Source organism: Pseudomonas sp. GW822-FHT02G04 (assembly GCF_058802085.1).
This window is the reverse complement of record NZ_JBXANU010000008.1, coordinates 114656-219626: the sequence shown is the minus strand read 5'-3', so window position 1 is coordinate 219626 and position 104971 is coordinate 114656. Positions and strand designations below refer to the sequence as shown.

General features: G+C 59.8%; 89 protein-coding genes and 1 riboswitch (1 of these 90 only partly in view). Of the genes, 44 read left to right on the top strand and 45 right to left on the bottom strand.

Annotated features, from left to right (window positions below):
- Window positions 1-92: 92 nt before the first annotated feature.
- Window positions 93-1013, bottom strand: coding sequence for a LysR family transcriptional regulator (locus AC1RO5_RS13740; RefSeq protein WP_493175489.1), 921 nt, complete (start codon window positions 1011-1013; stop codon window positions 93-95).
- A gap of 157 nt (window positions 1014-1170) precedes the next feature.
- Between AC1RO5_RS13740 and trhA the strand changes: the two genes are divergently transcribed.
- Window positions 1171-1788 carry a PAQR family membrane homeostasis protein TrhA gene (trhA, locus tag AC1RO5_RS13735; RefSeq protein ID WP_493175487.1) on the top strand — a complete coding sequence of 206 codons (618 nt, stop codon included), beginning with the start codon at window positions 1171-1173 and terminating at the stop codon, window positions 1786-1788.
- 143 nt (window positions 1789-1931) lie between these two features.
- On the opposite strand, the gene AC1RO5_RS13730 is transcribed toward trhA, so the two are convergent.
- Both AC1RO5_RS13730 and AC1RO5_RS13725 read right to left on the bottom strand, forming a co-directional pair.
- Entirely contained in the window at window positions 1932-2651 is a 720-nt protein-coding gene (locus AC1RO5_RS13730) for a 16S rRNA (uracil(1498)-N(3))-methyltransferase (protein ID WP_493175485.1), read from the bottom strand.
- 139 nt (window positions 2652-2790) lie between these two features.
- On the bottom strand, window positions 2791-4197 hold the full coding sequence (locus AC1RO5_RS13725; protein WP_493175483.1) for an adenosylmethionine--8-amino-7-oxononanoate transaminase: 1407 nt from the start codon (window positions 4195-4197) through the stop codon (window positions 2791-2793).
- 222 nt (window positions 4198-4419) lie between these two features.
- On the opposite strand from AC1RO5_RS13725, the gene AC1RO5_RS13720 reads away from it, so the two are divergent.
- Window positions 4420-6276 carry a flavin monoamine oxidase family protein gene (locus tag AC1RO5_RS13720; RefSeq protein WP_493175481.1) on the top strand — a complete coding sequence of 619 codons (1857 nt, stop codon included), beginning with the start codon at window positions 4420-4422 and terminating at the stop codon, window positions 6274-6276.
- Window positions 6277-6363: 87 nt separating this feature from the next.
- On the opposite strand, the gene AC1RO5_RS13715 is transcribed toward AC1RO5_RS13720, so the two are convergent.
- Window positions 6364-7212 (bottom strand): YncE family protein, encoded by an 849-nt coding sequence (locus tag AC1RO5_RS13715; protein WP_493175479.1) that lies wholly within the window; start codon window positions 7210-7212, stop codon window positions 6364-6366.
- A 363-nt stretch (window positions 7213-7575) separates the two neighbouring features.
- On the opposite strand from AC1RO5_RS13715, the gene AC1RO5_RS13710 reads away from it, so the two are divergent.
- Together AC1RO5_RS13710 and AC1RO5_RS13705 are read left to right on the top strand one after the other, a co-directional pair.
- The gene (locus AC1RO5_RS13710; protein WP_018928735.1) at window positions 7576-8127 is read left to right on the top strand and encodes a cytochrome b; all 552 of its coding nucleotides are present in this window, start codon (window positions 7576-7578) and stop codon (window positions 8125-8127) included.
- A 32-nt stretch (window positions 8128-8159) separates the two neighbouring features.
- Window positions 8160-8753, top strand: a complete 594-nt coding sequence (locus AC1RO5_RS13705; RefSeq protein WP_018928736.1) for a YceI family protein — start codon at window positions 8160-8162, stop codon at window positions 8751-8753.
- A gap of 250 nt (window positions 8754-9003) precedes the next feature.
- On the opposite strand, the gene rhlE2 is transcribed toward AC1RO5_RS13705, so the two are convergent.
- The 4 genes from rhlE2 to ahcY form a co-directional block, all read right to left on the bottom strand.
- The gene (rhlE2, locus tag AC1RO5_RS13700; protein WP_493175477.1) at window positions 9004-10866 is read right to left on the bottom strand and encodes an RNA helicase RhlE2; all 1863 of its coding nucleotides are present in this window, start codon (window positions 10864-10866) and stop codon (window positions 9004-9006) included.
- A gap of 222 nt (window positions 10867-11088) precedes the next feature.
- Entirely contained in the window at window positions 11089-11904 is an 816-nt protein-coding gene (locus tag AC1RO5_RS13695; RefSeq protein WP_493175476.1) for a substrate-binding periplasmic protein, read from the bottom strand.
- A 192-nt stretch (window positions 11905-12096) separates the two neighbouring features.
- The gene (metF, locus tag AC1RO5_RS13690; protein WP_493175475.1) at window positions 12097-12942 is read right to left on the bottom strand and encodes a methylenetetrahydrofolate reductase [NAD(P)H]; all 846 of its coding nucleotides are present in this window, start codon (window positions 12940-12942) and stop codon (window positions 12097-12099) included.
- A 127-nt stretch (window positions 12943-13069) separates the two neighbouring features.
- The gene (ahcY, locus tag AC1RO5_RS13685; RefSeq protein WP_493175473.1) at window positions 13070-14479 is read right to left on the bottom strand and encodes an adenosylhomocysteinase; all 1410 of its coding nucleotides are present in this window, start codon (window positions 14477-14479) and stop codon (window positions 13070-13072) included.
- Window positions 14480-14502: 23 nt separating this feature from the next.
- Window positions 14503-14601, bottom strand: a riboswitch (S-adenosyl-L-homocysteine riboswitch).
- Between the two features lie 198 nt (window positions 14602-14799).
- On the opposite strand from ahcY, the gene AC1RO5_RS13680 reads away from it, so the two are divergent.
- The gene (locus tag AC1RO5_RS13680) at window positions 14800-15204 is read left to right on the top strand and encodes an acyl-CoA thioesterase (RefSeq protein WP_309475222.1); all 405 of its coding nucleotides are present in this window, start codon (window positions 14800-14802) and stop codon (window positions 15202-15204) included.
- Between the two features lie 65 nt (window positions 15205-15269).
- Here AC1RO5_RS13680 and AC1RO5_RS13675 read toward each other — a convergent pair whose 3' ends face one another.
- Entirely contained in the window at window positions 15270-16439 is a 1170-nt protein-coding gene (locus AC1RO5_RS13675; RefSeq protein ID WP_493175471.1) for an MFS transporter, read from the bottom strand.
- Between the two features lie 210 nt (window positions 16440-16649).
- On the opposite strand from AC1RO5_RS13675, the gene AC1RO5_RS13670 reads away from it, so the two are divergent.
- On the top strand, window positions 16650-17483 hold the full coding sequence (locus AC1RO5_RS13670) for an EamA family transporter (protein ID WP_493175469.1): 834 nt from the start codon (window positions 16650-16652) through the stop codon (window positions 17481-17483).
- A 50-nt stretch (window positions 17484-17533) separates the two neighbouring features.
- A complete protein-coding gene (locus AC1RO5_RS13665) occupies window positions 17534-17920 on the top strand; it encodes an MAPEG family protein (RefSeq protein WP_413695837.1) in 387 nt (128 codons plus the stop codon).
- A gap of 118 nt (window positions 17921-18038) precedes the next feature.
- Here the strand turns inward: AC1RO5_RS13665 and mltA are convergent, their stop codons facing one another.
- Window positions 18039-19211, bottom strand: coding sequence for a murein transglycosylase A (gene mltA / locus AC1RO5_RS13660; RefSeq protein ID WP_493175467.1), 1173 nt, complete (start codon window positions 19209-19211; stop codon window positions 18039-18041).
- A 128-nt stretch (window positions 19212-19339) separates the two neighbouring features.
- On the opposite strand from mltA, the gene AC1RO5_RS13655 reads away from it, so the two are divergent.
- Window positions 19340-19789 (top strand): c-type cytochrome, encoded by a 450-nt coding sequence (locus AC1RO5_RS13655; RefSeq protein ID WP_493175465.1) that lies wholly within the window; start codon window positions 19340-19342, stop codon window positions 19787-19789.
- Between the two features lie 20 nt (window positions 19790-19809).
- Here the strand turns inward: AC1RO5_RS13655 and AC1RO5_RS13650 are convergent, their stop codons facing one another.
- The 5 genes from AC1RO5_RS13650 to AC1RO5_RS13630 form a co-directional block, all read right to left on the bottom strand.
- Entirely contained in the window at window positions 19810-20205 is a 396-nt protein-coding gene (locus tag AC1RO5_RS13650; RefSeq protein WP_019580648.1) for a DUF1090 domain-containing protein, read from the bottom strand.
- Window positions 20206-20296: 91 nt separating this feature from the next.
- Window positions 20297-21976 carry an NAD-dependent DNA ligase LigB gene (gene ligB / locus AC1RO5_RS13645; RefSeq protein WP_493175464.1) on the bottom strand — a complete coding sequence of 560 codons (1680 nt, stop codon included), beginning with the start codon at window positions 21974-21976 and terminating at the stop codon, window positions 20297-20299.
- Between the two features lie 157 nt (window positions 21977-22133).
- Window positions 22134-23324: a methionine adenosyltransferase gene (gene metK / locus AC1RO5_RS13640; RefSeq protein ID WP_007937912.1), complete on the bottom strand. Its 1191-nt coding sequence runs from the start codon at window positions 23322-23324 to the stop codon at window positions 22134-22136.
- A gap of 18 nt (window positions 23325-23342) precedes the next feature.
- Window positions 23343-24338 carry an ArsR/SmtB family transcription factor gene (locus AC1RO5_RS13635; RefSeq protein WP_007937914.1) on the bottom strand — a complete coding sequence of 332 codons (996 nt, stop codon included), beginning with the start codon at window positions 24336-24338 and terminating at the stop codon, window positions 23343-23345.
- A 12-nt stretch (window positions 24339-24350) separates the two neighbouring features.
- Window positions 24351-24581 (bottom strand): hypothetical protein, encoded by a 231-nt coding sequence (locus tag AC1RO5_RS13630; RefSeq protein WP_157214310.1) that lies wholly within the window; start codon window positions 24579-24581, stop codon window positions 24351-24353.
- Between the two features lie 30 nt (window positions 24582-24611).
- Here AC1RO5_RS13630 and tkt point away from each other — a divergent pair, with 30 nt between their 5' ends.
- The 7 genes from tkt (at window position 24612) to AC1RO5_RS13595 (ending at window position 31650) form a co-directional block, all read left to right on the top strand.
- A complete protein-coding gene (tkt, locus tag AC1RO5_RS13625) occupies window positions 24612-26609 on the top strand; it encodes a transketolase (protein WP_493175460.1) in 1998 nt (665 codons plus the stop codon).
- Between the two features lie 171 nt (window positions 26610-26780).
- Window positions 26781-27851 carry an erythrose-4-phosphate dehydrogenase gene (epd, locus tag AC1RO5_RS13620; RefSeq protein ID WP_007937918.1) on the top strand — a complete coding sequence of 357 codons (1071 nt, stop codon included), beginning with the start codon at window positions 26781-26783 and terminating at the stop codon, window positions 27849-27851.
- 25 nt (window positions 27852-27876) lie between these two features.
- Window positions 27877-29040 carry a phosphoglycerate kinase gene (locus AC1RO5_RS13615; protein WP_258671427.1) on the top strand — a complete coding sequence of 388 codons (1164 nt, stop codon included), beginning with the start codon at window positions 27877-27879 and terminating at the stop codon, window positions 29038-29040.
- A 34-nt stretch (window positions 29041-29074) separates the two neighbouring features.
- Window positions 29075-29296 carry a hypothetical protein gene (locus AC1RO5_RS13610; RefSeq protein ID WP_258671425.1) on the top strand — a complete coding sequence of 74 codons (222 nt, stop codon included), beginning with the start codon at window positions 29075-29077 and terminating at the stop codon, window positions 29294-29296.
- A 56-nt stretch (window positions 29297-29352) separates the two neighbouring features.
- Entirely contained in the window at window positions 29353-29685 is a 333-nt protein-coding gene (locus AC1RO5_RS13605; RefSeq protein WP_493175457.1) for an MliC family protein, read from the top strand.
- Between the two features lie 295 nt (window positions 29686-29980).
- Window positions 29981-31045, top strand: coding sequence for a class II fructose-bisphosphate aldolase (gene fba / locus AC1RO5_RS13600; RefSeq protein ID WP_007937928.1), 1065 nt, complete (start codon window positions 29981-29983; stop codon window positions 31043-31045).
- Window positions 31046-31338: 293 nt separating this feature from the next.
- Window positions 31339-31650: a hypothetical protein gene (locus AC1RO5_RS13595; protein WP_493175455.1), complete on the top strand. Its 312-nt coding sequence runs from the start codon at window positions 31339-31341 to the stop codon at window positions 31648-31650.
- Between the two features lie 105 nt (window positions 31651-31755).
- Here AC1RO5_RS13595 and AC1RO5_RS13590 read toward each other — a convergent pair whose 3' ends face one another.
- Window positions 31756-32454, bottom strand: coding sequence for a transposase (locus tag AC1RO5_RS13590; RefSeq protein WP_493175453.1), 699 nt, complete (start codon window positions 32452-32454; stop codon window positions 31756-31758).
- Between the two features lie 308 nt (window positions 32455-32762).
- Between AC1RO5_RS13590 and AC1RO5_RS13585 the strand changes: the two genes are divergently transcribed.
- Window positions 32763-33137 carry a profilin gene (locus AC1RO5_RS13585; RefSeq protein ID WP_493175452.1) on the top strand — a complete coding sequence of 125 codons (375 nt, stop codon included), beginning with the start codon at window positions 32763-32765 and terminating at the stop codon, window positions 33135-33137.
- Window positions 33138-33381: 244 nt separating this feature from the next.
- Here the strand turns inward: AC1RO5_RS13585 and AC1RO5_RS13580 are convergent, their stop codons facing one another.
- Window positions 33382-33744, bottom strand: a complete 363-nt coding sequence (locus tag AC1RO5_RS13580; protein WP_493175450.1) for a DUF6124 family protein — start codon at window positions 33742-33744, stop codon at window positions 33382-33384.
- A 741-nt stretch (window positions 33745-34485) separates the two neighbouring features.
- Window positions 34486-35154, bottom strand: coding sequence for a polysaccharide lyase family 7 protein (locus tag AC1RO5_RS13575; protein WP_493175449.1), 669 nt, complete (start codon window positions 35152-35154; stop codon window positions 34486-34488).
- Between the two features lie 322 nt (window positions 35155-35476).
- Between AC1RO5_RS13575 and AC1RO5_RS13570 the strand changes: the two genes are divergently transcribed.
- Genes AC1RO5_RS13570 through AC1RO5_RS13560 form a run of 3 tightly spaced genes read left to right on the top strand, consistent with a single transcriptional unit; the run spans window position 35477 to window position 38465 of the window.
- Window positions 35477-37600 (top strand): putative bifunctional diguanylate cyclase/phosphodiesterase, encoded by a 2124-nt coding sequence (locus AC1RO5_RS13570; protein WP_493175447.1) that lies wholly within the window; start codon window positions 35477-35479, stop codon window positions 37598-37600.
- Window positions 37601-37645: 45 nt separating this feature from the next.
- Window positions 37646-38137: a M48 metallopeptidase family protein gene (locus AC1RO5_RS13565; RefSeq protein ID WP_007937938.1), complete on the top strand. Its 492-nt coding sequence runs from the start codon at window positions 37646-37648 to the stop codon at window positions 38135-38137.
- 31 nt (window positions 38138-38168) lie between these two features.
- Entirely contained in the window at window positions 38169-38465 is a 297-nt protein-coding gene (locus AC1RO5_RS13560; protein ID WP_007937940.1) for a winged helix-turn-helix domain-containing protein, read from the top strand.
- A gap of 41 nt (window positions 38466-38506) precedes the next feature.
- Here the strand turns inward: AC1RO5_RS13560 and AC1RO5_RS13555 are convergent, their stop codons facing one another.
- On the bottom strand, window positions 38507-38962 hold the full coding sequence (locus AC1RO5_RS13555) for a GNAT family N-acetyltransferase (RefSeq protein ID WP_493175445.1): 456 nt from the start codon (window positions 38960-38962) through the stop codon (window positions 38507-38509).
- A gap of 256 nt (window positions 38963-39218) precedes the next feature.
- Between AC1RO5_RS13555 and AC1RO5_RS13550 the strand changes: the two genes are divergently transcribed.
- On the top strand, window positions 39219-39956 hold the full coding sequence (locus AC1RO5_RS13550; RefSeq protein ID WP_493175443.1) for a substrate-binding periplasmic protein: 738 nt from the start codon (window positions 39219-39221) through the stop codon (window positions 39954-39956).
- A 61-nt stretch (window positions 39957-40017) separates the two neighbouring features.
- Here the strand turns inward: AC1RO5_RS13550 and yccS are convergent, their stop codons facing one another.
- From yccS to betI, 9 genes are all read right to left on the bottom strand, one after another.
- A complete protein-coding gene (gene yccS, locus AC1RO5_RS13545; RefSeq protein WP_493175442.1) occupies window positions 40018-42201 on the bottom strand; it encodes a YccS family putative transporter in 2184 nt (727 codons plus the stop codon).
- Between the two features lie 346 nt (window positions 42202-42547).
- Window positions 42548-43726, bottom strand: coding sequence for a BaiN/RdsA family NAD(P)/FAD-dependent oxidoreductase (locus tag AC1RO5_RS13540; protein ID WP_493175499.1), 1179 nt, complete (start codon window positions 43724-43726; stop codon window positions 42548-42550).
- Between the two features lie 151 nt (window positions 43727-43877).
- Window positions 43878-45215 carry an ATP-dependent RNA helicase DbpA gene (gene dbpA / locus AC1RO5_RS13535; protein ID WP_493175497.1) on the bottom strand — a complete coding sequence of 446 codons (1338 nt, stop codon included), beginning with the start codon at window positions 45213-45215 and terminating at the stop codon, window positions 43878-43880.
- 105 nt (window positions 45216-45320) lie between these two features.
- Entirely contained in the window at window positions 45321-46748 is a 1428-nt protein-coding gene (gene mdtD / locus AC1RO5_RS13530) for a multidrug transporter subunit MdtD (RefSeq protein WP_493175440.1), read from the bottom strand.
- Window positions 46749-46937: 189 nt separating this feature from the next.
- The gene (locus AC1RO5_RS13525) at window positions 46938-48275 is read right to left on the bottom strand and encodes a TldD/PmbA family protein (RefSeq protein WP_493175438.1); all 1338 of its coding nucleotides are present in this window, start codon (window positions 48273-48275) and stop codon (window positions 46938-46940) included.
- A complete protein-coding gene (locus AC1RO5_RS13520) occupies window positions 48275-49717 on the bottom strand; it encodes a TldD/PmbA family protein (RefSeq protein WP_493175436.1) in 1443 nt (480 codons plus the stop codon). The genes AC1RO5_RS13525 and AC1RO5_RS13520 overlap by 1 nt, the downstream gene beginning before the upstream one ends.
- A gap of 253 nt (window positions 49718-49970) precedes the next feature.
- Window positions 49971-51674 carry a choline dehydrogenase gene (gene betA / locus AC1RO5_RS13515; RefSeq protein ID WP_493175434.1) on the bottom strand — a complete coding sequence of 568 codons (1704 nt, stop codon included), beginning with the start codon at window positions 51672-51674 and terminating at the stop codon, window positions 49971-49973.
- A gap of 175 nt (window positions 51675-51849) precedes the next feature.
- Window positions 51850-53322 carry a betaine-aldehyde dehydrogenase gene (gene betB / locus AC1RO5_RS13510; RefSeq protein ID WP_477814200.1) on the bottom strand — a complete coding sequence of 491 codons (1473 nt, stop codon included), beginning with the start codon at window positions 53320-53322 and terminating at the stop codon, window positions 51850-51852.
- Window positions 53323-53433: 111 nt separating this feature from the next.
- Window positions 53434-54027, bottom strand: coding sequence for a transcriptional regulator BetI (gene betI / locus AC1RO5_RS13505; RefSeq protein ID WP_493175431.1), 594 nt, complete (start codon window positions 54025-54027; stop codon window positions 53434-53436).
- 380 nt (window positions 54028-54407) lie between these two features.
- Here betI and AC1RO5_RS13500 point away from each other — a divergent pair, with 380 nt between their 5' ends.
- Complete coding sequence (locus AC1RO5_RS13500) at window positions 54408-56357, top strand: BCCT family transporter (RefSeq protein WP_493175495.1); 1950 nt, start codon at window positions 54408-54410, stop codon at window positions 56355-56357.
- 236 nt (window positions 56358-56593) lie between these two features.
- On the opposite strand, the gene choV is transcribed toward AC1RO5_RS13500, so the two are convergent.
- From choV to AC1RO5_RS13485, 3 genes are all read right to left on the bottom strand, one after another.
- Window positions 56594-57772, bottom strand: coding sequence for a choline ABC transporter ATP-binding protein (choV, locus tag AC1RO5_RS13495; RefSeq protein WP_018928771.1), 1179 nt, complete (start codon window positions 57770-57772; stop codon window positions 56594-56596).
- A complete protein-coding gene (gene choW / locus AC1RO5_RS13490) occupies window positions 57769-58614 on the bottom strand; it encodes a choline ABC transporter permease subunit (RefSeq protein ID WP_007937964.1) in 846 nt (281 codons plus the stop codon). The genes choV and choW overlap by 4 nt, the downstream gene beginning before the upstream one ends.
- A 68-nt stretch (window positions 58615-58682) precedes the next feature.
- Complete coding sequence (locus AC1RO5_RS13485) at window positions 58683-59630, bottom strand: choline ABC transporter substrate-binding protein (protein ID WP_493175429.1); 948 nt, start codon at window positions 59628-59630, stop codon at window positions 58683-58685.
- 437 nt (window positions 59631-60067) lie between these two features.
- Between AC1RO5_RS13485 and AC1RO5_RS13480 the strand changes: the two genes are divergently transcribed.
- Together AC1RO5_RS13480 and gbdR are read left to right on the top strand one after the other, a co-directional pair.
- Window positions 60068-61444 (top strand): L-serine ammonia-lyase, encoded by a 1377-nt coding sequence (locus AC1RO5_RS13480; protein WP_493175427.1) that lies wholly within the window; start codon window positions 60068-60070, stop codon window positions 61442-61444.
- Between the two features lie 539 nt (window positions 61445-61983).
- On the top strand, window positions 61984-63087 hold the full coding sequence (gbdR, locus tag AC1RO5_RS13475) for a choline metabolism transcriptional regulator GbdR (protein WP_007937970.1): 1104 nt from the start codon (window positions 61984-61986) through the stop codon (window positions 63085-63087).
- Window positions 63088-63248: 161 nt separating this feature from the next.
- On the opposite strand, the gene AC1RO5_RS13470 is transcribed toward gbdR, so the two are convergent.
- The 6 genes from AC1RO5_RS13470 to AC1RO5_RS13445 all read right to left on the bottom strand — a co-directional run bounded on the left by AC1RO5_RS13470 (window position 63249) and on the right by AC1RO5_RS13445 (window position 68714).
- Complete coding sequence (locus tag AC1RO5_RS13470; RefSeq protein WP_007937979.1) at window positions 63249-63512, bottom strand: hypothetical protein; 264 nt, start codon at window positions 63510-63512, stop codon at window positions 63249-63251.
- Window positions 63513-63883: 371 nt separating this feature from the next.
- Complete coding sequence (locus AC1RO5_RS13465) at window positions 63884-65047, bottom strand: gamma-butyrobetaine dioxygenase (RefSeq protein ID WP_493175425.1); 1164 nt, start codon at window positions 65045-65047, stop codon at window positions 63884-63886.
- A 14-nt stretch (window positions 65048-65061) separates the two neighbouring features.
- The gene (locus tag AC1RO5_RS13460) at window positions 65062-65538 is read right to left on the bottom strand and encodes a thioesterase family protein (protein ID WP_493175423.1); all 477 of its coding nucleotides are present in this window, start codon (window positions 65536-65538) and stop codon (window positions 65062-65064) included.
- 135 nt (window positions 65539-65673) lie between these two features.
- Window positions 65674-66639, bottom strand: coding sequence for an L-carnitine dehydrogenase (locus tag AC1RO5_RS13455; RefSeq protein ID WP_493175422.1), 966 nt, complete (start codon window positions 66637-66639; stop codon window positions 65674-65676).
- Between the two features lie 141 nt (window positions 66640-66780).
- Window positions 66781-67668 carry a 3-dehydrocarnitine:acetyl-CoA trimethylamine transferase CdhC gene (gene cdhC / locus AC1RO5_RS13450; protein ID WP_493175420.1) on the bottom strand — a complete coding sequence of 296 codons (888 nt, stop codon included), beginning with the start codon at window positions 67666-67668 and terminating at the stop codon, window positions 66781-66783.
- A 101-nt stretch (window positions 67669-67769) separates the two neighbouring features.
- A complete protein-coding gene (locus tag AC1RO5_RS13445; protein WP_493175418.1) occupies window positions 67770-68714 on the bottom strand; it encodes a choline ABC transporter substrate-binding protein in 945 nt (314 codons plus the stop codon).
- A gap of 210 nt (window positions 68715-68924) precedes the next feature.
- Between AC1RO5_RS13445 and AC1RO5_RS13440 the strand changes: the two genes are divergently transcribed.
- A complete protein-coding gene (locus tag AC1RO5_RS13440; protein ID WP_477814193.1) occupies window positions 68925-69872 on the top strand; it encodes a GlxA family transcriptional regulator in 948 nt (315 codons plus the stop codon).
- A 112-nt stretch (window positions 69873-69984) separates the two neighbouring features.
- Here AC1RO5_RS13440 and AC1RO5_RS13435 read toward each other — a convergent pair whose 3' ends face one another.
- From AC1RO5_RS13435 to AC1RO5_RS13420, 4 genes are all read right to left on the bottom strand, one after another.
- A complete protein-coding gene (locus AC1RO5_RS13435) occupies window positions 69985-70401 on the bottom strand; it encodes a DUF3010 family protein (protein ID WP_493175416.1) in 417 nt (138 codons plus the stop codon).
- 32 nt (window positions 70402-70433) lie between these two features.
- Entirely contained in the window at window positions 70434-70757 is a 324-nt protein-coding gene (locus AC1RO5_RS13430; protein WP_493175415.1) for a helix-turn-helix domain-containing protein, read from the bottom strand.
- The gene (locus AC1RO5_RS13425; RefSeq protein WP_123497261.1) at window positions 70741-70995 is read right to left on the bottom strand and encodes a type II toxin-antitoxin system RelE family toxin; all 255 of its coding nucleotides are present in this window, start codon (window positions 70993-70995) and stop codon (window positions 70741-70743) included. Before AC1RO5_RS13425 ends, AC1RO5_RS13430 begins: the two co-directional genes overlap by 17 nt.
- A gap of 211 nt (window positions 70996-71206) precedes the next feature.
- Entirely contained in the window at window positions 71207-71608 is a 402-nt protein-coding gene (locus AC1RO5_RS13420) for a lysozyme inhibitor LprI family protein (protein ID WP_493175414.1), read from the bottom strand.
- Window positions 71609-71844: 236 nt separating this feature from the next.
- On the opposite strand from AC1RO5_RS13420, the gene AC1RO5_RS13415 reads away from it, so the two are divergent.
- From AC1RO5_RS13415 to AC1RO5_RS13370, 10 genes are all read left to right on the top strand, one after another.
- Entirely contained in the window at window positions 71845-72822 is a 978-nt protein-coding gene (locus AC1RO5_RS13415; protein ID WP_007907542.1) for a dipeptidase, read from the top strand.
- Between the two features lie 79 nt (window positions 72823-72901).
- Window positions 72902-73432, top strand: a complete 531-nt coding sequence (locus AC1RO5_RS13410) for a DUF5943 domain-containing protein (protein ID WP_052967365.1) — start codon at window positions 72902-72904, stop codon at window positions 73430-73432.
- A gap of 15 nt (window positions 73433-73447) precedes the next feature.
- Window positions 73448-75508 carry a dimethylglycine demethylation protein DgcA gene (gene dgcA, locus AC1RO5_RS13405; RefSeq protein ID WP_019580673.1) on the top strand — a complete coding sequence of 687 codons (2061 nt, stop codon included), beginning with the start codon at window positions 73448-73450 and terminating at the stop codon, window positions 75506-75508.
- 150 nt (window positions 75509-75658) lie between these two features.
- Window positions 75659-77608 (top strand): dimethylglycine demethylation protein DgcB, encoded by a 1950-nt coding sequence (dgcB, locus tag AC1RO5_RS13400; protein WP_493175413.1) that lies wholly within the window; start codon window positions 75659-75661, stop codon window positions 77606-77608.
- Window positions 77608-78828 carry an electron transfer flavoprotein subunit alpha gene (etfA, locus tag AC1RO5_RS13395; RefSeq protein ID WP_493175412.1) on the top strand — a complete coding sequence of 407 codons (1221 nt, stop codon included), beginning with the start codon at window positions 77608-77610 and terminating at the stop codon, window positions 78826-78828. The genes dgcB and etfA overlap by 1 nt, the downstream gene beginning before the upstream one ends.
- Before the next feature lie 15 nt (window positions 78829-78843).
- Window positions 78844-79614 carry an electron transfer flavoprotein subunit beta gene (gene etfB / locus AC1RO5_RS13390; RefSeq protein WP_007938007.1) on the top strand — a complete coding sequence of 257 codons (771 nt, stop codon included), beginning with the start codon at window positions 78844-78846 and terminating at the stop codon, window positions 79612-79614.
- A 208-nt stretch (window positions 79615-79822) separates the two neighbouring features.
- The gene (locus AC1RO5_RS13385; protein WP_493175410.1) at window positions 79823-80389 is read left to right on the top strand and encodes a GNAT family N-acetyltransferase; all 567 of its coding nucleotides are present in this window, start codon (window positions 79823-79825) and stop codon (window positions 80387-80389) included.
- Window positions 80390-81470: 1081 nt separating this feature from the next.
- Complete coding sequence (locus AC1RO5_RS13380) at window positions 81471-84923, top strand: GMC family oxidoreductase N-terminal domain-containing protein (protein ID WP_493175409.1); 3453 nt, start codon at window positions 81471-81473, stop codon at window positions 84921-84923.
- A gap of 191 nt (window positions 84924-85114) precedes the next feature.
- Complete coding sequence (locus AC1RO5_RS13375) at window positions 85115-86983, top strand: c-type cytochrome (protein WP_493175408.1); 1869 nt, start codon at window positions 85115-85117, stop codon at window positions 86981-86983.
- 26 nt (window positions 86984-87009) lie between these two features.
- Window positions 87010-88260, top strand: a complete 1251-nt coding sequence (locus AC1RO5_RS13370) for a metallophosphoesterase family protein (protein ID WP_493175406.1) — start codon at window positions 87010-87012, stop codon at window positions 88258-88260.
- Between the two features lie 46 nt (window positions 88261-88306).
- Here AC1RO5_RS13370 and gbca read toward each other — a convergent pair whose 3' ends face one another.
- The gene (gene gbca, locus AC1RO5_RS13365) at window positions 88307-89602 is read right to left on the bottom strand and encodes a glycine betaine monooxygenase oxygenase subunit (RefSeq protein WP_019650289.1); all 1296 of its coding nucleotides are present in this window, start codon (window positions 89600-89602) and stop codon (window positions 88307-88309) included.
- A gap of 282 nt (window positions 89603-89884) precedes the next feature.
- Between gbca and gbcB the strand changes: the two genes are divergently transcribed.
- A complete protein-coding gene (gene gbcB, locus AC1RO5_RS13360; protein ID WP_019650290.1) occupies window positions 89885-90985 on the top strand; it encodes a glycine betaine monooxygenase reductase subunit in 1101 nt (366 codons plus the stop codon).
- 144 nt (window positions 90986-91129) lie between these two features.
- Here the strand turns inward: gbcB and AC1RO5_RS13355 are convergent, their stop codons facing one another.
- From AC1RO5_RS13355 to AC1RO5_RS13345, 3 genes are all read right to left on the bottom strand, one after another.
- On the bottom strand, window positions 91130-91954 hold the full coding sequence (locus AC1RO5_RS13355; RefSeq protein ID WP_493175405.1) for an SDR family oxidoreductase: 825 nt from the start codon (window positions 91952-91954) through the stop codon (window positions 91130-91132).
- 257 nt (window positions 91955-92211) lie between these two features.
- Complete coding sequence (locus AC1RO5_RS13350; RefSeq protein WP_493175404.1) at window positions 92212-92745, bottom strand: REP-associated tyrosine transposase; 534 nt, start codon at window positions 92743-92745, stop codon at window positions 92212-92214.
- Between the two features lie 250 nt (window positions 92746-92995).
- A complete protein-coding gene (locus tag AC1RO5_RS13345) occupies window positions 92996-94036 on the bottom strand; it encodes a threonine aldolase family protein (RefSeq protein ID WP_258671384.1) in 1041 nt (346 codons plus the stop codon).
- 131 nt (window positions 94037-94167) lie between these two features.
- On the opposite strand from AC1RO5_RS13345, the gene AC1RO5_RS13340 reads away from it, so the two are divergent.
- From AC1RO5_RS13340 to AC1RO5_RS13300, 9 genes are all read left to right on the top strand, one after another.
- Window positions 94168-94884 (top strand): TraX family protein, encoded by a 717-nt coding sequence (locus AC1RO5_RS13340; protein ID WP_493175403.1) that lies wholly within the window; start codon window positions 94168-94170, stop codon window positions 94882-94884.
- A gap of 316 nt (window positions 94885-95200) precedes the next feature.
- The gene (locus AC1RO5_RS13335) at window positions 95201-96454 is read left to right on the top strand and encodes a serine hydroxymethyltransferase (RefSeq protein WP_493175401.1); all 1254 of its coding nucleotides are present in this window, start codon (window positions 95201-95203) and stop codon (window positions 96452-96454) included.
- 23 nt (window positions 96455-96477) lie between these two features.
- Window positions 96478-97728 carry a sarcosine oxidase subunit beta gene (locus AC1RO5_RS13330; RefSeq protein ID WP_007936415.1) on the top strand — a complete coding sequence of 417 codons (1251 nt, stop codon included), beginning with the start codon at window positions 96478-96480 and terminating at the stop codon, window positions 97726-97728.
- A 14-nt stretch (window positions 97729-97742) separates the two neighbouring features.
- Window positions 97743-98072, top strand: a complete 330-nt coding sequence (locus AC1RO5_RS13325; protein WP_007907563.1) for a sarcosine oxidase subunit delta — start codon at window positions 97743-97745, stop codon at window positions 98070-98072.
- Complete coding sequence (locus tag AC1RO5_RS13320) at window positions 98069-101086, top strand: sarcosine oxidase subunit alpha (protein ID WP_493175400.1); 3018 nt, start codon at window positions 98069-98071, stop codon at window positions 101084-101086. The genes AC1RO5_RS13325 and AC1RO5_RS13320 overlap by 4 nt, the downstream gene beginning before the upstream one ends.
- A gap of 57 nt (window positions 101087-101143) precedes the next feature.
- Window positions 101144-101776, top strand: coding sequence for a sarcosine oxidase subunit gamma (locus AC1RO5_RS13315; protein ID WP_019580687.1), 633 nt, complete (start codon window positions 101144-101146; stop codon window positions 101774-101776).
- 134 nt (window positions 101777-101910) lie between these two features.
- Window positions 101911-102768, top strand: a complete 858-nt coding sequence (purU, locus tag AC1RO5_RS13310) for a formyltetrahydrofolate deformylase (RefSeq protein WP_007936422.1) — start codon at window positions 101911-101913, stop codon at window positions 102766-102768.
- A gap of 138 nt (window positions 102769-102906) precedes the next feature.
- Complete coding sequence (gene fdhA / locus AC1RO5_RS13305; protein ID WP_008008145.1) at window positions 102907-104106, top strand: formaldehyde dehydrogenase, glutathione-independent; 1200 nt, start codon at window positions 102907-102909, stop codon at window positions 104104-104106.
- A gap of 252 nt (window positions 104107-104358) precedes the next feature.
- A protein-coding gene (locus AC1RO5_RS13300) for a DUF2780 domain-containing protein (RefSeq protein ID WP_493175399.1) crosses the window boundary here: on the top strand, window positions 104359-104971 show its 5' portion. The gene runs 2 nt beyond the window's last position; 613 of the gene's 615 nt are visible here — the first part of the coding sequence; the start codon lies at window positions 104359-104361; only part of the stop codon is in view: it crosses the right edge, with 1 base visible at window position 104971.

The following is a 104971-nucleotide window of genomic DNA, read 5'->3' as shown; positions in this document are numbered from 1 at the left end:
CTGATTATTGCTTACGAAGCAGGCACAGCAAGGGGGAGCAAGCTCCCCCTTTAGTTTTTACCGGACACTAGTGACGCAGAGCGTGGGAACGATCATTGGGTGGCCTGGCGATTGGCGTACATCCGGCACTCTGCCAACAGCGCCAGCAAATTCGGATCACGCTCCTTGGCCTTGAGAAACACCACGCCAATGTGCTGCTGCAACCGGTACTTTTCCTGCAATGGAATCAGCTTCACCCGGTTCTCATACACCGCCGCAATCCGTCCTGGCAGCAATGCATAACCCACCCCCGAGCTGACCATGCTCAGCAGGGTGAAGATGTCGTTGACCTGCATCGCCACCTTCGGCTCGAATCCCGCCTGCTTGAACACCCGAATACCGTCCTGGTGCGTGGCGAAGCCTTGGGTCAAGGTGATGAACGTTTCGTCGCGAACCTCGGCCAGATCGACTTCGGTCCGCTGGGCAAAGGGCGAATCAGCCGGGGTGGCGAGGAAGATGTCATCGGAAAACAGCGGGATCTGCTCGCAGTCCGGGTCGTTGACGCTGTCGTCCAGCGACACCAGGATTGCATCGACTTCCATGTTCTTGAGCTTGTACAGCAGGTCGATGTTCGAGCCCAGGATCAGGTCGATATTGAGTTCGCTGCGGCGGATTTTCAGGCCCATGATCAGCTGCGGCACGGTCTTCACCGTCAGCGAATACAGCGAGCCGAGTTTGAAGCGTTCGGCGGAGAACCCAGCGGCTTCGCGGGTCAGGCGCACGGTTTCGAGCACGTCCTGAATCAGCTTCTGCGCCCGCTCTTCCAGCACATAAGCGCTTTCCAACGGGGTCAGGTTGCGCCCTTCGTGCTTGAATAGCGGGCAACGCAAGGCGCTTTCCAGGGAGTGGATGGCGCGATGCACGCTAACGTTGCTGGTCTGCAACTCGACGGCGGCGCGGGCCAGGTTGCCGGTGCGCATGAAGGCCAGGAACACCTCGAGTTTTTTCAGGGTCAACTCTTCATCGATCAGCATGGGCCAAACTCTTTTTGGAATGACCTGATTGTGCCCAATTGGCTAACGTTTGGCTCGATGGCTTTCGTAGGGGGCATTGTGTTTTGAAACATTGCGCTTTTAACCTTGAGGCCTGAGCCTTGCGCGCGGCGGTAATGAACGTAGAGGTGAGCAACACATGTATCACGGGGAAAGATTTAACGCCTGGACGCATTTGGTTGGGGCAGTGGCGGCATTTGTCGGGGGCGTGTGGCTGCTGGTGATCGCCAGTATGGATGGCAGTCCGTGGAAGATCGTCAGTGTGGCGATTTACGCGTTTACCTTGCTGGTGCTCTACAGCGCCTCGACCGTGTACCACAGCGTGCGTGGGCGCAAGAAAGCGATCATGCAGAAGGTCGATCACTTTTCGATCTACTTGCTGATCGCCGGCAGTTACACACCGTTCTGCCTGGTGACCCTGCGCGGGCCGTGGGGCTGGACGCTGTTCGGGATTGTCTGGGGGCTGGCGCTGATCGGCATCCTGCAAGAAATCAAACCACGCTCGGAAGCGCGGATTCTGTCGATTGTGATTTATGCGGTGATGGGCTGGATCGTGCTGGTGGCGGTCAAGCCGTTACTGGCGGCATTGGGCCCTGTCGGCTTTTCCTTGCTGGCGTCGGGCGGGGTGCTCTATACCGTAGGAATTATCTTTTTCGCCCTCGACCATCGTCTGCGCCATGCCCATGGGATCTGGCACTTGTTCGTGATCGCCGGGAGTTTGCTGCACTTTGTAGCGATTTGGTTTTACGTCTTGTGACTGCTTTTGTGGCGAGGGGGCTTGCCCCCGTTGGGCTGCGAAGCGGCCCCAGTCTTGCAACGCGTCTTCTCAGATACAACGCATAAACCGGATTTACGACTGCTTCGCAGCCGAACGGGGGCAAGCCCCCTCGCCACAAGGTCCTAGAAATCACCCCAAAGTTGCTGGGCCACCGCCAACGCCACCACCGGTGCGGTTTCGGTGCGCAGCACGCGCGGGCCGAGGCGGGCGGCGTGGAAACCGCCAGTCTTGGCCTGTTCGACTTCCGCGTCAGACAAGCCGCCTTCCGGGCCGATCAGGAACGCCAGGCTTGCAGGTTTGGCGTGGCTCACCAGTGGCTCGGCCACCGGGTGCAGCACCAGTTTCAATTCGGCCGCGGTCTGCTTCAACCAGTCAGCCAGCAGCAATGGCGGATGAATCACCGGCACCCGTGAACGCCCACACTGCTCGCAGGCGCTGATCGCCACCTGACGCCAATGCATCAGGCGTTTGTCGGCGCGTTCGTCCTTGAGGCGGACTTCGCAGCGGTCGGTGAAAATCGGGGTGATTTCGGTGACGCCCAGTTCGGTGGCTTTCTGAATCGCCCAGTCCATCCGTTCACCACGGGACAAGCCCTGGCCGAGATGGACCGCCAGCGACGACTCGACTTGCCCGGTGAAGCTTTCGTCGATTTGCACCACCACGCGCTTCTTGCCGACTTCCACCAGCGTGCCGCGAAACTCATGGCCCGAGCCGTCGAACAATTGCACCGCATCACCCTCGGCCATGCGCAGCACACGGCTGATGTAATGCGCCTGGGCTTCGGGCAGCTCGTGTTCGCCGGTGCTCAAAGGGGCGTCGATAAAGAAGCGGGACAGTCTCATCTTGGGTCTCTGTAATTCGTCTGAACTGATCGTTCCCACGCTCTGCGTGGGAATGCCTCACCGGACGCTCCGCGTCCGCTTTTGGGACGCAGAGCGTCCCCGGCTGCGTTCCCACGCAGAGCGTGGGAACGAGAAAAACCTAGCCCGGATCGCGATAGCCCGGATGAAAGTCCTTCGGCACCGCCACGCTGACGCTGTCACGGGTGGCGATGTCGATGCCTTCGCTGGCCACTTCGGCCAGAAAATCGATCTGCTCCGGGGTAATCACGTAAGGCGGCAGGAAATACACCACGCTGCCCAACGGCCTGAGTAAAGCACCTCGTTGCAGCGCATGCTGGAACACGGTCAAACCGCGACGTTCCTGCCACGGGTAAGCGGTCTTGCTGGCCTTGTCCTTGACCATCTCGATCGCCAGCACCATACCGGTCTGGCGCACTTCGGAGACGTTCGGGTGATCGGCCAGGTGCGCGGTGGAGGAGGCCATGCGCTGGGCCAGGGCCTTGTTGTTCTCGATGACGTTGTCTTCTTCGAAGATATCCAGCGTCGCCAATGCCGCCGCGCAGGCCAGCGGATTGCCGGTGTAGCTGTGGGAGTGCAGGAAGGCGCGCAGGGTCGGGTAGTCGTCGTAGAACGCGCTGTAGACCTCATCGGTAGTCAGGCAGGCCGCCAATGGCAGGTAACCGCCGGTCAGGGCCTTGGACAGGCAGAGGAAGTCCGGGCGGATGCCGGCCTGTTCGCAGGCGAACATCGTGCCGGTGCGACCGAAGCCGACGGCGATTTCATCGTGGATCAGGTGCACGCCATAGCGATCGCAGGCTTCGCGCAGCAGCTTGAGGTACACCGGGTGGTACATGCGCATGCCGCCGGCGCCCTGAATCAGCGGCTCCAGAATCACGGCGGCCACGGTGTCGTGGTTGTCGGCCAGCGTCTGCTCCATGGCGGCGAACATGTTGCGCGAGTGTTCTTCCCAGCTCATGCCCTCGGGGCGCAGGTAGCAATCGGGGCTGGGCACCTTGATGGTGTCCATCAGCAGGGCTTTGTAGGTTTCGGTGAACAGCGGCACGTCGCCCACCGCCATCGCCGCCATGGTTTCGCCGTGGTAGCCGTTGGTAAGGGTGACGAAGCGCTTCTTGTTCGGCTGGCCGCGGTTGAGCCAGTAGTGAAAGCTCATTTTCAGCGCGACTTCGATGCACGACGAACCGTTATCGGCATAGAAGCACCGGGTCAGGCCTTCGGGCGTCATCTTCACCAGACGCTCGGACAGCTCAATCACCGGCTGATGGCTGAAACCGGCGAGGATCACGTGTTCCAGCTGATCGACCTGATCCTTGATGCGCTGGTTGATCCGCGGGTTGGCGTGGCCGAACACGTTGACCCACCAGGAGCTGACGGCGTCGAGGTAGCGTTTGCCTTCGAAGTCTTCCAGCCACACGCCTTCACCGCGCTTGATCGGGATCAGCGGCAGCTGTTCGTGGTCTTTCATCTGGGTGCAGGGATGCCATAACACGGCGAGATCGCGTTCCATCCACTGTTTATTCAGGCCCATTTTCTGTCTCCTCGAGGCTACCCGTGACGTAGGCGGGTAAACAATCGCGCAAGCCTATGCAATGAGCGTCACGGGGACAACCCATTGTGTCGATTGAGCTACTTTGTATAGGACGATAGACGTCGCTGGCGGCGTTTTGATGGCTGACGTATTCTTCGCGGCTCTTTGAGTCGTCTGACTCGTAAAACCGCTATTTCCTCGTGTATTTCCGGAGTTCGCTGAATGTCTGCTGGTTGGCTGCGCGCCTGTGCGCTGGTGATGTTGGGGCTGTTCAGCGTTTCGGCGCTGGCCAAGGATAAAACGGCGATCGTGGTCGGCGGCGGGCTTTCGGGCCTCACCGCGGCGTACGAACTGCAGAACAAAGGCTGGCAGGTGACCCTGCTGGAAGCCAAACCGGCCCTGGGCGGTCGCTCCGGCATGGCCACCAGTGAGTGGATCGGCAACGACAAAACCCAACCGGTTTTGAACAAGTACATCTCGACGTTCAAGCTGAGCACCACGCCGGCCCCTGAATTCGTGCGGACCCCGGGTTACCTGATCGACGGTGAATACTTCAGCGCTGCCGATCTGGCGACTAAGCAGCCGGCCACCGCCGACGCGCTGAAACGCTACGAAAAGACTCTGGATGACCTGGCGCGCTCGATCGAAGACCCGCAAAACCCGGCCGCCAACAGCACGCTGTTCGCCCTGGACCAGATCAACGTGGCCAACTGGCTCGATCGCCTGAATCTGCCGGCCACTGCGCGTCAGTTGGTGAATCAGCAGATTCGTACCCGTTACGACGAACCTTCGCGCCTGTCGCTGCTGTATTTCGCACAACAAAGCCGCGTCTACCGTGGCATTGCTGACCGCGACCTGCGCGCCTCGCGTCTGCCTGGCGGCAGTCCGGTGTTGGCCCAGGCCTTCGTCAAGCAACTGAAAACCATCAAGACCAGTTCCCCGGTTTCGTCCATTACCCAGGACAAGGACGGCGTGAGCGTCAAGGTCGGCAGCGTTGGCTATCAGGCGGACTACGTCGTACTGGCCGTGCCATTGCGCGCACTGAACAAAATCCAGATGACTCCGGCGCTGGACGCCCAGCACATGGGCGCCATCAAGGGCACCAACTACGGCTGGCGTGACCAGATCATGCTGAAGTTCAAGACGCCAGTGTGGGAAAGCAAGGCGCGCATGTCTGGCGAGATCTACAGCAACGCCGGTCTGGGCATGTTGTGGATCGAGCCGGCCTTGAAGGGCGGCGCCAATGTGGTGATCAACATTTCCGGCGACAACGCACGGGTGATGCAGGCCTTTGGCGACAAGCAGATGGCCGATCAGGTGCTGATTCGTCTGCACGCCTTTTATCCACAGGCACGCGGTTCGTTCACCGGTTATGAAATCCGCCGCTACAGCACCGACCCATCGATGGGCGGCGCTTACCTGGCCTTCGGTCCGGGGCAGATCAGCAAATACTGGCGGCTGTGGGAACGTCCGTTGCAACGCGTAGCGTTTGCCGGCGAACACACTGACACCTTGTACCCAGGCACCCTGGAAGGCGCCTTGCGCACCGGTCAGCGTGCAGCCAGTCAGCTGGAAGACCTGGCGGCGGGCAAATCGTTTGAGCCGGCGAAAGTTGTGCCGGCGGCGACCGCTGCGGCGGCAGGCGCGGTAGTGGCGAAGAAAGGCAATTTCTTCAGCAACATGTTCGGTGGTTCGTCCGATAAAGCAGAACCTGCGAAGGTTGAAGCGAAAGCTGAAGAGACCAAGCCTGGCTTCTTCTCTCGGATGTTCGGTGGCGGTTCCGACAAGGCTCCGGCCAAGGCGGCAGAACCCGTTGCCCCCGTTGCTCCGGCACCCGCTCCAGTAGCTGCGCCGGCCCCGGCACCTGCACCGGTTGAGGCACCGAAGCCAGTGGTGCCAGTGCAGGCCGAGCCTGCCAAGAAAGCACCGGCCAAAGCGCCAGTGAAAAAGCCTGCTGCCAAAACCGAGGCCAAAAAGGCACCGGCCAAGGCAACGGCGAAAAAGACTGAGCCAGTGAAGAAACCAGTGGCGAGTACCGCTGCGAAGGCCCCGGTGGCGACTGAAGCCAAGACACAGTAAGTCTTGGGATAAAAAAAAGCGCGGCAGTGATGCCGCGCTTTTTTTATGTCTTTGTCCCCCCGGTGAAGGAGGTTGATTTTGTTGGGGCTAAATTAGATCGACGATATGGACTTCATCGCTTTGGTAGTCGCTGATATAGGCGCAATTGTGCTGATCAAGAACCATGTCATACGGTTCGAAAGCACCAGGGATGGGAACCCTGCGCACAATCTCATGGGTATGAGTATTAACTTCCACGACCTCTTTTTCGGTTTGATCAACGGCATAAGCGTTCTTTTCGCCGAACACTATTTTCCCTTCGCAAGCCACAAAATCGAAATGCCGGGTGGTCAGTGACCGGGTATCCAACACGGTCAGTTTTCGAGCGTCCAGACCCACGATATACACTTCTCTACCGTCGGGACTGACAGTAACGGCTGACGGATATTTTTCGGTTTTGATGATGTTGATGACTTCGAACGTCGTGCTGCTGATGACCGTGAGCGCGTCCTCATAAGGGCCGGCTGGGGCGTTGGTACTGGAAATGTAAAGGCGCGAATCGTCCGGGCTGATATCCACACTTATGGACGGTGAGGGTAAGCCTTGTACTCTGCTCACCGCATACAGGCGGGTATCAATAATTGCCAACCACTCTTTATTCTGTCGAACGGTGACGTAAACATGTTTCCCGTCTCGACTCACGACGACTCCGTTAGGGTGTCTACCTACCGTGATGTTACCCACCGCGTATGTTTCGGTATCAATAACCGAAACCGAACTTGAACCGTAGTTGGTCACGTAAGCTCTTTTTCCCTCATGGCCAAGGGCGATGTTCCGGGGATACTGCTCCACGGCGATGGTGTGGATTACCTTTTTGATCCGGGTGTCGATGACGGACACATTGTCCGACATGTAATTGCAAACAAATACGCGCGATCCATCGTTGCTGATGGCCATCCCTCGCGGTCCTTCCCCTACGGGTATCGAATTGGATTGATTGCGTGTTATCACGGGGGATGAACTCGAATTGTGACTCATGGTAGAACTCCTGTTCAGACGCTTGGACTCACGTCCAAGTTCAAGTTCATCAATGACCTGTAAGGAAAGCTACTGTTAAATATGACAGTTCTGACGAGTGGTATCGGCTCTCAAATGAATATAAGGAGGGTGTGTGAAGGTTTTTTCTTCCGGTTAACACTCTCTTAACCTCTCGGCCCCAAGGTCTTGATCGTATTTCTCGATATTTCATAGCGAAATTTTCCGCTTTAAATCGATAGATAACTCGATAGTCTTGGGCGCAGTTCTTACAGGATTTGGGCAATGCAGCTACGTAACTCTTCTTCCCGCTACGGTTGGGTCAGCATCTTTATGCACTGGGGTGTGGCGTTGGCCGTCTTCGGCCTGTTTGCGTTGGGGCTGTGGATGGTCGGTCTCGACTACTACAGCACCTGGCGTAAAGACGCGCCGGATCTGCACAAGAGCATTGGACTGGTGTTATTTGCCGTCATGTTGCTGCGAGTAGTGTGGCGCTTCATCAGCCCACCGCCGCCGCTCCTGCCGAGCTATAGCCGCATGACTCGTCTGGGCGCCAAGTTCGGCCATTCCTTCCTTTATCTCAGTCTGTTCGCTGTGATGATTGCCGGTTACCTGATTTCCACCGCAGACGGTGTCGGGATTCCGGTGTTTGGCCTGTTTGAAATTCCTGCACTGGTTTCCGGACTACCGGACCAGGCAGACACCGCGGGTGTGATTCATTTGTACCTGGCCTGGCTGCTGGTAATTTTTTCCGGTTTCCATGCGTTGGCAGCATTGAAACACCACTTTATCGATCGTGATGCGACCCTGACGCGAATGCTGGGGCGCAAAGCCTGATGTTTAACCTCGACTCCCAAGGAATAGAAAGCATGTTGAAAAAGACGCTCGCCGCACTGGCAATCGGTTCTGCTCTGCTGTCCGCAAACGTGATGGCGGCCGACTATGTGGTCGACAAAGAAGGCCAGCACGCCTTCGTTGACTTCAAGATCAGCCACCTGGGCTACAGCTACATCATCGGTACCTTCAAGGATATCGACGGCAAGTTCAGCTTTGACGCTGCCAAGCCTGAAGACAGCAAGATCGAGTTCAATGTGCGCACCGCCAGCGTGTTCACCAACCACGCCGAACGCGACAAGCACATCGCCAGCGGTGACTTCCTGAACGTGGGCAAATTCGCCGACGCCAAGTTCGTCTCCACCAGCGTCAAACCTACCGGCAAAAACGCCGCAGGCAAAGACACTGCCGACGTGACCGGCAACCTGACTCTGCTGGGCGTGACCAAGCCAATCGTGGTCAAAGCCACCTTCCTGGGTGAAGGCAAGGATCCATGGGGCGGCTACCGTGCCGGCTTCGAAGGCACCACCAGCATCAAGCGTTCCGATTTCGGCAAGCAGAAAGACCTGGGCCCAGCGTCCGATGCGGTCGATCTGTACGTGACGTTTGAAGGTGTCAAAGCGAAATAATCTTCGCGCCTGACATAAAAACGCCCCTGATCTCATGGTCCGGGGCGTTTTTTTATACCTTATATTCGGTCTAACCGTCCGCCACATAATCCTGTAGGAGCCAGGCTTGCCGGCGAAGGGGGCGACTCGGTCTCTGCGGCGTAGCTGATGACGCCTTCGCCGGCAAGCCTGGCTCCTACAGGTTTTTGATGAAGCATAAAAAATGCCCCGGATTTTGCGATCCGGGGCATTTTTCATGACTTTGAAAAACTCAGCGGTTGCGGGTCAGCAATGCTGGTTTTTCGCCGCGCGGACGGCCTGGCAGTTGATCCAGTTGCTCAGGGGTCGGGAAGCGATCGCTTTTCGACTCCTTGTGAATGATCTTCGGTGCCGGGCCCCGCGGGTTCTGCACGGCCGGTTCCGAGCGAGACTGGTCGTCACGGGCCGGACGGCGGTTGCGGGACTCTTCGCGACGGGCCTGGCCGTCACGTGGAGCGCCGTTGCGTGGGCCACTGCGCTTGGCCGGTGGGGTGCCGGTGGTTGCGCCGCTGCTGTTGCGCGGGCCGTTCTGGCGACCTTGTGGCTGACCGGTGCGCGGAGCACCAGCACCAGCGCCTTGTGCCGGTGCGCCCGGACGACGGCCACGGCCCTGAGCCGGTTTGGCTTGAGGCACGTAGTCGACGCGGTTACCGAAGTTATCGATATCGTCGTCCAGGAACTCGTCCGGAGCACGGTCGGCGGCAGCGCGAGGAGCCGGGCGCTGTTGTTCGCGGGCCGGGGTGCCTTCGCGTGGTTTGTGTTCACGGGCCGGGCGCTCGCCACGGCCGGCAGCAGGTTTTTCCTTGCCGCCCTTGTCCTTGCCTTTGTCTTTACGACCGCCGCCGCCACCGCTGCCGTTCGGGCCGTCGCCGCGTGGGCCACGTGGGGCGCGTGGGTTACGTACATCCGGACGCTCGCGAACTTCCGGTTTCTCGGCTTCCACAGCGCTGGAGTCGAAGCCCATCAGGTCGCCGTCGGCGATTTTCTGCTTGGTCATGCGCTCGATGCTTTTCAGCAGCTTTTCTTCGTCCGGAGCGACCAGCGAGATCGCCTCGCCCGAACGACCGGCACGGCCGGTACGACCGATACGGTGCACGTAGTCTTCGTCGACGTTCGGCAGTTCGAAGTTGACCACATGGGGCAACTGGTCGATATCCAGGCCGCGTGCGGCGATGTCGGTGGCGACCAGGATGCGCACTTCACCGGCCTTGAAGTCGGCCAGGGCTTTGGTGCGGGCGTTCTGGCTCTTGTTGCCGTGGATCGCGACGGCGGTGAGGCCGTGTTTGTCCAGGTACTCGGCCAGGCGGTTGGCGCCGTGCTTGGTGCGCGTGAACACCAGCACCTGTTCCCAGGCGCCGGCAGTGATCAGGTGCGCCAGCAACGAACGCTTGTGGCTGGCGGCCAGACGGAATACGCGTTGTTCGATCCGCTCGACCGTGGTGTTCGGTGGCGTGACTTCGATGCGTTCCGGGTTGTGCAGCAGCTTGCCGGCGAGGTCGGTGATGTCTTTGGAGAACGTCGCCGAGAACAACAGGTTCTGCCGTTTGGCCGGGAGGCGGGCGAGGACCTTTTTCACGTCATGGACAAAGCCCATGTCGAGCATGCGGTCAGCTTCGTCCAGCACGAGGATTTCCACGTGGGACAAATCGACACTGCCTTGGCCGGCGAGGTCAAGCAGGCGACCGGGGCAGGCCACCAGCACGTCGACACCACGGGACATGGCTTGAACCTGCGGGTTCATGCCGACGCCACCGAAGATGCAGGCGCTGACGAACTTCAGGTCACGGGCATAGACCTTGAAGCTCTCGTGCACCTGAGCCGCGAGTTCGCGGGTTGGGGTCAGGACCAGTACGCGTGGTTGGCGCGGGCCGTGACGCTGGGATTTGTCCGGGTGACCGTTGGGAAATAACCGCTCCAGAATCGGAAGGGCGAAACCGCCGGTTTTACCAGTACCTGTCTGAGCCGCAACCATCAGGTCGCGACCTTGCAACACGGCGGGAATGGCCCGCTGTTGCACCGGAGTAGGCTCGGTATAGCCCGCTGCCTCGATGGCGCGGACTAAAGCCTCGGAGAGACCGAGGGAAGCAAAGGACATGAGTAATCCTGTTTTAGTTAGGGCTTGGCCCAATGGGAGTCTTGCCTGGCGCGAATGGCGTTTAAGAGGACGCAATCCCGTCCGGTCCTGCTGGGCCTCGAAGGCTCGTCTAGAGCGCTCGCGCGGGCTGAAAAGCTGCGCTGTAGCGGGATCGAGATGCCTTGAACAAGTCCGAGCGTCCGGGCGTGAGCCTGGCGGGAAGGCCGGAGTATAACAGAGCAATCACTGTGCGCCGCTTTCCTGCTGCTCAACGGTTTTTCCGCCGGTTGCGGTGGTGCTGGCGGCCCGGGCTTCAGTGGCCGGGCCGGCACCATAGCGGGCGCTCAGTTCGGCATAGGCCGGTTCGCGCTTGAAGCGCTTGAGCTCGGCGCCGAAACGCTGCACCAACAAATCCATCCCGGCATTGCGGCGTACCGCCAGATACTGGCTCTGCTGGCTGATGACGGTCGGGTTCTCGGTGATCTTGTCGCGGATGTCCAGTTGATCGAGCAAGTGCTGGCCGACCCGGCGATCGGTGATCAGCAGGTCGATCCGCCCGCGTACCAGTTTGCCGAAGTTGGCTTCATGGGTGGGCGCCGGTTCCCGGGTAAACAGTGTCGATTCGCTGAAGTCCTTGCTGTACAGGTAGCCCGGCGAGGTGCCGATGGTCAGGCCTTTCAGGTCGTCCAGGGTGCGAAATGGAAACGGCCGTTCATTGGCGTAGAACATCACGAATTCGACTTGCGAGAGCGGTTCGCTGGGGTAGAGCAGGCTCACTTCGCGTTCATCGCTGTGGAAAATGTCCAGCACACCGTCTGCCTGGCCTTGCTCAAGCATCGACAGGCAGCGCTTCCACGGCAGGAACTGCCATTCCACGTCGATCCCGAGACGTTTGAAGACGATGGCCGTGGTTTCGTAGTCGAGACCCAGCGACGTGCCGTTTTCTTCATACACGTAAGGCGCCCAGGGTTCGGTGACAATACGTAGCTTCTCGCCCCGAGCGGTGAAGCTCAGGCAAGTGAACAGAAGCACGGTCAGTAACTGAGCGATCAGGGGCATGGCTTGAGATTGCGACGAGAAATCATAAAGAGCCAGAAACCGGATCCAGAAGCTCTATCTCAGGATATGACTGCACAATAAAGGGGCACCGAAAAGCAAAAGATCGTAGCCTTCGGTGGCTTCTACAGAGGTATGTATTCCCCAGTAGGAGCTGCCGAAGGCTGCGATCTCTTGATGTTGCTTTGGCGACGATTAGCGCGGCAACTTCAGGTTATTCCACACCGCCAGACTCGGTTCAGCCTGGTTCAGCGTGTAGAAGTGCAGCCCCGGTGCCCCACCTTGCAACAGGCGTTCGCACATCTCGGTGATGACTTGCTCACCAAAGCTTTGAATGCTCTGGGTGTCGTCGCCATAGGCTTCCAGTTGCTTGCGGATCCAGCGCGGGATTTCCGCACCGCAAGCGTCGGAGAAGCGCGCCAGCTTGCTGTAGTTGGTGATCGGCATGATCCCCGGCACGATCGGGATGCTCACACCCTTCGCCTGTACACGCTCGACGAAGTAGAAATAACTGTCGGCATTGAAGAAGTACTGGGTGATCGCACTGTTGGCACCGGCGTTGGCCTTGCGCACGAAGTTGTTGAGATCGTCTTCGAAATTGCGCGCTTGCGGATGCATTTCCGGGTAAGCGGCAACTTCGATGTGGAAATGATCGCCAGTCTCTTCACGAATGAATTCAACCAGGTCATTGGCGTGACGCAACTCGCCGCTGGCCATGCCCATGCCCGAGGGCAGGTCACCGCGAAGCGCAACGATTCGCTGGATGCCGGCTGCCTTGTACTGGCTCAGCAGGCCGCGCAGGTCGTCCTTGCTGTCACCCACGCAAGACAGATGCGGTGCGGCAGGGACTTTGACTTCACTTTCCAGCTGCAACACGGTGTTGAGCGTGCGATCACGGGTCGAACCGCCAGCGCCGTAGGTGCAGGAGAAAAAGTCGGGATTGTAGGTCGCCAGCTGACGGGCAGTGGCGATCAGTTTTTCATGCCCAGCATCGGTCTTCGTCGGGAAGAATTCGAAGCTGTAGCGACGTTCTTGGGACATGGTCATATCCTTGGAAACACGTAAGCCGGACGCTGGCCCCCCGTAGGAGCTGCCGCAGGCTGCGATCTTTTAAGATCAAAAGATCGCAGGCTTCGCCAGCTCCTGCGCAGAGCGGTCAATCAGCGTATCAGTAGCGGTAAGCGTGCGGCTTGAACGGGCCTTCGACGGTGACGCCGATGTATTCAGCCTGTTGCTTGGTCAGTTGAGTGACCACGCCGCCGAAACCGCGGACCATTTCCAGGGCCACTTCTTCGTCGAGTTTCTTCGGCAGTACTTCAACGGTCAGGCGCTCGGCTTTCTGGGCTGGCGACAGGTCGGCGTACTTCTGGCCGAACAGGAAGATCTGAGCCAGAACCTGGTTGGCGAACGAACCGTCCATGATGCGGCTTGGGTGACCAGTGGCGTTGCCCAGGTTAACCAGACGGCCTTCAGCCAGCAGGATCAGGTAGTCGTCGTTCTGGGCGTCGAAAGCGCCTGCACCGGTGCGGTGAACCTTGTGAACCTGCGGCTTCACTTCTTCCCATGCCCAGTTCTTGCGCATGAAAGCGGTGTCGATTTCGTTGTCGAAGTGACCGATGTTGCAGACAACAGCGCGCTTCTTCAGGGCTTTGAGCATGTTCGCGTCGCAAACATTGACGTTACCGGTGGTGGTCACGATCAGGTCGATCTTGCCCAGCAGCGCTTTGTCGATGCTCGCTTCGGTACCGTTGTTGATACCGTCGATGAACGGCGAAACCAGTTCGAAACCGTCCATGCAGGCTTGCATGGCGCAGATCGGGTCGACTTCGGAGACTTTAACGATCATGCCTTCCTGACGCAGGGACTGGGCCGAGCCCTTGCCCACGTCACCGTAACCGATGACCAGCGCTTGCTTGCCGGACAGCAGGTGGTCGGTGCCGCGCTTGATCGCGTCGTTCAGGCTGTGACGGCAGCCGTACTTGTTGTCGTTCTTGCTCTTGGTCACCGAGTCGTTGACGTTGATGGCCGGGATTTTCAGCTCGCCCTTGGCCAGCATGTCCAGCAGACGGTGAACGCCTGTGGTGGTTTCTTCGGTGACGCCGTGAACGCGATCCAGTACTTGTGGGTACTTCTTGTGCAGCAGCTCGGTCAGGTCGCCGCCGTCGTCGAGGATCATGTTGGCATCCCAAGGCTGGCCATCCTTGAGGATGGTTTGCTCCAGGCACCACTCGTACTCTTCTTCAGTCTCGCCTTTCCAGGCGAACACCGGGATGCCGGCAGCGGCGATGGAAGCGGCGGCCTGATCCTGAGTCGAGAAAATGTTGCAGGACGACCAGCGTACTTCGGCACCCAGGGCAACCAGGGTTTCGATCAGCACGGCAGTCTGAATAGTCATGTGGATGCAGCCGAGAATCTTCGCGCCCTTGAGCGGTTGCTCTTCGGAGTACTTGCGGCGCAGACCCATCAGGGCTGGCATTTCGGATTCGGCGATGATGGTTTCGCGACGGCCCCAGGCAGCCAGGGACATGTCGGCGACTTTGTAATCGTTAAAATCTACAGGCGTGATAACAGCGCTCATGAAGAGCCTCCATTCGTAATGTATGCGAATGGGCGCCGTTGTGCGTTTAGTGTCTGGCCGTGGCCAGTCAACGCCCCATCCGAGCCTGACAGGTTGAACCTGCTGCAGCGCCCCTCGGACAGGTGGCGGGAAAACGGTAGCAAGTGAACATTACCGTTTTGAAACGGGGGCGATTATAGCGGGCTATGCTGATCTTCCAAAGCGTTTCTGTTGGTCAATGTCCGAACGGTAATCGAGACCATAGTCGATGCTTAATAGAGCTCTAGTCCGGGCTCTGCCATGATGGCCGGCATCAATCGGCAAGACGGTCAGGAGTGAGTATGAATTTCCACACCCGCAAATGGGTAAAACCCGAAGACCTCAACCCCAACGGCACGCTGTTCGGCGGCAGCTTGCTGCGCTGGATCGACGAAGAAGCGGCGATCTACGCCATCGTCCAGCTGGGTAATCAGCGCGTGGTCACCAAGTACATTTCCGAAATCAACTTCGTCAGCGCCTCACGTCAGGGCGACATCATCGAGCTAGGCATTACCGCTACCGAGTTCGGTCGCACCTCGATCACCCTGACCTGTGAAGTGCGCAACAAGATCACTCGCAAGAGCATCTTGACCGTAGAGAAGATGGTGTTCGTGAACCTGGGCGAAGACGGCCTGCCCGCGGCGCATGGCCGGACCGAAATCAGGTACGTCAAAGACCAGTTCAAGGATGACGTGATCGGCGGGTGATTGTTGCTTCTGTGGCGAGGGAGCTTGCTCCCTCGCCACAGGTTTCGTACTTTCACTGACTGGCATTAACCGGACGCACTGACCGCGGCAGCACTGCGACGTTGCAGGTAGATGAAGAACAGCGTCGTCAGCAGCGTGAATACGCTGACCAGTGCGCCGGTCCACGGCAAGTCCGCCAGGTCCGTGCCACTGGCCACCACCAGCCCGCCAATCCACGCCCCGGCGGCGTTGCCGAGATTGAATGCACTTTGATTCAAGGTCGACCCGAGGTTCGGCGCTTCATGAGCCTGATCGATGATCAGCAATTGCAGGATCGGACACAGCGCAAACGCGAAGATGCCCCACAACACCAGCGTGATCGCCGCCGGTATCACTGAATGGCTGGTTTGGCTGAAGGCGGCCAGCACGATGGCCACGGCCAATGTCATCCCCACCAGCGAAGGCAGCAAGCGACTGTCCGCCAATCGACCGCCGAGCATGCTGCCCCCGGTCAAGCCGACCCCGAACAACAGCAACATGATGGTTACGCCATGCGGACTGACGCCGGTGATGTCCTGCAGGATCGGTGCAATGTAAGTGAACACGCTGAACAGGCTGGTGGACGCCAGCACGCTCATGCCCAGCGCCAGCAGCACATTGACCTTGCCCAGCACTTTGAATTCGCTGGCCAGGTTGGCCTTGTCCATGGGGATTTCCTTGGGCAGCCAGACCCACTGCGCAATGGCCGCAATCACACCGATCACCGACACCGCCCAGAAGGTCGAGCGCCAGCCGGCGTATTGCCCAAGTGCTGTGCCTAAGGGCACGCCCAGCACGTTGGCCAAGGTCAGTCCGGTGAACATCATGGCAATCGCCTGGGCTCGTTTGTTCGGTGCCACCAGACTGGCAGCAACCACCGAGCCGATGCCGAAAAACGCGCCATGGCATAGCGCGGTGATCACTCGTGCAGCCATCAATGTGGCGTAGTTCGGCGCCAGGGCGCAGAGGATGTTGCCGAGAATGAACATCAGCGTCATGCCCAGCAGTGTGGCTTTGCGCGGCATGTTGGCGGTACCGACTGCGAGAATCGGCGCACCGAACACCACGCCCAGGGCGTAACCGGTGATGAGCAGGCCGGCGTGAGGAATGCTCACGGCGAGATCGCGGGCGACATCGGGCAGCAAGCCCATGATGACGAATTCAGTGGTGCCGATGCCGAAAGCGGCAACGGCCAGTGCAAGCAAGGCGAGTGGCATGCGCAAGGTCTCTGTCGGTAGTCTTGACGCTTTGATCAGGCATACGCAGGCCGACGACCGTTCTCGATGAGAGCGGGCAGGGGCAGGAATTATTGGAATTAGTCTGTGCGCAACTGAGTGCGGCGTGGTCGCTTGCAGTATAAACAGCTGCGGACATATGGCGAATCAATTCTCTGTCCCGCGATGTAGGGGCAATACAAGGAGTGTGCCGTGCTTGCGACGATTCTGGTGTTGGTGGCGGCGCTGTTGCACGCGGCGTGGAATACCCTGATCAAGTTCAGCGCGGAGCGGCTGTTGGTGGTGGCCTGCATGGACAGCGTGGCGTTGCTGTTTGTCGCGCTGATGCTGCCCTTCGTGGCGCAGCCGCCAGTGGCGATGTGGCCGTGGATTCTCGCATCGGCGGCATTCGAATTGCTCTATCGCTACCTGTTGATCCAGGCCTATCGGGTCGGCGATCTCGGTCTGGTCTATCCGTTGATGCGTGGCCTGTCGCCGCTGGTGGTGCTGGCACTGACGCTGATCTTCGCTGGTGAAGTGCTGACGGCTCAGCAGATCTTCGGGATTCTGCTGATCCCGTTCGGTATGTTGTGCCTGCTCTGGCAGGGCGGTGGCGGGGTGCGCCTGCCGTGGTCGATGCTGCCGGTGGTGGCGCTGATCGGGTTGTGCATCGGTTGCTACACCTTCATCGATGGCCAGGCCTTGCGGCGCTGGTCCCATCCGCTGGACTACCTGGTTTGGGTCACATTGCTCAGTGCCTGGCCATTCCCATTGCTGGCGCTGGTGCGCAAACGCCCGGCGTTCATGCTGTTCTGGCGCGAACAGTGGAGGTTGGGGTTGGCGGTCGGGTTCTGCGTGTTGTTCAGCTACGCTCTGGTGCTGTGGGCCATGCAGCTCGGTTCGATTGCCGAAGCAGCGGCGCTGCGCGAGATCAGCGTGATCCTGGTGGTGCTGTTCGGTATGCGCTACTTCAAAGAACCTTTTGGCAGGCCACGGCTCTTAGCCTGTGGACTGGTATTGATCGGCATGTTGGTGATGAAGTTTTAGTCGCCGCTGATGGAATTCGATTCTCTATAACTTGAAGAAGGGACTGCGTTATGACGGTTGCTCTGTGGTGCATTTTGATTGCGATCTGCTTACCGTATCTGTGCGCAGGCGTCGCCAGGTTCAGCGGTGGCAAGTTCGGGCTGAAACAGAATCACGACCCGAGGGCGTTTCTGGATTCGCTCGAAGGCGTGGCCAGGCGTGCGCATTCGGCGCAGTTGAACAGCTTCGAAGTGACCCCGGCGTTTGCCGCGGCGGTGATCGTGGCGCATTTGGCTGGCAATGCCGAACTGGTGACGATCAATGTGCTGTCGGTGCTGTTTATCACCAGTCGGCTGCTGTACATCATTTGCTATCTGGCGGACTGGGCGATTTTGCGGTCGCTGGTGTGGTTTGTGGGGATGGGGTTGATCGTCAGTTTCTTTGTGGTGTCTGTTTGAGAAAGCAAGATCAAAAGATCGCAGCCTGCGGCAGCTCCTACGGGATCGGTGTTCATCTGCGATATTGCGACGAACGCGCTCAATGTAGAAGCTGGCGGAGCCTGCGATCTTTTTGCGTTTAAAGTTTGTCAGCCACCTGCGGTACTTGAGGCAACGCCGCCCCTTTAGGCCAGAGCATCCAGATCTGCCCCTGCTGTTTCATGTCGCCAGCCAACTGCCCGGCCGCATCGCCCGTGCCCCAGAACAGATCCGCGCGGACCTCGCCGGCAATCGCACCGCCGGTATCTTGAGCGGCCACCGGACGCACCAGTGCGCTGCCGTCCGGTCGCGTGGTCGATAACCACAACAGGCTGCCAAGCGGAATCACCTTGCGATCCACTGCCGCGCTATAACCTGCGGTCAATGGCACATTCAGCGAACCACGCGGCCCTTCGTTGCTGTCCGGGTTACGATTGAAGAACACGTAACTGGGGTTGCTGCCGAGCAATTCGGGAATGCGCGTCGGATTGGCCTTGGCCCAGTTATCGATGGCGCTCATGGTCACCTCTTCTTTCTTCAGCTCGCCCTGATCCACCAGCCAGCGGCCGATAGGTCGATAGGGGTGGCCGTTCTGGTCGGCATAACCAATGCGCAATTGACGGCCATCATCGAGCTGGATGCGCCCCGAACCCTGGATTTGCAGGAACTGCAGGTTCATCGGGTCGGTCAGCCAGGCAATCACCGGCGCCTTCACGCCTTTGGTTTCAATGGTTGCCGCATCGTCATAAGGCTTGAGCACGCGACCTTCGAGCCGTCCGCGCAGGCGTTTGCCTTTGAGCTCCGGGTAGATACTGTCCAGCGAGACGATGATCATGTCCTCGGGCACGCCGTACACCGGGATGTTCGCTTGCCTGGTCTGGGTCAGGCTGCCGGGATACACCGGTTCGTAGTAACCGGTGATCAGGCCGTTGGGGTTGTCATTGGCGGCGCGCAAGCCGTAAACATCGAGGTTCTGCTTGAGGAAGCCGCGGATGTCGCTGGCGGTTGGCTGCACGTTGGCGGAAGCGGCACAGGTGCCACCCCAGACCGGGTCGGCCTTGAGTCGGGTGCAGGCGCTGCGCCACGAGCCAAAACCGGCGACGAGGTCGTTGTCGGACACCGCTGGAAGGGCTTCCCAGGTAGCGCTGGAGTAGGTCGCCAGTGCGTGGGTTTTCGGTGTGCTGCTGTCGCCACCGGTGCAGCCCGCAAGCACGGCCACCATCGGAAGGGTCCAGGCCAGGTTGTGACGCCACGCCTTGAAACGGCTGTTCATGGAGTAATTCCTTTGCCGGTTGCCTGAGTGCTCCATGCGCTCAAACAACCCGTATTGATAATAGGGCTATTGGTCTTTGCCGGTGACGCGAGGATACTGGCCGCCGTTTCCAGTGATCTGAAGCCACCATGACTCTTAAAAGACTCTCTGTTGTATTGCTGGCCTGCCTGACCTTGTCCGCCTGCGGCGGTGTCGACCCGAACTCGCCTCTGGGCCAGCGCAAGGCGATCTTCAAGCAAATGCTCAAGACCGGCGAAGACCTGGGCGGCATGTTGCGTGGGCGTATTCCGTTCGATGGTCCGAAATTCGCCGACGGTGCCGTGAAGCTCGATGCGTTGTCCCGTGAGCCGTGGAAACATTTCCCGCAGGTGCGCGAAGAAGACCACACCAGCGCCAAGGACGATGTCTGGCAGAAGCAGGCACGCTTCCAGGAAATGGCCCGCACCCTTGAAGGCGCCACCGGTGAACTGGTGGTCGCCAGCCAGGTTCAACCCTACAAGGCCAGCAACCTGGGGCCGGCGGTGCAGAAAGTCGAAGACGCCTGTAGTGCCTGCCATAAAGAGTTTCGGGATCATTGAGGCGGCGTGTTCAAACCGGATTACTTATCCAGCTCGTCGAGCGCGTCCTGTAAATCCTTGCGCGATTGAGCCAGTTTGTCTTTGCGCTTGTTGATCTTCTCGGCGTCGCCTTTTTTCATCGCCTTGTCGAGGTCGGCCTGACGCCTGCTGACTTCATGCTTGGCGTCGAGCACCTTGTTTTCCCTTTCCTTCTTCAAGGAAGCGTCGGTGCAATGGGCGGTGACTTCGCTCAGGGCGGTTTCCAGGCCAGCCTGTTGATCGGCGTTGCCGTGAGACTTGGCCAGTTCGATCTGGTTGATGATGCCTTGTTTTTTCGCGGCGCAGCCGGTCAGGCCCGGGGCGTCTTCGGCGGCCATTAATGGAGCGGCCATCACGCTGCACAGGGTCAACAAGGCGAGCGGTGAAAGAAGTTTCATAAAAGCTCCAGGTGAAAAATTCGATGTGGCGATGGGCTGTTTGAGCGCACCGGCACCTATGGGTTCCCAGGCTGGCGGGCGTTGCCGGCTGCTAAAAACCGTCAATCCCGGCAACACGTAATGTCTCGCTCAAGGCCAGGACCTGCGGGTCGCGGAAAAATGCGCTCAATTGCGCCGCGCGTCCCGGACCGATGCCGGCTTCGGCCTGCCATTGTTCGGTGTTTCGTTGCGCCAGCACCTGCCATGAGTCGGCGAGCTGTGCCTGGCCGGTCGGCGGCAAGCCCAGGGCTTTGAGCCAGCGAGCGAACGGGCGTTGCCGGGCACCGTTGAAACTGTTCAAAAGACGAGCACTGCTGCGCTCGCCGAAGCCGTCAATGTTAGCAAGCTCTTGCTCATCGAGGGTCAACCAATCGAGCAGGCTGCCGAGGCGTTCGGCCTTGAGCAGTTTTTCCCAGGTGCCCGGCCCGACATGAGGCAAGGCCAGCCCCTGTTTGCCACTGAGCCAGGCCAGGCGCGCGAGGAACTGGCTTTCGCATCCGGGCGTCGGCTGCCAGCAACTTAACGGATGAAAATCTGCTGCCAGCGGTGCGTTCAATTCAGGACGTTCGGTGCTGCGCAATACGACACCGTCGAGCCTGGGGATGGTCAGCCCCGCCAGACTGATGGCGACCTGATCGCCGGGGCGAATGTCCAGCGCTTCCCAGCGCTGCAAGGAACTGACGCTGACGCGCTTGATCTGCCGGTCATCGAGCATCACCGGTGTCAGATCCAGCACCGGTGTGATCCGGCCGGTTCGTCCAATCTTGAAGTGGACCTTGCGCACCTCGGCCAACGCTTGGGCGAAGGGGTACTTCCAGGCGACGCTCCAGTAAGGCGTTTTCGCCTGCCAGCGCTCGGCCGCCGGGCGCTGGCTCTGACGCAAAACGACGCCATCGCTGGCGAAGGGTAGAGGCGAGCGATACCAGTGATCGCGCCAGCGTTTGGCATCGGCAAATGCCTCGATCGGCAGGCTGTAGGGCACGGTACTCGGGAACCCCAGCTCATCCAGAGCCGCCACGCGGGCGGGCAGGCTTTTCGGGCCTTGCGGCCAGTCCCAGACAAACAGGCCGATACCGGCGGCATGCTCAGGGTTCAGGGCCTTGCGCGCCATTAATCCGGCCACTGTGGCGCGGGCATTGAGGCTGCCGGCCTCGGCTTGCACGTGTTCGGTCAGGCGCCAATAGAGTTCGCCTTGCAGCAGCAGGTCCAGCGGTTGCGCAAGTTTTTGAGGGATGGCGGCGATCTGGCGCGCCGAGGCAGTCCAGTCGTGGCCGGTTACCCCGTCACCACGACTGATCGCCTTGTGCAGCCAGCCGTTGCGATAGATCAACGTTACCGCCACGCCGTCGACCTTGGGTTGAATCCAGACCTCATCCCGACTTTTCAGCCAGGCTTCGACGGCGTGCTCGTCGCGCAGTTTTTCCAGGCCGGTGTGGGCGATGGGGTGAGCAACCGTGCCACCGGCAGTACGCAACGGTTCGGCTGAAGGGTCTGAGTCAAAACACTCGCGCCATTCGCTTAGTCGTATGCGGGATTGATCATAGAGTTCATCGGCGACCAAAGAGCGCCCTTCGCGATGATAGCTATCGTCCCAGAGGTCGATTCGCTTTTGCAGTGCGTTGATTTCGTCCAGAGCGCGGGCCGGTGGCCAATCAGGGCAGTCGGCGGCATTGGCGGTCAGGCAGGTGAGGGTCAGCAGGAAACCGAAAAACAGGCGCAGGTTGGGCAGCATCGAGAGCGTCCTTGCTCGTTGGGGTGCTTTCAAGGGTAGTCAGGTTTCGGGTGTGGAGTGCAGGGGTGTAATTCTGCGTGTTTCGAGGTGGGATCTTCTTCATGAAAAAGCCCCGCACGGCGAACCGTGCGGGGCTTTTTGTGCAGCCGGGGAAGTCTTACAGGCCGGCAGCAGAGCGCAGAGCGTCGGCGCGGTCGGTTTTTTCCCAGGTGAACGTGGTGAACGTATCGTCGCCCACGGTTTTGGTTTCCGGGGTGCGACCGAAGTGGCCGTACGCAGCGGTATCCTGGTACATCGGGTGCAGCAGATCGAGCATGGTGGTGATCGCGTATGGACGCAGGTCGAACACTTCACGAACCAGTTTGACGATCTTGTCGTCGCTGATCTTGCCGGTGCCAAAGGTGTTCAACGAGATCGACGTAGGCTGGGCCACACCGATTGCGTAGGAAACCTGGATCTCGCAACGCTCGGCCAGGCCGGCAGCTACGATGTTCTTGGCCACATAACGACCGGCGTAGGCAGCCGAACGGTCAACCTTCGATGGATCTTTACCGGAGAACGCGCCGCCGCCGTGACGGGCCATGCCGCCGTAGCTATCAACGATGATCTTGCGACCGGTCAGGCCGCAGTCGCCCACCGGGCCACCGATGATGAACTGGCCAGTCGGGTTGATGTGGAACTGGGTGTCCTTGGACAGCAGCTCGGCAGGCAGCACGTGCTTGACGATCAGCTCCATCACGCCTTCGCGCAGGTCTTTGTAGGACACTTCCGGGTTGTGCTGGGTCGACAGTACAACGGCGTCGATACCGACAACCTTGCCGTTTTCGTAGCGGCAGGTCACTTGCGACTTGGCGTCTGGACGCAGCCAAGGCAGCAGGCCGGACTTACGGGCTTCGGCCTGGCGCTGAACCAGTTGGTGCGAGAAGGTGATCGGTGCTGGCATCAGCACGTCGGTTTCGTTGCTGGCGTAGCCGAACATCAGGCCCTGGTCGCCGGCGCCCTGGTCTTCAGGCTTGGCACGATCAACGCCCTGGTTGATGTCGGGGGACTGCTTGCCGATGATGTTCATCACGCCGCAGGTCGCGCCGTCGAAGCCGACATTGGAGCTGTTGTAGCCGATGTCGAGAATCACGTTACGGACGATGTCTTCCAGATCGACCCAGGCCGACGTGGTGACTTCACCTGCGATGATTGCCACGCCGGTTTTCACCAGAGTCTCGCACGCCACGCGGGCGAACTTGTCTTCAGCAATGATGGCGTCCAGCACCGCATCGGAAATCTGGTCGGCGATTTTGTCCGGATGCCCTTCAGACACGGACTCGGAGGTGAAGAGGGAGTATTCGCTCATCTCGATTTTTTCCTGAATTTACCGATGGTGAGTGTCGCCAGCCGGTCGCTGAAAATGGCGGACCTGAATCTGGAAACCATTACGTAAGCCTACATAGAGGCTTTCCCCGGGAACGAGTCCCGCAGCGGTGGCCCAACGGGCCAGATCGTCCTGTTCAAACCCCAACCAGAGATCACCGCAGGCCTCCTTGGCCCAACTCTGGTTGTGGCTACATAACTCTGTCACTAACAGGCTACCGCCTGGTTGCAGCAAACCGGCCATGTGCTTGAGCGCTTCGGCCGGCGCGGCAAAATGGTGCAGCACCATGTTCAGTACAACGCAGTCGGCCTGAAGGCTTACACCGTTCAATGCATCGGCCAATTGCAGGCTGACGTTAGCCAGCGTTTCACGTTCGCAGACCTGACGGGCCAGTTCGAGCATCGCGGGGCTGTTGTCCAGCGCCGTGACCTGAGTGAAACGACGCGCCAGCTCCGGCAGAAAAGCGCCATCGCCGGGACCTACTTCGATGGCCGTGGCGCCGGGGCCGAAACTCAGCTTGTCGAGCAGGGCCACCACGCTTTCGCGGTATTGCGGCAGGCCGGCGATCAAGTCTTGCTGGGCGCGAAACTTCTCCGCGACCCGTGAGAAAAAGTCCTGGCTGGCCGCCTCCCGTTGCCCGTGAACCTGACCGATCCGCGCCTGAACGTCAGCCGGCAGAGCCAGGTTGTCCACTTCTTCGAGCAGCGCGGCATGCAGCTTGCCGCCCAGCAGATCGGTGTGGGGCAGGGCACGACGGTAGAAAATCGCATTGCCTTCACGGCGGGTCGCCACCAGGTCGGCCTGGGCCAATACCTTGAGGTGATGACTCATGCCGGACTGACCGATGCCGAAGATCTGCGCCAGCTCCAGTACGCCGAACGAATCGTTGGCCAGCGCGCGCAATACATTCAGCCGCAGAGGATCGCCGCCGGCCTTGCACAGGGCCGCCAGCTCATCGCAATCGTCATGTTGAATGGAAGGCACGCGCAGATTCATAAGGCCAGCAGTCTAGTGACGGTCAGAAAACACCGCAAGAGCAATATCAAAAAGTTTTGATATTGGTCGATAGATGGCACTTCTTAACGTTAGTTTCAGTCCACAAACGAACAGCGGAAAGGTTTCACCAGCCGAATACGTCGTTATCCATTGGAAAAACGCCTTCGGATGACTATCTGTCATTGCCCCGAGGCGGGTCGGTGAGGGAAAATGCTCGCCTTTTTTCCGTTTCGTTTTATTCACTCTCGATTCAATATCCGCAGGAGATCAGCGATGCCCAGCCGTCGTGAGCGCGCCAACGCCATTCGTGCCCTCAGCATGGATGCCGTGCAAAAAGCCAACAGCGGCCATCCCGGTGCCCCTATGGGTATGGCGGATATCGCCGAAGTACTTTGGCGTGACTACCTCAAGCACAACCCGAGCAATCCATCGTTCGCCGACCGTGACCGCTTCGTGCTGTCCAACGGTCACGGCTCGATGTTGATCTACTCGCTGCTGCACCTGACCGGCTACGACCTGTCGATCGATGACCTGAAAAACTTCCGCCAGCTGCACAGCCGTACCCCGGGTCACCCGGAATACGGCTACACCCCGGGCGTGGAAACCACCACCGGTCCACTGGGCCAAGGCCTGGCCAACGCAGTCGGTTTTGCCCTGGCGGAAAAAGTCCTGGCGGCGCAGTTCAACCGTCCTGGCCATAACGTCGTCGATCACCACACCTACGTATTCCTGGGTGATGGCTGCATGATGGAAGGCATTTCCCACGAAGTCAGTTCCCTGGCCGGTACGCTGGGCCTGGGTAAACTGATCGCCTTCTACGATGACAACGGCATCTCCATCGACGGCGAAGTCGAAGGCTGGTTCACCGACGACACGCCGAAGCGTTTCGAATCCTACAACTGGCAAGTGATCCGCAACGTCGACGGTCACGACCCGGAAGAAATCAGGATCGCGATCGAAACCGCACGCAAAAGCGCACAACCGACGCTGATCTGCTGCAAGACCACCATCGGCTTCGGTTCGCCGAACAAGCAAGGCAAGGAAGATTGCCACGGCGCCCCGTTGGGTGACGCGGAAATCGCCCTGACCCGTGAAGCGCTGAAGTGGAATCATGGCCCGTTCGAAATCCCGGCCAACATCTACGCCGAGTGGGACGCCAAGGAAGCCGGTCGCGCCGCCGAAGCCGAGTGGGACCAGCGTTTCGCCGCTTACTCTGCTGAATTCCCTGAGCTGGCCAACGAACTGGTTCGTCGCCTGAGCGGCGACCTGCCGACCGATTTCGCCGAAAAGGCCCAAGCCTACATCGCTGAAGTCGCGGCCAAGGGCGAATCCATCGCCAGCCGTAAAGCCAGCCAGAACGCCCTGAACGCGTTCGGCCCGCTGCTGCCGGAACTGCTTGGCGGTTCGGCTGACCTGGCCGGTTCCAACCTGACCCTGTGGAAAGGTTGCAAAGGCGTCACCGCCGAAGATACCAGCGGCAACTACATGTACTACGGCGTTCGCGAGTTCGGCATGAGCGCGATCATGAACGGCGTGGCCCTGCACGGCGGCCTGGTGCCTTACGGCGCGACCTTCCTGATGTTCATGGAATACGCACGCAACGCGGTACGCATGTCGGCGCTGATGAAAAAACGCATCGTCTACGTGTTCACCCACGACTCCATCGGTCTGGGTGAAGACGGTCCGACTCACCAGCCGATCGAGCAACTGGCCAGCCTGCGCTGCACGCCGAACCTCGACACCTGGCGTCCGGCCGATGCCGTTGAATCGGCGGTGGCCTGGAAGTTCGCCCTGGAGCGTGACGACGGTCCTTCGGCGCTGATCTTCTCTCGTCAGAACCTGCAGCACCAAACCCGCAATGCGATCCAGATCGAAGAGATCGCCCGTGGCGGTTACGTGTTGAAGGACTGCGCAGGCGAGCCTGAGCTGATCCTGATCGCCACCGGTTCGGAAGTCGGCCTGGCGGTTCAAGCCTTCGACAAACTGACCGAGCAAGGCCGCAAGGTCCGTGTGGTGTCGATGCCATGCACCAGCGTCTTCGAAGCCCAGGACGCCGGCTACAAGCAATCGGTTCTGCCGTTGCAGGTCAGCGCGCGTATCGCCATCGAAGCCGCCCACGCAGACTACTGGTACAAGTACGTGGGCCTGGAAGGCCGCGTGATCGGCATGACCACCTACGGCGAGTCGGCGCCTGCGCCTGCCTTGTTCGAAGAGTTCGGCTTCACCCTGGAAAACATCCTGGGTCAGGCTGAAGAGCTGCTGGAAGACTAAGACACGCCGCGGTGGTTTTATGGCCACCGCGTTCCCTGTGTAGGAGCTGCCGCAGGCTGCGATCTTTTGATCTTAAAAGATCAGCCTCGTTTCACTCGACAGCTCCTACCAGCTCCTGCAGGGATTTGTGTTGTTAGCAAGAATTCGTCTGCCGCGACTATCGAGAACCCCATGCCTCAACCGCGTCCTTACAAAGTTGCACTCAACGGCTACGGCCGGATTGGTCGTTGCGTCTTGCGTGCGTTGTTTGAGCGAGGCGAGAAGGCCGGGTTTGAAATTGTCGCGATCAACGATCTGGCCGACATGGCCAGCATCGAATACCTGACACGCTTTGACTCCACTCACGGCCGGTTTCCCGGTGAAGTGAGGGTCGAGGGCGATTGTCTGCATATTAATGGCGACTGCGTGAAAGTCCTGCGCAGTGCGACCCCCGAAGGCATCGATTGGGCGTCGCTGGGCGTCGATCTGGTGCTGGAGTGCTCCGGCGCTTATCACACCCGTCAGGATGGCCAGCGTTTTCTCGACGCCGGCGCGCCACGGGTGCTGTTTTCCCAGCCGATGGCCAGCGAGGCGGATGTCGACGCCACCATCGTCTACGGCGTGAACCAGGATTGCCTGACCGGCGACGAGCTACTGGTGTCCAACGCGTCCTGCACCACCAACTGCGGCGTGCCGCTGTTGCGTCTGCTGGATCAGGCCATTGGTCTGGAATACGTATCGATCACCACCATCCACTCGGCGATGAACGATCAGCCGGTGATCGACGCCTATCACCACGAAGACCTGCGCCGCACCCGTTCGGCGTTTCAGTCGGTGATTCCGGTGTCCACTGGTCTGGCGCGAGGCATTGAACGCCTGCTGCCGGAACTTGCCGGGCGAATTCAGGCCAAAGCCGTGCGGGTGCCGACGGTTAATGTGTCCTGCCTCGATATTACGATGCAGACCGTGAGCGATACCGACGCCACCGAGGTCAACCGGATTCTGCGCGAGGCCGCCACCCATGGCCCGCTCAAAGGCCTTCTGGCTTACACCGAGTTGCCTCACGCCAGTTGTGATTTCAACCATGACCCACATTCGGCCATCGTCGATGCCAGTCAGACCCGCGTTTCCGGCCCACGGCTGGTGAACATCCTGGCCTGGTTCGACAACGAATGGGGTTTTGCCAATCGAATGCTGGACGTTGCTACACACTATCTGCAAACAGCTACTTCGCTCTCTGTTTCTCAAAAACCTGCTCTCTAAAACAGCTATCCAGGAAATGCGACCCATGACCGTGTTGAAGATGACCGACCTCGATCTGCAAGGTAAGCGCGTACTGATCCGCGAAGACCTCAACGTCCCAGTCAAGGACGGTGTTGTCACCAGCGATGCGCGAATCCTGGCTTCGCTGCCGACCATCAAGCTGGCCCTGGAAAAAGGCGCGGCCGTGATGGTCTGCTCGCACCTTGGCCGTCCGACAGAAGGCGAGTTCTCGGCCGAGAACAGCCTCAAGCCAGTGGCTGACTACCTGAGCAAAGCCCTGGGCCGTGAAGTGCCGCTGGTGTCCGATTACCTGGGCGGCGTCGACGTGAAAGCCGGCGACATCGTGTTGTTCGAAAACGTGCGCTTCAACAAGGGCGAGAAAAAGAACGCCGATGAACTGGCCCAGCAATACGCCGCTCTGTGCGACGTGTTCGTGATGGACGCCTTCGGCACTGCTCACCGCGCCGAGGGTTCGACCCATGGCGTGGCCAAATTCGCCAAAGTCGCCGCCGCCGGCCCGTTGCTGGCCGCCGAACTGGACGCACTGGGCAAGGCCCTGGGCTCCCCGGCCCAGCCAATGGCTGCCATTGTTGCGGGCTCCAAAGTGTCGACCAAACTCGACGTGCTCAACAGCCTGAGCCAGATCTGCAACCAGCTGATCGTTGGTGGCGGCATCGCCAACACCTTCCTGGCCGCTGCCGGTCACCCGGTTGGCAAGTCCCTGTACGAGCCGGACCTGCTGGACACCGCCCGTGAAATCGCGGCGAAAGTCAGCGTGCCTTTGCCAGTGGACGTGGTAGTCGCCAAGGAATTCGCTGAAAGCGCGACCGCGACTGTCAAATTGATCGCCGACGTGGCTGCAGACGACATGATCCTGGACATCGGCCCACAGACCGCGGCGAATTTCGCCGAGCTGCTGAAGTCGTCCAAGACCATCCTGTGGAACGGCCCGGTGGGCGTATTCGAATTCGACCAGTTCGGTAACGGCACCAAAGTGCTGGCCCAGGCCATCGCGGAAAGCTCGGCGTTCTCCATTGCCGGCGGTGGCGACACCTTGGCGGCCATCGATAAATATGGCGTTGCCGAGCAAATCTCCTACATTTCTACCGGCGGCGGTGCTTTCCTCGAATTCGTCGAAGGCAAAGTGCTGCCGGCCGTTGAAGTCCTGGAAAGCCGGGCCAAGGCCTGAGGTCGCCCATTTGACCAGGCAAAGGAGTGTTCAGATGGTCCGGACATTAATGCTGTTGATCGCTGCGGGCATGCTGGCGGCTTGCGGGAGTAACCCGAAAGCCACGTCGGAACCCGCGCCATCCGAGTCGGATAAAGGCTGCTACCAGGCTGACTGGCAAGCGGAAACCAACCCGGTGATCAACAAGCGTTCCGGGCCCGATGGCCTGGACAAATACGAGACACAGACCCCGGCCAAGGAACATGGCTGCCCTTGACGGGTCTGACTCTTTACTCAGGGCTGGCGGCATGCGCCGTCAGTCGAGGAACATGGATGAAAGGTTTTATCGCCGTTTCGGCGCTGGCATTGCTGGCAGGTTGTTCGAATTTCGACCTGTTCAAGCCTGCCGAATCAACGGACAACTGGACCACCTGGACCTGCGACAGCCAGGCCAAAGTGCTCTGGCGCTACACTGACGTGAGCCGCAAGGCAGTCGATGTTCGTTTGGGTGGCGCCGATCAGGTCTACCGCCTGAAGCTTGAAGCGGGCGCCGAAGGTTCGCTGTACAGCAACGACATGCTGGCGTTTCACGTAAAAGGTGAGGAAGGCCTGGTGTACTGGGTCGCCACCAATGATTTGATCGGCCGCGGTTGTAAAGCGCAGTAACAACGCCGATCGCAGGACTATTGTTGTGGCGAGGGAGCTTGCTCCCGCTGGAGAGCGAAGCGGTCCCAAAGCCAGTCGATTTGGTGTTTCAGAAGGACCGAGTCGACGGGTTTACGACTGCTTCGCAGCCGAACGCGAGCAAGCTCGCTCGCCACAGGTTCTTCGTTACGCACAGGTTTTTGTTGTACCGAATTCGCAGCCCGGGCCAACCCCCGATCTGCAATAACTTGAATAGCCGCCGCCGCTACGGCAGGCTGGCACGATTAACGACCCTCAACCGGGAGAGACACACACAATGGCACTTATCAGCATGCGCCAGATGCTGGACCACGCAGCCGAGTTCGGCTACGGCGTTCCAGCCTTCAACGTCAACAACCTTGAGCAGATGCGCGCCATCATGGAAGCCGCTGACAAGACTGACTCCCCGGTGATCGTCCAGGCTTCGGCCGGTGCGCGCAAATACGCAGGCGCCCCGTTCCTGCGTCACCTGATCCTGGCGGCCATCGAAGAATTCCCGCACATTCCGGTGTGCATGCACCAGGACCACGGCACCAGCCCTGACGTCTGCCAGCGCTCCATTCAACTGGGCTTCAGCTCGGTCATGATGGACGGCTCCCTGGGCGAAGACGGCAAGACCCCGACCGACTACGACTACAACGTTCGCGTTACCCAACAAACCGTGGCCATGGCTCACGCCTGCGGCGTTTCGGTAGAAGGTGAGCTGGGCTGCCTGGGTTCGCTGGAAACCGGTATGGCCGGTGAAGAAGACGGCATCGGCGCCGAAGGCGTTCTGGATCACAGCCAAATGCTGACCGACCCAGAAGAAGCCGCGGACTTCGTCAAGAAGACCCAGGTCGACGCCCTGGCCATCGCCATCGGCACCAGCCACGGCGCCTACAAGTTCACCAAGCCGCCTACCGGTGACGTGCTGGCCATCGACCGCATCAAGGAAATCCACAAGCGCATCCCGAACACCCACCTGGTGATGCATGGTTCGTCTTCGGTTCCGCAAGAGTGGCTGGCGATCATCAACCAGTACGGCGGCGACATCAAAGAAACCTACGGCGTACCGGTTGAAGAAATCGTCGAAGGCATCAAGCACGGCGTGCGCAAGGTCAACATCGACACCGACCTGCGTTTGGCGTCCACTGGCGCGATGCGTCGCCTGATGGCCACCAACCCAAGCGAGTTTGATCCGCGTAAGTTCTTCGGCGCGACTGTTACTGCTATGCGTGACGTGTGTATTGCGCGTTATGAGCAGTTTGGTACTGCCGGTAATGCTTCGAAGATCAAGCCGATTTCGTTGGAAGGGATGTATCAGCGGTATTTGAAGGGTGAGTTGAACGCTAAGGTTAACTAAGTTTTTTGCGTTAATAAAAAACCCGCAGCGATGCGGGTTTTTTTGTATCCAAAATTTGATCAAGGTAAACGACGTGGTTGGAATTAGAGGAAGTAAAACCCTTTATCTGTCAGGTTGTCGGGTTTTCTAGATTGTTATTCTGTTTTGTTATAAAAAACTGTTAGTTCTTACAGGTTACTAAGTGGCTGAATGATTCTAAGATTTTCAGTGAGGCATCGAAATAAAAACAAAATGAAAAGAGTATGTGGTTCTTGTCATTTATCCATCTAAACCTCGCTGCAAAGGAATGTATCATGAGCTTACTTAATAAAACCTATCATAGTGCATCGGCTTCAGCGCATTTTTATGTAACATTCACTACCGCTGATAATTACACGGGGGCGCTTGTTGCAACTGCTATTATTAATGGTAAGTCCGGTATTCTTACTGGAATGCAAACAATTGGTGGTAACTACACGAGCATCTTTTTAAACGGTGCGATAGACGGAAAAACAGAAAGTTGGACGCTCGTGACTCCCGACTACAGATCCTTAAATGGAACAAGGAATTTCACTGATGAAACTGGTCAGTTATTCAGTCACGCTTTTCCGCTTGGATTGATTTAGTGGATCAAGCTTGAAGTAAAATTTGGATGAGATGGGGCATATCCATTTAATTGTCCCTTCTTAAAAGAAAAGGGGGCGGATTTATTTAATCGTCCCCTAGTACCTCTATTCTAGTTGCTTCGCAGGCCTGCCTCGCGCTCTATGCGAGACTCGTAATCCAGTAATCTTTTCAATCTCATCTGTGAATCGATGATTCCCCGTCAATTGTCCACGCTGAAGGGCGCCTCTGATCAGCTGCAACTCTGTAGACGGAATCGTCTGCTCCATAAATGAGGTGTACCGAGCAAGGCGCTCGGTGTGAGTTTTACCGAGTTCAGTGAAGCAAAGGTCTTCATCCAGCCAATGATTTTCTGCCGTTTCGTTGAGGCGCAGGTGCAAGCTCGACCAAGGGTAATCCTGTGCATGCTGAACCATTTGCGCTCGCACCGGATTTAGCTCGATGTATCGACTACAAGCCAGCAAATAGGTGTCGGTTTGAACCACGCTGGATTTGTATCGACTCTCCCACAAGGTACCGGAGCGCCCCTCCAGCTTGTTGCGATAGCGCGTCATGCGACCTGCCAGACCTTTCATCAATTGTCCGAGACTCGCGACGGAGTCTCCTGGTGCGAGTAATAGATGGACATGATTGGTCATCAAGCAGAAGGCATAGACTTTGACGTTGTATAGCGCTTTGAGCTCTCGCAGATCTTCGAGGTAACGTTGGAAGTCATTCGGCTCGGCGAACACAACCTGCCTGTTGTGGCCTCGTTGCACGACATGATGCGGATAATTGGGTAAAACAACGCGTCCCATTCTGGGCATATAGTTTCCTACGTCCTTGTAGTGGTCGGTGCAGCATAGCAGCAGAGAATCGATTAAATAAATCCGTCCCCTTTGTGTTGCCTTTGTGTTGTCCCCTTTGTGTCCCCTCTGTTTGCCCTTTGTTTGGTTATTTGTGTTGTAGCAAAGACGACTTAAAAACTGTTATTTCTTACAGGTGTAGGTGCGTTTGAATAGCGCTATGCTCTATCGTGTACCAAAAAAATACAAAGAGGTCGAAGAAGTCGTAAAAATAAATCCGTCCTCTTTGTCCTTGGTCCCCTTTGTTTTTGGTCTAAAGGATAGAAAAAATGTGGCAAGATTATGTGGCTTCTCTGACAAGCTCAGGCTCAGTAGCACAAGCGGCGATATGCGGACTTGACGGAGCAACATGGGGCAATTCACCCGGATTCAACATTTCCGGCGACGAAATCTCGGCAATACTGGCAGGGTTTAAAGACCCTAATATTTTACGCGAGTCTGGAATAATTGTTAATGGGGTGAAATATCTATACCTACAATCCGATGATAGCCAGATGCAAGGAAAAAAAGATGCTACTGGTATTTCTATCGCGAAAAACTCTAGATCTGTAGTTGTTGGCGCGTATATCTCTAATATGCAGGCTGGCAATACACGAGCGCAAGTTGAAAAAATGCGAGATTATCTATTAAGTGCCGGGTATTGATCTAGCGCGGATTGGTTAGTTTGTTGTAGGTGTAATTGATAGCAGTGGAAATGAACGGCGCTTACTAAGACGATTAAAGGGGCAGATTTATTAAAGTATTAAAGGGGCAGATTTGTTTAATCGTCTAACCTCAATCTCTTGAACCGCCCGGTGCCGGTTGGTGTGGCAGGGGAACGGCCTGTGAGAGCCGTCCCCTATGCCGATTGGAAGCAAGTTTGCTCGCCTAGCTCCAGCCGGGCCGCGATTACTCCTTCGGTTCGACGTGATCCAGCGCCTGGTTCACCGCCAGTTCGCCGAGCATGACCACTTGGGCAATGCCTAGCAGGGTCTTGCGATGTGAGGTCTCCAGCAATGCTGCGAAATTGTTGAGCATGAGGGTGGCCGAGCCGAGTGTTTCGCTGGCGTTGGCCAGCAGGGCTTCGGTGTTGTACTTCGGGTTGGCGAAGTACATGGGCTCGGGTTCGTTGGTGGTGGCCATGATTTTGGCGGCCGGGTTGAGGTAGTGGTCGAGGGCGCGTTCGGCGGCTTCGTGGAATTTTTTTGAATCGGGGGATTCGTAGGGGGAGGCCGGATCTGTGACCGGCGGATTCGGAGTAGCTTTGAACATTTGGTGTATTCCCAATTGGGCCGCAACCAATCCGCTACTACACGAAAGGGTGGCGGCTGTACGCAAGTTAGTAGACCGGGCGAATCCACCAAAATCCCGGCGCACCCGAGGGCGCCATGCGCACAGCCACCATCAAGTACAGGCAAATGCCTGACTAAATGACGCTTGTACGTTGGTGGACACGCCGGGCTACTAAACCCGATCACTGCGAATCAGTGACACGAATCAAGTTACCGATGGGCTTCAAAGCGCACAAGCCGGCGGATTCTGGCGTACCTGTAGGCGGTGACGCAAGCCGTTGTAGGCCCGATGAAGTAACGCAGAGTGTCTTTAAACGTTGGCGTTTAAGTGGGGCCTGATGCCGATCAGTGGAGAGATGAAGCTGGAAACAAAGAACCTGTGGCGAGGGTAGGTTCCTGCGAGGTTTTCGGATGCCCGAATCGTTCTTGTTGCGTAGCAGCTGTCGAGCTTGCGAGGCTGCGTTCGGCTGCGTAGCAGTCGTAAAATCAGGCTCCGCGTTTTTTCAGGTAAAACGTATTCGCCGGACTGCGACCGCTGCGCGGCCGAACGCTGCCTCGCAGGCTCGGCAGCTGCTACGGGGATCGCGTTCGGCTGCGCAACAGCAGTCGTAAAATCAGGCTCCGCGTTTTTTCAGGTAGAACGTATTCGCCGGACTGCGACCGCTTCGCGGCCGAACGCAGCCTCGCGGGCTCGGCAGCTGCTACAGAGGATCGAGTCGCCTTACGTATCGTGATCGATATCCAGCTTGCTGAACGTCACCTGCCCGCCCTCGCTGGTGTACCCGGTGTTGTCCTGCACATAAGCCCCGGCCTTGAAGTACAGCGGCTTATCACGCCACATCGCGCTGATGTCGGTGTCCCACTGGTAGCCCGCCGCGCTGATGCCTAATGCACCGCCGGGGCTGAGGTGGATGAAGTAGGAGAATTCCTGATCGAGTTTCACGCCGGTGGCGATGGTGATGACCCGGGGGGTGTCGTCGTCGGGGTGCATGCGGACTTTGGCGACGATGTTGCCGGTCGCGCTGGAGGTTTTGTATTGATACTCGACTTTCACCATCGGTTTCTGGCTGTTGTAGGCATGGATCTGGCCAATAACGATCTTGCCCGAGCTGGGCACCTTATTGATCGCGAGGGTTGCACGCAGGGAGTTGTCCGCGTTGGGGTAATACCAGTTTTTCAGTGTGCCGTTGCTGTAGGTTTCGCGCAGTTCGGTGCGAGGGTAGACCGCGTTTTCAGTGCGGGTGCCGGTGACCGGGGTCCAGAAAAACAAGGTGCCGGTGTCGGAGTGGAAGTATTGATCCTTGAAGCCGTCCACCAGCTTTGTGGTTTCGACGGTATACGGCGGGCTGCCGACGGGAACGCTGAGGTTCCAGGTTGCGAGATCGATCATAATTCAAGCTTCCACATTTTTTTTACTGCACGTGCGTGCCAGAAGCTCTAGCCCGCGCCTTCGGGGGGGGTCTTTATAAGCGTAGAAGAGATCTTTGTTAATGCCCGTTTGGCAATTGGTTGACGTCAACAACCTGTCGAAATGCCATCTTTCCCGGTTTCCGGGGGCTGTAGGACTTACCGTTAGTCGGCTTCTAAAGCTTTGTCTAAATGCTGGCCCACTGACAGCTTCTGCTTTAAGGGATCCGGGTCTAGAGTGAAGTCGCAATAGGTGACCGGTTTTAACAAGAGGCCGGCCTGAGCTCCCGAAGAAGAGATGCAGCATGGAATGCGCACAACCTATGCCAGCTGAAGGCAACTCAATCCTTTTAATTGTCGATGATTACCCTGAAAACCTGATCAGCATGCGAGCGTTGTTACAGCGCCAGGATTGGCAGGTCATGACCGCGGCTTCCGGTTTTGAAGCCCTTGGCCTGTTACTCGAACACGATGTCGACCTGGTGCTGCTGGATGTGCATATGCCGGGCATGGACGGTTTTGAAGTGGCGCGCCTGATGCGTGGCAGCCAGCGAACCCGTCTCACACCAATCATTTTTCTTACCGCCAACGAACAATCCCAGGACGCCGTGATCAAGGGCTACGCCAGTGGTGCGGTGGATTACCTGTTCAAGCCGTTCGACCCGCAAATACTCAAACCCAAAGTCCAGGCGTTGCTGGAACACCAGCGTAATCGCCGTGCCTTGCAGCGGCTGAGTCATGATCTGGAAGTCGCCCGGGCCTTCAATGCCTCGGTGCTGGATAACGCCGCCGAAGGCATTCTGGTGGTGGGCGAGGACGGGTTGATTCGCTTTGCCAACCCGGCGATGTCGCGCCTGCTCAATGCCAAGGTGGACGACCTGCAAGGCAAAGAGTTTCTGGATTTCCTGCAAAAACCGCACATTCCGGTCTGGGCCGATTCCGAGCTGTTTGCCGGTTACAAACGCGGTGAGACCCTGCGCTTGCACGATGCGCTGCTGCGTACGGCGCCCGGCCAGCAAGTGCCGGTGGCGTTGTCTTGCGCGCCGTTACCCGCCGAGCAACATGCGATGGTGGTGACGGTGCTGGACATGTCGGTGGTGCGCCATCTGCATCAGCAGTTGGAGTTTCAGGCGGTGACCGACCCGCTGACCGGGCTGCTCAATCGCCGGGGGTTTTACCAGACCGTTGAAAACCTGCTGCTGCGTGGCGAACGTTCCGACAGCACTTGGGTGCTGTTGTACCTGGACCTCGACGGCTTCAAGCGGGTCAATGATTCCCTTGGCCACGATGCCGGCGACCGGGTGCTGCGTTGGGTGTCCGAGCAGTTGAAAGCGTGCTTGCGGCCCTTCGATATTCTGGCGCGGATGGGGGGCGATGAGTTCACTGCGTTGCTGGATCTTGAGCTCCCCGAGCAGGCGGCAAAGATTGCCGAGAAGCTCATCGAGCGGGTGTCGATCTGTCAGCAGATCGAAGGCATGGACATCGCCTTGGGCGCCAGCATCGGCATCGCCACTTATCCCGATTGCGGGTCTAATCTGGACGGGCTGATGCGCGCCTCCGACATTGCCATGTATGAAGCCAAGCGCGCCGGGCGTCAGCAGTATCGCTTCTACGATCACGAAATGAACGGCCGGGCACGCTCGCGGCTGATGCTTGAAGAAAGCGTGCGCACGGCCATCGAGAACCGCGATTTCAACCTGGTGTATCAGCCTCAGGTGGCGATTGCCGATGGGCAGATCCGCGGGTTCGAAGCGTTGTTGCGCTGGCAGCATCCGAGTGTCGGCGATGTGCCGCCGGGGCTGTTTTTGCCGTTGCTGGAAGAGGCGCGGTTGATCAGTCGCCTGGGCAGCTGGATTTACCATCGCGGGGCCAAACAGCGCAAAGCCTGGGAAACCTTGTTTGCCGAAGACCTGGTGCTGGGCGTCAGTTTGAGCAGCACGCAGTTCGGTTTGCCTAACCTGGTCACCGAGTTGCGTCAGGTACTGGAGCGTCATGGTTTAAAGCCGCGGCAACTGGAAGTCGAGATCACGGAAGAGGCCCTGATGCTTAACCCCGACGAAACCCGCAAACAACTGCGTTTGCTGCGAAATCTGGGGGTGCGGGTGGCGCTGGATGACTTCGGCTCCGGGGCTTGTTCGCTGGCGCATTTGCGCGACCTGGAACTGGACACGCTAAAGCTCGACCGGCATTTGATCGCCCGGTTGCCGGGGTCCGAACGGGATGCGGCGCTGGCACGCAGCGTCATCGATTTGTGCAACCGGTTAGGGCTGCTGGTGATCGCCGAAGGGGTTGAAACGGTGGCGCAATATGAGTGGCTGCAAGCCAACGGTTGCCAGTATGTGCAGGGTTTCCTGGTGGCGCGGCCGTTGATGGCCGAGGACACCGGTCACTTTGTCGAGCCGTTCGACTGGGGCGCGCTGACGAGTTGAATTCGCTACACTGGCGACCTTTTCGTGACGCGTGTTGCCGCTCCAATGACTGTGTTGAAATACCTCCAGGCTTATCCCGCCGCGTTGCAGGACCAGGTGCGTCAGCTGATCGCCGAAGGTCGGCTGGGCGATTACTTGAGCCAGCGCTATCCGGAAAAACACGGGGTGCAGAGTGACAAGGCGCTGTACGCCTATGCCCTGGACCTCAAGCAGGAATACCTGCGTAACGCCCCGGCCATCGACAAGGTGTTGTTCGACAACCGCCTGGACCTGACCCACCGCGCGCTCGGTCTGCATACCGCGATCTCCCGGGTGCAGGGTGGCAAGCTCAAGGCCAAGAAAGAAATTCGCATCGCCTCGCTGTTCAAGGACGCGGCGCCGCAGTTTTTGAAGATGATCGTGGTGCATGAGCTGGCGCACTTCAAAGAGTCGGATCACAACAAGGCGTTCTACAAGCTGTGCGAACACATGTTGCCGGGGTATCACCAGGTGGAGTTCGATTTGCGGGTGTACCTGACGTGGCGGGATATGCACTGACAGACCAAGATCTTCTACAAGGAGTGCATGGATGGACGTGAGCAAGACCAAGAGCAGCTTCTACCGCCGATTGTACGTGGCGTACCTGATCGACAGCGGGCTAGCCAGTAACGTCCCTGCATTGACCGAAGTAACCGGCATGCCCCGACGCACGGCCCAGGACACCATCGCGGCGTTGGCGGATCTGGATATCGTTTGTGAGTTCGAGCAGGAAGAAGGCGCGCGCAACCACGCGGGGCGCTATCGGATTCGCGAGTGGGGGGCGATTGATCGGGGGTGGATCGAGCGTAATCTGCGGCAGATCAAAGCGGTGCTCGAGTATCCCTGAACTCCCGACCCCGATCATTCCCACGCAGAGCGTGGGAATGATCATTGCGGGCGACGCATTCCGATATGCGGAATCTCATCCTCCAGGTATTCCTCACCCACCGCCACAAACCCGTACCGCCCGTAATACCCTTGCAAATGTGCCTGGGCCGAAAGGTAGATCGGCACTTCAGGCCAGTGCCTGGCGGCCTGTTTCAGCGCCTGACTCATCAATTCATGCCCAAGCCCGGTGCCGCGCGCAGCGGGTGCGATGATCACCCGGCCAATCACCACGTCGCCGCCCTGTAGCTGCGGGTCGAGCAATCGCAGGTAGGCCACCAGCTGATCCCCGTCCCAGCCCATCAAATGGCAAGTGTCACCTTCCAGGTCCTGGCCATCGATGTCTTGATAAACGCATTTCTGCTCGACGACAAACACTTCGGCGCGCAGCTGCAGAATGGCATACAGCTGCTCTTTACCCAGATCGCTGTGGTGTTTGCAGACCCAATCGATTGTCATCTTCACATTCCTTGAACAACGTTGCTCCGATACTAAGCGCCCTGAGGCGGGATGTCTTTATGGCAGAGGAATCTGTGATAAAGCCCAAAATGCCATCATTCATTTTCCCGAAATTGTCTTCTTTGTGTAATCTGCGATGAAGCGCTGTGCAATGGCCTCAATGAGCTAATGTTAGGACCTGGGTTCGCCGGTAAAAGGACCCTGGAGTTTTGGCTGAAAAACACGTCGGGCAGCTCGCCCGCTAAGGATTTCTGGCATGCCGCGGTTGCATCGAGCGTTTGCTTTGATCGGATTGCTGTTGCTGACACAGACCGCGGCCGCGGAAAAGCTGCGTCTGGTAGCCGATGCCTGGCCCCCCTTTACCGACGCCACGCTGGTCAATGGCGGGGTGGCCACGGACATCGTCAGCACCGCGCTGGCCCGAGCCGGTTACGCCAGTGATTTCGAACAGGTGCCGTGGGCGCGGGCCTTGTTTGGGGTGGGCGAGGGACGTTACGACGTGTTGGTCAACGCCTGGTACAACGACGAACGCACGAAGCTGGGGCAGTTTTCCGGCGAGTACCTGCTCAACCGCGTGCGCTTTCTCAAGCGCAAAGACACGCCAATCGAATACAACAACCTGCAACAACTGCACACCTACCCGATAGCGGTGGTACGCGGTTATGCCTATTCGCACGAATTTGATGACGATGTGTCGTTGCAGAAAGTCCCGGTGCATAGCTTCGCCATGGCCGTGCGCATGGTCGCGGCCGATCGGGTCAAGCTGACCCTGGAAGACGAGTTCGTCGCCCGGTATTACCTCGCTCGGGAGTCACCCAAAGTGCGCAATGCCGTGGAGTTCCTGCCCAAGCCGTTGAGCGAGAACAGCCTGCATATTCTGGTGAGCCTGAAGAACCCGGAGCATGAACAGATCGTCGCCGGTTTCGATCGCGAGATTGCGGCGATGAAGGCTGATGGGAGTTATGACAAGTTGCTCAGGCAGCATGGGATGTGATCTGGAAGGCCTGCACTGTCTGAGCTGACGCCTTCGCGGGCAAGCCCAGTCACTACACATCTCAGGCTTCGCTAGTGTCCTTGATCAAATGCGCCGCCAACGTCCGCAACGGCCCCAGTTGCCGGCAGATCAACGCCAGTTGCGTCTGCACCAGCCGCTGCCCCTCATCGATTTCATCCGGCATCTGCTCAAGCTCATTGGCCAGCGCTTCTTCCTCATCACTCTGAATCGCAATCGGCTGTTTGCTCGCCAGGCCCTGGGCGATTGCGTCGAGGCTGGTGGCCAGGCTCACGCCAGCACCGTTGATCAAGTGCTCGCGTACATCCGACGGTAGTTGGGTTTCACGGTGTGCCCCCAGCCCCGACAAATAGCTGAGCAAGGTGTGCGACAGCACCAGGAAACGGAACCCGACATCCGCTTCCTTACGGAAGTGCCCCGGCTCCATCAGCATGTTGGCCAGCGTCGTCGACAATGCCGCGTCGGCGTTGTGCGCGTTACGTCGGGCCAGGCGATAAGCCAGGTCATCGCTTTTACCGGCGGCGTATTGCTGCATGATCTGGCGCAGGTAAATGCTGTTGCAGGTCAGGGTATTGGCCAGCACTTTGTTCAGGCGTCGACCCTGCCAGTCCGGCAGGAACAGGAACACCGCCAGCCCGGCGATCAGGCTGCCGAGCAAGGTATCGAGCAGTCGTGGCAGGAACAGCCCGTAACCATCCCCGACCTGGTTGAAGCAGAACAGCACCATCAAGGTGATCGCCGCGGTCGCCAGGGTGTAGCGGGTCGTGCGGTTGGTAAAGAACACCACCCCGGCCACGATCGCGAAGCACGACTGCACCAACGGGCTCGGAAACAGATCGAACAACGCCCAGGCCGCGGTCAGGCCGATGGCGGTGCCGATGATCCGCTGGCCAAGTTTGCGGCGGGTGGCGCCGTAGTTCGGCTGACAGACAAACAGCGTGGTGAGGATGATCCAGTAACCTTGCGAGGGGTGGATCAAATGCACCATCGCGTAGCCGATGCTTAATGCCAGGGGCAGGCGCAGGGCGTGGCGAAACAGCAAGGACGTCGGCGTCAGCTGTGTGCGCAAGCGAGTCCACACATCCTTGAGGCTGCGTGGCGAACGGTCGAGCAGGCTGCTGTCGGTGGCGTCTGCGAGCGCATCGGGGTTGCTGGCATCGCTGAGCAAACGATCGAGGGTGCCGAGGTTGGCAGCCAATGCCCGCAACGAACGCAACAGACCACGCCAGGCCGGATTGCTCTGGATGCGCAGGTGTTCGAGGGAGGCGTGCAGGTCGCTCAGGGCTTCGGCGAAGCTGGCGTCATAGATGAACGGCTGGCGCATCTGGATCGATTCGGCCAGCGCGCGGCACACCTTGCCTTGCTGGCGCAGCAGGCGCTGACAGCGGAATAGCACGTCGCTGTGGAAGAACGCCTCGGCCAGCGCGTTGTAGGGGTAGTGCGAGGAGCTGGCGCGCTCGTGGATGTCCTGGGCGAGGAAGTACAGCTTCAGGTAACGGCTGAGTTTCGCGCCCGGTCGGCCATCGCCAACCCGGTGCAGAATGATTTCCTTGGCGGCGTTCAGGGCTGCCACCACCCGACCGTTCTGCTGGGCCAGTTCCAGGCGGCGCGCTTCCACATCCATCTGCCGGATCGGTTCGAACAACGACGATTTCAGCTTCAGGTAATAACCCAGTTCACGGAACAACCGCGCCAGGCTCTGTTGCACCGGCTGGTTGGAAAACAGCGCCTGCCACAATACCGAGAGCAAGCCATACCACGCCGCACCGGCCACCAGCAGCACCGGCTCGTGCCAGAAATCGGTGACCGCGCCGCCGCGCTGGTCCACGCCGATCATGGTGTAGACCGACAGAATCAGCGTCGCTGAAGCAATCGCGCCATAACGTTCGCCCAGCGCGCCGAGCATGGTCAGACAAAAGCTGGCCAGGGCAAAGGCGATGATAAAGAGAACGGGGTAGGGGAAAAGCAGTTCGACGGACAGGGCGGCGACCATAAAACACACCAGCGTCACGGCCAGCGCGTTGAGGCGGCCCTGCCAACTGTCGTCGGTTTCGGCCAGGGCGCTGGCGATGATCCCCAGGAACAACGGGATCAGCAGCCCCATTTCATCCTGATACCAACACAGCGCCATAGTGCCGGTAAGGGCGATGAACACCCGAACGCTGTAACTGAATTTATCCAGCGCCCAGAGGCGACGCAGAGACTGCCGAAATGTGGTCGATGACATGAAGTGCGAAGGCCTTCCGAGGCGATGACGCTAAATTGAGCCACTAATGACGCCGACGCAATGGCGCCGATCACATCAGACAGCAAAATCTGTTCCTTCCTAGGCGAAACACGCTCCCCTGCAGGGGTAATGCTGTTCACTTAAACGCACTCTTCAATCATGGCTACCTTTGTGGCGAGCGAGCTTGCTCGCGCTGGGCTGCGTAGCGGCCCCAAAAATCTGACAACTATTGCCGATTTTTGTGAGTGCTACGCACTCAAGCGGGAGCAAGCTCCCTCGCCACAGGTTTCTCTGATTCAAGACGCTCTTAAGTGAACAACATTACCCTACAGGGGGAGCGGTGTAGTCAGACGTACTGCGCCGCCGCGTAGCCGGAGGCCCAGGCCCATTGGAAGTTGAAACCGCCCAGATGCCCGGTGACGTCGAGCACTTCACCGACGAAATACAGGCCAGGGCTTTTCAGTGATTCCATGGTTTTGGATGACACCTCGCGCGTGTCGACGCCACCCAGGGTCACTTCGGCCGTGCGGTAGCCTTCGGTGCCGGCCGGGACGACTTTCCAGCTCGCCAGTTTTTCGGCGATGTCTGCAATTTCCGCGTGGGTGTATTGCTTCATCGGTTTGGAGGCGAACCAGTTGTCTGCCAGCAGGTTGGCCATCTTCTTGGTGAAGATCTCGCCGAGCAGGGTTTTCAACTCGCTGTTCGGGCGCTCGACTTGCTGCTGTTGCAGCCAACTCGGTACGTCGTGATCCGGCATCAGGTTGATCTCTACTGTGTCGCCGGATTCCCAGAACGAAGAAATCTGCAAGATCGCCGGGCCGCTGAGACCGCGGTGGGTGAACAGGATGTTCTCGCGGAAACTCTGGTCGTTGCAGCTCACCAGGCAATCCACCGACGTACCGGACAGCTCGGTGCAAAGCTCCTTGAGCTGATCGGTGATGGTGAATGGCACGAGGCCGGCGCGGGTTGGCAGCAAGTCGTGGCCGAACTGCTTGGCCACCTGATAGCCGAAACCGGTGGCGCCGAGGGTCGGAATCGACAGGCCGCCGGTGGCGATCACCAGGGATTGGCAGGTGATCTGGTCCAGCGTGGTATCCAGCAGATAACCGCTTTCGAGCTTCTCGATGGTCTGGATCGAGGTGTCCAGGTGCAGGCTGACGCCGACCTGATTGCACTCCTCGAGCAGCATGTCGAGGATGTCGCTGGATTTGTTATCGCAGAACAACTGGCCGAGTTTTTTCTCGTGGTACGGCACGCCGTGTTTGGCCACCAGACCGATGAAGTCCCATTGGGTGTAACGCGCCAACGCGGATTTGCAGAAATGCGCGTTCTGCGAGAGGAAATTGCTCGGTTCGGTGTACATGTTGGTGAAATTGCAGCGGCCACCGCCTGACATGAGGATTTTCTTGCCGGCCTTGTTCGCGTGGTCAAGCAACATCACCTTGCGCCCGCGCCCGGCGGCGGTCAGCGCACACATCAACCCTGCGGCGCCAGCGCCAATGATCACGACTTCGGTAGAGCGCAAAACGGTGTCCTCACACATTGATCGTTCCCACGCTCTGCGTGGGAATGCCGCCATGGACGCTCTGCGTCCGCCGTTAAGTGACGCGGAGCGTCACGGGATGCATTCCCACGCAGAGCGTGGGAACGATCAGCAACAGGGAAATACAGTGTTCTTACAGGATGCGCACGCGCAGCGAACGGCCTTTGATTTTACCGTCGTTCAGGCGCTGCAAGGCTTGCTTGGCGATCCCGCGTTCCACGGCCACATACGCCTGGAAGTCGAAAATCGCGATCTTGCCGACCTGGGCGCCGGGAATGCCCGCCTCACCGGTCAGTGCGCCGAGAATGTCACCCGGACGGACTTTGTCTTTACGGCCCGCACCAATGCACAGCGTGCTCATCACCGGCAGCAGCGGACCGCCGCCCTGGGACGTGAGGTTATCCACCTGATCCCAATTCAACGGCGACTTCTGCAGTTGCTCGATGGCTTGGGCGCGGTGGGCTTCGGACGGTGCAACCAGACTGATCGCAATGCCTTTCTCGCCGGCACGACCGGTACGGCCGACACGGTGAATGTGGATTTCCGAGTCACGGGCCAGTTCGACGTTGATCACCATGTCCAGCGCATCGATGTCCAGGCCGCGTGCGGCGACGTCGGTGGCGACCAGTACCGACGTACTGCGGTTGGCGAACATCGCCAACACCTGGTCGCGGTCACGCTGTTCCAGATCGCCGTGCAGGCCGACGGCGGAGATGCCTTTGGACGTCAGGTGATCGACGGTTTCCTGAACCTGCTGCTTGGTGAAGCAGAACGCCACGCAGGACGCCGGACGGAAGTGGCCGAGCACCTTGGTCACAGCGCTCATGCGCTCTTCCGGGGAAATCTCGTAGAAACGCTGCTCGATCTGCGTGTCGTCGTGGAACGCCTCGGCCTTCACTTGCTGCGGATTACGCATGAACTTCGACGCCAGCTGCTTGATGCCCACCGGATAGGTGGCGGAGAACAGCAGGGTCTGGCGACGTTCCGGGCACTGGGCGATGATTTCTTCGATGGAATCGTAGAAACCCATGTCGAGCATGCGGTCGGCTTCGTCGAGGATCAGCGTGTTCAGGCCGTGAAGCACCAGCGAACCCTTGCGCAGGTGTTGCTGGATGCGCCCCGGAGTGCCGACGATGATGTGCGCGCCGTGCTCCAGCGAGCCGATCTGCGGGCCGAAAGACACACCGCCGCACAGGGTCAGGACCTTGATGTTGTCTTCGGAACGGGCCAGGCGACGGATTTCCTTGGCGACCTGGTCGGCCAGCTCACGGGTCGGGCAGATGACCAGTGCCTGGCAACCGAAGAAGCGCGGATTGATCGGGTTCAACAGGCCGATACCGAAGGCTGCGGTCTTGCCGCTGCCGGTCTTGGCCTGGGCGATCAGGTCCATCCCCTTGAGGATCACCGGCAAGCTTTGCGCCTGGATCGGCGTCATCTGGGCATAACCGAGGGAGTCGAGGTTAGCCAGCATGGCGGCGGACAGCGGCAAAGTATTAAAAGCGGTGGCGATGGTGGTCACGGGACTGGCCTGCAAAACAAAATGTCGCGCAGTGTATCAGTCCCATGGCCATTCGCCCTAAGGCTCTATGTGTTGTTCCGGACGTTTGACGCGCCGTCCGTCTTCTCTCGACAACTGCGAGAAGATGGTTGCAGCCAGCATCGCCATGATTCCGACCGTCACAAACGTCAGCTGGAACGCGCCCAGAACCGTGTCCACGCCCTCATTGCCGATCTCCGCCGTGAAGCCGCCGAGCAGGGCACCAGCGCAGGCCACGCCGAGGCTCAGGGACAATTGCGCGACCACCGACAGCAAACTGTTGCCGCTGCTGGCGCTGGCGTCGTCGAGGTCGATCAGAGTGACGGTGTTCATCGCGGTGAACTGCAAAGAGTTGATCGCCCCCAGAATCGCCAACTGGGCCAGCAACAGCCAGTACGGTGTCTGCTCGCTGACCAGGCCCATGCTCGCCAGCATGATCCCCAGCGCCAGTGTGTTGCCGGTCAGCACGATGCGGTAGCCAAAACGTTCGATCAACGGCCGCGCCACCGATTTGGCGACCATCGCGGCCGCGGCCAGGGGCAGCATGCTCATCCCGGCCTGTGACGGCGAATAGCCCAGCGCCACTTGCAACAGCAACGGCACCAGGAACGGCAATGCGCCGCTGCCCAAGCGGGCGAACAGGTTGCCGAGGATGCCCACGGCGAAGGTCCGGGTCTTGAACAGCGATGGCGCAAACAGTGGATTGTCGGTGTGCCCGGCTCGCAGCCAATAGGCCGCCAGACAGGCCATGCCGGCAAACAACAGCAACATCACCCGCAAGTGCGGCAGATGCAGTTCGCCGAGGCCTTCCATGGCGATGGTGATCAGCACCATCGCCGCGCCGAACAGCAAAAAGCCCAGGCTATCGAAGCGGGTGCGTTCACTGCCGCGCAGGTCGGGAATGAATTTCCACACGGCGTAGCAGCCGACGGCACCCACCGGCAGGTTGATCAGGAAGATCCAGTGCCAGGTCAGGTATTGCACCATCCAGCCGCCCATGGTCGGGCCGATCAGCGGGCCGAGCAGGCCGGGAATGGTGATGAACCCCATGATCCGCACCAGATCCGAGCGCGGATACGCGCGCAGCACCACCAATCGTCCGACCGGCAACATCAAGGCGCCGCCCAGGCCCTGGATCACCCTGGCGCCGATCAGCATGCTCAGAGTGCTCGACAAGGCGCAGAGCAATGAGCCGATGCTGAACAACAGGATCGCGCCGAAGAAGATCTTCTTGGTGCCGAAACGGTCGGCGATCCAGCCGGAGGCGGGGATCAGCAAGGCGACGGTGAGCATGTAGGCGATGATCACACCCTGCATGCGCAGCGGGTCTTCGGCCAGGTCCCGGGCCATGGCGGGGAGGGCGGTGTTGAGGATTGTCCCGTCGAGGGACTGCATGAAGAAGGCAATGGCGACGACCCACGGCAACCAGCGGGCGGTGACAGCGTCGAGAGGTGGGCGGTTGGGCATGGGGCCTCTTGTTGATTAATGCAGATTCGTGGCTGGCGCTGAACCCTGTGGCGAGGGAGCTTGCTCCCGCTCGGCTGCGTAGCAGTCGTAAAGCCGGGCTATACGGTCTGTCTGCTGAACCGCGTTGGCAGGTTTGGGGCCGCTTCGCAGCCCAGCGGGAGCAAGCTCCCTCGCCACAGGTTTTTGTGTTTACAGGGTCAAGGTCAATCGGCTGACGAGCGCTCCTGGCAGCAATGCCGAAGACGTGTTCCGCTGACTGTAGGTGCTGGCCGACAACATCAGCTCGCGCTCCTCGGTCAACGCTTCCAGCTGCGAACCGAGCAGGCTGTAGGCGCTGTCATCAAACCGCATGGTGCTGACCGGTGCCTGAATCTCGCCGTTTTCGACCCAGAAGGTCGCGAACCGTGTCATGCCGGTCAGGCGTGCTGCCGGTTGGTCCGAGTAGTTCAGGTACCACAGGTTGCTGATGTACAGACCGGTGCCCAGTTGCTTGAGAATCTCGGCGTCAGGCAAAGCGCCGGCCGCCATGTTCAATGCACTTGGCGCTTCACCGCCGCCGGCACCGTTGGCGGTCAGGCCGTATTCGGCGGCGCTGCGTGAACCGACCAGTTGTTCGTCAGCCTTGCCATCAACAATCAGCCGCAGATCGCTGCGCGGATAACCTTCACCCGAAAATGCCGGGCTCAGGGAGCCGCTGACTTTTTCATCCAGAGACACCAACGGGCTGAATGAACTGTCGCCACCGTAGAGTTTCTGCAGCGGACTGCTCTTGCTGGCAATCGACTGCGCCGAGAACCCGCCCCAGCTGAGCATGCCCATGATTTCTTCCAGGGCCGCCGGCGCGAGGTACGCGCGGTACTGACCCGGCGCCAGCGTGCGCAATGGCCGACCGAGAAACGCCAACTGCTCGCGGGCCTGCTGGAAACGCCTGGCAAAGCCTTCGCTGTTCCAGTCGTGCCCGGCATAGCTGGCTTTCACCGCCTGACCGTTTTCATGGAACAGGCTGAAATCGAAGTTGAAGCTGTTGGCCTGATGCCAGCCGAACGCGCCCGAAGAACTGGCGAAACCGCGACTGATCGGCCCGGCGGCATAGAAACCGACCAGATCCAGCCCCTCGCCGGCCTGAGTGATTTCAGCGACCACCTGCTCGGTGTCCGGCAGCGGATGATCCTGCACGTTGTTGCTCTGCCAGTCGTCATGGTTGAGCAGCAGGTACGGGTCCTGAGGCAGCAACGGCAGGGTCTCGCGCAACTGCTGCAGCCCCTCGGCCAGACGCTGAAGATCGACTTCTGTATCGCCCGACAAGGTGATGTCGAGGTCGGCGTGGCGCCCATCGTTGATCAGTTTGAAGCCGATGCTTGCCTGCTGCACCTGCCCGGCCTGACGCACCTTGGCGTGGTTGAAGCGCACGAAGGCCGACGATTCGGCGGCGTAGCTGAGGGTGAACTGCTCAGGCGTGCGCAACGCATCGCGGAGCCAGTTGACCAAGGCCTTGAACGAGTCGGCCTGGTTTTTTGACGTACTCATCAGGCATCTCCCCCAAACACATCAACATTGCTGAATACACAGGCCGGCGACGCATGACCGACACGGATCACTTGGTTCGGTTCGCCCTTACCGCAGTTCGGCGTGCCCAGCACCTTGAAGGTGCTGACGTCACCGACGGCGCGCAGGCTCTTCCAGAATTGTGCGGAAATCGCCCGGTAATTCGGGTTCTTCACCACGCCCTTGAGTTCGCCGTTTTCGATCAGCTGGCCCCATTCGCAACCGAACTGGAATTTGTTGCGCGCATCGTCGATGGACCACGAACGGTTGGTGCTCATCAAAATGCCGTGTTCGATGTTGCCGATCAGTTGCTCAAGCGATTGATCGCCAGGCTCGATGTTGAGGTTGGCCATGCGGTCGATCGGCGGGCGGTTCCAGCCGCAGGCGCGGCTGTTGGCCACGCCGTCGAGGCTGGCCCGGAACTGCGAGAGCGCGCCGCCCAATGGTCGCAGCAGCAAACCTTCCTTGATCAGAAATTGCTTGCTGGCGGCGGTGCCTTCGTCGTCATGGCCGTAGCTGGCGAGCTGTTCGGGGATGTCCGGGTCGAATGTCACGTTGAGCAGTTCGGAGCCGTATTGCAGGCGGCCGAAGTCTTCTGCCTTGACGAAACTGGTGCCGGCGTAATTGCGCTCGTCGCCGAGGATGCGGTCCAGTTCCAGCGGGTGACCGATGGACTCGTGGATCTGCAGCATCATCTGGTCGGGCATCAGCAACAGGTCGCGCGGGCCTTGCGGGGTGTTCGGTGCCAGCAGCAATTGCAACGCCTGGTCGGCGACTTTCGGGCCGGAGCCGATCAGGCCGCAACGGCTGATCACATCAAAGCCGCCCTGCTGACCGAAATTCTCGCGGCCGAGGGTGCGGGTCTGACTGTCGCTGCCATCGTAGGCGGTGACGTCCATGCTCGGGTAGACGAAGCGCTGGGCCTGGCGCAGTTCAGCACCGGCGCTGTTGAGGTAGATCTGCTCGACGTTGGTGATACCGATGCTCGCCTGCCAGTTCACCAGGCGTTCGTCCTTGGGCACGGCGGCGGATTCGGCGCCGAGCAGTTGGTAGCAATCGCTGAGAGACGGGAAGGGCTGGTCGAGGCTCGGTGAGAAATAGTCGGCGCGGTCGCTGGAAACCGCTTGCTCACGCAAGTCGAGGAGCGCGTGGGGCTTGAGTCGACGGGCTTGCTGCTCGGCTTTCTCCAGCGCGGCTTGCAGCCCGGACTGGGACAGGTCGTTGGTCGCGGCATAGGCTTCGACGCCGTTGACCCGAACGGTCAGCATCGCACCTTCGTCCCGGCTCAGGCTCGGCGGTTCGGCGACGTTCTTGCGCACCGACAGGTACTGGCCGGATTCGCGTACATAACGCAGCGAAAAGAATTCAGCGCCCGTGCGCAACGCAGCAAAGCGCTGCTTGAGCTGGGGGTGGAAATCGAACATTCGGGAACCTCCTTGGTATGGAGCGGCGGCGAATCGGTGTTGCGAGGGGGTGAAACGTTTGCGTGGCGCTAGATTAGGCCTGCGTGGGGGTAGGATCAAGTGAAGAGGGGGTGTAGGGGGATTTACCGCTTGAGTCGGCTGATCGTTCCCACGCTCTGCGTGGGAACGCCGCCATGGACGCTCTGCGTCCTCTGTGTGACGCGGAGCGTCACGGGATGCATTCCCACGCGGAGCGTGGGAACGATCAGCTGCGTTACTGAGCGGTAGGGCTCACATCCCGCAACGGCTTGCCCTTCACCGGTGCATCACCGGCCACGTAGTACTTGGCCTTGCTGCGCGGCAATGGTTTGCGACCGCGGATCTTGTCGGCGATTTTCTCGGCCATCATGATCGTTGGTGCGTTCAGGTTGCCGGTGGTGATGATCGGCATGATCGAGGCATCGACCACGCGCAGGGCTTGCATACCGTGCACACGACCTTCGCTATCGACCACCGCCATCTCGTCGGTGCCCATCTTGCACGAGCAGGACGGGTGGAACGCGGTTTCGGCGTGCTCGCGGATGAACTTGTCCAGCTGCTCGTCGGTTTGCACGTCGATGCCGGGGCTGATTTCGCGACCACGGAAGGCATCCAGCGCCGGCTGTTGCATGATTTCACGGGTCAGGCGGATGCCGTCACGGAATTCCTGCCAGTCCTGCTCGGTGGCCATGTAGTTGAACAGGATGCTTGGGTATTCGCGCGGATCCTTGGACTTGGCCTGGATGCGACCGCGGCTTGGCGAACGCATGGAACCCATGTGCGCCTGGAAACCGTGCTCTTTCACGCCGTTGCTGCCGTTGTAGTTAATCGCTACCGGCAGGAAGTGATACTGGATGTTCGGCCATTCGAATTCCGGACGGGTACGAATGAAACCGCCGGCTTCGAACTGGTTGCTGGCGCCGATGCCGGTGCCGTTGAACAGCCACTCGGCACCGATGGCCGGTTGGTTGTGCAGGAGCAGCGACGGGTACAGCGAGACCGGTTGGGTGCAGGCGTATTGCAGGTACAACTCGAGGTGATCCTGCAGGTTTTCACCAACGCCCGGCAGGTCGTGGACCACCGGAATATCGAGCTTTTTCAGCAATTCGGCCGGGCCGACACCGGAGCGTTGCAGGATCTGCGGCGACGCGATGGCGCCGGAGCACAGCAACACTTCCTTGCGGGCACGGACTTCAACGCGCTCTTCAGCCGCGCCGATCAGGTAACGCACGCCGACCGCACGCTTGCCTTCGAACAGAATCTTGTCGGTCAGGGCGTGGGTGACGATGGTCAGGGTCGAACGCTTCTTGGCGATGTCCAGGTAACCGCGAGCGGTACTGGAGCGACGGCCTTTCGGCGTCACGGTGCGGTCCATCGGGCCGAAACCTTCCTGCTGGTAACCGTTCAAGTCTTCGGTACGCGGGTAACCGGCCTGCACGCCTGCTTCAACCATCGCACTGAACAGCGGGTTGTTGCCGGCTTTTGGCGTGGTCACGCTGACCGGACCTTCACCACCGTGGTAGTCGTTCGGGCCGATGTCACGGGTTTCCGCCTTGCGGAAATACGGCAGGCAGTCGAGGTAAGTCCAGTCTTCCAGACCGGGCAGTTTTGCCCAGCCGTCGTAGTCCATGGCGTTGCCGCGGATGTAGCACATGCCGTTGATCAGCGAAGAACCACCCAGGCCCTTGCCGCGACCGCATTCCATCCGGCGACCGTCCATGTGTGGCTCTGGATCGGTTTCGTACGCCCAGTTGTAGCGACGACCTTGCAGCGGGAAAGCCAAAGCCGCTGGCATTTGTGTGCGGAAATCCAGACGGTAATCCGGGCCGCCCGCTTCGAGCAGCAGGACGGTGACGCCTTCGTCTTCAGTCAGACGGGTCGCCAGGGTGTTACCGGCGGAGCCGGCACCGATGATGATGTAATCGAATACTTGGGACATTGAATGCACCCTCTTTGAAGTGGTCAGGTCAGGCCATGGCGAGTGCTGCGCACTCGTTCGCGGGCAAGCCTCGCTCCTACAGGGGGGCGCAATGTCCAAGACCTGCAGCAACCCTAATCCTGTAGGAGCGAGGCTTGCCCGCGAAGGCGGCCTCGCAGGCGAAGCAAGTTCTGCCTTAGAAAACCGAGGCGTAATCGCCCAGTTCGACCTGTACCGATTTGATGCGTGTGAAGTTGTTCAGCGAGCTGATGCCGTTCTCACGGCCCACGCCCGACTGCTTGTAGCCGCCGACCGGCATCTTGGCGTCGGACTCGCCCCAGGCGTTGATCCAGCAGATACCGGCTTCCAGTTGATGAATCACGCGGTGCGCGCGGTTCAGGTCTTTGGTGACAACACCGGCAGCCAGGCCGAAGTCGGTGTCGTTGGCGCGACGGATCACTTCTTCTTCGGTTTCGTAAGTCAGGATGCTCATCACCGGGCCGAAGATTTCTTCGCGAACGATGGTCATTTCGTCGGTGCAGTCGGTGAACACGGTCGGTGCCACGAACGCGCCTTTGGCGAATTCACCGTCGGTCAGACGATCGCCGCCGCACAGCAGGCGAGCGCCTTCTTCCTTACCTTTGGCGATGTAGCCCAGCACGCTTTCCATGTGGGCGAAGCTGACCAGCGGGCCGAAGTTGGTGTTTTCATCTTCCGGATTGCCGACGCGGATGCGCGCAACGCGCTCAACGATCTTGGCTTCGAACGCGGCTTTCAGGTGGCTCGGAACGAACACGCGAGTGCCGTTGGTGCAGACCTGACCGGAGCTGTAGAAGTTGGCCATCATTGCGGTGTCGGCGGCGCGATCGAGGTCGGCGTCGTCGAAAATGATCAGCGGGGATTTGCCGCCCAGTTCCATGGTCACGTCTTTCAGTGTGGAGGCGGAAGCGCTGGCCATGACCTTCTTGCCGGTGTCGGTGCCGCCGGTGAAGGAGACTTTCTCGATGCGTGGGTGCTCGGTCAGCCAGGTGCCGACTTCACGGCCGCTGCCGGTCAACACGTTGAACACGCCAGCCGGCAGGCCGGCTTCGGTGTAGATCTCGGCCAGTTTCAGGGTGGTCAGCGAGGTGACTTCGCTTGGCTTGAAGATCATCGCGTTACCGGCCGCCAGGGCTGGAGCGGATTTCCACAGGGCGATCTGGATCGGGTAGTTCCACGCGCCGATACCGGCCACGATGCCCAGTGGCTCGCGACGGGTGTAGACGAAAGAAGTGGTGCGCAGTGGAATCTGCTCGCCTTCGATGGCCGGTACCAGACCTGCGTAGTACTCCAGCACGTCAGCGCCGGTGACGATGTCGACGTAACGGGTTTCGGAGTACGCCTTGCCGGTGTCCAGGGTTTCCAGGGCGGCCAGTTCATCGTTGCGCTCGCGCAGGATTTCCACGGCACGACGCAGGATGCGCGAACGCTCCATGGCGGTCATCGCGGCCCAGATTTTCTGGCCCTTCTCGGCACTGACCACTGCACGCTCGACGTCTTCCTTGGTCGCACGCTGTACTTTTGCGAGGACTTCACCGTTAGCCGGGTTGATGGCTTCGAAGGTGGCGTCGCTGCTGGCGTCACTGTAGCCGCCGTCGATGTAGAGTTTTTGCAGTTCGAAACGGGCCATAAAGTCCTCGCAAGTGCATAAGTTGGTTGGCGTTAACCACTGGGACGTGCCGTGTAGCGTTGGCGACGCTGATCAGTGGCGGTTCAGGGGCTGAGCGGTTTTATGTGTGCTCTAACTCACCTGCTTGGCCAATTGGATATCCATGTATTCGTAAGCGATCCGTTGCGCCTGCTCGGTGTCGAAAGCATCTCCCGACAGCGCGCCGCGCAACCACAAACCGTCAATGAGGGCTGCCAGGCCCCGGGCGGCGCTGCGCGCTTGATCAAGCGGCAACACACGGCGGAACTGGCAGCACAGGTTGGAATACAGACGGTGATCGTTGATCCGCTGCAACCTGTGCAAAGACGGCTGGTGCATGCTGGTGGCCCAGAAGGCCAGCCAGGTTTTCATTGCCGGGCCATTGACCTGGCTGGCGTCGAAGTTGCCTTCGATAATCACCTGCAGATGCGCCCGTGGGCTGTCATCTGCCATCGCCTGACGGCGCGCGGTGACGTTCTCGCTGAGGACGCTCATCAGATACCGCATCGTGGCGGCGATCAGGCCATTCTTGTCCTGAAAATAGTGACTGATGATGCCATTCGAGACACCGGCCAAACGGGCGATCAGCGCAATGCTGGCGTCCCCCATGCCGACCTGATCGACGGCCAGTAGCGTGGCTTCGATCAATTGCTGACGGCGGATGGGTTGCATACCGACCTTGGGCATCTTGCACATCTCCTTAGGCCTTCCGGTGGACGAAATACGCCTACCGGATTGAGGGCCAGTCTATTTTGTTTTGATTGAACGTTCAATCAACAAAGAATAAGATCTGCGACAATTCGTCGCTGCCTACAGGTTTTTCCTACGTGTAGTGGGCGGAAAAACGACATCTGAAAATGCTCGAAACCCACACGCAATGGCGTTCCATGGGTTTCGGGCTTTTTTCGGGGTGTCTTTATATCACCCGCCGGTCGGCTGCCAACTAATCGATTGGTCGGGTAACGCGTTGCCTTGTGTTCTTCTCTCGCACTGCCCGGAGCATCTGTGCCATGAGTTCTGCCTCTCTAATAAAGACCCCACCCGAGAAGGTGACGGTCAACGGTTGGGTGTTCTACACCTCTACCGCGTTGATTCTGTTGTTGACCGCGATTCTGATCATCGCCCCGCAAGAGGCCGGCAGAATGCTCGGCATTGCCCAGGCCTGGTTGTCCCGTAGCTTCGGCTGGTACTACATGGTGGTGATCGCCGCCTATCTGGTGTTTGTGGTCGGCCTGGCGTTTTCGTCCTATGGCAAGCTCAAGCTGGGCAGCAAGGACGATACCCCGGACTTCAGCTACGGCGCCTGGGCGGGGATGCTGTTCTCGTCGGGTATCGGCATCTCGCTGCTGTACTTCGGTGCGTCCGAGCCGCTGGACCACTACTTCAACCCGCCGGAAGGCGTGGCCGGCAGCAACCTTGCCGCACGTCAGGCAGTGCAGCTGACGTTCCTGCATTGGGGCCTGCATGGCTGGGCGATCTACGCCTTGGTCGGCCTGGCGGTGGCGTACTTTGCTTATCGTCATAACCAGCCGCTGGCGTTGCGTTCAGCGCTGTATCCGCTGGTCGGCGAGCGTTGGGTCAAAGGCGCGGCCGGTCATGCGGTGGACGGCTTCGGCATGTTCGTGACCCTGCTGGGGCTGGTGACGAACCTGGGGATCGGTTCGCTGCAAGTGTCGTCGGGGCTGGAAAACCTGTTCGGCATGGAACACAGCAACACCAACCTGCTGATCGTGATCATCGTGATGAGCACCGTGGCGACCATCGCTGCCGTGTCCGGCGTGGAAAACGGCATTCGTCGTCTGTCCAACCTGAACATCGTGCTGTTCAGCGGTCTGCTGATTTTCGTGCTGTTGTTCGGCCCGACCCTGCACCTGCTCAACGGCTTTGTGCAGAACATCGGTGACTACCTGAATGGCGTGGTGCTGAAGACCTTCGACCTCTACGTGTACGAAGGCGACAGTGAGAAGTCTGATCGCTGGTTGGGCCTGTGGACTCTGTTCTACTGGGCCTGGTGGATTTCCTGGGCACCATTTGTCGGCATGTTCATCGCGCGTATTTCCCGTGGTCGCACGGTGCGTGAACTGGTCGCTGGTGTGCTGCTGATTCCGCTGGGTTTCACCCTGGCATGGCTGTCGATCTTCGGTAACTCGGCCCTGGACCTGGTGATGAACCATGGGGCGGTGGAACTCGGGAAGACGGCGCTGGAACAGCCGTCGATGGCGATTTATCAGTTGCTTGAGCATTACCCGGCGTCGAAAGTTGTCATTGGCGTGTCGATTTTTGTTGGCTTCGTGCTGTTCCTGACCCCGGCGGACTCCGGCGCAGTGATGATGGCCAACCTTTCCTGCAAGGGCGGCAACGTCGACGAAGACGCGCCGCACTGGCTGCGGATTTTCTGGTCGGTGGTGATCACCCTGGTGACCATCGGTCTGCTGTTTGCCGGTAACTTCGAAGCCATGCAAACCATGGTGGTGCTGGCGGGGCTGCCGTTCTCGGTGGTGCTGGTGTTCTTCATGTTTGGCTTGCACAAAGCCATGCGCCAGGACGTGCAGATCGAACAAGAGCAAGCGGAACTGGCAGCACGTGGTCGTCGTGGTTTCAGCGAGCGTCTGACGCAGCTGGATCTGCAACCGAATCAGTCGATCGTCCAGCGTTTCATGGACAAACAAGTCAGCCCGGCGCTGGAAGAGGCTGTGGTTCAACTGCGTGGCAAGGGCCTGGACGTGCAAACGTTGCTGGGTAAAGCCAAGCGTTGCATGGGCCTGCGGATCGAAATGGAAGAGGGCAACCCTTTTGTCTACGAAGTGAGCCTGGACGGTTATCTGGCGGCGGCGAGCGAAACGGTGTCGGCCGAAAGTGCCGATGAACCGCGCGCACGTTACTACCGCGCCGAGGTGTACCTGCACAACGGCAGCCAGGACTATGACTTGATGGGCTTCACTCAGGATCAGATCACCCGTGATGTGCTCGATCAGTTTGAAAGCCATCGGCAGCTGCTTGGCCGGGTTTATAGCTGAGTAGTGATAGATCGTTCCCGCGCTTTGCGTGGGAACGCCAAGGGGCTCAATTGAGCCCCTTTTTTGTGCCTTGTCGATCGTTCCCACGCTCTGCGTGGGAATGCCGCCTGGGACGCTCCGCGTCCCTTTGCAGATGTGACGCGGAGCGTCACCGGATGCATTCCCACGCGGAGCGTGGGAACGATCAACAAAAACGCCGCGATCATCTCGCGGCGTTTTTGTGTCTGCTGTCTTGCTTACCCCAGGTTCTTGCCGAGCAGCGCGTGGTACAGCTCGCTGTCGCCCAGGATCCCGACCACTTTGTTGTTATCGTGCAGCACCAGCTTGTTGCCGGTCTGGTAACGAATCTGCAGCGCATCGCGCATGCCGATGTTGGAGTCCACCAGCGTTGGTCGACGGCCCAGGGCTTCAACCGCTTGCCCCGGTATCCATTTCTGCAGGTCCAGGCTCGAGCCGTTCTGGCGTGCGCCTTTGATGGTGTTGCCTTCGGCCAGGTCCAGCCACGAATCGCCACCCGGATCCAGGCATACCGAACCGTTGATGCGTTTGCAGTTGTCCAGGGTGCGCATCAGGCTGCGACCACACAATACGTTCAGCGGATTGGTGTGAGCTACGAAGGTGCGCACGTAATCGTCCGCAGGGTTCAGGACGATTTCTTCCGGCACGCTGTACTGGATGATCCGGCCGTCTTTCATGATCGCGATACGGCTGCCCAGCTTCAGGGCTTCATCGAGGTCGTGGCTCACGAAGACGATGGTCTTGCTCAGCTTGTTTTGCAGTTCCAGCAGTTCGTCTTGCAGGCCTTGGCGAATCAATGGGTCGAGGGCCGAGAACGGTTCGTCCATCAGCAGGATGTCGGCGTCCATCGCCAGCGCACGGGCCAGGCCGACACGCTGCTGCATGCCGCCGGAGAGCTCATTGGGTTTCTTGTTGCGCCACTGGGTCAGGCCCACCAGCTCAAGTTTCTCGTCCACCAGTTTGCGGCGTTCTTTCTCGGGGCGACCCTGCATTTCCAGGCCGAAGCTGATGTTCTCGCGCACCGTCAGCCAAGGCATCAGGGCGAACTTCTGGAACACCATCGCGATGCGCTTGGTGCGCATCATTTTCAGCTCTGCCGGAGTGCAGGATGCGATATCGATCTGCCGGCCTTCGTGTTCGACGAACAACTTGCCACGGCTAACGGTGTTGAGGCCGTTGATGCAGCGCAACAGGCTGGATTTGCCGGAGCCGGACAAACCCATCAGTACGCAGATTTCACCTTTTTCGATGTCCAGGCTGGCCTTTTCGACACCGACGATTTGCCCGGTCTTTTTCAGAATCTCGTTGCGGGTCATGCCCTGGTCGAGCAGTTTGAGAGCCGCGCGTGGATCTTTGGAGAAGATCACGTCCACGTCTTCGAAGCGAATAATGCTCATGCGTCACCCCCTACTTTGGCTTCGGGTTGTTTGCAGATACGGTCGAGCATGATCGCCAGCAGTACGATCGCCAGGCCTGCTTCGAAGCCCAGTGCGATATCAGCAGTGTTCAGTGCGTTGACCACAGGTTTGCCCAGGCCATCGGCGCCCACCAGTGCCGCAATCACCACCATCGACAACGACAGCATGATGCACTGGGTGATACCGGCCGCGATGCTTGGCATCGCGTGGGGCAATTCGATGCGCGAGAGCAACTGACGGCGCGAGCAGCCAAAGGCCTTGCCGGCGTCCATCAGTTCGTCCGGAACATCGCGGATACCCAGGTAGGTCAGGCGGATGGGCGCGGCAATCGCGAACACCACCGTCGAGATCAGACCCGGGACCACACCCAGACCGAAGAGGGTCAGGGTAGGAATGAGGTACACAAACGTCGGTACGGTCTGCATCAGATCGAGCACCGGCCGCATCATTGTGTAGAACATCGGTTTATGCGCGGCGACGATGCCCAACGGCACGCCGATCACTACGCAGACCAGGGTGGCGAACAACACCTGGGCGAGGGTTTCCATGGTTTCCTGCCAGTACCCCAGATTGAGGATCAGCAGAAAGGAGGCGATGACGAAAACGGTCAGGCCCCATTTGCGTTGGATAAAGTGTGCCAGTAGCGCGATGAGGCCGATCAATGCCAGCGGGTTGAACCAGGTCAGCGCAAAAGTCACGCCGTGGATCATCGTTTCCAGTGACACGGCGATGGCGTCGAAGGTGCTGGCGCCGTGTTGCGTCAACCATTCAACGAAGCTCGCGATGTACTGGCCTAAGGGTATTTTCTGATCAATCAGCATGGTAGTGAACGTCCGCATGCAAGGAAATAAACAGCCCGGGCGGGCGAGCCCGCCCGGCGTAAGCGATTTTACTGTGCGAGCTTGGCTTTCACGGCCTCCAGGCCTGGTTTACCGTCAATGGTGGTCACGCCAGCGAGCCAGGTATCGAGCACCTGTGGATTGTTTTTCAGCCAGGCCTTGGCGGCCGCTTCAGGCTTCATTTTGTCGTCCAGGATGTTGCCCATCAGAGAGCTTTCCATGTCGACGGTAAATTCCAGGTTTTTCAGCAGTTGGCCGACGTTGCTGCATTCTTCGGTATAACCCTTGCGCGTGTTGGTCGCAACTGTTGCCGCACCGAAGTCCGGGCCGAAGAAGTCATCACCACCGGTCAAGTATTGAATCTTGAAGCGCTTGTTCATCGGGTGCGGTGCCCAGCCGAGGAATACCACGGCGGTGTCGCGTTTTTGCGCGCGGTCGACTTGCGACAGCATGCCCGCTTCGCTGGACTCGACGACTTTGAACCCGGCGGTTTTCAGACCGAAGGCGTCTTTGTCGATCATGCTCTGGATCAGACGGTTGCCGTCGTTGCCTGGCTCGATACCGTAGATCTTGCCGTCGAGTTCTTTCTTGAATTTGGCGATGTCGGCAAAGTCATGCAGCCCTTTGTCGTACAACGCTTGTGGAACGGCGAGGGTGTATTTGGCGCCTTTGAGGTTGGTGCGCACGGTTTCCACTGTGCCGGCATCCCGATAGGCCTTGATGTCGTTTTCCATGGTCGGCATCCAGTTACCCAGGAAGACGTCCATGTTCTTGCCGTCGGCCAGGGACTTGTAGGTCACCGGCACGGAAATCATCGTGGTCTTGGTCTTGTAGCCGAGGGCATTGAGCACAACGCTGGTGGTCGCGGTTGTTGCGGTAATGTCCGTCCAGCCGACATCGGAGAAGTTTACGGTGCTGCATTGGGCCGGTTCTGCGGCTTGAGCCAGGAACGGCAGACTCAGCATGGCGGCCAACAACAACGACGGGGAACCTTTCATAGGGGCGACTCCTTGGTGTTTTTTTTGGCAGTGTTCCGACTGGGACCACCGCACTTATCTGTTGCGGTTGGATGGCGTTTTGGAGACAGCTCTACCACGGCGCCTTGCAATCGAGTCGATACGATCATGTACCAGCGAAAATCTGACGCCTACAGGGTGCGTCGTAACCAGTACAGGGATGGTCGCATCCAGTGTCGGTGACGTCGTTTACAGCTTTTTTCAGCCCGATTTGTCCCTCTGAGCCGCAAAAAAACGGCGAAAACATTGCGTAAGAGACCCGCGGCGCTAGTGGGCATGAGTGCGTCGGTGTGAGACGTTGAACGACATGGTAAAAGCCTGATGATGCGGCCATCTCGACGGATTGCAGCTTGAGCGTAGCAGCTCCGTCACTGGGCGCTTCTGCGCCTGGAGCAGGCACATCCAGGAGTTCAGCAGTAATGGCTATCAGCGTTTTCGACCTGTTCAAAATCGGCATCGGCCCTTCCAGTTCGCACACCGTGGGGCCTATGCGCGCCGCGGCGCTGTTCGTGCAGCATTTGCGCGAGCGGGGACTTCTGGAACAGGTGTGTCGCGTCGAAGTTCAGCTTTATGGATCGCTCTCGGCCACCGGCATCGGCCACGGCAGCGACAACGCGGTGATCATGGGGCTGATGGGCGAGTGGCCCGACGCGATCGATCCGTCGCAAATCGGCATCCGTATAGAAGCCTTGCGTGAAACCCAGACGCTATTGCTCGACGGTCGCTTGTCGGTCCCGTTCATCTGGGCACGGGACATGCGCCTGATCGACGAGAACCTGCCGTTCCATCCGAACGCCATGACCCTGGTTGCCGAAGGCGATCACGGCGAGCTGCATCGCGACACCTACTATTCCATCGGTGGCGGTTTTGTTGTCGACGAGGCGCAAGCTTCCAGCGGCGTTGTGGATCTGGACACCACCGTGCTGCCTTATGACTTCTCCAGTGCCGTCGAATTGCTCAGCCTGTGCAAGAAGCACAACCTGCGTGTAGCCGAATTGATGATGGCTAACGAGAAGGTCTGGCGTAGCGAGGAAGAAATCCGCAGCGGCCTGATGAAGCTCTGGCGCGCCATGCAGGATTGTGTGGAGCAGGGCCTTAAGCACGAAGGCATCCTGCCCGGCGGCCTCAATGTGCGCCGTCGCGCGGCCAAGTTGCACCGTAGCCTGCAAGAGCTGAACAAGCCCAACGTGATCGGCTCGACCTTGAGCGCGATGGAGTGGGTCAACCTGTTCGCGTTGGCGGTCAACGAAGAAAATGCCGCCGGCGGGCGCATGGTCACGGCACCGACCAACGGCGCGGCGGGGATCATTCCGGCGGTGTTGCACTACTTTATGAAATTCAGTGAGGCAGTGACCGACGCCAATGTGGTCGATTACTTCCTCAGTGCCGCGGCGGTGGGGATTCTGTGCAAAAAGAACGCCTCGATCTCCGGTGCCGAAGTCGGTTGCCAGGGTGAAGTCGGTTCGGCTTGCGCCATGGCGGCGGCCGGGTTGGCGGAGATTCTTGGTGCCACGCCGGAGCAGCTGTGCAACGCGGCGGAAATCGGCCTGGAACATAACCTCGGCCTGACCTGCGACCCGGTGGGTGGGCTGGTACAGGTGCCGTGCATCGAGCGCAATGCGATTGCTGCGGTGAAGGCGATCAACGCCGCGCAGATGGCCTTGCGTGGGGATGGTCAGCACTTTATCTCGCTGGACCGGGTAATCCGCACCATGCGTGATACCGGTGCCGACATGCACGACAAATATAAAGAGACATCGCGCGGTGGGTTGGCGGTTAGCGCGGTGGAATGCTGAGATCGCGTTGACCCTGTGGCGAGGGAGCTTGCTCCCGCTCGGCTGCGCAGCAGTCGTAAAGATTTTAGGGCCGCTTCGCACCCCAGCGGGAGCAAGCTCCCTCGCCACATCAGACCAGTCAAAACTGCGCACCAAGTGAACACTCATACCAAAACGCGCCACCTTTTGGCGCGTCGCAAACAGGCAAGCCTGACTCCCCGGTCGGGGATCCAGTTCAAGCCCTGACCGTTCGTCACCTGTGCCTGCGGTGACACTCTTTCCAGGCACGTCGCAGACCTGTTCCCACAAGTGCTACCGATTTGCTCACACGCAACGGGGCAGGGGGTTTGCGGCCTCTGATGGCGCTTGTAACCTCTTATCTCTGCGCGCCATATCCAGACGCATCGCGACGTCGTTTTCAGGAGTTATTGAACGCGTATTCAATTTTAGGCATGGCATTTGCTCTGTCATTACAAAGCCCGTCTCCCACGCGAGAACGATGGCAATAAAAAGAGCCTCCGCCTGAGGCCATCACCCGCTTTGTGTGAGGAGATACCGCGATGACGACGTTCAACTCCGGGGCCCAACCCCAGAACCGTGCGCCTCAATCCATCGGCTTTTTGCTGCTGGACAATTTCACGCTGATTTCTCTGGCCTCCGCAGTAGAACCACTGCGCATGGCCAACCAATTGTCCGGCCGCGAGCTGTACCGCTGGACCACGCTCACCGTCGATGGCGGTCAGGTCTGGGCCAGTGACGGTCTGCAGATCACCCCCGACGCCTCCATGCACAAAGCACCGCCCCTGGACACCGTCATTGTCTGCGGTGGTATCGGCATTCAGCGCACCGTAACCCGTGAGCACGTGTCGTGGCTGCAAAGCCAGGCGCGTCAGTCCCGTCGTCTCGGCGCGGTCTGCACCGGCAGCTGGGCTCTGGCGTGCGCCGGCCTGCTGGACGGTTTCGATTGCAGCGTGCACTGGGAATGTCTGGCGTCGATGCAGGAAGCCTTCCCGCGGGTGGCCATGAGCACCCGGTTGTTCACCCTCGACCGTAACCGGTTCACCAGCTCCGGCGGCACCGCGCCGCTGGACATGATGCTGCACCTGATCAGCCGCGATCACGGTCGTGAACTGTCGGCTGCGATTTCGGAGATGTTCGTCTACGAGCGCATCCGTAACGAGCAGGATCACCAGCGCGTGCCGCTCAAGCACATGCTCGGCACCAACCAGCCGAAGTTGCAGGAAATCGTCGCGCTGATGGAGGCCAACCTCGAAGAGCCGATCGACCTCGACGAACTGGCGGTGTACGTCGCTGTTTCGCGTCGTCAGCTGGAGCGGCTGTTCCAGAAATACCTGCACTGCTCGCCGTCGCGTTACTACCTGAAACTGCGCCTGATCCGTGCTCGGCAATTGCTCAAGCAAACGCCGATGTCGATCATCGAAGTGGCGTCGGTGTGTGGGTTCGTGTCCACGCCGCACTTCTCCAAGTGCTACCGCGAATACTTCGGCATTCCGCCGCGTGACGAGCGCGTAGGTTCCAACACCACGCAACAAGTGGCGATGATGCCGCTGCCACAAGCACTGGTGCTGTCGCCGTTGTCCGGGCCGCTGTCGGCGTTGAGCCAGGCGCGTAATGAGTCGACGTTTGCCAGCGTAAGGCTCTAAACCAGGCAGACTATTGTGGCGAGGGAGCTTGCTCCCGCTGGGCTGCGGAGCAGCCCCAAAACCGGTACACGCATTCTTCATTCACATGTACCGGTTTTGCGACCGCTTCGCGCTCGAGCGGGAGCAAGCTCCCTCGCCACAAAGTGTTCACACCCCGGAAATCAGGCGCTACGGCTTTGCTGGTACTCCGCCAGCGCCGGCAACAACTGCTTGTCGATCGCCTGGCGCACCGCCGGCAGGATGGTCGCGCTGCTGGTGTACATCTGCTTGACCATGGTCCGCAGCGTCATCGCCCGTTCATCGTTCAAGCCTCGCACTGCACACTCGCAAGCCTGCTCGGCTGTAGAGCCGCTCGGTACTTGAAAACCCAACGATTTCAGTTGGCCCAACAGGTCTTCCTGGTCAATCAAATCGGCGTGCATCATGACGCAATCCTTCTTCAGGGAACGGTGTCGTGGTTCGATTCTGGTGGGGGTACCGGGTGTCGGCAAGGACGATTTGTCACAATGGCCGCAATACCTATGAACAGGTCGCTTTCGGCTAACTTGCCAAGGATGGGAGTAGGCACACTGGACTCAGCTGGCACCACGAAGGTTTGGTCACCCTCGCGCATCAGCTCCTCAACAGTACCCTCCTCAGCTCCGATCCTGTCACGGCTTGATCGGGGTTTTTTTTGCGTTTTGAAAAGCAAAAGATCGCAGCCTGCGGCAGCTCCTACAGGAACCGAGTACCCCGTTATTTCACGGGTGCACACAACCTCTGTAGGAGCTGCCGCAGGCTGCGATCTTTTGGCGGTTTACCGTTGCAATACCAAAATGCGCGACAGCAATTCATCCCGGTCGACATAGCAACCCTGGAAATGCCGGGCACCGGTGGCGGGGTCGAAGGCGTTGCGGGCGTGGAGGGTGCGGCGGTTGTCGAAGCACCACAACTCGCCGGGGTTGAGCCGCGTCATCACCCGGAAACGCGCCTCGCGGGTCATCGCAATGAAGCGCCGGTAAGCGCGATACAGCCTGGGCATCTGCTCCACTGAAGCATCGAATGGCCCACGCAGAAAATTCGCCATGCGGATTTCCGAAACTTGCCCGAATGCATCCAGCGCGATGATCGGCGCCAGGCAGCGGTAGTCGCTGTGGCGGTCCTTGTTGCGGAACTCCACGGGGATTTCACACAAGGCTTGAAACGCCTCGGGATCTTCCTGGCGCAAGGCTTGGGCGATGGCAAAACCGTCGACGAAAATACTCTCGCCACCGTCGGCGTCATTCACCAGGCAATGCAAAAATTGCAGCCCCGGTTGCAACTCCCGGGTCGGCAAATCGCTGTGCAGTGGCAGGTTGAAGGCGGTATAGGCATTGCTGTCGGCATCGGCCTTGGATTGCACGTTGAACAGCACGCCGAAATTGCTCTCGCGGATGAACGAAATTCGCTGGGCGATCAGCTTCAGCGAGCCCGGCTCGGTGGGTACGCCGCGCACTTGGGTCAGGCTGATATCGCGCACGGCCAGCAGCCATTGCAACAAGGCGTCGTTGTTCTCCATCAGGGCCTGGTATTCGAATACTGGCAGCTGCAAATCGCTGTGCCAAAGCCTGGCTTTCGGTTTGCCGGCCTGGCGTTCAGCGCGAGACTCGTCGTCATAGGCGTGGGCCCGCAGCCAGCCCGGATCGAAGCGGCTGAGGTGACCGTCCTGCCAATCGACGCACAGACAACCTTCGGCATCGACCGTGGCGTTTTCAGGCATCAGGTGCTCTGCGACATCGACGATTTCCAGCACTTGCTCACGGGTCACCGTGTAGACGCACAGTGGGCACGGGCAGTTGTCCCGCAGCCATTGATGATGAAAAGGGCTGACCCGACCGTCAGCCCACTTCACTTGAATTCGGTCCGCCAGGGTGTGCACGGCGGTCAACGCGCTGATCAACGGATAGGTGCGGAAATCGGCAAAAGCGGCGGCGGTGTTCATGGTCGGGCTCCTTGTTATTTTTCGGGGGGTAATGCAATCACTCGGCCGATCCAGGCGGGTGCGGGCAAGTCGGCCTGTTCGGCGACGATGGCCTGCAGCTTGCTCAAGGTTTCTTCGCTGAACGGTGCGGATCGAGGCCCGGCGAGGTCGACGTGCAGCAGCATTTGTTCATTACCCGCCAGCTCCTTGTCACCGCCCACCAGATGCAGGCTGTGGTAGAGGTGCAGGCGCTTGCGGTCGTGGCCGATGATTTGTGTGTGCACCTCGACGTCGGCATCGAGCTTCACTTCGTGCAAGTAATTGAGGTGCAGTTCGAGGGTGAACAGCGAATTGCCGCTGGCTTCGCGGTTGTTGCTGTCGAGCCCTAACCGATCCATCAGCGCGTCGGTGGCGTAGCTGAAAATCAGCAGGTAGAAGGCATCGCGCAGATGGCCGTTGTAGTCGACCCAGTCGGGGATGATTTTGGTTTGGTAGGTGGTGAGGGTGGGCATCTTTATCTCCGAACGTGATCGTTCCCACGCTCTGCGTGGGAACGCTTCCTGTGACGCTCTGCGTCACGCCTTTGGGACGCGGAGCGTCCCGGGCTGCATTCCCACGCAGAGCGTGGGAACGAACTGTGCGAAGGGTTATTCGCTGAAGGCCATCCCATGCTTCTCTTTGGTGGTTTTTACCGCCTCCAGCACCGCCAGCAAGCAATCGTCACGATAGCGCTCCAGCGCCGAGATGCTGTGTTTGCCCAACTGATCGCTGGTGCCATCCACCACATCGTCAATCAACTTGTCGGTCAGCTCCGGTGCCGGCAGATACGTCCACGGCAACTGCAACGCTGGCCCGAACTGCGCCAAGAAGTGCCGCATCCCGGCATCGCCACCCGCCAGGGTGTAAGTCAGGAAGGTGCCCATGAACGACCAGCGCAGGCCCGCGCCAAAACGAATCGCATCGTCGATTTCACCGGTGGTGGCCACGCCGTCGTTGACCAGGTGCAGCGCTTCACGCCACAACGCTTCGAGCAAACGGTCGGCGATAAATCCTGGCACTTCCTTGCGCACATGCAGCGGACGCATCCCCAGGGATTCATAGACTTTCATCGCCGCTTGCACCGCTTCTGGTGCGGTGTTTTTACCGCCGACCACTTCCACCAATGGCAGCAGATAAACCGGGTTGAACGGGTGCCCGACCACGCAGCGTTCCGGGTGCGTCGAGCTCTCGTAAAACTCGCTCGGCAACAGTCCCGAGGTGCTGGAACCGATCAACGCATTGGGCTTGGCCGCCGCGCTGATTTTGCTGTGCAGTTCCAGTTTCAGGTCCAGACGCTCAGGGGCGCTTTCCTGAATGAAATCCGCGTCGCGAACGCATTCTTCGATGGTGGCGACAAAGCGCAGTCGATCCTGCGATGCGCCGGCTGCCAAGCCTTGTTTCTCCAGCGCGCCCCAGGCATTGGCGACGCGTTTGCGCAGCGCCGCTTCGGCACCGGGCGCCGGGTCCCAGGCCACCACATCGAGGCCGTGGGCGAGGGCGCGGGACACCCAGCCGCTGCCGATGACACCGCTGCCCAGTGCTGCGAAGGTTTTGATATCAGTGATAAAGCTCATGGCGACTTCCTGAATTTGGCTCAAAAAAATGTGGGAGCGAACCTGCTCGCGATGATGCCGGTACAACCGATGTGTCATCTGCGGCAGGACAACCGCCATCGCGAGCAGGCTCGCTCCCACAGGGGGAAAGGGTGATTGGGGTCAGCCGCGCTTGGTCAGGCCCATTTTCTTGCGGCCTTCAGCCGGGGTCAGAACGCGGGCGCCGAGGCGGCTGAGGATTTCTGAGGCGCGTTCGACCAGCTGGCCGTTGGTCGCCAATACGCCCTTGTCCAGCCACAGATTGTCTTCCAGACCGACCCGCACGTTGCCACCGAGCAGCACGGCCTGTGCGGCCATCGGCATCTGCATGCGACCGATGCCGAACGCGGCCCAGACTGCGTCGGTCGGCAGGTTGTCGACCATGGCTTTCATGGTGGTGGTATCAGCCGGCGCGCCCCACGGGATGCCCAGGCACAGCTGGAACAACGGGTTATCCAGCAGACCTTCCTTGATCATCTGCTTGGCGAACCACAGGTGACCGGTATCGAAGATTTCCAGCTCAGGCTTAACGCCCAGTTCTTGGATGCGTTTGGCGCCAGCACGCAGCTGGGCCGGAGTGGAGACGTAAATGGTGTCGCCGTCGCCGAAATTCAGGGTGCCGCAATCCAGGGTGCAGATTTCCGGCAGCAATTCTTCAACGTGGGCCAGGCGGGTCAGCGGGCCGACCAGATCGGTGTTCGGGCCGAACTCCATCGGGTTCTCGCCTGCGCCGATTTCCAGGTCGCCGCCCATGCCGGCGGTGAGGTTGACGATGATGTCGACGTCCGCCTCGCGAATGCGCTCCATCACTTCACGGTACAGCGCCACGTCACGGCTGAACTTGCCGGTTTGCGGGTCGCGAACGTGGCAGTGGACCACGGTGGCGCCCGCCTTGGCGGCTTCCACGGCGGCCGCGGCGATTTGTTTCGGAGTGACCGGCACGTGTGGGCTCTTGGCGGTCGTGTCGCCAGCACCGGTGAGTGCGCAGGTGATGATGACGTCGTGGTTCATGAGGCGGTTTCCTTCAGGCTTGAGTTTTTTTGGCAGAGCTTGGGCGTGGCGATCCCGCTCGCAGCCCGCATCGGGCTGCGAATCGGTGGTTCATTTCGGTTCTATTTGCTGGTCAGCTTCAGGTTTTCAGCGGCCGGTTTGCCATCGAAAGTGGTCACGCCTTCGAGCCAGCGTTGCTTGTCTTGCGGGTGATCCTTGAGCCACTGCTTGGCCGATTCGAAAGCGTCCTTGTGATCCAGCAGCGGCTGCATCATCCGGCTCTCGTCTTCGGCGGTGAACGTCAGGTTGCTCAGCAGGCGGCCGACGTTCGGGCATTGCTGCGCGTAGTTCGGCGAGGTGACGGTCCAGACCGTGGCCATGCCTTCGTTCGGGCCGAGGGCGTCGTCGCTGCCGGTGAGGTAGGTCATCTTCACGTTGACGTTCATCGGGTGTGGCGCCCAGCCGAAGAACACCACGGCTTCCTTGCGGCGTACCGCGCGATCCACTGCCGCCAGCATGCCGGCCTCGCTGGACTCGACCAGCTGGAACTTGCCGAGGCCGAACTGGTTCTTGGCGATCATTGCCTTGATCTGGGTGTTGGCGCCCGAGCCCGGTTCGATGCCGTAAATCTTGCCGCCCAGTTCTTTTTCAAACTTGGCGATGTCGGCGAAGGTTTTCAGGCCCTTGTCGGCAAGGTAAGTCGGTACCGCGAGGGTGGCGCGGGCGTCCTTGAGGCTTGGCGCTTCAAGCACTTTGACCTGCTTGGCCTCGACAAACGGCGTGATGGTCTGGGTCATCAGCGGGTTCCAGTAGCCCAGGAACAAATCCAGGCGCTGGTCGCGAATTCCGGCGAAGACAATTTGCTGGGAGGCGCTGGTTTGTTTGGTGCTGTAGCCGAGGCCGTCGAGCAGCACCTGGGTCATGGCGCTGGTAGCAATCACGTCGGTCCAGTTCACTACGCCCATGCGCACGTTCTGGCACGACGCGGGTTCGGCCGCCATGACACTGGCGCTCAAGAAAGCGGTACCGCTGAGTGCAAGAACACAGCTGCTGATCAGTCGTTTCATGTCGGGGTTCCTCGGCAGGTCGTTATTGTGGGTCCGGGCATCTTTGTGTGCCGGTGATGCCAAGTTACGCAGCAAAGCCCCCGTGAAAGCGCACTGCGGCGACCAGCTCTTGCACTGCGGCGACCTGCGCACTTGAATGCCGCCGGCAAGTGGCGTATCAACGTCCACACGCTTCCCGCCCTCTCGTTACCTGCCAGTCGAGTGCGCTCCATGTCCCAGGATTTCTACTTCTTGTTGATGCCGGGTTTTTCGGCGATCGGTTTTATCTCTGCCATCGAGCCGTTGCGGGTCGCCAATCGCTTTCGTGGCGAGCTGTATCGCTGGCATGTGTTGAGCGCCGATGGCGGGGCGGTTCTGGCCAGTAACGGCATGTCGGTCAACGCCGATGCAGCGCTGGAGCCGCTGAAGAAAGGCGCAACCTTGCTGGTAGTCGCCGGTTTCGAACCGTTGAAGTTCACCACCCCGGCACTGGAGCATTGGCTACGTCGCCTGGACAATGAAGGCGTGACCCTCGGCGCCATCGACACCGGCAGCTTCATCCTCGCCGAAGCCGGCCTGCTCGACGGCCATCGCCTGACCCTGCACTGGGAAGCCATCGACGCCTTCAAGGAATCGTATCCACAGCTGAGCGTCACCCAGGAGCTGTTCGAGATCGACCGTCGGCGTATCACCTCCGCTGGCGGCACCGCCTCTATTGATCTGATGCTCGACCTCATCGGTCAGGCCCATGGCCCGGAACTGGCGATCCAGGTCAGCGAACAATTCGTACTCGGGCGCATCCGCCCGCGCAAAGACCACCAACGCATGGAAGTCGCCACGCGATATGGCATCAGCAACAAGAAACTGGTGCATGTCATTGGGGAGATGGAACAGCACAGCGAACCGCCGCTCAGCACGTTGGAGCTGGCGGAATCGATCAAAGTGACCCGGCGTCAGCTAGAGCGCCTGTTTCGCCTGCACCTGAACGACACACCGAGCAATTTCTATCTGCGCCTGCGGCTGGAAAAGGCCCGGCAGCTGCTGCGTCAGACGGACATGAGTGTGCTGGAGGTGAGTATCGCCTGCGGGTTTGAGTCGCCGTCGTATTTCACCCGCAGTTATCGGGCGAGGTTTGAGCGGTGCCCGCGGGAGGATCGCCGGCAAAGCCAAAAGGCCTGAAACGACCTTCTGTAGGAGCGAGGCTTGCCCGCGAAGGCGTCGTGTCAGGCAACAATGATTTCGAATGTGCCGACCTCTTCGCGGGCAAGCCTCGCTCCTACAAGGTTTTGCGTTACTTCTTCATCAGTGCCGAGCAGGCTGCTTTGTAAGCCTCATGCTGATACTTGTTCAGCGTGGCCGGCAGGGCGAAGTCGAACTTCTTGTTCTGCGCATTGATCGTCTGCGGCGACAGCAGCGTCACCTCGCAATTTTCCAGCAACTGGAAAACGCCTTCGATCTTGAACGTGGTCGGCCCACCGGCGAACTCGCCTTTCTTGCTGCGCTTCTTGATCGCGATCCGGTCGATTGAATTCTCGCGAACAAACGACGCCACCTGAGCGGCAAAGACTTTGACGTTGGCGGCTTCGTCGTCATCGTCGAGGGCGATTTTCTTGGTGGCCAGCGCGACGTGGGTCAGCCCCTGATCGCCGAGGGAGGCCACGGCAAGGATTGCTTCGCTGCCTTTGATTTCGATACCGCAGATTTTCATTTCAAGCCCTTTTCCTGATGTTGGCATGTAGCTTACAGCTCTAGTTGATTGGCGGTGATGCCAAAAGCCGCGGCAACTTTCTCACGGGTGGCCTTGCGGGGCTTGGCAACCGTCTCCTGCTGGGCGAATGCCGGTTGGGAGATGCCCATACGTTTGGCCACTTCATCCTGCGTAAGGTTCAGGTGTTCACGCCAGGCGCGAATTGGCGTCGCGCCGTCGACGACGCGACTGACCACTTCATGGGGGATCAGATCGGGCTCAATCTTTTGTGCCACATACTGCGCGTATGGAATGACCACGAATGCCGGTTTTCCCTCCGCATCATTGATAATTTGAATGTCAGTAGGTGCGTTCATCGCGTTTTTTGACCTCTTGGATACTGACCACTTTGATCGCGCCATCCCAGTCGAACATGACCCGATAACTACCGACTCGCAGTCGATAGGCATAGTCATGGCCAACCAGTGCTTTGACGTTGCCTACATCAGGCATGCCAGCTAGCGCGGTGATGGCATCCCTAACCTGGATCTGATGAACGGAATGCAATTTCAAGAGCTGCTTAACGGCCTTTCGAGTCCAGTGAATGCTGTTCATGGAAGAATATAAGTCTTTTATAAGATTTGCGAATCTTTGCTTATATTTTTCAGGTGGCCAACAAATGAAATTTGTCAGCATGTTGCTCGAAAAAGCTGCGTTAAGCCTTGCTCAGCGGGGGGTGTAGGCTTGCTCAGTGAGGCTTGTGGGAAAGGTCTTTATTGAGGGTAAAAGCTGGTAGGGCTACCAGCTTTCGACGGACGATTCAGGATCACTCCTGCCCAATCGACTCCAAAAACTCCGACCGCTCGTCACTCATCCGCGCCACGCAATCATTTTGCGCAATGCTGAATGCCTTGCTACCGCTCGTCGCCGGAAACGCTTCCACTGCGCAATCGGCGTCACGGGTTTTCAGCCACTGCTGTTGCGCGGTCTTGATTTTGGCGGTGATGTCGGAGAGCTGCGCCTTGTTGTTGCCGTAGCGCGTTTGCATGCGTTCGCTCAGGTTTTGGTAGTTGTCGCTCAGCAGCTGTTCGGCGGTGTTTCTGCTGTAAGCCGAGCATTCCAGGGTCTGGACTTCGTTTGCGACGGCGTCGCAGGGGTTGTCGTCGGCCTCTTCGGCCGCGTGTACGCCGGTCGCTATCAGTGCCAATGCCAGGAAGATCGATTTCATTGCGTCGCCGCCCCTAAATTCAGTAGTGCATCCAGTGATGCGGCGAATTCTGGCCCATGCGAACGGGCTTGAACAGGTAGGCAATCACGTCGGTTAGCGACCCTTTGTCGCGGATTGACGCTTTCGGCAATTCCCCTGTCGTTTTTGCACCCGGCTGCACCGTCCCTCAGGCATATGCTGGCCCCAAAGCGCCGGCAGACGATTCGGCGCATGAATCGCTAATAGGGGACTGCCTGATGAGCCCAGCCGAATTACACGCCGACAGCATCGTTATCGACGGCCTGATTATTGCCAAGTGGAACCGTGAGCTGTTCGAAGACATGCGCAAGGGCGGTCTGACCGCGGCCAACTGCACCGTGTCGGTGTGGGAGGGCTTCCAGGCCACCGTCAACAACATCGCTGCCAGCCAGAAGCTGATTCGCGAGAACAGCGACCTGGTGATCCCGGTGCGTACCACCGCCGACATCCGCAAAGCCAAGGAGCAGGGCAAGACCGGCATCCTGTTCGGCTTCCAGAACGCTCACGCCTTCGAAGACCAGATCGGCTATGTCGAAGTCTTCAAGCAGCTGGGCGTTGGTATTGTGCAGATGTGCTACAACACCCAGAACCTGGTCGGTACCGGTTGCTACGAACGCGATGGCGGCCTGTCGGGTTTCGGTCGCGAAATCGTTGCCGAGATGAACCGCGTTGGCGTCATGTGCGACCTGTCCCACGTTGGCTCGAAGACCTCCGAAGAAGTCATCCTCGAATCCAAGAAACCGGTGTGCTACTCCCATTGCCTGCCGTCGGGCCTGAAAGTGCACCCGCGCAACAAGTCCGATGAAGAACTGAAGTTCATCGCCGATCACGGCGGTTTCGTCGGCGTGACAATGTTCGCGCCGTTCCTGGCCAAGGGCATCGATTCGACCATCGACGATTACGCCGAAGCCATCGAATACACCATGAACATCGTCGGCGAAGACGCCATCGGCATCGGCACCGACTTCACCCAGGGCCATGGCCAGGACTTCTTCGAATACCTGACCCATGACAAGGGCTACGCCCGCCGTCTGACCAGCTTCGGCAAGATCATCAACCCGCTGGGCATCCGCACCGTGGGCGAGTTCCCGAACCTGACCGAAACCCTGCTCAAGCGCGGCCATTCTGAGCGCGTGGTGCGCAAGATCATGGGCGAGAACTGGGTCAACGTTTTGAAAGACGTTTGGGGCGAATAAGCCGCCGCACCTGAAGAATCCTTTCCCCCGGCCGTCCGTGCCGGGGGCAACACAACAAATTTTCTGGAGTTAAGTTTCCATGGCCAAGATCGCCCCTCAATTGCCAATCGAAGTCGACAGCGAAACCGGTATCTGGACCTCTGATGCCCTGCCGATGCTGTATGTGCCGCGTCACTTCTTCGTCAACAACCACATGGGCATCGAGGAAGTGCTGGGCGCCGACGCCTACGCCGAAATCCTCTACAAGGCCGGCTACAAGTCCGCTTGGCACTGGTGTGAAAAAGAAGCCGAATGCCACGGCCTGGAAGGCGTCGCGGTGTTCGAGCACTACATGAAGCGCCTGTCGCAGCGCGGCTGGGGCCTGTTCAAGATCCAGGACATCGACCTGGATAAAGGCACCGCCAGCGTCAAGCTCGAACACTCCGCATTCGTCTACGTGTACGGCAAGGTCGGGCGCAAGGTCGACTACATGTTCACTGGCTGGTTCGCCGGCGCCATGGACCAGATCCTGGCCGCTCGCGGCAGCAAGATCCGCACCGTCGCCGAACAAGTTTACGGTGGCTCCGAAGAAGGCCACGACGACGGTTTGTTCACCGTCAAGCCGTTGTAAGTCGAGGAACCCGCCATGGCTTTCGAAGCAATGTTCCAGCCGATCCAGATCGGCAAACTGACCATCCGCAACCGCGTGCTCAGCACCGCGCACGCTGAGGTCTACGCCACCGACGGCGGCATGACCACCGACCGGTACGTCAAGTATTACGAAGAGAAAGCCAAGGGCGGGATCGGCCTGGCGATTTGCGGCGGTTCCTCCAGCGTGGCCATCGACAGCCCGCAAGGCTGGTGGAAGTCGGTCAACCTGGCCGACGACCGGATTATTCCGCACTTCCAGAATCTGGCCGATGCCATGCACAAGCATGGCGCCAAGATCATGATCCAGATTACCCACATGGGTCGCCGTTCGCGCTGGGACGGCGAGCATTGGCCAACCCTGCTGTCACCGTCGGGCATCCGCGAGCCGGTGCACCGCGCGACCTGCAAAACCATCGAGCCGGAAGAAATCTGGCGGGTGATCGGCAACTACGCCAGCGCCGCTGCGCGTGCCAAGGCCGGTGGCCTGGATGGCGTCGAGCTGTCTGCCGTGCACCAGCACATGATCGACCAGTTCTGGAGCCCGCGGGTCAACAAGCGTACCGACGAATGGGGCGGCAGCTTCGAGAACCGCATGCGTTTCGGCCTGGAAGTAATCAAGGCTGTGCGCAAGGAAGTCGGTCCGGACTTCTGCGTCGGTATCCGTATCTGTGGTGACGAATTCCACCCTGATGGCCTGAGCCATGAGGACATGAAGCAGATCGCCAAGTACTACGACGACACCGGCATGATCGACTTCATCGGCGTCGTGGGCTCGGGTTGCGACACCCACAACACCCTGGCCAACGTTATTCCGAACATGAGTTATCCACCGGAGCCGTTCCTGCACCTGGCCGCCGGTATCAAGGAAGTGGTGAAGGCCCCCGTGCTGCACGCGCAGAACATCAAGGACCCGAACCAGGCGACCCGTATTCTGGAAGGCGGTTACGTCGACATGGTCGGCATGACTCGCGCTCACATCGCCGACCCGCACTTGATCGCCAAGATCAAGATGGGCCAGGTCGACCAGATCAAACAGTGCGTGGGCGCCAACTACTGCATCGACCGTCAGTACCAGGGTCTGGATGTCTTGTGCATCCAGAACGCCGCGACCTCCCGTGAATACATGGGCGTGCCGCACATCATCGAGAAATCCACCGGGCCGAAACGCAAAGTCGTGGTGGTCGGTGCCGGCCCTGCCGGGATGGAAGCCGCTCGTGTAGCCGCCGAACGTGGCCATGACGTAACCCTGTTCGAGAAGAAAGAATTCATCGGCGGGCAGATCACCACCGCCTCGAAAGCCCCGCAACGGGACCAGATCGCCGGTATCACTCGTTGGTTCCAGTTGGAACTGGCGCGTTTGAAAGTCGACCTGCGCCTGGGCGTGGCGGCGGATGCGGCGACCATTCTCGACCTGCGTCCGGACGTCGTGGTGCTCGCTGTCGGCGGTCATCCATTCCTGGAGCAGAACGAGCATTGGGGCGCGGCTGAAGGCCTGGTGGTCAGCAGTTGGGACGTGCTCGACGGCAAGGTTGCACCGGGCAAGAACGTGCTGGTCTACGACACCATTTGCGAGTTCACCGGGATGTCGGTTGCCGACTTCCTCGCCGACAAGGGCAGCCAGGTCGAGATCGTCACTGATGACATCAAGCCGGGCGTGGCCATCGGCGGTACGTCGTTCCCGACTTACTACCGCAGCATGTACCCGAAAGAAGTGATCATGACCGGCGACATGATGCTGGAAAAGGTCTACCGCGAAGGCGACAAGCTGGTGGCGGTGCTGGAAAACGAATACACCGGCGCCAAAGAGGAGCGGGTGGTTGACCAGGTCGTGGTCGAGAACGGCGTGCGGCCGGACGAAGAAATCTACTACGCACTGAAGGAAGGCTCGCGCAACAAAGGCCAGATGGACATCGAAGCTTTGTTCGCGATCAAGCCACAACCTTCGCTGAGCCAGGCGGGCGACGGCTACTTGCTGTTCCGCATCGGCGACTGCGTGGCCCAGCGCAACACCCACGCGGCAATCTATGACGCGTTGCGGTTGTGCAAGGATTTCTAAGCCACTGAACTGATCGTTCCCACGCTCTGCGTGGGAATGCCTCAATGGACGCTCTGCGTCCGCTCTTGGTGTGACGCGGAGCGTCACGGGCTGCATTCCCACGCAGAGCGTGGGAACGATCATAGACCCCGAGGTCTTTGGGAGCTCCACATGTTGAACACCCTTCTTCCAATCCTGTTGTTTGCTGCCCTGGGCCTGGCTGTCCTGGGCGCGTTGCGGCGGGTGGCTATGTGGCGTCAGGGCCGGGCTTCGAAAGTCGACCTGATCGGCGGTCTGTTCGCCATGCCCAAGCGTTACATGGTCGATTTGCACCACGTCGTCGCGCGGGACAAATACATCGCCAATACTCACGTCGCCACGGCCGGTGGTGCGGTGGCGTCCATTGTGCTGGCGATTCTGGTTCACGGTTTCGGCCTGCATAACCGCATCCTCGGTTATGCGCTGCTGTTGATGACGGCGGTGATGTTCGTCGGTGCGATCTTTGTGTTCCTGCGCCGCCGCAATCCGCCGGCCCGGTTGTCCAAAGGTCCGTGGATGCGCCTGCCGAAAAGCCTGCTGGCGTTCTCGGCGTCGTTCTTCCTGTTGACCCTGCCGGTGGCGGGCATCCTTCCGGAAAACTTCGGTGGCTGGGTACTGGCGGCGATTCTTGGAGTTGGCGTGCTGTGGGGCGTGTCGGAACTGTTCTTCGGCATGACCTGGGGCGGGCCGATGAAGCACGCCTTCGCCGGTGCCTTGCACCTGGCTTGGCACCGTCGCTCCGAGCGTTTTGGCGGCGGTCGTTCCACCGGCTTGAAGCCGCTGGATCTGAACGACCTGACCGCGCCACTGGGCGTGGAAAAACCCAAGGATTTCACCTGGAACCAACTGCTCGGCTTCGACGCCTGCGTGCAGTGCGGTAAATGCGAAGCCGCGTGCCCGGCGTTCGCCGCCGGCCAGCCGCTGAACCCGAAAAAACTGATTCAGGACATGGTCGTCGGCCTGGCCGGTGGCACCGATGCCAAGTTCGCCGGCAGCCCTTACCCAGGCAAGCCGATCGGTGAGCACGCCGGCAATCCGCATCAACCGATCGTCAATGGTCTGGTGGACGCTGAAACCCTGTGGTCCTGCACCACCTGCCGCGCCTGCGTCGAGGAATGCCCGATGATGATCGAGCACGTCGACGCCATCGTCGACATGCGTCGCCATCTGACCCTGGAAAAAGGCGCGACCCCGAACAAGGGCGCTGAAGTCCTGGAAAACCTGATCGCCACCGACAACCCGGGCGGCTTCGCGCCGGGTGGGCGGATGAACTGGGCGGCGGATTTGAACCTGAGCCTGCTCAGCGAGAAGAAATCCACCGACGTGCTGTTCTGGGTCGGCGACGGTGCCTTCGACATGCGCAACCAGCGTACCCTGCGTGCCTTCGTCAAAGTGCTGAAAGCGGCCAAAGTCGACTTCGCAGTGCTGGGCCTTGAAGAGCGCGACAGCGGTGACGTGGCCCGGCGTCTGGGCGACGAGGCGACGTTCCAGCTGTTGGCCAAACGCAACATCCAGACCCTGGCCAAATACCGCTTCAACCGCATCGTCACCTGCGACCCGCACAGCTTCCATGTGCTGAAAAACGAGTATGGCGCTTTCGATGGCAACTACCTCGTGCAGCACCACAGCACTTACATGGCGGAGATCATTGGTGAAGGCGCTCTGAATCTCGGTCAGCACAAAGGCAGCAGCGTGACTTATCACGACCCGTGCTACCTCGGTCGCTATAACGGCGAATACGAGGCGCCGCGCGAAGTGCTGCGCGCCCTGGGCATCGAGATCAAGGAAATGCAACGCTCCGGTTTCCGTTCGCGCTGCTGCGGCGGCGGTGGCGGTGCGCCGATCACCGACATTCCGGGCAAGCAACGGATCCCTGACATGCGCATGGAAGACATCCGCGAAACCGGCGCCGAACTGGTGGCCGTGGGTTGTCCACAGTGCACCGCGATGCTTGAAGGCGTGGTCGAACCACGGCCGTTGATCAAGGACATCGCCGAACTGGTGGCTGATGCGCTGCTTGAAGACGCCGCGCCGGGAAAGCCTTCGGCACCGGCCAAACGTGAACCTGCGGAGGTGCATTGATGAGCGACATTATCCGCCGCGACCCTCGCGCTGAATGGATCGCCCGCAACCGTCTGCACCCGCTGCACGCGGCCATGCAACCGGCGCAACACAGCTGGATGGGGCCTAACGGCGTCATCCGCAAGAATCCTCACGGGATCGGTTTTATCGGTCCCAACGGGATCAAACGGATTGACCGCAGTGGCGCTCAGCAGGGCGGGGCGACTAAACGTTCGGCCGCGGTCGAAGTGCAATTGCCGCTGCATCAAGTGGCTGCACCCGCGTTCTGCATCAGCGTGGTGCCGGACATGGTCGGCGGCCGCTTGAGCAGCCACGACCGCGATTTGCTCGGCCTGGCCCATCAGTTGGCCGGCAAGGACGGCGCGGTACTGGCCGTGGTCTTCGGTGAGCACAAGGAAAACGCCTTCGCCACGGCTGGCGTTGACCGCTTGCTGGTACTGGAAGGCGACGAATTCAGCGGTTATGCACCGGAGCAACGCGTCCAGGGTCTGCGGGCTGTGGATAACCAGTTCAGCCCGCGTCACTGGCTGCTGCCGGACAGCCGCAGCGGTGGCGGCGAACTGGGTCGGCGCTTTGCTGCTGCACTGGGCGAACGTCCGGCTACACGGGTCTGGCAGGTCAAGGATCAGGAATGCATCGGCCGTGCCGGTGCTGGTTTGCAGGACCTTGCGCGGCCGGTGGCACGCTTGATTCTGGCGGCTGCCGAATGCGCCGAACCGGTCAGCGAAACCCGTCACGAGGCGTTGCCGGTGGAGTTATCCACAACGGTCGCTCGCAGCCTGTCACGGATCGAAGATCTGGGCGCGGTGGCGGTGGACCCGGCGGCGATTCCGATGGCCGAAGCCGAGTTCATCTTCTCGGGCGGCAACGGGGTCAAGGACTGGGGACTTTTCCACAGGACGGCCGAGGCGTTGGGCGCGACCGAAGGTGCGTCGCGGGTGGCGGTGGACGATGGTTTCATGGCGCGCGACCGTCAGGTTGGCGCGTCCGGCACCTGGGTCACCGCGCGGGTTTACGTGGCGGTGGGGATTTCCGGGGCGATCCAGCACCTGCAAGGCATCGGTGCCTGCGACAAGGTGGTGGCGATCAACCTCGATCCGGGTTGCGACATGATCAAACGGGCCGACCTGTCGGTGATCGGCGAGAGCGCCGAGATTCTTCAAGCCTTGATCGATGCGGTAGAGGCTTACCGCAACGACGCCAAGCGCGATGCGGCTTAAGGGAAGGAAAGGGTTATGAGCACGAAAATCATCAGCCTGGTGTCCATCGGCGCCCACCCGACCTCCGGCCGGCCACGTCGCGCCGAGCAGGACGCGCGCGCCGTTGAACTGGGTCTGCAACTGGCTGGGGATAACCTGCAAGTGTTGCATGCCGGCGATGTCGCGGAACCGGCGCTGCGTGCCTATCTGGGTATGGGCCTGGAACAGTTGCATGTGCTGGAACAACCGGTCGGCGCAGATGCGCTGCCAGCATTGACCGCTTATTTGCGTGACGCCGGGGCGCAGGTGGTGTTGACCGGCAGCCAGGCAGAAACCGGTGAAGGCTCGGGCATGTTGCCGTTTCTGCTGGCCGAAAGCCTTGGCTGGCCGCTGGTGGTGGGTTTGGCGCAAGTCGAATCCATCGACGGCGGTTCGGCGCTGGTGCTGCAGGCCTTGCCTCGCGGTCAGCGCCGTCGCTTGAAAGTGCGTCTGCCGTTCCTGGCGACTGTGGATAACGCAGCGCCCAAGCCTCGGCAGAGCGCCTACGGTCCGGCGCGACGCGGGGTGTTGCAGGCGGATGAAGTGGAAGTGGTCGACGATGAACTGCTGGCGGTGGCCACGCTGCAACCGGCCAAGCCACGACCCAAACGCTTGAAAGTGATCAAGGCCAAGAGCGGTGCAGACCGCATGAAGGCCGCGACGGCCAAGGCCAGTGGCGGCGGCGGGCAAGTGCTCAAGGGCGTGACCGCGCAGGCGGGCGCTGAAGCCATCCTCAAGTTGCTGATTGAAGAAGGCGTGGTTCGCTGACAAGTCGTCACCATCGATGTGGGAGCCTGTGTGGCGAGGGGGCTTGCCCCCGTTTGAGTGCGTAGCACTCACAGGATCTTTGGTATATCAGAGATTTCAGGACTGCTGCGCAGCCCAACGGGGGCAAGCCCCCTCGCCACACTGGGTGCTCCTGACGTGCTGGAGACGCAGGTCTGAAAACCATCTCACCGAAGTTTATGGGGAAATAATGGAAGTTGAATTTCGTCCGGCATTGCGCACGGATGCGCGGGAGATTGCTCGTTTGTTCCAGATTTCGTCAGAGGGTGCTTCGGATTACATCTGGAGCCAACTGGCGGAGCCCGGGCAGGATCTGCTGGAAGTGGGGGCCATTCGTTACGCCCGTGAAGATGTCGATTTCTCTTATCAGAACTGCCTGATCGCGCAGGCACAGGGGCGGGTCATCGGCATGATGCACAGTTACGTGACGCGTCACGATCCTTTGGCGGCTCCGGTGACTGATCCGGTCCTGGCGCCTTACGCCGACATGGAAGTCCCCGATACGCTTTATATTTCGAGCCTGGCCCTGCATGAAGGCTGGCGCAACAAGGGGCTGGGTGTGCGCTTTCTCGAGCACGCTCAACAGCGCGCCGATCAACTGGAGCTCAACGGCCTGAGCCTGATCGACTATGCGGCGAATACCGGAGCCCGGCGCTTTTATGAACGCCACGGTTTTGGGATTGTTAAAACCTGCCAGGTTGTTCCTCATCCGATGATTCGGGTGACGGGCGAGGCCTATCTTATGCATCGGCCTTAAGGGCTTCCCGTTTTTGATGGTGTACATATCCGTTACCGCAGAAATGGATATGTACTCCCGATACCGTAGATGCGGGGCGAGTATCTGGGTTACCCACATTCCCTGTTAGCGCTTCTGTGGATAACATGTTCGCCCCTCGCTACACCCCACACCAATCAAGCCCTCCAGCCCCCAGTACAAAAAACAACCAGCCTAACCCACGGTTTTTTCGGGCTTTTTCCACAGCGTAACCTCGCTCACTGGCCGACACTTGCCCCCAATCTCTGTTGGCGCTTCTGTGGATAACATGTTCGCCCCTCGCTACAGCCCATATAGATCGGGGCTTTCAGTAGGTTGATCAAATATTGTCCAATTCGACGTTTTCCCTCGCTAATCCTCCCGCAAACCCCGAATTCTCATGGGTTTCAGCGGTTTTCCACAGAACCCACAAAGTTGCCCCCAAAGTCTGTTGGTGCTTCTGTGGATAAGGTGTTCGCCATCCCCTGAACACCATGTAAAACGTGCTCTGCAAGCTTATGATCAAAAAACAACCAGCGCTCGGCTAAAACCCTGCTTCTGGATAAGTCACGGTTTTTCTTCGGTTTTTGTGAATAGATTTAGCCTGTCACCCACAGTTGTCCCCATTTGCTGTGGGTGGAGATGTGGATAACTTGTTCGCTGAACCCTGCAAGCCACGGCCCGCATAGGCTGGAACGCGATAGATCAGATTTCATACAGTTCTAAGGCACTTCCTTGACTTCGATCTGTCGCCTGTCTTCACTCTCATGGCATACGGACAGCCATCGCTTATCCACATCTGGTTCAGGGAGAACGCGTGATGGATAGCCAGCCACATCGCTCGCAGCCACATTCGCACCCCAGCCCCTGCGTGACCTGTGTCCCGACACCCGCCACCTTGCTGCACAAGCGAATTCACCGCCGCGCCGCCAATCAGCGCGCTCGTCTATAGCGCCTGATCCCCATTCCCCTGCCATAACGCAGCTGCCATTGAGGCCCGACCGTGCCCGGTGACCAGGCGTTTGTTCGTCTATCGATTGCAGGCAACCGCAGAGTTGCCCCATCTGCCTGAGAGGAAAGACCCATGACACGGATCGCCACGCCCATCAGCGATATCAAGGAACATTACGACGTGATCGTCATCGGCTCCGGCTACGGTGGCGGGATCGCGGCGTCGCGCCTGTCCCGGGCCGGCAAGCGGGTATGCCTGCTGGAGCGAGGCCGGGAAATCCAGCCTGGCGAATACCCCAATACGATGCTGGCGGCTACCGAAGAGCTGCAAGTGCATGATCCGGACGGGCACATCGGTTCGCGCACCGGGCTGTTCGACCTGCACGTTAACGCTCAGCAGAACGTGGTGGTCGGTTGCGGCCTGGGTGGCACGTCGCTGATCAATGCCAACGTCGCACTGGAACCGGAGCCCGGCGTATTCGACGACCCGCGTTGGCCGCTGGCGGTACGTGAACATCGCGACACGTTGCTCAAGGACGGTTACGCCCGGGCTCGGGAGATGCTCAAGCCCAATCCCTATCCGAAAACTGCTCCGACCTTGCCCAAGCTCGAGGCTAACCAGAAGTCCGCCGACTACCTCAAACAAGGCGCGCACTTCTACAAGCCGCCGATCAACGTGACCTTCGACAAACTGCCGAACAACCTCAACCACGTCGGTGTCGAGCAGTTGCCGTGCAACCATTGCGGCGACTGCGTTTCGGGCTGTAACAACAAGGCCAAGAACACCACGTTGATGAATTACCTGCCGGATGCCTGCAACCACGGCGCAGAGATTTTCTGCCAGGCCGAGGTCCGACATCTGGAGCGCGACGGCGATGGCTGGATCGTGCACTTCCAATACCTGGACAGCGGCCGTGAGAAATTCTCCGCGCCGACGCTGTTCGTCAAGGCGGACATTGTCGTGGTGTCGGCCGGCACCCTGGGGTCCACCGAAATCCTCCTGCGCTCTCGGGACAAAGGCCTGTCGACGTCCAATCAGCTCGGCGAAAACATGAGCGGCAATGGCGACATCCTCGGTTTCGGCCACAACTGCGATGAAACGATCAACGGCATCGGTTTCGGCGCCCATCCGGCCTCGGAAATGAAACCGGTCGGCCCGTGCATCACCTCGATCATCGACATGCGCACCGAAGGCGACTGGCGCAGCCGGATGGTCATTGAAGAAGGCTCGATCCCCGGCGCGCTCGGTCGGCCGATGGTGCCGAGCATGGCCACATTCGCCGGGTTGATCGGCAAGCCCACCGATGACAGCTTCACCGGCAAGCTCAAATACGCCGAGCGCGAAGCCGAAAGCTTCCTGCGTGGCCCGTATCACGGCGCCCTGCACAACATGCAAACCTACCTGATCATGAGCCACGACGACGGCAAGGGCCGCATGGTGCTCGACAGCAAGGATCAGTTGCGCATCGACTGGCCGGGCGTTGGTGAGCAGGAAAACGTCAAGATCGGCAACGAGCGCCTGCACCAGAGCACCAAGGCCTTGGGCGGGATCTGGGTCGAGAATCCGATCTGGACCGAGTTGCTCAAACACAGCATCGTTTCCGTGCACCCATTGGGCGGTTGTGTGATGGGTGAGGATGCGGCGCAAGGCGTGGTCAACCACAAGGGCCAGGTGTTCAGCGGCGTCAGCGGCACCGATGTCTATGCCGGGCTGTACGTGGCCGACGGCGCGGTGATCCCGACCTCCCTGGCGGTCAATCCGTTGCTGACCATCTCCGCCGTGAGCGAGCGCAACATGGGGCTGCTGGCCGCCGATCGCGGGTGGCACATCGACTACACGTTGCCCTCGGCACCGCGCAAACCGGTGGCGGCACCGACCCTCGGCGTGCAGTTCACCGAAACCATGAAGGGCTATTTCTCCAAAGACTTCACCCAGCCGCAGGGCACCGATCTCAAGCTCTACGAAGCAGCGGCCAAACGCGGCAAGTCGGATAACTCGCCGATCGAGTTCACCCTGACCATCACCGCCAACGACCTCAATCGCATGATCAAGGAGCCGGAACACGCCGCGACGCTGGTCGGTACCCTGGATGCGCCGGGCCTGTCGCCAGAGCCGCTGACCTCCAGCAATGGCGTGTTCAATCTGTTCGAGGAGTATCAGGAACAGGTCGGCGTGCGGCACATGAATTACGACATGAAGCTGACCGCCGAGGACGGCAGCGACTATTACTTCAGCGCGTTCAAGACCGTGCCCGAAGACAACGGCGTGCTGAACGTCTGGCACGACACCAGCACCCTCTACGTGACGCTGTATCGCGGGCCGGACAAGACGGGCGAGGTCATCGGCTCGGGGGTGATGCACATCCAGCCAGCCGATTTCGCCAAGCAGATGACCACCATGAAGGTGCTCAACGCGCGCAACGAACGCGAGCGCATTGAAGGGCTGGCGCGGTTTGGCAAGTTCTTTGCCGGCATCTTGTGGGAGAGCTACGGCGGGGTGTTCGCGGGCGACATCTACTTCAACCCCGATGCGCCACCCCGGCAGAAACGGCCGCTGGATGCGCCGACGCCGAGCGTGCAGTTCTTCCAGACCGAAGACAGCGTCCAGCTACGCCTGACCCGCTATCAGGGCGGCAGCAAGGGGCCGGTGATGCTGGTGCATGGTTTGGGTGTGGGCTCGAATATTTTCTCCACCGACACCATTCAGACCAACCTGCTGGAATACCTGTGCAAGCACGAGTACGACGTCTGGCTGCTGGATTTCCGGGTCAGCATCCTGCTGCCGGCCAGCAAACACGAATGGAACGGCGACCAGATTGCCCAGTACGACTTCAAGGCCGCCATCGAGCATATCCAGCAGGCAACCCTCGCCGCTGACGTGCAGTGCGTGGTGCATTGCTACGGCGCGACGACCTTCTTCATGTCGCTGCTGGCCGGGTTGCAGGGCGTGCGTTCGGTGGTCTGTTCGCAGATTGCCGCGGACACGGTGGTCGCCACGGCAACGGGGCTGAAGGCCGGTTTGCATTTGCCGGGGATGCTCGACGCCATCGGCATCAAATCCCTCACCGCGTATGCCGACAACAAGGAGAGCTGGTTCAACAAACTCTATGACAAGGCCCTCAACATCTACGCCCGCATCGAGGCTCAAGGCTACTGCACCAACCCGGTGTGCCACCGCATTACCTTCATGTACGCGTCGCTGTACCGCCACGACACGCTCAACGAAACCCTGCACGACAACCTGCACGAGCTGTTCGGCGAGTCGAACATACAGACCTTCGAGCACCTGGCGCTGATCCTGCGCAAAGGCCATCTGGTGGACTTCAAGGGCCAGGACGTCTACATGCCGCACTTCGACCGGCTGACCATGCCGATCTGCTTCATCAGCGGCGAAGACAATCAGTGCTACTTGCCCGAAAGCACGCTCAGGACCTATGAGCGCGTGTGCAAAGTCCATGGGCCGGAGCGCTACAGCCGGCATGTGGTGCCGGGCTACGGGCATATCGACTGCATGTTCGGCAAGAACGCGGTGGTCGATGTGTACCCGATCATCCTGCAACACCTGGAGAAAACCGCCCTCGGTTGATCGGGCTTTTTGTGGCGAGGGAGCTTGCTCCCGCTGGGTTGCGCAGCAGCCCCAAAACCTGAGGATGCGATCGATCAGATACACCGCGTTTTCTGGTTTTACGACTGCTTTGCAGCCGAACGGGAGCAAGCTCCCTCGCCACAAAAGCCGTGTGCTGACTTGGGATTGGCGACTACAAGGAAATGGATGATATGGACAGTTACATCCGCTGGTTTCAACGCTTCATCTGGATAGGCATTGCGATGAACATGGTCTTCGCGATTCCGGCGCTGTTCGCGCCGGCGTTGCTGACCTCGATGCTCGGGATGCCTCCACAACTCTCCGATCCTTGGCTGGAGAACGCCGGCATGTTGCTGGTGGGGATCAGCCTTTTTTACATGCCGTCAGGCTTCAACGCGCCCAAATACGTGGTGCATTCGTGGCTATGCGTATTGTCGCGGTTGGTCGCCGTGGCGTTCTGGATCTACCTGATCAACACCAGCAACCAGGCTCAGGTGTTCGTGCCGATGCTGCTGGGCGACCTGGGCATGTTCCTGATCCTCGGGATTCTGCTGTACCTGGGCAGCGCGCCGGCCAATCGGCCTTTCGCGCTGCTTCGCGATGGTTGGCGTGAGTGGTGCGCAGCGTGGGCGCGACGCTGGCAGCGGCACAGCTTCAAGGTCGCTACGCTGGTCGTGGTGCTGGCGCTGGGGTTTATCGGTTACGAAACCTGGTACCAGATGCTGCGGGTAGTGCCGGCTGAGCAATACGCCTCCGACGAAGATCACTACAAATACGCCGCCATTGGCCTGGGCATCGAAGCGCGGATTCCCTATTACCTGTTCGCCGTGTTGCCGCAGATGTGCCCGGAGAAACTGCCGAAACCCGGCGGCTACGAAGTGTTCGGTTTCCTTTACGAGAACGGCAAAGACCTGCCGATCGGCATGGCCAAGCGGCAGATCGGCTACCCGACCGTGGAGCCCAACTGCGCCCTGTGCCACACCGGTTCCTACCGCGGCAATGCCAGCGACGTTGCTACCCCGGTGGCCTCCGCGCCGGCCAATACCCTGCAACTGCAGGCCTTCCAGTGGTTCGCCTACGATTGCGCGAGCGACCCGAAATTCACTCCTGGCGCGGTGATGACTGCGATCAACAGCAAGTTCCAGCTCGGGTTTTTCGAGCGCCTGTACAACCGTTATCTGATCATCCCGATGGCTACCAGCGCGTTGATCAAGCAGAAACAGGCCTACGCCTGGCAGCAACTGCGCGCACCGCAAGGGCCGGGACGCACCGACACCTTCAACCCGACGAAGATGGTGGTGTTCGGCTTCCCGGATGACTCGACCATCGGCACCGTCGATTTGCCGCAAGTCTGGAACCAGAAACCCCGGGAGTCGCTGTACCTGCACTGGGACGGCAACAACAACGACATCCATGAGCGCAACTACGCGGCGGCCATGGCCGTGGGCGCGACGCCGGAATCGGTGCTGCCGGAGAGTTTCAACCGGGTGACCAATTGGCTGCTCGGCCACAAGGCGCCGGCCTGGCCGTTCGCGCTGGATCAGGCCAAGGTCGCCCGGGGTAAACCGGTCTGGGAAAAGAATTGCTCCGCTTGCCATGACTTCGGTCGTACCGACACCGGTCAGGTCACCACCACTATTGATGAACTGGGCACCGATCCCCATCGGCTGAACTCGTTCACCACGGGGCTGGTGACGGCTTTCCACGGCTTCAAGAAACCGCCGTTCGACTTTGGCGCTTACCGCAAGACCCAGAGCTACAGCAACACGCCCACCGACGGCATCTGGTTGCGCGCGCCGTACTTGCACAACGGTTCGGTGCCGACCCTGTGGGATTTGCTGCAACCACCGGAACTGCGGCCGCAGGTGTTCTTCACCGGCTCCGACATTTACGACAAGGACAAGGTCGGCTTCATCACCAGCGGCGAGCAGGTGAAAGCCTCGGCGGACTTCAAATACGACACGCGTCTGGAGGGCAACCACAACGGTGGTCACCTGTACGGCACGCAACTGTCGGAACTCGATAAGCGGGCGCTCATCGAGTTCATGAAAACCCTGTGATTCCACTACGGATGGAGGAAGGAGACATGTCACTGGTCAGTCATTGGGAACACGAGTACGACAAGGTCAAGCTGCGCTTGCACGGCTTGTTCACCCGCCTGGAAATGGCCTGGAAAAAGCTCGTCAGCGAGCTTGAACCGGAGGAGTACCAAGCCATCGTCACGCTGCTGCAACGGGGTCACGATCAGGCGCAATACGTGCTCAAGCACGGCGATTTGCCGGACGATCAACCGAGTGTGCCGTGGGAGTTGTCACACGGCTTGTCGATCCTGCATATCGGTAACGCCAGCCCCTTGCCGCAGTCGGTGGACGAGCTGCAAACCCAAGTGCTCAAGGACGGCAGCCTGCTGGGTTGTCGCAAATGGGAGCTGCTGGACCTGCTGTGGAGTGAGGCGCTGCTGAAGTGGATCGAGAACCTGCGGCATCACGCGCCGTTCACCACCAATCCGGCGTTGATGCGCATGGACAGTGACGTGACCCTGGCCATCGCCGGCGACTGGGGCACCGGGCCGTTCGACAGCCATGCCCCGGCGGTAGCAGTGGCCAATCAGATGCAACTGGCCCAGGCCGACTTCACCATTCATCTGGGGGATGTGTATTACGCCGGCACCCGCTCCCAGGAAGACGTCGACATGGCCGGTTGGCCGATGGGCAAGCACGGCTCGTTCACCCTCAACTCCAACCACGAGATGTACAGCGGCGCCCATGGCTACTTCAAGGAACTGGCCAAGCGTTTTCCGGCGCAGCAGGGCACCAGCTATTTCGCGTTATACAACGATGACTGGCTGGTGATCGGGCTCGACACGGCGTATGCCTCGGATGCGATGAACCTGTACATGGACGGTGCGCTGAACAAGCAGCAGATCGACTGGATGAAAGACCTGCCCCAACGCAAGAAGATCATGGTGCTCAGTCACCATCAGGGCTTCGACATTACCGGGCATACCAGGACGGCGTTGTATAAGCCGGTGTGCGATGCCTTGGGGCGCGAGCCGGATTACTGGTATTGGGGGCATTTGCACAACGGCATCTGCTATGCCACTCAAGGTGGCTTGCATGCGCGCTGCGCCGGGCACGGAGCGATTCCGTATGGCAACGCCAGCGAGCTGAACGGGCATTCGCGGGTGCTGTGGTCGGAAACGCAAAATGCACGGGATGAGGCGTACCCGGATCGGGTGTTGAACGGTTATGTGAAGGTGCGGCTGGTGGGGGAGAACATCGAAGAGACGTTTATTGGCGAGGATGGGTCGGTGCGGTGGTCTTCGGTATTACAGTAATTGAAGGATCGTTCCCACGCTCTGCGTGGGAACGATCAGATCTTGATTAACCCTGAACCGGCACACCTTTGAGGTACGGCGCAGGCTCGGCCCCAAGGTTGTTCAACAGGCGCTCGCTGTACCAATCCACAAAGTTCACCACACCGAACTCATAGGTCTTGGAGTAAGGCCCTGGCTGGTACGCGGTGGAGTTGATCCCGCGCTGGTTCTCTTCGGCCAGACGACGGTCCTGATCGTTGGTCGCATCCCAGACCTGGCGCATGCGCTCCACGTCGTAGTCCACGCCTTCGACCGCGTCCTTGTGGACGATCCACTTGGTAGTAACCATGGTTTCCTGGGCGCTGATCGGCCACACGGTGAACACGATGATGTGGTCGCCCATGCAGTGGTTCCACGAGTGCGGCAGGTGCAGGATGCGCATCGAGCCCAGGTCCGGGTTCTTGATGCGGCCCATCAGTTTGGCGCAGCCCTGTTTGCCGTCCATGGTCATCGACACGGTGCCCTTGAGCAGCGGCATGCGCACGATGCGGTTACGCAGGCCGAAACTGGCGTGGGCGTAAGGGATCTTCTCGGCTTCCCAGGCAGCGGCGGAAGCGGCTACGTGGTCCTTGAAGGCCTGGTCGGCACGCGGGTCGGTGACGTCGTCCCATTCCAGCAGGGTTTTCAGCAATTCGGGGTGTGAACCGCCGCAGTGGTAGCACTCGCGGTTGTTTTCCAGCACCAGTTTCCAGTTGGCTTTTTCCATCAAGGTGGTTTGCACCGCCACCTTGGTGTTCTCCATGTCGTACGGTTCCATGTAATGGCTAAGCGTCGACAGGAAGTCATCGATGGCCGGCGGGTTTTCTGCCAGGCTGATGAAGATGTAACCGCCGGCGGTCTTCACGTTCACCGGTTTAAGGCCGTATTGCTTCATGTCGAAGTCGGCGCCCATTTCGGTGCCGGCGAACAGCAGGCGACCGTCCAGCTCGTAAGTCCACTGGTGGTAGTGGCAGACCAGTTTGGCGACTTTGCCTTTTTCACTGGTGCAAAGGCGTGAACCACGGTGGCGGCAGACGTTGTGGAACGCATGCACCACGCCATCGGCGCCGCGAATCACAATGATCGGGTTCTTGCCGACTTGCAGGGTCAGGTAGTTGCCCTTGGTCGGGATCTCGCAGGTCATGCCGGCGATCAACCACTCTTTCTGGAAGATTTCCTGCATGTCGATATCAAACAGCCGCTCGTCAGAGTAAAACGGCTGCGGCAGCGAGAAAGTGCGCTCGCGCTCTTGCAGCATCTGCGCGGTGGCCTTGCGTGCGGGTTCCAGTGGATCGCCCAGGCTCAGGGTAGTGGTGACGTCCATCATGTGTTTCCTCAAGGCCATCTGCGTGGCCGCGAAAGTGGCTGATCAGGTTTGCTACGCAAGGTGTAAAGGTTGTGTCTTGGTATGGGGCGAGTGTGGGGCCGGCGCTCCCCGGAACCTTATCCATGGGCGACATGGCCCAATCTGTTCCCGACGCGCAACCCCCGGTAATTGGGGGCTGGTCGCGATAAGTATGTGAATGTCGCAGATAGGTAAATGGCGGGGCTGCTCTATACGCAGAATCGCCAACATAAAGGCCGGTAGTCGGCCGTGGAGATCAGCATGTCCAACAACTTCCTGAACCCGGTAACCACCCAGACCTGGGCCAATGGTCGACACATTGTCCGTTGCGTCAAAGTCATCCAGGAAACCTGGGATGTGCGCACCTTCTGCTTTATGGCCGACCAGCCGATCATGTTCTTCTTCAAACCGGGGCAATTCGTCACCCTGGAGCTGGAAATCGAAGGCCAGCAGATCATGCGTTCGTACACCATTTCCAGTTCGCCGTCGGTGCCGTATAGCTTCTCGGTGACGATCAAGCGCGTACCGGGCGGCAAGGTCTCGAACTGGTTGCATGACACCCTGCATGAAGGCTACGAACTGGCGGTGCACGGCCCGGTCGGGCTGTTCAACGCCATCGACTTTCCGAACCCGAAAGTGCTGTACCTCAGCGGCGGCGTGGGCATCACTCCGGTGATGTCCATGGCGCGCTGGTTCTTCGACACTAACGGCAATGTCGATATGGCTTTCATCCATAGCGCCCGCTCGCCGAAAGACATCATTTATCACCGCGAGCTGGAACACATGGCGGCGCGGATCGAAAACTTCAGCCTGCATCTGATCTGCGAGAAACACGGTTTCGGTGAGCCGTGGGCCGGATACCGCGGTTATCTCAACCACAAGATGCTCGAACTGATGGTCCCGGATTTCCTTGAGCGGGAAGTGTTCTGCTGCGGCCCGACGCCTTACATGAACGCGGTCAAGCGTTTGCTGGAAAACGCCGGCTTCAATATGAAGCGCTACCACGAAGAGTCCTTCGGCGCGACACCGCCAGAGGCTATCGCCGATGCAGAGGAACACGCTGAACAAGCGGCCGACGCCCCCGCAATCGACGCCGCCGACCTGAACCAGGTGGAATTCACCGCCTCCGGCAAAAGCATCCGCGTGGCCCCGGGCGAAACCGTTCACGCCGCTGCCGCCAAACTGGGCCTGATGATCCCCAAGGCCTGCGGCATGGGCATCTGCGGCACCTGCAAGGTGATGAAGCTTGCCGGCGAAGTGGAAATGGAGCACAACGGCGGGATTACCGAGGAAGACGAAGCCGAAGGGTTCATCCTGTCTTGCTGCAGCGTGCCGAAGGGTGACGTGCGGATCGAGTATTGATCGGTCGAGATGGCCACTGAATAACTCCCGTAGGAGCTGCCGAAGGCTGCGATCTTTTGATCTTGATTTTGAAAAGCAAAGTCAAAAGATCGTCTGAACGCGGCCCGAGCCTTCGGCAGCTCCTACAGGGTGTGTGTAGATCCATCAATCAACGAACAGATCCGGCATCAGCGGCGCGTCGCTGTCCGGTTCAAACCGATACCCTTCAAAACCCGTCACCCCCTGCTCGCGCAAAATCTCCTCATCAATCAGCAACCGCCCGGTAATGCTGCGACCGCTGCTGTCGAGAATGACGTGGGCGGCATCCGCCATGATCGCCGGTGTGCGGGCGTGCTTGAAGGACTCGCGCGACCCGAGCTGAAACTCGATGGCGGCCGTGGCGATCATGGTCTGCGGCCATAGAGAGTTGACGCTGATGCCGTAGGCGGCGAATTCCTCGCTCATGCCCAGGGTCAACATACTCATGCCGTACTTGGTGACGGTGTAGGGGCTGTACTGGGCGAACCATTTGGTGGCCAGGTTCAGCGGCGGCGAGAGATTGAGGATGTGGCCGCTGGATTTTTTCAGATAGGGCAGGGCGGCCTGGCTGCACAGCAGCACGGCGCGTGTGTTGATCTGGTGCATCAGATCGAAGCGCTTGAGTTCGATGTGCTGCACACCGGTCAGCTTGATCGCCCCGGCATTATTGACCAGCGCGTCGATGCCACCAAAATGCTCGCTGGCGTCAGCCATCGCGTGGCGCACAATGGCTTCATCGCGCACATCCACCTCCAATGCCAGCGCTTTGCCGCCCGCAGCTTCGACTTCCGCCGCTACGCTGAAGATCGTGCCGGGCAGTTTGGGGTGAGGGGCGGCGCTTTTCGCGGCAATCACGATGTTGGCCCCGTCGCGCGCGGCCCGCAGCGCAATCTCGCGACCAATCCCGCGACTGGCGCCGGTGATGAACAGGGTTTTGCCTTGTAATGACATGCGGACGCTCCCGATTGGCGTGATCCGAGTGGATCGAAACGGCTCGCCAGTCAATGTAGACCAACTCGTGCGGGACTGTGGCAAGGGGGCAAGCCCCTCGCCATAAGATGATCGTTCCCACGCTCTGCGTGGGAATGCAACCTGTGACGCTCTGCGTCACTGCGGTGCTGGGCATTGCGTCAGCGTTGAGGCAGGAACGCGGAGCGTCCCAAGAGGCATTCCCACGCAGAGCGTGGGAACGATCAGATGGAAGGCCTTCAGTACCAGCGCTGAATTTCGATCAAGCCCTCCATCCCCGCATAGTTTCTCGCACTGGAGTAGCGCCACTGCTCCGGCAAATCCACATATCCACGCTTCACCGGGTTGTAATGGATGTAATCGAGCTTTTGGCGCATCACCGTTTCGCTGTACACCATTTCCGCGTGCGAGCCTTCTTGCCACAGCTGATAAACCCGATCCTTCTTATGAGCCCGTTTGCTGAAGCGCAATCGTTGCAAGGCGCGTTCGGCACCTTTGCTTTGCAGGTCATCGATGATTTGACGCGCGGTGAAGGATTTGAACTGGCTGAGGCATTTGCCCAGGTCTGGAGCTTCGGCGACGAAGTGCAAATGGTTTTCCAGGATCACATAGCCATACAGCTGCAGGTTCTGATGAGTTTGTTGGTGGCGCCAGCAGTTGAGCAGGTGATCGACAATGTAGGGGCGGATAAACAGTGGGAGCCATTCCATGATTGTGCAGGTCAGGAAATGGGGTTTGTCGGGTTCGGTGATGGTGTAGCGGCTTCGGCCCATGGATGCATTCCTTTGCGAGGGAATGACTAGGGTGAGCAGGATTGCATGAGGAGGCTAGAAGACAGTGCCGCAGAGTGAGTAAGAAATTGCGATGCGTCACCGTGATCGTTCCCACGCTCTGCGTGGGAATGCAGCTCGTGACGCTCTGCGTCACCGCAGTGCTGGGCATTGCGTCGGCGTTGAGGCAGGAACGCGGAGCGTCCCAAGAGGCATTCCCACGCAGAGCGTGGGAACGATCAGTGGTGGGGAGTCAGGCCGCCATCACGTGCCGAATATCCGCCGCCAGTTCCCGCACGCGTTCTTCTTCGGTGTCCCACGAGCACATGAACCGCGCGCCGCCGTTGCCGATGAAGGTGTAGAAGCGCCAGCCCTTGGCGGTCAGTGCGGCAATGGCCGGCTCCGAGAGTTGCAGGAACACGCCGTTGGCCTGCACCGGGAACATCAGCTCCACGCCAGGAATATCGCTCACCAGTTCGGCCAGCAACTGCGCGCAGTGGTTGGCGTGGCGGGCGTATTTGAGCCAGGCGTCGTTTTCCAGAATCCCGACCCAGGGGGCCGAGAGGAAACGCATCTTCGACGCCAGTTGCCCGGCCTGCTTGCAGCGGTAGTCGAAGTCTTCGGCCAGTTTGTGGTTGAAGAACAGAATCGCTTCGCCCACCGCCATGCCGTTTTTCGTACCGCCGAAGCACAGCACGTCGACGCCGGCCTTCCAGGTCAGGTCGGCTGGCGAGCATCCCAGATACGCGCAGGCATTGGAAAAGCGGGCGCCGTCCATGTGCAGGTTCAGGCCCAGTTCTTTACAGGTGACGCTGATGGCGCGGATTTCTTCCGGGGTGTACACGCTGCCGACTTCAGTGGCCTGGGTCAGGGTCACGACGCGCGGTTTGGGGTAGTGGATGTCCTGGCGCTTGAGGGCGATTTCGCGGATCGATTCCGGCGTCAGCTTGCCGTTTTCGGTGCGGGCGATGAGCAGCTTGGAGCCGTTGGAGAAAAACTCCGGCGCGCCGCATTCGTCGGTTTCGACGTGGGCGGTTTCCGAGCAGATCACGCTGTGGTAACTCTGGCACAGCGACGACAGGGCCAACGAGTTGGCCGCGGTGCCGTTGAAGGCGAAAAACACTTCGCAGTCGGTTTCGAACAGCTTACGGAATTGATCGGACGCGCGTGCGGTCCACTCATCGTCGCCGTAAGCGCGTTGGTGGCCGTGGTTGGCCTGTTCCATGGCAGCCCAGGCTTCAGGGCAGATGCCGGAATAGTTGTCGCTGGCGAATTGTTGGCTCTTATCGGTCATGGCCGGCTTCCGTAATCGAGGCTCTTATGGTGAAGAGCTTCGTGGTCAATGATGGTGCGCACTTTACCGAAGATCGTCCGGGGAGCACACGGGGTGAGTCTGTCAGAAAAATACAAACGCCTTGGGCAATTATGCACATGACGCCGAGGGACGGTGCACTGGATCTGCTCAAGTGGCTGGCGCTGTTGAGCATGGTGCTCGATCACCTGCGATATATCGGGTATTCCGTCGATATCCTTTATGTGCCGGGCAGGTTGGCGTTCCCGTGGTTCTGTCTGGCGATGGCGGCGAATCTGTCGCGGGTGCCTGCAGCAACGACCGACGGGCAGTGGCGCTACCTCGGTTGGTTGTTGCTGTTTAGTGCCCTGAGCGAAATTCCCTACCGGATGTACATCCCCGATCCCGTCACTTTAAACGTGTTGCCCACGCTGGCCCTGGGGTTGTTGGTGGTGCGCGGTTGGCAGCACGGGATGCTGCAATCGCGACTGCTGGCGGCGCTTGCCTTGTTGCTGGCGGCACTGTTCCCGGAGCGACTGATGTTTGGTTTCTTCGGTGTACTGTTGCCGCTGGCGATGTTGCTGGTGATCCGGCGGCCCTGGTATTTCAGCCTGTTGCCGGGGCTGGTGTGCCTGGCGGCCAATCAATGGCAAGTGCTGTACTCCGCTGCCTGGTTCGGCAGCGGTGCGGCGATTCTCGGCATTGCCGCTTGTCTGATTGCGCCATTGTTGGGCCTGCTGCTGTTGCGACATGCCCAATGCATCCAGCCAGCGCCGATGCGCCGCTGGGCCTACGCGCTCTATCCCGGGCATTTCCTCGCGCTTCTGGCCTTGCGCCAACTCATCGCCTGACGCCCGTCCCTGTGGCGAGGGAGCTTGCTCCCGCTGGGCTGCGCAGCAGACCCAAACCCGGCGCATGTGGTTAGTCAGTTAGATCGAATTTGTCGGTTTCACGACTGCTTCGCAGTCGAGCGGGAGCAAGCTCCCTCGCCACAGGGGTGTTCGCCCGTTCACCCATTTCGGTCCATGTCGTAAACGCACCTTTGCGTGGCGTCCATAGGCATTTGACCTGTCTGCGCCGGTCATACCATCGCATCCAAAGGGCACTGCCGTAACGCCAGTGCCTTACCGAGACGAATGGCGCATAGATGCCGCTGGGAGAGACGCGATGTTCAGCAAGCAAGACCAGATCCAGGGTTACGACGATGCACTGCTGGCGGCGATGAATGCCGAGGAGCAACGCCAGGAAGATCACATCGAGCTGATCGCGTCAGAGAACTACACCAGCAAGCGCGTGATGGAAGCGCAAGGCAGTGGCCTGACCAACAAATACGCCGAAGGTTATCCAGGCAAGCGCTACTACGGTGGCTGCGAGCACGTCGACAAAGTCGAAGCGCTGGCCATCGAACGCGCCAAGCAATTGTTCGGCGCCGATTACGCCAACGTCCAGCCGCACTCCGGCTCCTCGGCCAACAGCGCCGTGTACCTGGCCCTGCTGCAAGCCGGCGACACCATCCTGGGCATGAGCCTGGCCCACGGCGGTCACTTGACCCACGGCGCCAAAGTGTCGTCGTCGGGCAAGCTGTACAACGCTGTGCAGTACGGCATCGACACCGACACCGGTCTGATCAACTACGACGAAGTCGAGCGCCTGGCCGTCGAGCACAAACCAAAAATGATCGTTGCCGGTTTCTCGGCCTACTCCAAGACCCTCGATTTCCCACGCTTCCGCCAGATCGCTGACAAGGTCGGTGCCCTGCTGTTCGTCGACATGGCTCACGTCGCCGGTCTGGTCGCTGCTGGCCTGTACCCGAATCCGCTGCCTTACGCCGACGTAGTGACCACCACCACCCACAAGACCCTGCGCGGTCCACGTGGTGGCCTGATCCTGGCCAAGGCCAACGAAGAAATCGAGAAGAAGCTCAACGCCGCGGTGTTCCCTGGTGCCCAGGGCGGCCCGCTGATGCACGTCATCGCCGGTAAAGCAGTGTGCTTCAAGGAAGCACTGGAGCCTGGCTTCAAGGTTTACCAGCAACAAGTGATCGACAACGCCAAGGCAATGGCCGGCGTATTTATCAAACGCGGCTACGATGTAGTGTCCGGCGGTACCGATAACCACCTGTTCCTGGTCAGCCTGATCCGTCAGGGCCTCACCGGTAAAGAGGCGGACGCAGCACTCGGTCGCGCCCACATCACCGTGAACAAGAACGCTGTCCCGAACGATCCGCAGTCGCCGTTCGTGACCTCCGGCCTGCGTATCGGCACCCCGGCGGTGACCACTCGCGGCTTCAAGGTCGCCCAGTGCGTTGAGTTATCCGGCTGGATCTGCGACATCCTCGACAACTTAGGCGACGCCGATGTAGAGGCCAATGTCGCCAAGCATGTGGCAGCCCTGTGCGCGGACTTCCCGGTTTATCGCTGAGCGCGGTTTTGGAGTAAATGACTATGCAACGCTATTCGGGCTTCGGCCTCTTCAAACACTCCCTCAGCCACCATGAAAACTGGCAGCGCATGTGGCGTACGCCGACCCCGAAAAAGGTCTACGACGTAGTCATCGTCGGCGGTGGCGGGCATGGTCTGGCGACCGCCTACTACCTGGCCAAGGAGCACGGCATCACCAACGTGGCCGTGGTCGAGAAAGGCTGGCTGGGCGGCGGTAACACCGCGCGCAACACCACCATCGTGCGTTCCAACTACCTGTGGGACGAGTCGGCGCACTTGTACGAACACGCGATGAAATTGTGGGAAGGCCTGTCCCAGGACCTGAACTACAACGTGATGTTCTCCCAGCGTGGCGTCTACAACCTGTGCCACACCCTGCAGGACATTCGTGATTCCGAGCGTCGGGTCAGCGCCAACCGCCTCAACGGCGTGGACGGCGAACTGCTCGATGCCAAGCAAGTGGCGGACGAGATCCCGTACCTCGACTGCTCCAAGAACACCCGCTACCCGGTGATGGGCGCTACCGTCCAGCGTCGCGGTGGTGTGGCCCGTCACGATGCCGTGGCGTGGGGCTTTGCCCGTGCCGCCGACGCCTTGGGCGTGGACCTGATCCAACAGACCGAAGTGATCGGTTTCCGTAAGGAAAACGGTGTGTGCATCGGTGTTGAAACCAACAAGGGCTTCATCGGCGCCAAGCGCGTCGGTGTGGTGACTGCCGGTAACTCCGGGCACATGGCCAAACTCGCCGGTTTCCGCCTGCCGATCGAATCGCACCCGCTGCAAGCGCTGGTGTCCGAGCCGATCAAGCCGATTATCGACAGCGTGATCATGTCCAACGCCGTACACGGTTACATCAGCCAGTCCGACAAGGGCGACCTGGTGATCGGCGCCGGTATCGACGGCTACAACGGCTACGGCCAGCGTGGTTCGTACCCGGTGATCGAGCACACCATCCAGGCCATCGTCGAGATGTTCCCGGTGCTGTCCCGCGTACGCATGAACCGTCAGTGGGGCGGCATCGTCGACACCACGCCGGATGCCTGCCCGATCATCTCGAAGACTCCGGTACCGAACATGTTCTTCAACTGCGGTTGGGGCACCGGTGGCTTCAAGGCTACACCTGGCTCGGGCAACGTGTTTGCCGCCAGCCTGGCCAAGGGTGAAATGCACCCATTGGCTGCACCATTCTCCATCGACCGCTTCCACAGCGGTGCGTTGATCGACGAACACGGCGCTGCAGCAGTCGCCCACTAACAGGAGAAATCCCTATGTTGCATATCTTCTGTCCTCACTGTGGCGAACTGCGCTCCGAAGAGGAATTCCATGCATCCGGCCAGGCGCACATCCCGCGTCCACTGGATCCGAACAGCTGCACCGACGAGGAGTGGGGCGACTACATGTTCTTCCGCGATAACCCTCGCGGTCTGCACCACGAACTGTGGGATCACGTCGCCGGTTGCCGTCAGTACTTCAACGTGACCCGTGACACCGTGACCTACGAGATTCTCGAAACCTACAAGATCGGCACCAAGCCGCAGTTCACCGACAAGACCGACAGCCCGAAAGCGGCCGCCACGGCTCTGGGAGAGAAGGTATGAGCCAGATCAATCGCCTGTCCAACGGCGGACGCATCGACCGTAACAAAGTGCTGAGCTTCACCTTCAACGGCCAGGTCTACAAAGGCTTTGAAGGCGACTCCCTGGCCGCAGCCTTGCTGGCCAACGGTGTCGACATCGTCGGCCGCAGCTTCAAGTATTCGCGCCCACGCGGCATTTTCGCCGCCGGTGCCGAAGAGCCGAACGCCGTGCTGCAGATCGGTGCGACCGAAGCCACGCAGATCCCGAACGTACGCGCCACGCAACAAGCGCTGTATCAAGGCCTGGTCGCCACCAGCACCAACGGCTGGCCAAGCGTGAACAACGACATGATGGGGATTCTCGGCAAGGTCGGCGGCAAGCTGATGCCACCGGGCTTCTACTACAAAACCTTCATGTACCCGCAATCGTTCTGGATGACTTACGAGAAGTACATTCGTAAGGCAGCAGGTCTTGGCCGTTCGCCGACCGAGAACGATCCGGACACCTACGACTACATGAACCAGCACTGCGACGTGCTGATCGTCGGCGCTGGCCCTGCGGGTCTGGCGGCTGCACTGGCGGCTGCCCGCAGCGGCGCCCGTGTGATCCTGGCCGATGAGCAGGAAGAGTTCGGCGGCAGCCTGCTCGACTCCCGCGAAAGCCTCGATGGCAAACCAGCTACCGAGTGGGTTGCCAGCGTCATCGCCGAGCTGAAAAACACCCCTGACGTGCTGCTGTTGCCGCGCGCCACGGTCAACGGTTACCACGACCATAACTTCCTGACCATTCACGAGCGCCTCACCGATCACCTCGGCGACCGCGCCCCGATCGGCCAGGTGCGTCAGCGCATCCACCGGGTTCGCGCCAAACGTGTGGTGCTGGCGACAGGCAGCCACGAGCGTCCACTGGTTTACGGCAACAACGACGTGCCGGGCAACATGCTCGCCGGCGCTGTGTCGACTTTTGTACGTCGCTACGGCGTGGCGCCGGGCAAGAAGCTGGTGCTGTCGACCAACAACGACCACGCCTACCGCGTTGCCCTGGACTGGCTCGACGCCAGCCTGCAAGTGGTGGCCATCGCCGACGCCCGCAGCAACCCTCGCGGTGCGCTGGTGGAAGAAGCGCGCGCCAAAGGTATTCGCATCCTGACCGGCAGCGCCGTGATCGAGGCCCGTGGCAGCAAGCACGTGACCGCCGCTCGCGTTGCCGCGATTGATGTAAAAGCACACACCGTGACCAGCCCGGGCGAATGGCTCGATTGCGACCTGGTCGCCAGTTCCGGCGGCTACAGCCCGGTGGTTCACCTGGCTTCGCACTTGGGCGGCAAGCCGATCTGGCGTGAAGACATCCTCGGTTTCGTACCGGGCGAAGCACCGCAGAAACGCGTGTGCGTCGGTGGCATCAACGGCGTCTACAGCCTCGGCGATTCGTTGGCCGATGGTTTTGAAGGCGGTGCTCGCGCTGCCAGCGAAGCCGGTTTCGGCAAGGTCGAAGGCGTACTGCCCAAAGCCCTGAGCCGACTCGAAGAGCCGACCCTGGCGCTGTTCCAGGTGCCTCACGAAAAAGCCACTGCCCGTGCGCCGAAGCAATTCGTCGACCTGCAGAACGACGTCACCGCTGCCGCCATCGAACTGGCGACCCGCGAAGGTTTCGAATCGGTCGAGCACGTCAAGCGCTACACCGCACTGGGCTTCGGCACCGATCAGGGCAAGCTCGGCAACGTCAATGGCCTGGCCATTGCCGCCCGTTCGCTGAACGTGACCATCCCGCAGATGGGCACCACCATGTTCCGTCCGAACTACACGCCGGTGACTTTCGGCGCCGTAGCCGGTCGTCACTGTGGGCACATCTTCGAGCCGGTTCGCTTCACCGCGCTGCATCACTGGCACGTGAAGAATGGCGCCGAGTTCGAAGACGTCGGTCAGTGGAAACGTCCTTGGTACTTCCCGAAAAACGGTGAAGACCTGCATGCCGCGGTCAAACGCGAATGCAAAGCCGTGCGCGACAGCGTCGGCCTGCTGGACGCTTCGACCCTGGGCAAGATCGACATCCAGGGCCCGGACTCCCGCGAGTTCCTCAACCGCATCTACACCAACGCCTGGACCAAGCTCGACGTGGGCAAGGCGCGCTACGGCCTGATGTGCAAAGAAGACGGCATGGTGTTCGACGACGGCGTGACTGCATGCCTGGCCGACAACCATTTCGTGATGACCACCACCACCGGCGGCGCTGCGCGCGTGCTGCAATGGCTGGAAATCTACCACCAGACCGAATGGCCAGACCTGAAGGTGTACTTCACTTCCGTGACGGATCACTGGGCAACCATGACCCTGTCCGGGCCGAACAGCCGCAAGCTGCTCAGCGAAGTCACCGACGCCGACCTGAGCAACGAAGCCTTCCCGTTCATGACCTGGAAAGAAGCCCTGGTCGGTGGTGTGCCGGCGCGGATTTTCCGGATTTCGTTTACCGGTGAGCTGTCGTACGAAGTCAACGTGCAGGCCGACTATGCGATGGGCGTGCTGGAAAAAATTGTTGATGCTGGCAAGAAGTACAACCTGACGCCATATGGCACTGAAACCATGCACGTACTGCGGGCCGAGAAGGGCTTCATCATCGTCGGTCAGGACACTGACAGTTCGATGACCCCGGACGACCTGAACATGGGCTGGTGTGTCGGTCGCACCAAACCGTTCTCGTGGATCGGCTGGCGTGGCATGAACCGTGAAGACTGCGTGCGTGATCAGCGCAAACAGCTGGTTGGCCTGAAGCCGATCGATCCGACCAAATGGTTGCCGGAAGGTGCGCAACTGGTGTTCAACACCAAGCAAGCCATCCCGATGACCATGGTGGGCCACGTGACTTCCAGTTACCTGCACAACTCCCTGGGCTATTCGTTTGCCATGGGTGTGGTGAAAGGCGGCTTGAAGCGCATGGGTGAGCGGGTGTTCGCACCGCTGGCCGACGGCAGCGTGATCGAGGCGGAAATCGTTTCTTCGGTGTTCTTCGATCCGAAAGGCGATCGCCAGAACGTGTAATCGATCACCCCCCGCGCCAGGCGCGGGGGGCGACAAAGAATTCAGGACAGGTGCTTTATGACCGCAGCCAATGTTTACCAACAACGCCCAACCACTGGGGCCAAGGCCGAGTCGTCGCTGCATCATGCCGACCTCGCCAGCCTGGTGGGCAAGGGTCGCAAGAACGCCGGCGTGATCGTGCGTGAGAAAAAACTCCTCGGTCACCTGACCATCCGTGGCGATGGCCACGATGCGGCGTTCGCCGCCGGCGTGCACAAGGCGCTTGGCATCGAATTGCCAGGTGCGCTGACCGTGATTATCAAAGGCGAAACCAGCCTGCAATGGATGGGGCCGGATGAATGGCTGCTGATCGTGCCGACCGGTGAAGAATTCGCCGCCGAGAAAAAACTCCGTGAAGCGCTGGGCGACCTGCACATTCAGATCGTCAACGTCAGCGGTGGCCAGCAGATCCTCGAACTCAGCGGCCCGAACGTGCGTCAGGTGCTGATGAAGTCCACCAGCTACGACGTGCACCCCAACAACTTCCCGGTGGGCAAGGCTGTTGGCACGGTGTTCGCCAAATCGCAACTGATGATCCGCCATACCGCCGAAGACACCTGGGAACTGCTGATTCGCCGCAGCTTCTCGGATTACTGGTGGTTGTGGTTGCAGGATGCGGCGGCTGAGTACGGGCTTAGCGTTCAGGCTTGAGATTGATCGTTCCCACGCTCCGCGTGGGAATGCATCCCCGGACGCTCCGCGTCCAGCTCTAAGGCGGTGACGCAGAGCGTCACTGGTGGCATTCCCACGCAGAGCGTGGGAACGATCAGAGGAGAGACACCACTATGAGCCGCGCCCCAGACACATGGATTCTGACCGCCGACTGCCCCAGCGTCCTCGGCACCGTGGATGCGGTGACCCGCTTTCTGTTCGAGCAGGGCTGCTACGTCACCGAGCACCACTCCTTCGATGACCGGCTCTCGGGTCGTTTCTTCATTCGCGTGGAATTTCGGCAACCCGACGGTTTCGACGAACAAGCCTTCCGCGCAGGTCTGGCGGAGCGTGGTGACGCCTTCGGGATGATCTTCGAGCTGACCCCGCCGAACTACCGGCCAAAAGTGGTGATCATGGTTTCCAAGGCCGATCACTGCCTCAACGACTTGCTCTACCGCCAACGCATCGGTCAGTTGTCGATGGACGTGGTCGCCGTGGTCTCCAACCACCCGGACCTCAAGCCGTTGGCCGACTGGCACCAGATTCCGTACTACCATTTTCCGCTGGACCCGAACGACAAACCGTCGCAAGAACGCCAGGTCTGGCAGGTGATTGAAGAGGCCGGCGCCGAACTGGTGATTCTTGCCCGCTACATGCAGGTCCTGTCGCCAGAGCTGTGCCGCAAACTCGATGGCAAGGCGATCAACATTCACCACTCCCTGCTGCCGGGTTTCAAAGGCGCCAAGCCGTATCACCAGGCCTACAACAAAGGCGTGAAACTGGTTGGTGCCACGGCGCACTACATCAACAACGACCTGGACGAAGGCCCGATCATCGCCCAAGGCGTGGAAGCCGTGGATCACAGCCACTATCCCGAAGACTTGATCGCCAAGGGGCGGGATATCGAAGGGCTGACCCTGGCGCGGGCCGTGGGTTATCACATTGAAAGACGCGTGTTCCTTAACGCTAACAGGACAGTTGTTCTCTAGCGTTTTTACTGCCTGAAAAGATCGCCTGCCTCTGTAGACGCTGCCGAAGGCTGCGATCTTTTGATTTATCGAGCAATCAACGCGCCGCCGTTCCCTGGCGACGCGACCGCTACATAAAAACAACAGCGAGGTGAAAGCATGTCTGGTAATCGTGGTGTGGTGTATCTCGGCGCAGGCAAGGTCGAAGTACAGAAAATCGACTATCCCAAAATGCAGGACCCGCGCGGCAGGAAGATCGAGCACGGTGTCATCCTGCGCGTAGTTTCCACCAACATCTGTGGTTCCGATCAGCACATGGTGCGCGGGCGTACCACCGCTCAGACCGGTCTGGTGCTGGGCCACGAGATCACGGGTGAAGTGATCGAGAAGGGCAGCGGTGTCGAGAACCTGCAGATCGGCGACTTGGTGTCGGTACCTTTCAACGTTGCCTGTGGCCGTTGCCGTTCGTGCAAAGAGCAACATACTGGCGTCTGCCTGAGCGTTAACCCGGCGCGTCCGGGCGGTGCCTATGGTTATGTCGACATGGGTGACTGGACCGGTGGCCAGGCCGAATACGCGTTTGTGCCGTATGCCGACTTCAACCTGCTGAAACTTCCAGATCGCGACCGCGCCATGGAAAAAATCCGTGACCTGACCTGCCTCTCCGACATCCTGCCGACCGGTTACCACGGCGCAGTGACTGCCGGCGTTGGCCCTGGCAGTACCGTGTACATCGCCGGCGCCGGCCCGGTTGGCCTGGCAGCTGCCGCTTCCGCTCGCCTGCTGGGCGCTGCGGTGGTGATCATCGGTGACGTCAACCCGATCCGCCTTGCCCACGCCAAGGCTCAGGGTTTCGAAATCGCCGACCTGTCGACAGACACCCCACTGCACGAACAAATCGCTGCACTGTTGGGCGAACCGGAAGTGGACTGCGCCGTCGATGCCGTAGGCTTCGAAGCTCGCGGTCACGGCCATGCCGGCGTGAAGCACGAGGCTCCGGCCACCGTACTGAACTCGCTGATGGGCGTGGTTCGCGTTGCCGGCAAAATCGGTATTCCTGGCCTGTACGTCACCGAAGATCCGGGTGCAGTGGACGCTGCGGCGAAAATGGGCAGCCTGAGCATCCGCTTCGGCCTGGGCTGGGCCAAATCCCACAGCTTCCACACCGGCCAGACGCCAGTGATGAAGTACAACCGCCAGCTGATGCAGGCGATCATGTGGGACCGCATCAAGATTGCCGACATCGTCGGCGTGGAAGTCATCAGCCTGGATGATGCACCACGTGGTTACGGCGAGTTCGATGCAGGCGTGCCGAAGAAGTTTGTGATCGATCCGCACAAGTTGTTTAGTGCGGCGTAAGGCTTGGAGCAAGACGGAAAAAAGGGCGACAGTGATGTCGCCCTTTTTTATGGCGAGTGGCACCAGAGCCAAGGCGCAGCCGGGTCGGTCGTACCGTTCGTCGGTCGCGTCCCAGGGGGCACGTTTCATAGACGCCACCTGGGGATAAATGCCCACGCAAACGAGGAACATGCTGGCGTACATCCGGTCCAATCAGCAGTTTTGCCGCCCCCCCGTTACCGGGCGGTTTTCATGGCACAAGAGGATGTCTGGATGAACGTTTCACGCGGTTTTGCATTGGCATCGCTCATGGCTGTCGCTTCGTTGACGACGCTGGCCGCCAGCCCGGCCTTTGCACAGTTAAGCCTCAGCGATGCGGTCAAGGCGGTGTCATCGATGCAGGACGACGAGGATGTCGAGGGTGTCGAGGCCGATGATGTCGATGGCATCGTGGCGGCGGCGCCCAAGGCGGCCGGTTTGCTCAATACCCTGGGTTCGCAGCTCGACATTACCCCGGAGCAGGCCATCGGCGGTGCCGGTGCGATGCTGGGGCTGGCGCGGAATCAGCTCAGCGGCCAGGACTTCTCCGAACTGAGCAAAAGCGTGCCGGGCCTCGCTCAGATCGCCGGTAACAGCGCGATCAGTGGTCTGACTGGCTTGGGTGGGCTACTTGGTGCGGGTTCAGACAAGAATGCGTTGCTCGATGGTTTGCTGGGTAACGTCAAGGACACCAAGGACCTGAACAGCGCCTTCAGCGCCCTGGGCATGGACACCGGGATGGTCGGCGTGTTTGCCCCGGTGATCCTGCAATACCTCGGTCAGCAAGGCGTTGCCGGTTCGTTGCTGCAAAACCTCGGCGGGATCTGGGGCACAGGCGCCGGTAGCT

What these genes read in the sequence shown, in the direction of transcription:
- AC1RO5_RS13740 (WP_493175489.1), bottom strand. Translation starts at nt 1,013, where the DNA reads ATGCTGATCGATGAAGAGTTGACCCTGAAAAAACTCGAGGTGTTCCTG.
- trhA (WP_493175487.1), top strand. Translation starts at nt 1,171, where the DNA reads ATGTATCACGGGGAAAGATTTAACGCCTGGACGCATTTGGTTGGGGCA.
- AC1RO5_RS13730 (WP_493175485.1), bottom strand. Translation starts at nt 2,651, where the DNA reads ATGAGACTGTCCCGCTTCTTTATCGACGCCCCTTTGAGCACCGGCGAA.
- AC1RO5_RS13725 (WP_493175483.1), bottom strand. Translation starts at nt 4,197, where the DNA reads ATGGGCCTGAATAAACAGTGGATGGAACGCGATCTCGCCGTGTTATGG.
- AC1RO5_RS13720 (WP_493175481.1), top strand. Translation starts at nt 4,420, where the DNA reads ATGTCTGCTGGTTGGCTGCGCGCCTGTGCGCTGGTGATGTTGGGGCTG.
- AC1RO5_RS13715 (WP_493175479.1), bottom strand. Translation starts at nt 7,212, where the DNA reads ATGGCCATCAGCAACGATGGATCGCGCGTATTTGTTTGCAATTACATG.
- AC1RO5_RS13710 (WP_018928735.1), top strand. Translation starts at nt 7,576, where the DNA reads ATGCAGCTACGTAACTCTTCTTCCCGCTACGGTTGGGTCAGCATCTTT.
- AC1RO5_RS13705 (WP_018928736.1), top strand. Translation starts at nt 8,160, where the DNA reads ATGTTGAAAAAGACGCTCGCCGCACTGGCAATCGGTTCTGCTCTGCTG.
- rhlE2 (WP_493175477.1), bottom strand. Translation starts at nt 10,866, where the DNA reads ATGTCCTTTGCTTCCCTCGGTCTCTCCGAGGCTTTAGTCCGCGCCATC.
- AC1RO5_RS13695 (WP_493175476.1), bottom strand. Translation starts at nt 11,904, where the DNA reads ATGCCCCTGATCGCTCAGTTACTGACCGTGCTTCTGTTCACTTGCCTG.
- metF (WP_493175475.1), bottom strand. Translation starts at nt 12,942, where the DNA reads ATGTCCCAAGAACGTCGCTACAGCTTCGAATTCTTCCCGACGAAGACC.
- ahcY (WP_493175473.1), bottom strand. Translation starts at nt 14,479, where the DNA reads ATGAGCGCTGTTATCACGCCTGTAGATTTTAACGATTACAAAGTCGCC.
- AC1RO5_RS13680 (WP_309475222.1), top strand. Translation starts at nt 14,800, where the DNA reads ATGAATTTCCACACCCGCAAATGGGTAAAACCCGAAGACCTCAACCCC.
- AC1RO5_RS13675 (WP_493175471.1), bottom strand. Translation starts at nt 16,439, where the DNA reads ATGCCACTCGCCTTGCTTGCACTGGCCGTTGCCGCTTTCGGCATCGGC.
- AC1RO5_RS13665 (WP_413695837.1), top strand. Translation starts at nt 17,534, where the DNA reads ATGACGGTTGCTCTGTGGTGCATTTTGATTGCGATCTGCTTACCGTAT.
- mltA (WP_493175467.1), bottom strand. Translation starts at nt 19,211, where the DNA reads ATGAACAGCCGTTTCAAGGCGTGGCGTCACAACCTGGCCTGGACCCTT.
- AC1RO5_RS13655 (WP_493175465.1), top strand. Translation starts at nt 19,340, where the DNA reads ATGACTCTTAAAAGACTCTCTGTTGTATTGCTGGCCTGCCTGACCTTG.
- AC1RO5_RS13650 (WP_019580648.1), bottom strand. Translation starts at nt 20,205, where the DNA reads ATGAAACTTCTTTCACCGCTCGCCTTGTTGACCCTGTGCAGCGTGATG.
- ligB (WP_493175464.1), bottom strand. Translation starts at nt 21,976, where the DNA reads ATGCTGCCCAACCTGCGCCTGTTTTTCGGTTTCCTGCTGACCCTCACC.
- metK (WP_007937912.1), bottom strand. Translation starts at nt 23,324, where the DNA reads ATGAGCGAATACTCCCTCTTCACCTCCGAGTCCGTGTCTGAAGGGCAT.
- AC1RO5_RS13635 (WP_007937914.1), bottom strand. Translation starts at nt 24,338, where the DNA reads ATGAATCTGCGCGTGCCTTCCATTCAACATGACGATTGCGATGAGCTG.
- tkt (WP_493175460.1), top strand. Translation starts at nt 24,612, where the DNA reads ATGCCCAGCCGTCGTGAGCGCGCCAACGCCATTCGTGCCCTCAGCATG.
- epd (WP_007937918.1), top strand. Translation starts at nt 26,781, where the DNA reads ATGCCTCAACCGCGTCCTTACAAAGTTGCACTCAACGGCTACGGCCGG.
- AC1RO5_RS13615 (WP_258671427.1), top strand. Translation starts at nt 27,877, where the DNA reads ATGACCGTGTTGAAGATGACCGACCTCGATCTGCAAGGTAAGCGCGTA.
- AC1RO5_RS13610 (WP_258671425.1), top strand. Translation starts at nt 29,075, where the DNA reads ATGGTCCGGACATTAATGCTGTTGATCGCTGCGGGCATGCTGGCGGCT.
- AC1RO5_RS13605 (WP_493175457.1), top strand. Translation starts at nt 29,353, where the DNA reads ATGAAAGGTTTTATCGCCGTTTCGGCGCTGGCATTGCTGGCAGGTTGT.
- fba (WP_007937928.1), top strand. Translation starts at nt 29,981, where the DNA reads ATGGCACTTATCAGCATGCGCCAGATGCTGGACCACGCAGCCGAGTTC.
- AC1RO5_RS13595 (WP_493175455.1), top strand. Translation starts at nt 31,339, where the DNA reads ATGAGCTTACTTAATAAAACCTATCATAGTGCATCGGCTTCAGCGCAT.
- AC1RO5_RS13590 (WP_493175453.1), bottom strand. Translation starts at nt 32,454, where the DNA reads ATGCCCAGAATGGGACGCGTTGTTTTACCCAATTATCCGCATCATGTC.
- AC1RO5_RS13585 (WP_493175452.1), top strand. Translation starts at nt 32,763, where the DNA reads ATGTGGCAAGATTATGTGGCTTCTCTGACAAGCTCAGGCTCAGTAGCA.
- AC1RO5_RS13580 (WP_493175450.1), bottom strand. Translation starts at nt 33,744, where the DNA reads ATGTTCAAAGCTACTCCGAATCCGCCGGTCACAGATCCGGCCTCCCCC.
- AC1RO5_RS13575 (WP_493175449.1), bottom strand. Translation starts at nt 35,154, where the DNA reads ATGATCGATCTCGCAACCTGGAACCTCAGCGTTCCCGTCGGCAGCCCG.
- AC1RO5_RS13570 (WP_493175447.1), top strand. Translation starts at nt 35,477, where the DNA reads ATGGAATGCGCACAACCTATGCCAGCTGAAGGCAACTCAATCCTTTTA.
- AC1RO5_RS13565 (WP_007937938.1), top strand. Translation starts at nt 37,646, where the DNA reads ATGACTGTGTTGAAATACCTCCAGGCTTATCCCGCCGCGTTGCAGGAC.
- AC1RO5_RS13560 (WP_007937940.1), top strand. Translation starts at nt 38,169, where the DNA reads ATGGACGTGAGCAAGACCAAGAGCAGCTTCTACCGCCGATTGTACGTG.
- AC1RO5_RS13555 (WP_493175445.1), bottom strand. Translation starts at nt 38,962, where the DNA reads ATGACAATCGATTGGGTCTGCAAACACCACAGCGATCTGGGTAAAGAG.
- AC1RO5_RS13550 (WP_493175443.1), top strand. Translation starts at nt 39,219, where the DNA reads ATGCCGCGGTTGCATCGAGCGTTTGCTTTGATCGGATTGCTGTTGCTG.
- yccS (WP_493175442.1), bottom strand. Translation starts at nt 42,201, where the DNA reads ATGTCATCGACCACATTTCGGCAGTCTCTGCGTCGCCTCTGGGCGCTG.
- dbpA (WP_493175497.1), bottom strand. Translation starts at nt 45,215, where the DNA reads ATGCTGGCTAACCTCGACTCCCTCGGTTATGCCCAGATGACGCCGATC.
- mdtD (WP_493175440.1), bottom strand. Translation starts at nt 46,748, where the DNA reads ATGCCCAACCGCCCACCTCTCGACGCTGTCACCGCCCGCTGGTTGCCG.
- AC1RO5_RS13525 (WP_493175438.1), bottom strand. Translation starts at nt 48,275, where the DNA reads ATGAGTACGTCAAAAAACCAGGCCGACTCGTTCAAGGCCTTGGTCAAC.
- AC1RO5_RS13520 (WP_493175436.1), bottom strand. Translation starts at nt 49,717, where the DNA reads ATGTTCGATTTCCACCCCCAGCTCAAGCAGCGCTTTGCTGCGTTGCGC.
- betA (WP_493175434.1), bottom strand. Translation starts at nt 51,674, where the DNA reads ATGTCCCAAGTATTCGATTACATCATCATCGGTGCCGGCTCCGCCGGT.
- betB (WP_477814200.1), bottom strand. Translation starts at nt 53,322, where the DNA reads ATGGCCCGTTTCGAACTGCAAAAACTCTACATCGACGGCGGCTACAGT.
- betI (WP_493175431.1), bottom strand. Translation starts at nt 54,027, where the DNA reads ATGCCCAAGGTCGGTATGCAACCCATCCGCCGTCAGCAATTGATCGAA.
- choV (WP_018928771.1), bottom strand. Translation starts at nt 57,772, where the DNA reads ATGAGCATTATTCGCTTCGAAGACGTGGACGTGATCTTCTCCAAAGAT.
- choW (WP_007937964.1), bottom strand. Translation starts at nt 58,614, where the DNA reads ATGCTGATTGATCAGAAAATACCCTTAGGCCAGTACATCGCGAGCTTC.
- AC1RO5_RS13485 (WP_493175429.1), bottom strand. Translation starts at nt 59,630, where the DNA reads ATGAAAGGTTCCCCGTCGTTGTTGTTGGCCGCCATGCTGAGTCTGCCG.
- AC1RO5_RS13480 (WP_493175427.1), top strand. Translation starts at nt 60,068, where the DNA reads ATGGCTATCAGCGTTTTCGACCTGTTCAAAATCGGCATCGGCCCTTCC.
- gbdR (WP_007937970.1), top strand. Translation starts at nt 61,984, where the DNA reads ATGACGACGTTCAACTCCGGGGCCCAACCCCAGAACCGTGCGCCTCAA.
- AC1RO5_RS13470 (WP_007937979.1), bottom strand. Translation starts at nt 63,512, where the DNA reads ATGATGCACGCCGATTTGATTGACCAGGAAGACCTGTTGGGCCAACTG.
- AC1RO5_RS13465 (WP_493175425.1), bottom strand. Translation starts at nt 65,047, where the DNA reads ATGAACACCGCCGCCGCTTTTGCCGATTTCCGCACCTATCCGTTGATC.
- AC1RO5_RS13460 (WP_493175423.1), bottom strand. Translation starts at nt 65,538, where the DNA reads ATGCCCACCCTCACCACCTACCAAACCAAAATCATCCCCGACTGGGTC.
- AC1RO5_RS13455 (WP_493175422.1), bottom strand. Translation starts at nt 66,639, where the DNA reads ATGAGCTTTATCACTGATATCAAAACCTTCGCAGCACTGGGCAGCGGT.
- cdhC (WP_493175420.1), bottom strand. Translation starts at nt 67,668, where the DNA reads ATGAACCACGACGTCATCATCACCTGCGCACTCACCGGTGCTGGCGAC.
- AC1RO5_RS13445 (WP_493175418.1), bottom strand. Translation starts at nt 68,714, where the DNA reads ATGAAACGACTGATCAGCAGCTGTGTTCTTGCACTCAGCGGTACCGCT.
- AC1RO5_RS13440 (WP_477814193.1), top strand. Translation starts at nt 68,925, where the DNA reads ATGTCCCAGGATTTCTACTTCTTGTTGATGCCGGGTTTTTCGGCGATC.
- AC1RO5_RS13435 (WP_493175416.1), bottom strand. Translation starts at nt 70,401, where the DNA reads ATGAAAATCTGCGGTATCGAAATCAAAGGCAGCGAAGCAATCCTTGCC.
- AC1RO5_RS13430 (WP_493175415.1), bottom strand. Translation starts at nt 70,757, where the DNA reads ATGAACGCACCTACTGACATTCAAATTATCAATGATGCGGAGGGAAAA.
- AC1RO5_RS13425 (WP_123497261.1), bottom strand. Translation starts at nt 70,995, where the DNA reads ATGAACAGCATTCACTGGACTCGAAAGGCCGTTAAGCAGCTCTTGAAA.
- AC1RO5_RS13420 (WP_493175414.1), bottom strand. Translation starts at nt 71,608, where the DNA reads ATGAAATCGATCTTCCTGGCATTGGCACTGATAGCGACCGGCGTACAC.
- AC1RO5_RS13415 (WP_007907542.1), top strand. Translation starts at nt 71,845, where the DNA reads ATGAGCCCAGCCGAATTACACGCCGACAGCATCGTTATCGACGGCCTG.
- AC1RO5_RS13410 (WP_052967365.1), top strand. Translation starts at nt 72,902, where the DNA reads ATGGCCAAGATCGCCCCTCAATTGCCAATCGAAGTCGACAGCGAAACC.
- dgcA (WP_019580673.1), top strand. Translation starts at nt 73,448, where the DNA reads ATGGCTTTCGAAGCAATGTTCCAGCCGATCCAGATCGGCAAACTGACC.
- dgcB (WP_493175413.1), top strand. Translation starts at nt 75,659, where the DNA reads ATGTTGAACACCCTTCTTCCAATCCTGTTGTTTGCTGCCCTGGGCCTG.
- etfA (WP_493175412.1), top strand. Translation starts at nt 77,608, where the DNA reads ATGAGCGACATTATCCGCCGCGACCCTCGCGCTGAATGGATCGCCCGC.
- etfB (WP_007938007.1), top strand. Translation starts at nt 78,844, where the DNA reads ATGAGCACGAAAATCATCAGCCTGGTGTCCATCGGCGCCCACCCGACC.
- AC1RO5_RS13385 (WP_493175410.1), top strand. Translation starts at nt 79,823, where the DNA reads ATGGAAGTTGAATTTCGTCCGGCATTGCGCACGGATGCGCGGGAGATT.
- AC1RO5_RS13380 (WP_493175409.1), top strand. Translation starts at nt 81,471, where the DNA reads ATGACACGGATCGCCACGCCCATCAGCGATATCAAGGAACATTACGAC.
- AC1RO5_RS13375 (WP_493175408.1), top strand. Translation starts at nt 85,115, where the DNA reads ATGGACAGTTACATCCGCTGGTTTCAACGCTTCATCTGGATAGGCATT.
- AC1RO5_RS13370 (WP_493175406.1), top strand. Translation starts at nt 87,010, where the DNA reads ATGTCACTGGTCAGTCATTGGGAACACGAGTACGACAAGGTCAAGCTG.
- gbca (WP_019650289.1), bottom strand. Translation starts at nt 89,602, where the DNA reads ATGGACGTCACCACTACCCTGAGCCTGGGCGATCCACTGGAACCCGCA.
- gbcB (WP_019650290.1), top strand. Translation starts at nt 89,885, where the DNA reads ATGTCCAACAACTTCCTGAACCCGGTAACCACCCAGACCTGGGCCAAT.
- AC1RO5_RS13355 (WP_493175405.1), bottom strand. Translation starts at nt 91,954, where the DNA reads ATGTCATTACAAGGCAAAACCCTGTTCATCACCGGCGCCAGTCGCGGG.
- AC1RO5_RS13350 (WP_493175404.1), bottom strand. Translation starts at nt 92,745, where the DNA reads ATGGGCCGAAGCCGCTACACCATCACCGAACCCGACAAACCCCATTTC.
- AC1RO5_RS13345 (WP_258671384.1), bottom strand. Translation starts at nt 94,036, where the DNA reads ATGACCGATAAGAGCCAACAATTCGCCAGCGACAACTATTCCGGCATC.
- AC1RO5_RS13340 (WP_493175403.1), top strand. Translation starts at nt 94,168, where the DNA reads ATGCACATGACGCCGAGGGACGGTGCACTGGATCTGCTCAAGTGGCTG.
- AC1RO5_RS13335 (WP_493175401.1), top strand. Translation starts at nt 95,201, where the DNA reads ATGTTCAGCAAGCAAGACCAGATCCAGGGTTACGACGATGCACTGCTG.
- AC1RO5_RS13330 (WP_007936415.1), top strand. Translation starts at nt 96,478, where the DNA reads ATGCAACGCTATTCGGGCTTCGGCCTCTTCAAACACTCCCTCAGCCAC.
- AC1RO5_RS13325 (WP_007907563.1), top strand. Translation starts at nt 97,743, where the DNA reads ATGTTGCATATCTTCTGTCCTCACTGTGGCGAACTGCGCTCCGAAGAG.
- AC1RO5_RS13320 (WP_493175400.1), top strand. Translation starts at nt 98,069, where the DNA reads ATGAGCCAGATCAATCGCCTGTCCAACGGCGGACGCATCGACCGTAAC.
- AC1RO5_RS13315 (WP_019580687.1), top strand. Translation starts at nt 101,144, where the DNA reads ATGACCGCAGCCAATGTTTACCAACAACGCCCAACCACTGGGGCCAAG.
- purU (WP_007936422.1), top strand. Translation starts at nt 101,911, where the DNA reads ATGAGCCGCGCCCCAGACACATGGATTCTGACCGCCGACTGCCCCAGC.
- fdhA (WP_008008145.1), top strand. Translation starts at nt 102,907, where the DNA reads ATGTCTGGTAATCGTGGTGTGGTGTATCTCGGCGCAGGCAAGGTCGAA.